Raw genomic sequence first — 113,524 nt, forward strand, 5'->3', positions numbered from 1 at the left:
TGCGAGTTTTCATGACGTCCTCCAGTGGGGTGCAGCCACCCTTGTATGTAGAACGCACTGACAGATTTCAATATTTGTTACTTGTCCGTCTCTGGGACTTCTAGTCTATCCAGTTTTTCACGGTGTGTAAGACGCATGAGCCGCGAAGCCTTCGATGCGAGTCCGGCGGGGGGCGCCACCCTGAGGAGGAAGGCGTCCCGGCTGCCCTGGGGCTCGCTGCCCGTGACGAGCGCGCCCTCGGTGTAGCCCGCCACCAGGGCATTGCCGCACGCGTCCACGGCCAGGCCCGCGACGTGGTCGTCCAGAGGCGTCCCCCGCTGCCACACCCCCAGCAGCAGGCCCTTCGCGTCGAAGCGCAGCAAGAACACATCCCTGCCGCCCTGGTGGGTGAAGCCGGGGAAGCTGCCCAGGGTGTCGCCAGCGACGTAGAGGTCACCGTTGGGCGCGCGCGCCAGCGCGGTGGCCAGCTCACTGCGCGGGGTGCCCACCTGCCGCAGCCAGCGCACGTCGCCGGAGTCCGGCTCCAGCAACGCGAGGAAGACGTCGACTTCCCCCACGACGGGCACATCGGGCTCCAGCGCCAGCTGGCTGGAGCCCGCCAGCAGCAGCTCGCCCTCCGGCGTCAGCAGCAGCTCGTCCGCCTCGGTGCCGGCGGGCGCGAGGAGCGTCGTCCAGCGGGGCGTCCCCTCCACCGCGTCCAGGCGGCGGACGAAGGCGCCGCCGGGCCCCTCGTCGTCGGAGAAGAACCTGAACCCGGAGGTGAACACGGCCTCGCCGTCGGCCGTGAGCGCGAGGCCGGTCAGTCGGTCCGGGTTGTCAATGAGCTGGGAGCGCACCCGCCAGTCCGGCGACAGGGGGCCCTCGGCCGGCTGGAGGAACCGGGCCACGAAGCCATTCTCCGCGTCCAGCATCACGCGGTTCTGGACGAACAAGTCATCGTAGCCGGCGACCACCACATGGCCCGCGGAGTCCACCGCCACCTTCAAGGGATGCTGGGGGCGCTCATCGCCGTGCTGCAGGACGCTCAGCGTGTGGCCCTCGCCCGCCAGCTCCATGAGGAAGACGTCGAACTGGCCGCCCTGGGTGTGGCCCTCCAGCGTGCCGGTGGTGCGCCCCACCACCCGCACCGTGCCGCGCTCCCGGCCACTCACCACGTGCTCCGCCGTGTCCGTCCCCGGCGTGTTGATGTCCCTCCGCCAGAGGAGTCCCCCATTGGCGGCATACCGGCGCACCACCGCACGCGAGTCACCCGACGGCTCGATATTGGTCTCGCCAATGCGGCCTCCCGAGTACCCGGTGGTGTAGATGTCGCCGTCCTCGGAGACCCAGACGGACAGCGTCTCGTCGGCGCCCGCCGTTCCATCCTGATGGTCTCCCCGCCACGGCGAGGCACAGGTCACCGGGCCTGCATCCGTCTGGCCAGCGTCGTCGCCGCCGTCCACGCCGGCATCCACCTCGCCACCAGCATCGGCGCCGGCATCCACGCCCGCATCCACCTCGCCACCAGCATCGGTGCCGGCATCCACGCCCGCATCCACCTCGCCGGCGTCGTCCGTGTCACTCCCACTGTCAACAGGGTCCACCAGTCCCGGAGGAGGCGAGCTGGCACAGCCCGCGCCGAGCACCAGCAAGACGATGACCGCCAGCACCTGCCCGCGCCACGCGACGGTGACGCCAGGGACAGGCCCGTTGTTCTCATCGCTCACCCGCACGCGGCACCCCCCTGCCATCATGGCCTCGCCCATTCCCATATCAGACAAACGCCCGGGGCCAGCTGCCGGCCCCGGGCGCGCGCTGTCTCCTGGGTGGAGCCAGGCCGCACTACCTGGGCATCAGCTCCTCGGGCACGGAGCGCTGCAGGATGATGCGGTTCATGAACTGCACGTCCTCGTTCTGGTAGCGGGCCGAGCCCACCAGGAAGCCCTGCGCCACCAGCACGTTGGACACCTGGTCCCGGCTGACGGGCCGCAGGTTGAAGACCTTGCCGAAGTGCGTGGTCCGCTCCACGCTGGTGATGCGCTCCGGCGTGCCGTCCTGCCGCAGCAGCTCGTCATCGACCTTCAGGTCCTGCGCGCGAACCATCCGCCCCTCGCTGTTCACCACGGGGTGCTCGTTGGTCAGCCGCAGCTTGCCGCCGCCCGCGGTGCGGATTTCGTAGAGGACGTGCTCGCTGTTCCGAATCTCCGACGTGTAGCTGTAGACGCGGTTCGGCTGGAGCTGGAGGTTGTCGAGCGTGGAGTCGGGCGACAGGGTGATGAGGTCCTCACGCTGCTTCTGGATGGCATCGGAGATGGGGACCGAGCCCTCGCTGAACAGCACCTCCTGGTCCGGCGCGTAGCAGCTCGATTCGCAGTTGGCGACCACGTAGAAGGAGGTGCCCGTGTACAGGGTGTCTCCGCGATAGTCGCCGTTGGTGTCGCGGTACATGCGGCAGTCGGTGGTGTCGGTGGGGTGGGGATAGAGCGGGGTGCCGGAGCCCGCGGGCAGCGACGTCTCGAACGTCGGATAGATTGGCCGCACCCGGAGCGTCGTCGTGGGCGCGGGATTCCACTTGAAGAAGTTGATGGTGGGGCCGGTGACCTCCAGGTCCACCTTGACCATGGGCGTCGCCTCATACATCGCGGCCGCGTAGTAGTAGTTCACCTTGTACGCGTGCGCGTTGCCCGAGTACGCCCGGGTGGTGTTGCTCTCGATGTATTCCTTGGCCATCGTGAAATCGACGTTGAAGGTCGTGGTGGACAGCACCCACGAGGCCGCGCCTCCGGTGTTGGTCAGCAGGCCGCACTTGCGTGCCCACTCGGCACGGACGACGGCCTGGCTCGGCGTCAGGCTGTCGTCGTTGCAGCGCCACTCCTGCTGGTTCTGCGCACCTGCCACCGCGGGAAGCAGCGCGATGGCGGCCGCGCCTCCCAGGACGATTCTGGATACAGACTTGGACATGGTTTTCCCCTTCGGACTCGTGGACAGACTGCCCCCCTCCTGCTTCCGCGGACTGCAGTGGCGTCCACCGGACCTGCTCCGGCGGGCGCCACCCGGGCCTCCCTCGGGGTCGGAGGAGGCCTACTCCGGCAGCACCTCCGCCGGGATGGCACGTTGCAGCAGGAGCCGGTTGATGTGCTCCACGTCCTCGTTCTGGAAGCGGGCCGAGCCCACCAGGTAGCCCTGTGCCACCAGCACGTTGGACACCGCGTCGCGCGACACGGGCCTGACGTTGAAGACCTTTCCGTAGTGCGTCGTCTTCCGCACCTCCACGATGCGCTCCGGCGTGCCGTCCACGCGCAGCAGCTCGTCGCCGGCCACCAGCGTCTCCGCCTTCACCAGCCGGCCCTCGCTGGTGACGACGGGGTGCTCATTGGTCACCCGCAGCAGCCCCCCCGTCTCGGTGGAGACCTCGTAGAGGACGTGCTCGCTGTCCCGCGCGTCGGTGGTGTAGCTGGACACGGTGTTCCGCTGGAGCTTCAGGTCGTCCAGGGTGGCGTCCGGGCCGAGCGTCATCAGGTCCTCGCGGCCCTCCCGCGCTGCTTCCTGGACGGTGGCCTCGCCGTCGCTGAACAGCAGCCGCTGGTCCGGCGCGTAGCAACCCGACTCGCAGTAGGCGACGACGTAGAAGGGCCGCTCGGTCGTCTCGGTGACGAAGTAGCAGTTGTCCTTGCCGATTTCGGGTTCGCGCAGCGAGGGATACTCCCCGTCACACACGTAGCGCTGCGTCACCGTCTGCCAGAGCCCGGTGCCGTTCGGGGTGCTGTAGAGGCGGCAGTCGTTGGTGTTGGTGGGATGCGGGAAGAGCTGGGTGCCGCTGCCGGCGACGCCGGTGCTCTCGAAGGTGGGGTAGAGCGCCCGCACGCGCGGGACGGTGTGGGACCACTTCCAGTAGCCCGCCGTGCTGCCGCTGGTCTCCTGGAACACGGAGAAGAGGGGCGTCGCTTCGTAGAGCGAGCGGGCGTGGTAGTAGTTCACGTTGTAGTGGTGGGCGTTGCCCGTGTACGCGCGGCTCGTGGTGAGCTCCCGGTACTCCTTCACCGGCCCGAAGCTGGTGTCGAAGGCGGCGCCCGAGCTGTACCAGGACGACGCGCCGGCGGTGTTCCGCAAGAGGCCGCACCGGCGGGCCCACTCGGAGCGGGCAATGGCCTGGTCCGGCGTCAGGTAGTCGCTGCCGCACCGGTTCTGCTGCGTGTCCTCCGCCAGGGCGGCGGACGGCAGCAGGGCCAGGGCGGCGAGCGTGAGGCGCGAGGCGAGGCGGGGAAGGCGCATGGGGTGGTGGCTCCGTGGCATGGAGGGGTCCGGACTACTTCGTCTTCGCCATCAGGGTTCCGGGGCCGCGGTTCTCGGTCCACACGACGTGGTCCCCGCCCACCGCCACGCTGGTGAGGTTGAACGTCGGCGTGAAGACCGGCACGGGTGCGCCGCCGCCCACGGGGACGCGCAGGACGTTGCCCGGCAGCCCGTCCTCCGCCAGGTACACGTGGGTGCCGTCACCGGCCAGCCCGGTGATGTTGGCGCGCGTCAGCAGGGTGGAGACGGAGCCTCCTCCGCCCTTGGCCATCTTCCGGACGGCGTTGCCCTCCTGCCAGTAGACGCTGCTGTCATCCACCGTGATGCGCCCCGTCACGTTGGTGCGCTGGGTGATGACGTTGGAGGCGGCGCCGCCCTGGATGGACATCTTCCGGAGCGAGCCTCCCTCGGTCCAGAACAGGTTCGTCCCGTCCGTGGCGATGCCGCCGAGGCCGGTGAGGCCCGTGGCCAGCGTGGACATGGCGCCGCCGGCGACGGGCATCTTGAGGATGGAGCCGCCTGCCTCCGTCCAGTAGACGTGGGCGCCGTCCGTGGCGATGGCGAGGGGCTCGGGACGGTTGAAGGCCAGCAGCTGCTCGCTGCCGCTGTCGAGCGAGGCCCTCATCACCACGCCGCCCGCGCGGCGCTCCACCCAGTAGGCGAAGCGGCCATCCGAGGCCGAGCCGGCCAGGTTGAAGCGCGAGGGGGTGGTGAGCGGATGCTCCGTGTTGAGGAAGCCCTCCATCACCTGCTTGCGGAAGGGGATGAACGTGCCGGTGAGCGCGGAGGAGATGAAGAAGCGGTTGCCGTCCGGGCCCTGCTCGGTGAACTCCACGTTGTGGATGAAGCCCGCGGCGCTGGGGAAGCGCATCGTGCTGCCGTCCGGCAGGGTGCCCACGTCCACGCTGTCGCTGCGCTGGTGGCAGCCGCTGCACGAGAGTGCCTGCGCGCGGGCGACAATCTGGGTGGGCGTCAGGTCGCTGCCAATCATGTCCAACCTGTCCTGGATGTCGCTCCGGAAGCCGCTGGGGCCCGCGCCGAAGCGCTGCACGTACTCGTCCACGGCGTTGAAGGTGCTCGAGTCGCCCTGGGCGGCGTTGAACTGGTTCGGCACCGAGTAGTTGAAGGTGTTGATGTTGTTGGTGGCCAGCGCGGGCACCTGGTTGAGGAAGTGCTCGCGGAAGGCGGCGGCCTGCGGGTGCGTGGAGGCGGGGTTGAAGAGCTCGCCGAACGGGTTGGTCTTCACCGTCGAGGGGGCGAACTTCAGCGTGCACACCCCACCCGGGCACTGCCGCTGGAGCTTGAACTCCTTGAGCACCCACAGGGGCTCGATGAACACGTTGAAGCGCACCTGGCCGGCGCTGTCCGGGTTGAAGCCGTAGTTGTTGATGTGGAAGACCGGAGAGAAGCCGGGCAGGCCCGTGAAGTAGAAGTCGCGCAGGGCGGTGCCCCGGTCCGCGACATTCTTCGCGCTCAAGTCCCGCCAGAAGGACTGGACGGGACGGCAGCCGTCGATGCCCAGGTCGGGACGGGGGTTGGGCAGCGACGCCTCGAAGATGAGGAAGGCGCGCCCCGGGCCCCCCGACGTCTTTCCGAAGATGACGCGGTACTCCCCGCAGTGGGCGCCGCTGGTGGGCGCCAGGTCGAAGCGGTTGTAGAGGCCGATGGCCGAGTACGAGTTGAGGGTGGTGGGGCTGGCGGGGTTCGCCTGGGCGCCCTCCTGGGTCCTGCAGCCATTGGGAAAGCCGTTGAGCGAGCCGCCGTTGTCAGTGCAGTGCGCGCTCGGCTGCAGGTCCGGCTGGCCGGGAGAGGGGTTCTGCGTGTCCCAGAGCTGGCGGAAGAGCTGGGTGGCGTTGAGGCCGGTGCCACCATTCTGCGCGACGAGCTGCCCGAGGACGCCGGAGAGTGTGAAGTGCGCGAGGATGGCCGCGTCCGTCACCACCACGGACTTGCGGCCGTCCACCGTCTGCGGCGCCAGGGTCGCCAGGCCCTGCTCGCGGGAGGCCGAGGCCACGCCGATGCCTCCACGCTCGGAGTAGGGCGCGGACGAGGACTCCGCTTCCGCCGCTTCGGGCGGCTGACAGCCCACCCACATGACGGTTCCCGCGGCCAGCAGGGCGCGCGACCAGTGCTTGAACATTCAGGCCTTCCTTCGTCGGGGAGTCGGAGTTGGAGTCGACAGTGCTGCTGGGCGTGGACGGAGCGCGGGGCATCGCGGCGGGAGCCGGCTTCGGCTCCCGCGGCATGGGGCAGGGCGCTAGAGCGGGGGCTGCTCGGCGACGGTCACCTTGAGCAGGAACATGTCCCGGCTGCCCAGGTTCTGGGTGTTCGGAACGAGCGAGCCCTCGGTGGAGCCCGCGAGGAAGACCCTGCCGCACGGGTCCACCCACAGGGCCGTTGCCAGGTCATTGCCGGGCGTGCCCCGCTGCCACACGCCCGTCGGCCGCCCGTCCGCGCTGAAGCGCAGCACGAACAGGTCCCTTCCTCCCTGGTTCGTGAAGCCGGGGAAGCTGCCCGTGGTGATGCCAGCGACGTAGACGTCACCGTTGGGCGCGCGGGCCATCGCGGTGGCCAGCTCGCTGCCCTGGGTGCCCACCATCCGGAGCCACCGCAGGGCGCCGGTGTCCGGCTCCAGCAGGGCGAGGAAGACATCCACCTCGCCGACGACGGGTACGTCGGGCTCCAGGGGCATCTGGCTGGAGCCCGCCAGGAGCAGCTCGTTGTTCGGCGTCACCAGCAGCTCGTCCGCCTCGGTGGCCACGGGGGCGATGGAGGTCGTCCAGCGGACGGCGCCGGTGGCCGGGTCCAGCGAGCGGACGAAGGCGCCGTTGGGGCCCTCCGGGTCGGGGAAGAACTTGAAGCCGGAGGCGAAGAGGTGCTCCGCGCCGGGGCTGGCCGTGAAGCCCGTCAGCCGGTCCGGGTTGTCCACCTGCGTGGACTGGAACTTCCAGGCCGCGGTCGATGCGAAGTTGTTGCCGTCCCGGTTGATGCGGGTGACGAAGCCGTTCTCCGAGTCCAGCACCACGCGGTTCTGGACGAACAGGTCCTCGTACCCGGCGACGAACACGCTGCCGTCGGGATGGACGGCCACCTTCAGCGGGTGCTGCGGGCGCTCGTTGCCCTGCTGCACGGCCCGCTTCTTGTTGCCCTTGGCATCCAGCTGCATCACGAACAGGTCGAACTGCCCCCGGTTGGTGAAGTTCTCCAGCGCCCCCGAGGTGCGTCCCGCCACCGTCAGCAGCTCCAGGCTCTCGTTGCCGACGATGTGCTCCGCGGTGTCCGTTCCGGCCGTGTCCACGACCTCGGTCCGGTCCAGGTTGCCGTTGGCGAGGAAGCGCAGCACCACCGCCCGCGAGTTGCCCGAGGGCTCGATGTTCGTCTGCCCCAGGGTGCCGCGGTCATACCCCGCGAGGTAGACGGCGCCCTTGCTGCTGGCCCAGACGGAGAGCGCCTCGTCCGCGCCGGAGCTGCCGCCCTGGTAGTCACGCGTCCAGGTCGTGGTGCACGAGCCCGCCGGCTCTTCCGGCTCATCGTCCCCGGTGCAGCCCGCTGCCCCCAGCACGCCCACGGCCAGCGCCAGGCTCAGTCCCCTGCGCGCGCCTCGGCTCTCTCTGCGTTGCGACACTCGCCACCACCTGTTGTTTGTGCGGTGCATGGGGTATCCATGCAATGAAAGACTCATCTGGGCGAAGCCAGTCAGCTCAGGGCGAGGCCGCGGCCCGGGCCCGCGCCTGCATGTCGATGCGAATCTGCTCTTCCTGGGCGCTGCGGCGCTGGTCCTCCTTCGCCATCCACGCCACCAGGGGTTCCATGTTGGTTCCCCGGGCGCGGTCGCCGAGGGCGAGCGCCTTGTCCGTGTCGTGCTCGGCCAGCAGGCGGTACATCTCCATCTTTCCGCCCGCGAGCATGTAGCGGCGCTCGGTGTCCTGGGCGCCGAAGATGTTCTGCTGGAGGATGACGTTCTCGGTGTGCGCGAGCAGCTCTCCACGCGCGGGGTTGTCCTTCCACGCGAGCGCGGCCTTGAAGTAGTCCACCTGCATCAGCCGCTCGTACTGCTCCTGGGGCTGCACCTCGCCGCGACCCGGGTCCATCAGGTCGTCGGCCATGGCCTTCATCATCTCCGCGTCGGAGAGCAGCCGCCGGTACTCGTCGCGACCCTGCTCATCCAGCAGCACGTGCTTGTGGTAGTGCATGAACAGGCCCAGCCGCTTGTTGTCCTCGAGCACCTGGGCAATCAGCTCGCGCGGCATGAGCGGCGGTCGCTCGGTGCCCGCCTCCATCGCCTGTATCGCCTCGCGCTCCTCGGGTGTCTTCGGTGCGGGCACCGCCGCGAGGGGCGCCGGCTTCGGTTCGGCCGGTGCGGCCACGGGGCGCTCGGCCACCGGTGGCGCGGCCTCCGGGCTCTCGCTCCCCGCCAGCATCCACGCAGTCACCAGCCCCACCAGCAGGGCGACTCCCAGGACGACCCACGAACGGCTGCGCTTCATGGTGTTCCTCTCCCGTGCTTCCGGTAAACGGGCCCGGGGCCCACGATGGGCCCTCGGGCGCACTGCGCTTGTCTTTGGGTGGCGTACCGCGCGGAGGGCTACTCCGGGAGCAGCTCGCCGGGGATGCCGCGGAACAGCAGGATGCGGTTCATGTAGCCGATGTCGTCGTTCTGGAAGCGAGCGGAGCCGACGAGGTAGCCCTGGGCGACGAGGATGTTGGAGACCTGGTCCCTCGACTCGGGCTTGAGGTTGTAGACCTTGCCGAAGTGGGTGCTCTTCTCCACGGAGACGATGGCGTCGGGGGTGCCGTCCTGGCGCAGCAGCTCGTCACCGGCCTGGAGCGTCTGGGCCTGCACGAGGCGGCCCTCGCGGGTGATGACGGGGTGCTCGTTGGTGACCTTCAGCTCGCCGCCGGACGCGGTGCGCACGCTGTAGAGGACGTGCTCGCTGTCACGCGTCTCGGAGGTGTAGCTGTACACCTTGCCCTCGGTGAGCTGGAGGTTGTCCAGCGTGGCGTCGGGGCCGAGGGTGATGACGTCCTCGCGGCCTTCCTTCATCGCGTCGAGGATGCTCTTGTCGCCGTCGCTGAACAGCACGCGCTGGTCCGGCGCGTAGCAGGACGACTCACAGTAGGCGACCACGAAGAAGCTGCCCGTGACGGGCGTTCCGGTGCCGTTCGGGTTGTTGAAGAGGCGGCACTCGGTGGTGCTGGTCGGATGCGGGAAGAGCTGGGCGCCGGTGCCCACCGCGGAGGTGTTCTCGAAGGTGGGGTACAGCGGCCGCACGCGCGAGGCGGTGTGGTTCCACTTGAAGTAGTTGGTCGTCGCTCCGGTGGTCTCCTTCGCCACGGTGAAGAGGGGGCTCGCGTCGAAGCTGCCCCACGCGTGGTAGAAGTTGACGTTCCACTGGAACGAGCTGCCCGAGTAGGACTTGTCACCCAGCGGGTTCACCGCGGTGTTGACCTCCTTGTAGTCCTTGGCGAACTGGAAGGTCTCGTCGAAGGCGCGCGAGGAGAGGAACCAGGCGTCGGGGTTGAGGACGTTGCGGGTGAGGCCGCAGCGCCGGGCCCACTCGATGCGGGCGGTGGCCTGGGCCGGGGTGAGGCTGTCGGTGCTGCAGCGCCACTCCTGCAGCGGCTCCGCGAGGGCCGACAGCGGCAGGAGGGAGAGCGCCGCTACCGCGGCAAGGGGACGCGAAATCGATGAGGTCATCCTGTTTGCTCCTTGGGGTTCAGGGACACAGTCAGACAGCGCTCCAGGGACAGCGACGGGAGCGGGCAGGTCGCCGCGCGAAGCGCGACGGGGGTGTGGTGGGCCACGGGGCCATGTCGCCCCGGGCCCTGGACCTGCCCGTCCCGGGGGGGCACTAACGCGGCAGCGCGTCCTCGGGGACGCCGCGGAACAGCAGCACGCGGTTCATGTAGTCGACGTCGTCGTTCTGGAAGCGGGCCGAGCCGACGAGGTAGCCCTGGGCGACGAGGATGTTGGAGACCTGGTCCCTCGCCATGGGCTTGAGGTTGTAGACCTTGCCGAAGTGGCTGCTCTTCTCCACGGAGACGACGGCGTCCGGGGTGCCGTCCTGGCGCAGCAGCTCGTCACCGGCCTGGAGCGTCTGGGCCTGCACGAGGACACCCTCGCTGGTGACGACGGGGTGCTCGTTGGTGACCTTCAGCTCGCCGCCGGACGCGGTGCGCACGCTGTAGATGACGTGCTCGCTGTCGCGCGTCTCCGTGGTGTAGCTGTAGACCTTGCCCTCGGTGAGCTGGAGGTTGTCCAGCGTGGCGTCGGGGCTGAGGGTGACGATGTCCTCGCGGCCCTGCTTCATCGCGTCGAGGATGTTCTGCTCGCCGCCGCTGAAGAGGATGCGCTGCTCCGGCGTGTAGCAGGACGATTCACAGTAGGCGATGACGTAGAAGTTGCTCGTCCAGACGTTGGTGCCCGTCGTGTCCGTGTACAGGTTGCAGTTCGCCAGGGTGGGGTGCGGGAAGAGCTGCGTGCCGCTGCCGGCCACCGGGCTGTTCTCGAAGGACGGGTAGAGCGTGCGGACGCGGCTGGTGGAGTGAGACCACTTGAAGTAGCCCGCGGTGACGCCGCCCGGCTCGGCGGCCACCGTGTACATGGGCGTGTTGTCGTACATCGAAAACGCGTGGTAGTAGTTGACGTTGTACTGGTGGAGGTTGCCGGTCCACGCGCGGTTGGTGTTGAACTCCTTGTACTCCTTGGCCCAGTCGAAGTTGGTGTCGAAGGCCTTCGAGGAGGAGAACCAGGAGCCCGGGCCCGCCGGGTTGAGGTTGGTGGTGAGGCCGCACTTGCGGGACCACTCGGCGCGCAGGGCGGCCTGGGCGGGGATGAGGCTGTCGACGCTGCAGCGCCACTCCTGCATCGGCTCGGCGACCGCGGCGGTGGCGGGCAGGAGGGTGAGGACGGCGGCCTTCAGGAAGGTGCTGGGGGTGGGCTTGCGCATGCTTCGTGTCTCCGTTTTTCCGGGTGGGACGACTCGCGGGCTACTTCACCTTCGCCATGACGACGCCGGGGTTGCGGTTCTCCGTCCAGACGACGTGGCCACCTCCCGCGGAGATGCTGTTGATGTTGAAGGCCGCCGCGAAGGTGGCCGTGGGAGCGCCGCCGGCGAGCGGGAAGGCCAGGACGTTGCCGGGGTTCAGGTCCTCGGCCACCCACAGGCGCGTGCCGTCGCTGGCCAGGCCGGTGATGGCGGCCTGCGAGATGAACAGGGTGACGGCGCCGCCGGCCTTGGGCATGCGCTGGATGGTGGTGCCCTCCTGCCAGAAGAGGTTGGCGCCATCCACGGTGAGGCGGCCCGTCATCCCGACGCGGCCGGTGATGAGCGGGGTGGCGGCGCCGCCGCCCACGGCCATCCGGACGATGCCGCCGTTCTGCGTGAAGAACAGGTTCGTGCCGTCGGTGGCGATGCCGCCGAGGCCGGTGAGGCCGGTGATGAGGGTGGAGATGGTGCCGCCGTTGACGGACACCTTGAGGATGGTGCCGGCGGCCTCCGTCCAGTAGACGCTGACACCGTCCGTGGCGACGGCCATGGGCTCGGGGCGGTTGAAGGCGAGCACGCTCTCACTGCCGCTGTCGAGCGAGGCCTTCATCACCACGCCCGCCGGGCGCCGCTCCACCCAGTAGCCGAAGCGGCCGTCCGTGGCCGAGCCCGACATGTCGAAGCGCGAGACGGGGGTGAGGGGGTGGTCCGCGTTGAGGAAGTCCTCCACCACCTGCTTGCGGAAGGGGATGAACGTGTTGGTGAGCGCGGAGGAGACGGCGAAGCGGTTGCCGTCCGGGCCGGCCTGGAGGTTCTCCGAGCTGTGCACGAAGCCCGCCGAGTTGGGGAAGGAGAAGCCGCCCACGGGCGCGCTGTTGCTGCGCTCGTGGCAGCCGCCGCACGAGAGCGCCTGGGCGCGGGCGACCACCTGGTTGGGCGTCAGGGGGCTGCCGATGCGGGTCAGCTCCGTCTGGATGGCGGTGCGGAAGGTGCTGGCGCCCGAGCCGAACTGCGCCTGGTAGTCGTCCTCGACGCCGAAGGACTGCGCGTCGCTCTGGGCGGAGTTGAACTGGTCCGGCACCGAGTAGTTGAAGGTGTTGACGTTGGGGACGGCCAGCTCCTCCACCTGGGTGATGAAGTGCGCGCGGAAGCCGGCGGCCTGCGGGTGCGTGGAGGTCGGGTTGAAGAGCCGCCCGGCCGGATTGCCCTTCACCGTCACCGGGGCGAACTTCAGCGTGCACGCCCCGCCCGGGCACTGCCGCTGGAGCTTGAACTCCTTCAGCATCCACGGGCCGTTGATGAACATGTTGACGCGCACCTGGCCGACGCCCGCCGGGTTGAACCCGTAGTTGTTGATGTGGAGGACGGGGGAGAAGCCGGGCAGGCCGGTGAAGTAGAAGTCGCGCAGGGCGGTGGCGCGGTCGGCGACAGTCTTGGTGCTCAAGTCCCGCCAGAAGGACTGGACGGGACGGCAGCCGTCGATGCCCAGGTCGGGGCGGGGGTTGGGGAGGGTGGCCTCGAAGATGATGAAGTTGCGCCCGCCGCCGCCGCCCGTCTTCCCGAAGACGACGCGGTACTCACCGCAGTCCGCGCCGTTGGCGGGCGCCAGGTCGAAGCGGTTGTAGAGGCCGATGGCCGAGTACGAGTTGATGTTGGTGATGCTGCCAGGGTTCGCCTGGGCGCCTTCCGAGGGCCGGCAGCCGTTGGGGAAGCCGTTGAGCAGGCCGGTGTTGTCGTTGCAGTGCGCGCTCGGCTGCAGGTCCGCCTGGCCGGTGGCGGGGTTCTGCGTGTCCCAGAGCTGGCGGAAGAGCTGGGTGGTGTTGAGGCCGGCGCCGCCATTCTGGGCGACGAGCTGCCCGAGCACGTTGGTGAGGGTGAAGTTGGCGAGGATGGCCGCCTCCGTCACCACCACGGAGCGACGGGCATCCACCGTCTGCGGCGACAGCGAGCCCAGTCCCTGCTCGCGTGAGCGGTTCGTGACGCCCATCTCGCCGCGGTCGGAGATGGGTGTCTTGTCACCAGCGGCTGGCTCATCCAGGTCCTGGCCCTGACAGCCCACCCATAGCAATGCACCAGCCGCGAGTGCGGCCCTCAGAGAGGTCTTCGACATGTGGGGATTCCCTTCGGCGTGAGCGGGCGTCATTCCAGGCAGGAATGGAAGGCGTTGACCCGTGGGCCGACTGTCTACTCACTCACAGTGAAGGTCAACCAGTTCACTTCTGTCTGGGCGCCAAGGGCTTATGAAAATGCGAAAAGCCGTTTGTACTGAAAGTCGATTTGGTCTGTTTTGTAGTGGTTTACCGCTATGAGGCTGGGTTTTGAATATTTATGTATTTCCAGCATACAAATCGAATGCCGATAGCAGCTGTTTTTGAGTTGCATCGGATGCTGTGTTTCATGGAAATGGTGGGACGTACTCCGGCGGTGCGATGACAGATTTCACCCGTTGTCATTGCTGTGTCGCTGGAGCGTGACGCGGAGCGCGAAGGGCGCCTGGGGGCTCGGGGGCCCACGCCGCGGCCACCCGCCGGGGGCCGCCCGTCCGCCCGGCCGGCGTCCCGGCATCCGGGCCCACGACCCGGCGGCGGCCCTCGCTCCGTATGGCTTCCGGTCGTCCCGCGAATCCCGGGGGCCGGCCGGCTGTATTCCGTGTCCCCACTCCGTGATACCGACCTGCCTGTGCCTCGCTCCCGGCTCGCCGTCACCTTCCAGCCGTACCCGCTCCGCCGCCAGCTCGAGGAGGCCGACTGCGGTCCCGCCTGCCTGGAGATGATTTCGGCGTATCACGGGGCGCGTCATGCGCTGTCCGCGCTGAAGGACCTGGCGCACGTGCAGACGACTGGCACCTCCATGGTGGACCTGATGACCACCGCGCAGCAGGTGGGGTTCCGGGCCCGGGGCTTCCACGTGGAGGACTTCTCCGACCTGGACGACGAGGAAGGCCAGGCGATGCTGCCCGGCATCATCCACTGGGAGGAGAACCACTACGTCGTCCTCTACAGGCTGACGCCGAAGGAGGCCATCATCGGCGACCCCGCGCTGGGGGTGCGCCGCATCCCCCGGGCGGAGCTGGGCAACCACTGGAACGGCATCCTCCTGTCGCTGGAGCCCACCGAGGCCCTCTTCCAGCCGGTGGAGGTGCCCGGCGCTCCCACCGAGCCCCGCCGGCTCGGCGGCCTGAGGCGCTTCGGGCGGGGCCTGCTGCGCTACCGCCTGCTGCTGTTCCAGGTGCTGCTCACCACGGTGCTCCTCCAGGGGCTCGCGCTCGCGCAGCCCTTCCTCATCCAGGGGCTGGTGGACAAGGCCGTGGGCGGGCGCAACGTCTCGCTGGTGGCCGCGGTGGGCGTGGGGCTGGGCGTGCTGCTCGTGGCGCAGGTCCTCGTCTCCGTGGCGCGTGGCACGGGCCTCTTCCTCCTGTCCAGCGGCTACTCGGTGTTGCTGCTGGCGCAGTTCTGGAAGCGCCTGCTGGCGCTGCCGGTGACCTTCTTTGCCCGGCGTCACCGGGGGGACTTGCTTCAGCGGATTGAAGACCACCAGCGCATCCGCCGCATTCTCCAGGGCGCGTCCGTGTCGGTGCTGTTGGACCTCATCATGCTGGTGGGCTACGGCGTGGTGCTCTTCCTGTACGACGCCACCGTCTTCGGCATCTTCCTCACGGGCGCGGCCGTCTACACGGTGTGGACGCTGCTGCTGATGCCCCGGCGGACGATGCTGGACCACCAGCGCTTCCGCGTGGCGGCGGACGCCAGCCGCATGGAGATGCAGATGCTCGGCGGCATCCAGACGCTCAAGGCGTGTGGCGCCGAGCGTCAGGCCCGTGCCCGCTGGGAGCGGCTCCAGGCGCGCGAGGTGGAGGCCGGGCGCCGCATCTGGCTGCACGACACCCTCCACAACTCCGGCGCGCAGTTCGTCAACCAGGGCGTGTACGTGGGCATCCTCGTGTACGAGGCGCACCTGGTGCTCGCGGGCCAGCTCACGCTGGGGCAGATGGTGGCCACGCTGGCCATCCTCGGGCTGGTGCTGGCGCCGATGCAGAACCTCGTCATGTTCATCCACCAGCTGCAGGACGTGTTCATCTCCCTGCGCCGCGTGGACATCGTCTACGACGCCGAGCCCGAGCTGCGCGACGACGCGGTGCCCACGCAGGGCGCCCTCGCGCACGCGCCGGAGCTGAGGCTGGAGGACCTGACCTTCCGCTATGGCTCGCCCAACGAGCCCGCCGTGCTGGACGGCGTGAGCTTCACCCTTCCCGCGGGGAAGATGACGGCGATTGTCGGCCGCTCCGGCGCGGGCAAGACGACGCTCACCCAGGTGCTGTACGGGCTCTACCGGGCGCAGCAGGGGCGCGTCCTCTATGACGGCCAGCCGATTGAGTCCTACGAGCCCACGGCCCTGCGCCGCTCGGTGGCCTTCGTGTTCCAGAAGACGGACATCTTCGACGGCACGCTGGCGGAGAACATCGCCCTGGGCGACGACCACCCCGACGCGGAGCGGCTGCTGCACGCCGCGCGCACCGCGTGCCTGGACGAGCTGCTCGCGCTGCCCAACGGGCTGAAGACGAAGATTGGCGAGGCCGGCGTGCGGCTGTCCGGCGGCGAGGAGCAGCGCCTCCAGCTGGCCCGCGCGATTTATCGCGACCCGCGCGTGCTCTTCCTCGACGAGGCCACCAGCCACCTGGACGCGGAGCTGGAGCGCGCGATTACGGAGGCCCTCCAGCGCGAGGCCGCCGGCCGTACCCTCGTCGTGGTGGCCCACCGCCTGTCCACGGTGCGCCGCGCGGACAAGATTGTCGTCCTCGACAAGGGCCGCGTGGTGGAGGAGGGCACTCACGAGCAGCTGGTGGCCATTCCGGGCGGGCGCTACCGCTCGCTCGTCGAGAACCAGATGGAGCAGCGCTGAGCCATGACGACTCCGACTCTTCCCGGGCCCGGGCCCCGACACGATGACGAGCTGGACGCCGACCCCGCCCTCACCGACGAGCTGCGCGCGGTGATGCACCCGCGCCCGCACCGCGCCCTGGCCTTCACCGTGGTGCTGGTGGTGGTGCTCGGCACGCTGGCGTGGGTGGCCTCGCGCACCGTGCTCGCGGCGCTGTGGCAGTAGGCGCCGCGAGCCCCACGAGCTCCCCGAGCTCCGAGGACCCTACGTGCGCCGGGCGTGCTTCGCGAGCGCGCGGGTGAAGTGGCCGGCCACGTCCGTGCCGCCGCCCGCGTCGAAGCCGAGGAACATGGCGGAGCCGTTCAGCTCCAGGAACTTGAGCTCGCCGTCCAGGCCGCGCTTGAGGTCCAGCCCCGTCCACCGCAGGCCCAGTACCTCGCAGGCCTTCACGCAGTTGCGGGCGACCTCGGGAGGCAGCTCGATGGGCTCCAGGCGCTCCTCGTTCTGCCGGAAGTCGAGCGCGGAGGTGACGATGCGCAGGCTGGCGATGATTTCGCCGTCCAGCACGTACACGCGGATGTCCTCGCCGGGCAGCAACTCCTGGAAGGTGACGGGGGCGGAGGCCAGCGCGGCGAGGCGCTCGTCGGTGAGGTCCTCGGCCAGCAATTCGCGCGTGGCGGCGCCGCCGTTGACGGGCTTGTAGGCCACGCGGCCGCCCGCGGCGAAGCGGCGCACCGCCTCCGGGTCATTGCTCCACAGCGTGCGCGGCACCGGCAGGCCCGCGGCCTTGAGCGCGGCCACCTGCACCGGCTTGTGCATGACCCAGTCGGTGGACACCGGGTTGTAGAGCGGCACGCCGAGCTGCTCCCAGCGGGACACGAGCCCGTTGAGCATGGTGGCCTTCTCGCGGAAGGCGGTGAGCGTGGTGCGCCAGTCCTCCTCCATCGCCTCCTGGGCGTCCACCAGGTACGACATGGGGCTGGCGTGCAGGCCGCGCAGGTAGACGGCGGCGGGCCGGCCCACGACGCGCCCGTCGACGACGATGCCCTCCAGGTCCTCCGTGAGGGACAGCTTCGTCTCGTCCGGGAAGGTCAGCGTGTCCACCACGATGGCCTGCACGCTCTCCACGCCCAGCCGGCGCGCCACTTCCTGGATGTGGGCTTCCTCGCGGGAGCCCACGAGCACCACGGCCCCTGTCTCTGTCTTCATGTGCCTGTGCACCCTCCGGCCGGGTGTTGTACGGCCTGTCGCGCTCCCAGGGTGCCATCATCCGCGACGCCAGGGGCACCTTCCATACGGAGCCGGGGGCCGCGCCGGGTCGGACTCCGCGCGTCCCGCCGCCGTCCGGCGGCCCGCGCTAGGACCCGCTGTCCGACTCCTCGCCCACCATCATCGTGGTGACCTGCGAGGCCCGGGGAGTCTCGGCCGGACTCGGCACGCTCCGCACCGGAGCCAGGTCCCGGACGAACAGTGTGGGGCGTCTTTTCTTCGCGTCAGGCTTGCTCATGGTGCCTCCCCCACAGGGTGGGGTCGGCGGCCGGAGGGCGCCAGGGGGGGACGCTCCATCCCGCACGGCGGCGAGGCAGCCCGGGGAGCAGCCCCCTGGATGCAGCACCGTCCGGGCGCGCAAAAAGAAACAGCGGGCCCCCACTGGTGTGGGAGGCCCGCTGCTCACTTCCAGGACGTGGTGTCCCGAGCCGGGATTACTTCCCCGCGCGGTACGAGGTCCACATGCTGTTCATGCGGGTCCGCTGGCCAGCGCTGAACGTGTTCATGCAGGAGTCGTAGCTGTAGTCCATGAAGTTGGTGATGGGGTCCACGCCGCCACCGGAGCAGGTGTCACGGCCGGTGGGGCAGCCGGAGGCCGGCGAGGCCTCGGGCGGCGTGTCGCTCACGCTGTCACCGGGGCTGGCGCAGCCGCCCTGGAACGTGTGGTACAGGCCCATCCAGTGACCCACTTCGTGGGTGCCGGTGTCGCCCTGGTTGTAGTTGGCCGTCGAGCCGCCCGGCAGCGAGGACTGCAGGACGACGACGCCGTCGTTCTTCCCGGTGGCGCCGCTCCAGGGGAAGGTCGCCCAGCCCAGCAGGCCGCCGCCCATGTTGTTGGTGTAGAAGTTGAGGGCGGTGGCGGTGCCCTTGCGCAGGGCGTTCTTCATCTGCGTCTCGCAGCTGCCGCCCGTACAGGTGTACCAGGTGCCGTTGTTCGTGGTGTCCGTGCCCGCCAGGTAGAAGCTGAAGCCGGCGGCGGAGTAGGCGTTGTTGAGGACGGTAATCTGGTTGTTGATCTGCGTCGCCGTCACGCCGCCGGCGCCGGTGGCGCTGCGGATGACGTGGAAGTACACGGGGATGGAGACCGCGAAGGCCTGCACCTGGCCGCCCATCGCCTGCTTGGCCTTGAGCGCCTCGAAGCGGGCCTCAATCTCCGCCACGGCCTCCGGCTCGAAGTCCGGGTTACCGCAGTTGCGGGGGTCCGCGACTGCCTCGTGGGTGTCCGCCTGGACGTCCATCTCCGACTCGTCCACGGGACCACAACCCGCCATCGTCGCGATGGCACCAACAGTCACAGCGGCCTTCCCAAAAACGTTGCGCATGTGCGTCCACCCTCCAAGGTGAAAGACGCGCAGGCTTGTATAGGAATCAGAGAAGATAAACAATGTATGCCAGTATTGCTGATTGTTTCCCTTTGTTTCGGATGTCCTGCCTGACTCGTTACGGGTGGTTTCACACCCGTATGTCGAAGTCGCCGCGGGACGGCTAGGCTCGCCCCCCTTTCTCCGAGGAGAAGACGTGAAGGCCCGATTCACGTGGATGCTGTGCGTCGTGTTGCTGATGTCAGTGGAAGTCAGTGCCGCGCCGCGGCGTCTGGTTTTGCTGCTCACGGGTGACAATCAGGGAGAAATCGCGCCGTGTGGCTGCAAAGCGGAGCCTCAAGGAGGGCTGGCCCGGAGGAAGACAGCCGTTGACGCGGAGCGGGCCCGGGGCCTGCCGGTGGTGTTGCTGGACGCGGGTAACGCGCTGTTCCGCAAGCCGGTGCGTCAAGACGAACCATTGGTGCAGCAACGAGCTGAGCTGGTGTTGGAGCAGATGGAGGTGCTGGGCACGGCGGCCATGGCGGTGGGGGAGCGGGACTTGTCCCACGGGCTGACCTGGCTCCAGAAGGCCACGCGGGGGCCGAAGAAGAAGCTGAAGCTGCTGTCCGCCAACCTCGTGGACAAGGCCGGCAAGGCGCCCTTCGCGGCGTCCACGGTGGTGGAGGCCGGGGGCCTGAAGGTGGGCGTGGTGGGCGTGTCGCCGGAAGGGGCGCTGGCCGGGGAGCCCGGGCTGAAGGGCCGTCCACCGAAGGAGGCGGCGCTGGCCGAGGCGCGCCGGCTTCGCCAGACGCGGAAGGTGGACGTGGTGGTGGTGCTGGCGGCGGTGCCCTACCAGGAGGCCGTGAAGCTGGCGCTGCTGGCCGGGGACGCGGTGGACTTCGTGGTGCAGTCCCATGAGAACAAGGGCATCGGCATCGGCGAGCTGGTGGGCAGCCACACCGCCGTCTTCCCCGCGGGCGAGCTCGGGCGGCAGCTGACGCGGCTGGAGCTGAGCGTGGACGGGCCGGGGCCGTCGGTGGACCTGGGCTCGGCGTCGCGGGCCCGCCAGCAGCTGCTCGTGGTGGAGGGCAACCTCCTGAAGGCGCACGAGCGCGTGGCCAGCACCCGCGACGAGGCGACGCGCGCCGACCTCGGGCGCACCATCGTCGAGCTGGAGGGCCGCATGCGGCAGCTGGAGACGGAGGTGGAGGTGAAGCCTCCCAGCGGCGGGCGCGTGCACCAGCTCTCCTATCTCACCCTGGGGCTGGCGGTGCCGGACGACCCGGCGCTGAAGCAGCGCGTGGAGCAGCTCGAGCCGCCCGCCACCGCCGCGCACTGACGCGGGCCGCCTGTCCGACTCCGTACGTGGCACCGACGCCGGGGCGCCCCATCGCGCTCCGGCGTCGTCGTTTCCGGTGACTTCGCCGGGGGCCTGCGCTCCAATCCGCCGCCATGCAAGCGCTCGCCCTTCGTGAGGACCGTTTCCTGGAAGTGCTCCGGCGGCTCATCGCCCTGACGCCGAGGTTGCAGAACAACCCGGGCGGAGGGCTCGTGCCCGAGGAGCGGCTCGCCGCGCAGGTGGTGCTGGACGCGCTGGCCCCGCACCTCCAGAGCGGCTTCATCCAGGTCGAGTCGCTGGCCGCCCCTGGCAACGAGGCCCGGCCCTGCCTGGTGCTCACCGTGAAGGGCTCGGACGCCGGTGCCGGCTCGCTGGGCTTCGTGGGCGCGCACTTCGACGTCGTCCCCGCGGACGAGAAGGGCGAGGGCTGGGAGCGCAGCCCCTTCGCGCTGTGGGAGGGGCCCGGCGGGGTCCTCTACGGGCGCGGCGTCACCGACTGCCTGGGGCACGTGGCGGTGATTACGGACCTGCTCGCGCAGCTCGCGGAGCGGGGCGTGAGGCCGCGCCGGACGTTGAAGGTGGTGTTCATCTCCAACGAGGAGTCCACGGACCTGCCGGGCCTGGGCCTGGGCTACGTGGCGCAGCAGGGGCGGCTGAAGGACCTGGTGGGCCAGCCGGTGTACTGGCTGGACAGCGCCAACTTCGGCCCCACGCTGGGCACCGGCGGCAACGCGATGTGGGAGCTGAAGGTGACGGGCGTGGGTGGGCACTCGGGGATGCCGCAGAACTGCGTCAACGCGCTGGAGCTGGCCATGGCCGCGTCGCTGGAGCTGGCCCGCTGGTTCCACGCGCGCTACCCGGCCACGGAGGACGAGAAGAAGTGGGGCTTCCTCTCTTCGTCCAGCCTGAAGGCCACCGTGGTGGAGGGCGTCAATACCAAGGAGACGAAGATTCCCGCCGACGTCACCCTGCGCGGCGACATCCGCCTGACGCCCTTCTACGACATGAAGGAGGTGCAGCAGGCGGTGACGGCCTTCGTGCGCGAGCTGGACGCGCGAATCGAGCGCGACGAGGCCATCCCCGGCTTCCCGCGCACCCGCACCGCGGCGGGCAAGCGTGGCTCGCTGGAGTTCCACCTCAAGGGTGGCGGCACGGAGGGCATCGCCTGCCGGCTGGACTCTCCGGGACTCCAGGCGCTGAAGGAGGCGATTCAGGCGGTGCGCGGCGTGGCGCCCACGCCGTTCTCGCTCACCGGCTCGCTGCCGCTCGTGCGCGACCTGCAGCGCCAGGGCTGCGACGTGCAGATAACGGGCTTCGGGGAGATGGCGTACTACCACGCGCCCAACGAGCAGGCCCGGCTGGAGGACTTCCGGCAGGGCTTCGCCATCCTCCGTGAGCTGCTCGTGAGGTTGTGAGCCGGCGGGCGCCCCTCCGGCGTGGCGGCCGGGCGGAATGACGGTTCCTTCCGCCGGTCCGCGCCGTATCATTAATAAATAGAAGCGCGGGCACCTCCGCCCGCGGGGACGCCGGGCGCGCGAGGAGCGGTGACACCGTGAGAGACCTGCTGATGATTCCGGGACCGGTGGAGTTCGAGCCGGAGGTATTGCAGGCGCTGGGCGCGCCCACGCTCGGCCACACGGACCCGGCCTTCATCGCCCTCTTCGGCCGGGCGCTGAAGCGGATGCGCGAGGTGTGCCTCGCCCCCGGCGCCCAGCCCTTCGTGGTGGCCGGCTCCGGCACGCTGGCCATGGAAATGGCGGTCGCCAACCTGGTCGAGCCGGGCGACCGCGCGCTGGTGGTGAACACCGGCTACTTCAGCGACCGGATGGCGAAAATCCTGGAGCGCCACGGCGCCCAGGTGACGCACGTGCGCGCGGCCCCGGGGGACGTGCCCTCCGCCGACGAGGTGGAGACGCACCTGGTCCGGGGTGGCTTCAAGGTGATGACCGTCACCCACGTGGACACGTCCACCGCGGTGCTGACGCCGGTGGAAGCGCTGGTGCGCGCCGCACGCAAGCACGGCGTGCTGTCGGTGGTGGACGGCGTGTGTGCCACCGCGGGCGAGTCCTTCCACCAGGACGCGTGGGGCGCGGACGTGTACCTCACCGCGAGCCAGAAGGCGGTGGGCGTGCCGCCGGGGCTGGCGCTGCTCACCGTGGGGCCTCGGGCGATGGAGGCGTGGCGCGCGCGCAAGACGCCGGTGGCCAGCGTCTATTCGGACTGGGCGGAGTGGCTCCCCATCATGGAGGCGTACGAGGCGGGCAAGCCGGCCTACTTCGCCACGCCGCCCGTCAACCTCGTCTGCGCGCTGGAGGTGAGCCTGGGGCAGATTCTCGCCGAGGGCATGGAGGCGCGCTTCGCCCGGCACCAGCGCATGGCGCGCGCCTTCCGCGCGGCGTGGAAGGCGCTGGGCCTGCGCATGCTGCCCACGTCCGACGCGGTGGCCGCCCACACGCTGAGCGCCGTCTACTACCCGGACGGCGTGGACGCGGCGCTGGTGGGGCGGGTGAAGGGGCAGGGCATCGTCGTGGCCGGCGGCCTCCACCCGGAGTTGAAGGCGCGCTACTTCCGCGTGGGCCACATGAACCGCGTGGGCCCCACGGACGTGCTGGCCGCGGTGGGCGCGGTGGAGCGGGCGCTGCTCGCCGCCGGCCACCGCTCCGAGCCCGGCGCCGCCGTGGCCGCCGCCCAGGCGTCCCTCGTCGCTGGCTGACCCGCCGAGGCCCGGCGCCGGCCAGGTCCCCTCCTCGAGCCCCGTCATCCCCGACTTGGAAGGTAAAGCCACCTTCCAGGTCTCCTGGTGCCCCAGGTTTCCAGGCCCACGGAATTATTGTTCGACAGTAACATAAAAATGTGAGAGGGTTGCCATCCCGGAAGTGGGGGGAACCGGGTCAGCCCAGAAGTACCTGCCAGATTCACTGGCCGTGTGCTTCCGCGTCAGACCTGGAGGGTCCCTTCGGGGGAGATGACCATGCACGTGGGAATTGAATCGAGCGCGGGTGGGGCGGCCTGGGAGCTGGAGCTGCGACGCCTCGCCGCGAGCGAGGAAGACACGGCGCGCGGGATGTTCTTCCAGGGCACGCTGGACGTCGTGGGCTTCCTGGGCGGAGACGGCGCCGTGGCCCGCTGCAAGGGCGTGGCGGGCCTCTGGGAAATCAACCCCGTGCACATGTACCCCGTCAGCCGCTTCCTGCGGCTGTCCTCCACGGCGGCGCGGCTGCTGGCGCCCCAGCTGGACGGCTTCGAGGGGGTGCTGCGGCGCATGGGCACCCAGGCCACGGTGGACTTCGTGTCCTCCATGTTCGGGCGGGACTTGATGCATACGGCGGCCGGCAGTCCGCGCAAGCTGCTGCAGTCGCTGGGGGACGCGTACCGCGCGGCGGTGAGCTACGGCGACCGCTACCCGCTGTGGACGGGCGAGAAGAGCGCCCGCTTCATCATGCGGCGCGACTTCATGCCGGCCGCGTACCACGAGGGCGTGCTCCAGGGGGTGCTGGAGGCCATCGGCGCTCGCGAGGTGCGGGTGGCCGGGCGGCAGGTGGCGCTGCTGGACAGCGAGTACGAGCTGTCCTGGAAGTGAAGTAGCCTTCCCGCCTCGAGGAAGGCGGGACCCGGCATGGCGGCATCCAGGTGTCCCGCGAGGGGACGGCGCGCGATGCGGTGGGCTCCGGGCTCCCCGTGGCTGCTGGCCCTGGCCGTGGTGCTGCTGGCGTGCGGGGCCTCGGCGCAGACGTCGGTGGACCGGGCCTTCGTGAGCGTCACCGCGGCGCCGGGCACGTCGCTGGGAGAGCGCGTGGGGTGGCTCACCCAGCGCCGGCAGCTGGACGTCTTCCTGAGCCTGCCGCCACTCTTCCTGGATGGGACGCGGCTCATCCTCGCTCCCACGGTGACGTATGGGCGCCGCGTGCTGTCGCTGGAGGACAGCGGGCTCCGGGACGAGGACGCGTCGGGCTACCGCATGCACCACGTGCAGCTGGGGCTGTCGCTCATCCGTCCGTTGCCGCCGCGGTGGCTGTTCATCCTGAGCCTGTCGGCGTCCGCGCGGAGCGACTTCCGTGAAGGGTTCCAGCCCGGGGAGGACCTGGCGTGGACGGGCGTCTTCCTGGCGAGCCGGAACCTGGACGCGGAGCGGACGGTGAAGCTGAGCTTCGGGCTCGTCGTCGTCTACCCGTTCGACCTGCTGCCGGTGATTCCCCTGGTGGGCCTCGTCTACCGGAGGGGGGACTACATCGCCGAGGTGGGCTTCCCTCGCGTCAACCTGCTGCGGAAGCTGGGAGAAGGGCTGGAGGTCGGCGTCACGGGGAGCTTCGAGCGGCAGACCTTCCACGCCTCGCTGCCCCAGGCGCGGGAGGCGCTTGGCGCGCACTACGTGCAGGAGACGTCGCTGCGTGTCGCCCATGCGCTGAACGTGCGGCTGTGGGGCGAGCTGTGGCTGAACACGGCCGCGGGTCTCATCGTGGCGAATGGCTTCACGTTGCTGGACCGCCGGCGTGAGCGGATTGGCGGGATGGACCTGGGCGCGAGCACCACGCCCTACGCGCGAGTGGACCTGAGCTGGCGTCCGGCGCCGCGTGTCCCGGCAACGGTCCGCCCGGCGCCCGCCGGTGCGCGCGAGGGTGTCTCGTCAAGGCTGGGAGCGCTGCCGGTCCGGTAGCGCGTGCGTGCTCCGGTGTTCCGCGTGGGCCCTGGCTTGGGGCATCCAGGCCACGGGGACCCGGTTTTTTCAGGAGAGGCGCGCAGGAGCCCGAGGCTTCGGCCTGGACGGTGATACGCCCTGACAGGACGCATCCCAGGTGGCTTAACCTCGTCGACTGACGCCGGGGGCCGCACATGTGTCTGCGTTGGCTGACTTCCCTGTTGCTGTTGTCGTGGGTCTCCGGGTGTTCCACCACGCGCGTGGTGCGGTTGGATACCGGGGATGACGCCGTCGTCGTCACTCCGCGAGAGGAGGGCGGGGCCGCGCTGGAGGAAGCTGAGCTCGACGAAGAAGAGTTCGAGGAGGCCGTGGAGGCGCTGGCCCGGGACGTGAGGCCCTTCCGCAATCCCATGCAAGAGGCGCGTGCGCTCTTCGGCGTTCCCTCGCGCAGTGGGGTGTACCGGTATGAGCACCGCACCGGACGGCTTCTCCCGCAGGGAGCCGAGGACGCGGACAGCCTGCACCTGCTGGAGTTCTACGCGGACGACGCACTGACGGGCGCCTATGGCCAGTGGTGCCAGCGCAGGAAGCAGCCCGGGGACTGCCTGCGCCTGCTGGACGAGGGCCCGCTGCTGGCCAGCGACGGCAAGTACACGCTGGCCATGGCCATTGCCATGGACTCGGTGTGGGAAGAGACGGCCGAGGCCCTGGAGGACATGGCGGACCCCGACGCGGTCCTGGCCACCGTCACGGCTTCGGTGACGATGTACCTGCTGCTCTGGTCGCTCCCCGAGCCGGTGAGCAAGGGCCTGGCCGCCACGCTGACGGCCGTGGCCATCGCCTACCTGGGCGTGGGCACGGTGTGGCATCTCATCGACGGGTGGCTGACGTTGGTACGCGAGGTGGACCGGGCCACCACCTTCGAGCAACTCAGCGAGGCAGGCGAGGTGTACGGCGAAGTGCTCGGAGAGAACGCGGCGCGCGTCTTGGTCATGCTCGCGATGGCCGCGCTGGGCAACACGGTGGGGCTGGCGGCGAAGGCGTCGCGGCTGCCGGGCTCGGCGCAAGCAGCGCTCGCGGTGGAGTCGCAGGCGGGCTTCCAGTACGTCGCGGTGGGCGGTGTGCAGTCGGTGGCCATGACCGCGGAGGGCTTCACCATTGTGCTTGCGCCCAATGCGCTGGCCATGGCTGAGCAGGGGATGAGCGGTGGGGGCGCGAAGAAGAAGCGACAGGCCCATCACCTCGCCACGGACAAGAACAGCGTCTCCACCGCGCGCGGCGGGCCCTGGACGCCCGAGTTCAGGAGAATCTTCAGGAGGGCCGGAATGGAGCTGAGGGACCCCGAGAACATCGTCGATGTCCCAGGCCATAAGGGTCCCCACCCGCAGGAGTACCACGAGGCGGTTTTCCAGCGGCTGAACGAAGCGACGGAGGGCTGCCGCAAGGTGGATGCCTGTCGAAAAGCCCTCACGAACGAACTCCGGAAGTTGGCGAAAGAGGCCACTACGCGTGGGACTGACATCAACAGGCTCTTGACCCAAGGCAAGTAGCGCCAAGGATGGACCATGCCAGAACGATTCTTCGACCTTGCTGAGAACATGCAATCCGGGAACTGGGACTTGGGAGACCCTCTGGACGAGCAAGGCCAGGAGGTGGAAGACCCCTGGATGTTCAGGGCGGGGCGGACTGTTCAGGTCACGGGTCGCCTGACGATACCCATCGACGAGCCTGGAAGGCGGCTGGACTTCTGCACCGCGGGCATTGGCGCGACCCCTATCGTCCACGTCCGTATCGCATCCATCTTCACGGAGCTGGCGCCCGGCGACGTGCAGCTCATCCCGGTGGATATCAAGGGCCACCTGGACCAGTACCTCATGCTGGTGGCCACGAAGCTCATCCGCTGCATTGATGACAAGGCGTCCCGAGAAGTCCTGTACTGGAAGCCCGAGGATGAGCGGCCCGACAAGCTTGGTCAGTACCGCGCCGTGGCGGGCATGCGGATTGACCGCTCGAAGGTGGGCGACGCCAAGGTGTTCCGCACGTGGGGGTGGAAGATTGCCCTCATTGTCTCCGAGGACATCAAGCAGGCCTTGGAGCGCGCGAAGGCCACGGGGGTGCGGTTCAGGGAGGTGTAGGCCGCACCCAGCCCGCCCGCCCGCCCGCCCCACGGCGCGGAGAGCAAGCGCCGGCTGGCCCCCGCACCGCCGCAGCCGTCTTCGAGGCATCCGCGCCGGCCACGTGAGCATGTTGGGGAGTACGCACCGTGCTCGCCCTGGATGTTCGGATTGGCCTACCTGGACCCCCACCGCTTCCGTCAGCTGCTGCTTCGCTCCGTGGCGCTGCCGGCCACCTTGATGGCGCTGCTGGCGGTGCTGCTCTTCTGGGAAGTGCGCCAGCTCCTCCTGGCGGATGAGTCGGCGGACCGCTCCGACGCGGTGCTGGCCCAGGCCACCGAGGTGCGCCAGCTCCTCGTCGACCGGGAGACGGGGGTGCGCGGCTTCCTCCTCACCGGGGACGAGTCCTTCCTGGCGCCCTATCACTCCGCGGGCAAGGTCCTGCCAGAAGCGTTGGCCCGGCTGGACTCGAGTGTGGCGGACGCGCCGGACCAGCAGGCCCGGCTCGCGGAGCTCCGTCGGCGCTCGGCGGGCTGGGAGGCCTTCGCCGCCGATGAGCTCCGGCGGTACCGCAACCAGGAAGACTGGGTGAAGCTGGTCGCCGAGGGAGAGGGCAAGCGTCGCATGGACGGCCTGCGCCAGCTCCTGGACGAGCTGGCCTTCGTGGAGCGCGAGCGGGCCACCCAGCGCAGCGCCCTGGCCGAGCGCCAGGCCCGGCTGGTGCTGTGGGGTGGCGCCGCCTGGCTGCTCTTCCTGGGCCTGCTGCTGGCCTGGTTGTCCCGGCGCCAGCTCGTGCTCCTGTCCGGCGACTATGAGTCCCTGCTGGAGCGAGCGCAGAGTCAGGCCAACGACTTGCGCGCCAGCGAGGCCCGGCTGGAGCAGCGCGTGGCCCAGCGCACCCAGGAGCTGACGGTGGCCAACCGCGAGCTGGAGTCCTTCAGCTACTCCGTCTCCCACGACTTGCGCGCCCCCCTGCGCGCGGTGGACGGCTTCAGTCAGGCGCTGCTGGAGGACGAGGGCGAGCGCATCTCCGAGGACGGCCACGAGCACCTGCGGCGGCTGCGCGCGGCGGCCACCCGGATGGGGCAGCTCATCGACGACCTGCTGCGGCTGTCCCGCCTCTCCCGCGCCGAGCTGACCCGCGAGCCGGTGGACCTGAGCGCCCTGGCCCGAGACGTGACGGACGGGCTCAAGCGCACCGAGCCCGGCCGCGACGCGACGTTCGACATCGCCCCCGGCCTCACGACGCGAGGGGACGCCCGCCTGCTGCGAGTTGTCCTGGAGAATCTGTTGGGCAACGCCTGGAAGTTCACCAGCCAGCGCTCCGGGGCCCGCATCGAATTTTTCGCCGAGTCCCAGGACGGGCGCCCCCATTACTGTGTCCGGGACAACGGCGTGGGATTCGACATGGCGTACTCGGGCAAGCTCTTCTCCCCCTTCCAGCGGCTGCACCGTCCCACCGAGTTTCCCGGCACTGGCATCGGCCTGGCGACCGTGCAGCGCATCATCCACCGTCACGGCGGAGACATCACCGCGGAGGCGGCGCCCGACGGCGGCGCCACCTTCCGCTTCACCCTGGAGGAGTCGCACGCATGAATGGCTCGGAGCGACCCATCCTCCTGGTGGAGGACAACCCGGATGACGCGGACCTGACCCTGCGGGCCTTCAAGCGCGCCGGCATCACCCGGCCGGTGGAGGTGGTGGGGGACGGCGTGGAGGCCCTCGACTATCTCTTCGCCCAGGGCCCCTACGCCAGCCGTGCCGGCCAGTCGCCGCCGGTGGTGGTGCTGCTGGACTTGAAGCTGCCGCGCATGGACGGGCACGAGGTGCTGCGCCGCATCCGCGCGGACCCGCGCACGCGGCTGTTGCCGGTGGTCATCCTCACCTCCTCGGTGGAGGAGACGGACCTGGTGAAGGGCTATGGCGGCGGGGCCAACAGCTACGTGCGCAAGCCGGTGAGCTACACGGAGTTCGTGGAGGCGGCGCGCCAGCTGGGCCTGTACTGGCTGGTGCTCAACCACGAGCCGCCCACCCGTCCACCCTCGGGGACGGCTGGATGAAGCCGCTGCGGCTGCTGCTGGTGGAGGACAACCCGGACGACGCGGCGCTGGTGCTCCTGGAGCTCCGCCGCAACGGCTTCCGTCCGGAGGCCCTCCGCGTCCAGACGGCGGACGCGATGCGCCAGGCACTCGAGAGCACGGACTTCGAAATCATCCTCTCCGACTTCTCCATGCCCCACTTCACCGCGCTGGAGGCGCTGAAGCTGCTGCGGGAGACGGGGCGGGACATCCCCTTCATCGTCGTGTCCGGCAGCATCGGCGAGGACGAGGCGGTGGCGGCGATGCGCTCGGGCGCGCGCGACTACTTCGCCAAGGACCGACTGGTGCGGCTGGGCGCGGCGGTGGAGCGCGAGCTGGTGGAGGCCCGGGCCCGGCGCGAGCGCGCGCGGGTGGAGCTGGACCGGAACCTGCTCGCGCTCGCCAGCGAGGTGCTCACCGAGCCGCTGGACCTGGACGAGCGGCTGCGCCGGCTGGTGCAGCTGCCCGTGCCCAAGGTGGCGGACTGGTGCTCCCTGCGCATCCACGAGAAGGGGCGCGGGGGCCTGCGGCTGGTGGCGCTGGCGCACCCGGACGCGGCGCGGGCGGCGCGCATGTGGGAGGTGGACCAGCGCTTCCCCCTCGCGGTGGGCGCGGACTTCGGGCTCGCGCGGGTGCTCGCCACCGGCGAGCCGGAGCTGGTGGAGGAGGTGGCGGCGCGGCCCCGGTCCGTCACCGACGTCACGGAGTACCAGCAGACGCTGCGGGAGCTGGGCTTCCGCTCGGCGCTGCACGTGCCGCTGCGGGGCCGCTCCAGCGTGCTGGGCGTGCTGTCGCTGGCCATGGACGGTGCCCGGCGCCTGGGGCCGGTGGACCTGGCGCTGGCGCAGGAGCTGGCCCGGCGCGCGGGCCTGGTGCTGGAGAACGCGCACCTGTTCCGCGAGGTGCAGGACGCGGTGCAGCTGCGCGACGAGTTCCTCACCGTGGCGGCGCACGAGCTGCGCACGCCGCTCACCACGCTGCGGCTCCAGCTGGGCTCGGTGCTGCACCACGCCGCCGTGACGCCGCTGGCCCCGGAGCTGGAGGCGCGGCTGGAGCGCAGCCTGCGCCAGGTGCTGCGGCTGGGGACGCTGGTGGAGGCGCTGCTGGACGTGTCCCGTCTCAGCAGCGGAGAGGTGAGCCTGTCCCCGGAGCGCCTGGAGCTCGCGGAGGTGGCGCGCGGGGTGGCGGAGCGCTATGGCGCGGAGGCGGAAGGGGTGGGCAGCGAGCTGCACGTGTCGCAGAAGCCCGGGCTGTGGGGCGCCTGGGACAGGGCGCGGGTGGAGCAGGCGGTGGCGGCGCTGGTGGCCAATGCGCTGAAGTTCGGCCCCGGCAGGCCGGTGGAGGTGGAGGTGTCACGGGCGGGGCCCATGGGCCGGGTGCGGGTGCTGGACCGGGGCATCGGGATTCCGGAGGACCAGCTGGAGCGCATCTTCGAGCGCTTCGGCCGGGCCGTCAGCTCGCGCTCGTACGGCGGGCTGGGCCTGGGGCTGTACCTCGCGAGGCGCGCCGCGGAGGCGCACGGAGGCCGCGCCTGGGCGGAGCCGCGCGAGGGTGGCGGAGCGATTTTCACCTTGGAGCTGCCGTTGGAGAAGGAGGAGCGTGAGTGAGCCGGCCGCTGCTGGTGGTGGATGACGACGCGGACCTGCGCGAGGCCCTGGAAGAGGTGCTGCGCGACGCGGGCTTCGAGGTGCTGGGCGCCAGCAATGGCAAGCACGCCCTGGAGGTGCTGGGCGCCATGCCCGAGCTGCCGGGCCTCATCCTGCTGGACATGATGATGCCGGTGCTGGACGGGGGCGGCTTCGCCCGCGCCATGCGCCAGGTGCCCGAGTGGAGAGACCTTCCCGTGCTCGTCTTCTCCGCGTCCGCCAACGCCCGCCAGGTGGCGGAGGAGATTGGTGCGTGCGGCCACCTGCGCAAGCCCGTGGACGTGGACACGCTCGTGGAGGCCGTGCGCAAGTGCAAGCGGCCCTGAGCGCTCGCCCGGAGGCCTCCTGGCCTCGGGCTTCATCCCGCCCGCACCGGCGGTCCGCGTGAATTGACGCCCCCGCGAGCCCACTGATAAGGGGTTACTTAACACCCTGTCTTCGGAGGGCTGATGCACACCAACGCGCTCACGCTGTTACTGGTGCAGCTCATCGTCATCATCGGCCTGTCGCGGCTTATCGGCCGTGGCGCGAGGTGGCTGGGGCAACCGCTGGTCATCGCCGAGGTGGTGGCGGGCATCCTCCTGGGCCCGTCGCTGCTGGGGTGGGTGGCGCCGGGGGCGATGGAGTGGCTGTTCCCTGCGTCGTCGATGCCGGTGCTGAAGATGCTCAGCCAGGTGGGGCTGGTGCTCTTCATGTTCCTCATCGGCCTGGAGCTGGACCCGAAGCTCCTGAAGGGGCGGGGGCATGCCTCGGTGGCCATCAGCCACACCAGCATCATCGTCCCCTTCGCGCTGGGCGCGGGGGCGGCGGCGCTGTGGCTGTACCGGAGCCTGTCGGACCCGGCGGTGCCGTTCAGCTCGTTCGTGCTCTTCATGGGCGTGGCGATGAGCATCACCGCCTTCCCGGTGCTGGCGCGCATCCTCACGGAGCGGGGGCTGTTGCAGTCGAAGGTGGGCACGGTGGCCATCGCCTGCGCGGCGGTGGACGACGTGACGGCGTGGTGCCTGCTGGCCTTCGTCGTCTCCATCGTCCGGGCCTCGAGCCTGGCGGACGCGGCGCTCACCACGGTGTTCGCCATGCTCTACATCGGCTTCGTGCTGGTGGTGGTGCGGCCCTTCCTGGCGCGGCTGGGGGCCCGGGTGGCCAGCCGTGAGGGGCTGACGCAGAACGTGGTGGCGGGCACGCTGGTGCTGCTGCTGGTGTCCGCGTGGGTGACGGAGCTCATCGGCATCCACGCCCTCTTCGGGGCCTTCCTCTTCGGTGCCGTCATCCCCAAGGAGGGCGGGCTGGCGGAGGCGCTGGCGGAGCGGCTGGAGGACGTGGCGGTGGTGCTGCTGTTGCCCGTCTTCTTCGCCTTCAGCGGCCTGCGCACGCAGATTGGCCTGCTGGACAGCGTGGAGGCGTGGATGACGTGTGGGGTCATCATCCTGCTGGCATGCGTGGGCAAGTTCGGTGGCAGCACGGTGGCGGCGCGGCTGACGGGCATGGGCTGGCGCGAGGCGGGCGCGGTGGGCGTGCTGATGAACACGCGCGGGCTGATGGAGCTCATCGTGCTCAACCTCGGCCTGGACCTGGGCGTCATCTCGCCCCAGCTCTTCACGATGATGGTGCTGATGGCGCTGGTGACGACGTTCATCACCACGCCGCTGCTGCGCTGGTTCTACCCGACGGAGGAGCTGACGCGGGACAGGCTCGCGCCGGTGACGACGCTGGAGGCGGGCCCGGCGCCCTACAGCGTCCTGATGTGCGTGTCGCACGGGCAGGCGGGGCCGGGCATGGCGTCGCTGGCGCGGGCGCTGGTGGGCGGCGAGCGCGCGCAGCTCCATGCGCTGCACCTGGTGCCTCCCGAGCGCGCGTCGCTGCGTCCGGACGCGGAGCGGAGCCCTCCGGCGGAGGGCGCGCTGGCGCCGCTGCTGGGACGGGCGGAGAAGCTGGGACTGGCGGTGCGCCCACTGTCCTTCGTGTCCGCCGAGCCCGCCGCGGACATCCTCCGCACGGCGCAGGCCCGGCGCGCGGACCTGGTGCTGCTGGGCTGGCACAAGCCCCTCTTCAGCCAGACGGTGCTGGGCGGCACGGTGCACGAGGTGATGGAGGCGGCGTCCGGCACGGTGGCGGTGCTGGTGGACCGGGGACTGTCGGACGTGAAGCGGGTGCTGGTGCCCTTCATCGGCAGCAGCCATGACCGGGCGGCGCTGGGGCTGGCGCGGCGGCTGATGCGGCAGTCGGGCGCGGAGGTGACGGTGCTGCACGTGACGTCGGACCTGGGCGGCGGCGGCGCGCGGGCCCAGGTGGAGGAGCTGTTCCCCTCCGAGGAGGGCGGCGTGCGACTGAAGGTGGTGCGGCACGCGGTGCCGGACGAGGCCGCGCTGGAGGAGGCGCGCCACGGGTATGACCTGGTGGTGGTGGGCCTGGGCGCGCAGTGGGGCCTGGAGGACCGGCTCTTCGGCCTGCACCGCGAGCGCATCGTCCGCGACGCGCCGGGCTCGCTGCTCGTGGTCTGTCACCCGGAAGCCGCGCCCGCGGTGGAAGTCGCCGCCGCCGAGCGCGAGGAGTCCTCCAGCGGCGCGATGCCCGCGAGGAGCTGAGAGGAACGTCATGCCCCTGGGTGACACCCCGAAGCTGTTGCACATGGACACGAGCAGGTCGGAGCGCGCGCTGCCCGCGCGGCGCTGAGAGGAAGCCATGCACCTGGGGGCCACCCTGAGGCTGTTGCGTGTCGATGCGGGCGTGTCCCTGCGGGACATGGCCCGGCGCATCGGCGTGTCGAGCGCGTACCTCAGCCGGGTGGAGAACGGCGTGGACGCGCCGCCCACGCCCGAGCGGCTGGCGGCGATTGCCCGCGAGCTGGACGTGCCGCCCGCGCTGCTGATGGACGTGGCCCAGCGGGTGAGCCCGTACGTGGCGGGCTACCTGGAAGAGGTGCCCGGGGCGGGAACGCTCTTCCTCGAAATCGCGCGGCGGCGGCTGTCGGGCGCGCAGCTCACGCGGGTGCGCGCCTTCCTGGACTCGGAGTTCCCGGTGCGCGGCGCGCGGGCCGACGAGCCCGTGCCCCCGCTGGCGCCGCTGCTGGCCCCGGAGCGGGTGGTGGTGCAGCTGTCCTGCGCGGGCTGGGACGACGTGCTGGACGTGGTGGCCGGGCGCCTGAGCGCGGCGCTGCCGGGCGCGGACGCGGGGCGGCTGGTGGACGAATTGCGGCGGCGCGACGAGGAGTCCTCGTGCGCGGTGGGCGGCGGGGTGGCGGTGCCGCATGCCTTCCTGGCGGGCGCCACGCCGGTGGCGGCGCTGGTGACACTGGCGAAGCCGCTGAAGGTGGACACGCCGGACGGCCAGCCGCTCCGGCTGGTGGTGGCGGCGGTGGATGGCGGCCGGGGCCGCGTCCGGCTGATGCGGCTGGCGCACGTGGCACGGCTGGCCGCCCACGGGCTCGCGGACCGGCTGCTGGACGCGCGGCAGCCGCACCAGGTGCTCACCGTGCTGGAGGAACTGGAGTCGCTGCGCTGACTCAGCGGGCGCGGTACACCCAGCTCACCCAGCTGCCAAGCTCCCGGTAGCCCAGCCGCCGGTACACGCCCAGGCCCTGCGGTGTGGACTGGAGCACGGACGCCGTCATACCCCGCTTCCGCGCTCCGGCGAGCAGCCCGCGCATGACCTCCGTCGCCAGCCCGCGGCCTCGCGCCTCGGGGGCGGTGGCCACCATGAAGATGCCGGCGGTGTCGCCCACGTCCTGCGCGAAGCCACAGGCCAGCGGCCGACCCGCCTCGCGTGCCACCAGCGTGTGCACGGGCAGCCGGGGCGGCCGGTTCCACACCTCCAGGGTGCCGCCCCAGCTTCCCCAGGCGGAGATGTTGAGCGCCACCAGGTCCTCCTGCGTTTCCGGCTCCTCCAGGGGGATGCCGGGGGGCACGTCCTGCACCTCGGCCAGCACCAGCCCCATGGCGTCCGTGACGCGCTCGTCGGGGCGGTAGCCGGCGCCGCCGAGCACCCGCCCCCCGTCGACGTCACCCGGCAGCACCACCACGCGCCACGCGGGCACGCCCTGGCCCCGGTAGAAGTCCTCCACGGCGGGCAGGCCCTGGGCGAGCGCTCCGGCGTCGGTGAAGTACGCCTGCTGGAAGTGCAGCTCCCCCAGGAAGGCGGGGAGGCAGAAGGCGTCCACCCCCGGCAGGCCCAGGTGGCGCAGCTGGCCCCGCTCCCGCTGGAGGTGCCGGAAGGCGATGACATTGGCGCGCAGACGCACGGTCAGTTCGGCATTCGTCATGGACGGGGCGGAGCGTACGCAAAAGCGCGCACCGGCGCCCCAGGGCGGGTAGGGTGCGCGGACGCACATGAGCAGCCCGCGTTTCTATGCCTTCGACCCTCGCGCCACGCGCATCGGCCTCTTCGTGGGAGCCTGTGTGCTGGCGGTGCTCGCCGCCTGGGCCATGGCCGACGCCCGGGAAGGTGGCGGCCTCCAGGCCATGGCTCGTGCCGGTGTCTCGGCGGGTCTGATGCTGGCCTTCCTCGTGTCCTTCCACCGGTTGCGGCCCCGCTCCGGCTGGGGCGTCACGGTGGACGCACGCGGCGTGCGCGTGGCCCGTCCCTTCAGCAAGAACGAGCTGGATTTGCACTGGGGCCAGATTGATTCCGTGCGCAGGCTCGGCCGGAGGGGGAACGTGCTCGGGCTGTTCCTCAAGGAAGAGGGAAGGGTGCTCGTCACCCGGCATCTCTTCGCCCGCCGGGCTGTTTTTGAAGAGTTGATCGCCGCGCTGGAGGAGCGACTTCCACCGCCGCGTTTCGACGCCTGAGACCCGGGTTTCCGGGGTCGGCCGTCCGAGGGGGCGGCCGAGCGATTTTCATGAGTGTTTACGAAGCCTTGCAGCGCCTCACCGACCTTGTTCGGGGGGGCCTTAAATGGTAGGCACAAGCCTGTTGCAAGGCTCCTTTTTCCAAGGACAGCTTCACATGGAAAAGACCCCCGCTACCGGCGCAGCGGTTGCCCCGCCGCCCGTGGAGTATGGGACGGACAGCATCACCAAGCTCGAGGGCCGCGAGGCGGTCCGGAAGCGCCCAGGCATGTACATCGGCGACACCATGACCTACGGGCTCCACAAGCTCGTGTACGAGGTCGTGGACAACGCCGTGGACGAGTCGCTCGCGGGCCACTGCACGGACATCGAGGTCGTCATCCACGTGGATGGCTCGCTCAGCGTCCAGGACAACGGCCGCGGCATTCCCGTGGGCCCGCACCCGAAGTTCCCCGGCAAGGACACGCTGGAGGTGGTGCTCACCGAGCTGCACGCCGGCAGCAAGTTCGGCAACGGGGCCTACAAGGTCTCCGGCGGCCTGCACGGCGTGGGCGTCACCTGCGTCAACTTCCTCTCCGAGTGGTTCAAGGTCCGCGTCCAGCGCAACGGCAAGGTGTACGAGCAGGCCTACGCGCAGGGCATCCCCGTGAGCCATCCGCAGGAAGTCGGCACCACGGACAAGCGTGGCACGCACATCGCCTTCAAGCCGGACGCCACGGTGATGGAGACGAACGACTTCAACTTCGAGACGCTCAGCCAGCGCCTGCGCGAGCTGGCGTTCCTCAACGCCGGCCTGCACATCACCATCCGCGATGAGCGCACGAACAAGGAGCACGACTTCAAGTTCGAAGGCGGCATCTCGTCCTTCGTGCAGTACCTCAACCAGTCGAAGGAGGTGCTGCACGAGAAGCCGATTTCCTTCTCCACGGAGCGCGAGGGCGTCACGCTCGACATCGCGATGCAGTGGAATGACGGCTACGACGAGCGCATCTACACCTTCGCCAACAACATCAACACCCACGAGGGTGGCAGCCACCTGTCCGGCTTCAAGGCGGCGCTCACGCGCACGCTGAACAGCTACGCGGAGAAGGGCGGCCAGTGGAAGGACCTGAAGGAGACGCCCACGGGTGAGGACGCCCGCGAGGGCCTGTCCGCGGTCATCTCCGTCAAGCTGCCCAACCCGCAGTTCGAGGGGCAGACGAAGACGAAGCTGGGCAACAGCGAGGTGAAGGGCCTGGTCGAGCAGATGGTGAACGACCAGCTCGCCACCTTCCTCGAAGAGACGCCCATGGTCGCCAAGAAGGTCGTGGCGAAGATTGGCGACGCCTGCCGTGCCCGCATCGCCGCCCGCAAGGCGCGGGAGACGGTGCGCCGCAAGGGCGTGCTGGACGGCGGCGGCCTGCCGGGCAAGCTCGCGGACTGCCAGAGCAAGGACCCGCGCGAGAGCGAGCTTTACATCGTCGAGGGTGACTCCGCAGGCGGCTCCGCGAAGCAGGGCCGGGACAGGCGCAACCAGGCCATCCTCCCGCTGCGCGGCAAGATTCTGAACGTCGAGAAGGCGCGCTTCGAGAAGATGCTGACCAGCGCCGAAATCGTGACGCTGATTACGGCCCTGGGCACGGGCATCGGCGCCGAGGACTACGACCCGGAGAAGGCGCGCTACCACCGCATCATCCTGATGACGGACGCAGACGTGGACGGCAGCCACATCCGCACGCTGCTGCTGACGTTCTTCTTCCGCCAGATGCCGGAGCTGCTCCAGAAGGGGTACCTCTACATCGCGCAGCCGCCCCTCTATAAGGTGACGCGCAACAAGAAGGACCTCTACGTCAAGGACGAGCGCGCGCTGAACGAGTACCTGCTCAAGGCCGCCTCGGAGCACTCGCGGGTGCTGACGCCCGCGGGCGAGCTGGGCGGCTCGGAGCTGAAGGCGCTGCTGGAGAAGGTGATTACGTACGAGGAGCGCCTGGAGAAGCAGGCGAAGCGCCGTGACGCGCGGGTGGTGGACGCGCTGGTGCAGGCGACGCGGACGACGGCCGACACGCTGGCGGACGAGCTGGCGATGGAGACGGTCGTGAAGGACGTCTACGGCTACTTCGAGCGCCGGATGCCGGACGTGCTGGGCCGGGTGAAGCACGAGCTGGTGCAGGACCCGGAGCACCACACGAAGAAGCTGGTGTTCCGCACGGACGTGAATGGCGCCATGCGGGAGACGGTGCTGGACCACGCCTTCCTGTCGTCTCCGGAGTACGTGGAGCTGGCGGCGCTGCGCGACGCCTTCGCTTCGCTGGGCAAGGCGCCGTACAAGGTGCGGGTGGATGCGGGCGAGGTGACGGCCTTCACCGTGCAGGAGGTCCTGGCCGTGGTCCGCAAGGACGCGCAGAAGGGGCTGGGCCTGCAGCGCTACAAGGGGCTGGGCGAGATGAACCCCGAGCAGCTCTGGGACACCACCATGAACCCGACCACGCGCACGCTGCTCCAGGTACGGGTGGAGGACGCGGTGGAGAGCGACACCATCTTCTCGCTGCTGATGGGCGAGGCGGTGGAGCCGCGCCGCGAGTTCATCGAGCGCAACGCGCTCGACGTGCAGAACCTGGACATCTGAGGTCGTCTGTTCCTGCCCCTCTTCCATCTCGGGAGAGGGGCAGGGTTCCTCCTTGAGGCGACGAGCACCTTGCCGGTGACCACCGGGCTCTCACGCTGTGACGCCCTCCGGTTGGTTCCGTTGAGCCCCTCCTGGTAGGTTCCCCTCACCATGAGGAAAATCCTATCCGGCGGGTATGCCCTGCTTCTTCTCCTGGGGGCGTCCGTTGCGGCGGCCAGGGAGCCAGAAGCTGTCGTCCGGAACATCTATCTCTCGGACCACCCGGACGACACTGCGTCCCAGGTGTACGTCGCCGGTCAGATTGCGACCGTCCTTCGCTTCGAGAAGACCTGTGATGCACAGGGGACGAAGCTGCTGGGATGGGAGGGGCGGTTCGAGCAGCCAGTCATCGGTGGCAAATCGGTGCTCCTGGTGCCGCTCCAGAACCTCGAGCCTGAAGACCGTCTGCCGCTCCTGGTGAAGTTCACGGATGGGGCAGAAGTGCCGTTCATCGTGACTGCACGGGAGGGTCGCGGGGACCAGCAGGTGAACGTGTTCCCTGACCGCAAGACCTCGAAGGCGGTGCATGCGGCCCTGTCTGATGCGCTCGTGCGAGAGCGGGGCCTCAGGGAGGAGAACGACCGATTCCGCAAGGAGGAGACCTCGCCTGACCATGCTTTGGCCGCATTGCTGGTCAGTGACTCCACCAAACAGACCCCGTTCATCGAGCATCAGAAGTGGGTGCTCAGGGATGGCGAGGTGGAGGTGGTCGTCCGCGTCTACTCGGGCAAGGCAAAAGCCGCCGTCGTGTTCCACATCAAGAACCAGGAGTCGGAACGACAGTGGAGCCTCATGGAGGCTCGCCTGTCGACGACCTCCTCTGGCGAGGCGAGGCCGTTTGCCCTGCGCATGGATCGGGCCTCGATTGCTCCCGGCTCATCCGGACGTTTTGCCGTTGTCGCGGACAAGAGTGCCTTCAAGTCGGATGGCGGCTTCACCAACCTCGTGTTGGAGCTCTTCCGCCATGACGGACTTCAGCAGGGGTACGTTCTGCTGGATCACCGCCTTGCGCGTGAGTAAGAGCGACGGCCATGCCTCCAATCCGAGCACGACGACTGCCGTGGGCGACCCTGCTCCTTGCCGTCACAGGCTGCTCTGCTTCTGGCGTTTCGCTTCGGCCTGATGGAACTCCTGGACCGCAGGAGTGCTCGGAAGAGGCGCTCAGGACGATGCGCATCCTCCGGATGCGGGTGAGTGACTCCGCGGACGTGGAGCTGGATGCCAGCCAGATCGATGCACGACCCATCACGCTCTATGACGGGCCGGTGGAGAGCTATCTGGACGGCCAGCTTGGGAATCTCGACCCGGGAACCCGCCTGTACGGACAGGTCTGGACGGGCGGACCGCAGGTGGTCGTCCGGTACTACGAGGCGCATCCTCCGGATGGAGACGTGGTTCCCATCTGCGCGATGGCTCGACTCGGAAAGGGGCAGCTTCGCAAACGTCCCGACTCGAAGCCGGGCACGGCCATCCTGGACTACTCCGGCGCATCGGTCTTCGTGGTCAACGCGTTCCGGTAGTTCGGATTTGCGCCGTCTGATTGTGGCGGGCGAGGGTTGAGATGGAGCGTGATTACTACGCTGTGGAGATCGGGGACGTGCCGCAGTGGAGTCTTGATACCCCCGCTCCAGTATCGGGTGGTGAAATAGAGGAGCCGTGGATGTTTGTGGAAGGGAGACGGGTGGCAGAGCCGGGGCCACTCAAGACGAAGCCCTTTCATGCTGGCGAGGAGCGCACCTTTTCGGTGGCAAATGCAGACCGCTTGCCTATCGCCAAAGAGCAGGTCGCACATATCTTCCGGGAGCTGGCTCCTGATGACGTGCAGCTGTTCCCGGTAGAAATCGAGGGGACGACTGAGCGGTACTACATTGTGAATGCGACCAGGCGCTTCGAGTGCATTGACGAAGTAAATTGTCGAGAGGTCCAGAAGTATCCTTCAGACGGTGCCATGCCCGAGCGGACGGGCGAGTATCGTGCAATCTCAGGCTTGCGGATCGACACAGCGAAGGTTGAAGGGGCTCGTGTTTTTCGGCCGATGGGGTGGGAAGTGGCCCTGATTGTCTCCAAGGAGGTGAAGGAGGCGATTGAGCGAATTGGAAACACAGGCGTTTTCTTCAATCCTGTGGCCGGGCCGCGCGTGCCAAACGGAGGATAGGTACAGCGGCTATGCCTGGGTGGACAGCCCGCGCAGTCAGGTGTGCTGGGCCCCCTGCTGCGCGACTTCACCGGCTGGGCGGAGCAGACAGACCCCGCAGCCGTGCTGGGACAGCGACTGGTGGACCAGACGGTGGCGCTGGTCTCCACACCCGGGAAGGAACGGACGGCCCCGTGGCCGGGCGCTGAACGGACGTCGCACGCACCACGACGGAGCCGCCGCTTTCGTGCTCAAATCGCCGCCGTGGACGCCACGCTTCCCGACCACATCCGCGCGCATGAGCGCTCCAACCAGCACCGCGACGAGCTGCTGGCCAGCGCGCTCTGCGGGTGCTTCAACTGCCTGGCCACCTTCCCGCCGGAGCGCGTCCGCGAGTGGGTGGACGAGGACGAGGCGGACGTCGGCCAGACGGCGCTCTGTCCCGAGTGCGGCCTGGACACCGTGCTGGGCGCGGGCTCCGGCTTCCCGATAACGGCCGACTTCCTCCGCCAGATGCAGGGCTACTGGTGCGCGGAGTCCGCCGCCGGGGACGACGCGGACGACGAGTAGCGCGTCCCCGCTGTGCCCCCGCCGCCGTGGGTTGACTGTGCCGTGGCTCCGGCGGCAACCATGGGCCATGTACGTCCCCCGCCACTTCGAGGAGCAGGACCCGGAGCGCCTCCTCGCGCTCATGGATGAGGGCGAGCCGGCACGCGAGCGGTAGAAAGACCCGTGGGCCCGGTGCCCGCCTCGGCCCCGCGCCCACGTGCCTTTCCCGTCCTTGTCGAACCGGGCCGCCGTGCTACCGCGGCCCTCGCTGGCCCTTACGGCAGGAAACGGGCAACCACTGCCCAGCTCGTGGAAGCCCTCGCGCGCGGATTCCGCGGCGCGGTGATGCCGATGACGCCCGCCATGGCCGTCAGCTTGAGGATGCCCATCACCTCAATCGCCTTCATCCACTCGGCGCAGCGGGTGGACGCCATGAGGGTAGCCATCTGCCCCACCGTGGGAGCGTGCGCGGCAGGACACCTGGGGCCCGGCCCTGGCGCATGCCCGCAGTCCGGGGCGGGCGGAGGGCGCTCGCCCGTCCGCCTGCTCCGTGAAACCGCGTCGGCGGCGTCTACCGCTCGGAGCGACGCGAGCCCTTGAGGGCCTCGGCGCGCTCCTTGCGGGACATGACCGTCACGTCGACGACGTCCACTTCGATGGCGCCCGAGTTGTCGTCCACATTGGCGTCGGGGAAGGTGCAGCGCAGGTCCTCGGTGCCGGTGACCTGGTAGCGCTTGCCCGTCTCCAGCAGGCGGTGGGTGGCGCGCACGGAGCCGGCCTCGGGTCCGCGCTCCACGCACAGCACCTGGCGCACGCGGCTGTTGGCGGTGGCGCGCAATTCCGCGAAGTCGTCACGCACGGTGAACAGGTAGGTGGAGCGCGGGTTGAGGCCGCGCAGCACCACCTGGTGCTCCGGCTTGAGCTGCACCGCGTGCTCCTTCGCTTCGAAGGTGAGGGAGCGCGGCGGTATGTAGGCGGACTGGCGGAGGTTGACGCGGATGGTGCCGTTGTTGTCCTCAGGCCCGTTGTCGTCCACCGCGAACACGTGCAGCCGGCGGACGCCCTTGATGGTGCGGGTGGACGCGCTCAGCAGGCCGAAGCTGGCGTCCGGGGGCAGGTCGCCCTCGGCGAAGTAGGCCAGCGTCCCGGACGCGGTGCGCCGGCCCTCGGCGAACGACGCGGTGCCCTCCGTCCACACCGAGTACGCGGCGGCGGGGTTCAGGTCGATGCTGGTCGTGGCGTACTGGGGGATGGGCACGGCGTTGTACCGGGGCCGCAGCACCAGCAGGCGGGTGGGGTAGTCCACCTCGTGCATGGTGCGGAGGGCCGCGTCCATCGGCTTCGTCTCACCCGTGTCCTCGGCGGGCTTCGTGTCCGGAACGAGCGCCACCAGGGCGCCGCCGTCCGCCGTCACCGCGGCCTGGGCCTCGCCAGCGTCCGTGGCGGCGGCGGCCACCGGGACGGGCGTCGTCGTCTCCGGCGCGGAGGCCGACTGCAGCTCCGCGTTCACCGGCTCCACCATCTTGGAAGTCGGAGTGAAGCGCTTCGTCCAGGCCAGGTGGCCGGGCAGCGTCAGCACCAGGGTGTTGGCCGCGCCGACGATGACTCCCTCCACCATGAGCGGCGTCTTGCCGGCGATTTCCCGGCCATTGAGCTTCACCTGGGCGCCAGAGGGCTTGGACGTCACCCACAGGGTGGTGATGTCGTCCTGCGCCTGGCCGGGGGAGACCTCCGCCTTGAAGATGAAGTTGTAGACCAGGCCGATGACGAGAAGGATGGCGGCCGTCCCGAAGACGTAGATGCTCAGCGTGCGGACCTGCTGCTGACTCTTCGCGACGCGCGCGGCCTCCTCGCGGGCCAGCTTCTGGCGGACCTCGTCCACGGAGCCGGGGTACGCGCTGCCCCCTCGCACGTCGGTGGGGCGCGAGGCGCCGGACTCCGTGTCCGGAGTGTCCAGGTCGCCGAGCGCGGGCGTCTCCACCGGGGTGTCGCGCGGCGCGGCCAGCGTGGGCACGATGCCTATTGGCCCTGTGCCGGCGTCGGTGCTCGGCTCGTCGGGCAGCTCCGGCACGGGCGGGGCGGAGCGCTCGGAGGTGCCAGGCCGGCGGGGGCCGCCCTCCGAGCGGGGCATGTTGGGGTTGGTCACCCGCCGCATGTTTCCGGCGCTGGTGACGCGGCGGATGCTCGGGTTGCTGGTGGTGGGCCGGCGCCCGCCCTCGCTGCCGGGGCGGCCGCCGTCGCTCCCGGGCTTGCGGATGCCGGGGCTGGAGGCGCGCTGCGAGTTGCTGGAGAGGGGACGGGCGCGGCCCTGCGAGGGCTCCGCGTTGGCCGTCTGCCACATGGCCAGCTGTTCCTTGAAGGCGGGCGAGATTTCAGGCGCCTTGCGGCCCTCGGCGGCCAGCTCCTCGGCGAAGAGGAAGGCCATGAGCTGCGACAGCAGCGTGGGCGTGAAGCGCGGGTTGTCGCGGTAGAGCAGCTCCACCAGCGACTCACTCAGCTCCTTGGCCGTCTGGTACCGCGTGTCGCGGTCGATGGCCATCGAGTGGGAGATGATGGACTCCAGCTCCTCGGTCACCGTGGGGTTGATGGCCGAGGGGGGCAGGCAGTCGCCGGTGATGATGCGGGGCAGCACGGAGACGAACTCGCCTTCGTAGGGCCGCTTGCCGCACACCATCTCGTAGAGGACGACGCCGGCGGCGTACACGTCCGTGCGCGCGTCCAGGTCCTGCCGGCCCTGGGCCTGCTCGGGGGAGAAGTACGGGTACTTCCCCTTGAGGGTGCCAGGGGACGTCTTCGCCTCGACGAGGCTGGTGGCCTTGGCGATGCCGAAGTCGATGACCTTGACCTCGCCCTCGTAGGAGATGAGGACGTTGTCGGGCGACACGTCGCGGTGGACGAGGCCCATCTCCACGCCGTCCTCGCCCACGTGGCGGTGCGCGTAGTCCAGGCCGTCACACAGCTTGCTGGCGATGTGGAGGGCGAGCGCCTCCGGGAACATGCCCATGCCCGCCTTCTGCGCGCGGCGGAGCACCTTGGACAGGGGCTGGCCCTGCACCAGCTCCATCGCGATGAAGTACTGGCCGTCCACTTCGCCGAAGTCGAAGACCTGGGCGATGTTGCTGTGGCTCATGCTCGCGACGACCCGCGCCTCGCTGATGAACATCTCGACGAAGTCGGTGTCATCGACGAAGTGCGGGAGGATCTGCTTGATGACGCACGGCTTGGTGACGCCTGCCGCTCCGGTCATCCGGGCGCGGTAGGTGACTGCCATGCCGCCCGCGGCAATCTTCGAAAGCAGGACGTATTTGCCGAATTGCTGGGGGCTGGGTTCCGCCACGGGTGCTGGGCCAGGGAAGATGATGAGGGAGGTGGAGCATACTCCCGTTCTGGAGAAAGTCCCGGATACCGCTCGGACCGCACGCGAAGTTTTCGCTGGGAGTGCTGGATCACTCCGGAGCGCCAATTTCTCAGGTGGTGGGTAGGGCCACGGGTCGCTGGAGCCCCTCCTCCGGAGGTCGCGAGGCTGCCGACCCGGGCTGTGGGCGTGAGGTACCAGCTCTCGGAGTGAGGCTGGTGGGGCTCAGAATGATTGGTCGAGGTGGGTGAAGTAGCGCAGGGCCCGTGCAAGGGCCTGGAATCACGGGCGCATTCGGGCGCAGAGGGTAGGGCCAGAGCGGGGGAGCGAGAGCAGGGCTGTCAGCCCGCTTCACACTTCTTAAAGGCGCTCCCTACAGCAAGACGCTGGTTGCCGGTTATCTAGGCCGGCACGCCCGGCGGAGCCGGCGGGCGGGGGCGGCCGGTCCCCCGCGGATGAAAGAAGGCGAAGCCGATGGTGTCCGAGCTCCCCCTGCGCTCGCGGTGGGCCGCCCTGGTCTGGATGTGGGTGCTGGTCGTGCTGCCGCCCGCCGCCAGGGCGCAGTCCGCATTCGACCTGCTGTCGCAAGGGCCCGAGCTGGGCGGCCTGGACGTGCCGAGGGACTTCCCGGTGCGCGCGTCGGCGTCCCTTCGCATGGAAGTGGTGCCGGTGCTCTCCGCCAGGCATCAGGCCGCGGGGACGTTGGCCTCGGTAGAAGCGGTGCGCACGGAGGTGTCGAGCGCGCTGGCTTCCAGTGCGCCTGCGTCCGAGGCAGGCGCGCACGCGGCGCGCGCGGGCGATGGTGCCACGGCCGGAGCTTCGACGGTGATTGCGAGGGGAACCGGGGCGGAGCCCTCGGTGCTGCCCGCCGTCGCCGCCGTGTCGTCCGGGTCCTCGGCCTCTGGCGAAGCGGGCGCAGCCGACGCGGCGCCCTCCGGGGCCGGCGTGGGTGCGCCCCTCGCGCCGCGCTCGCCCCAGCCGCCCCCGGGCGCTGGCGACAGCATCCTGTCGCCGGGCCTCCCGCCGCTCTCTCCGCTGCATCCGCGTCCCTCCTTCCAGGTGCTGCCCATGGCGGCGTCGGTGTTGCCGGGGCTGGTGTTCCACGGGCTGGGGCCCTGGCTCGCGGGCGACGGGCACACGGCGAAGCGGCTCTTCGCGCTGGAGGGCACGGGCCTGGGGCTGATTGCCCTGGGCGGCGTGCCCATCGCCTTCACGGGCGCTTCGCGGCGCACCATCGGCCCGCTGTATGCGGTGACGCTGGCGGGCTTCAGCATGTTCGGCGTCTCCGCGCTGGCCAACCTCTACGCGGTGACGTCTCCGGCGTTCGAGCCGGGCGTGGCGCCGTACTCGCTGCCGCCGCTGGAGCTGGAGGTGGGCTACCAGTACGTGAGCGACACGTCCTTCGACTACGGACACTTCGTCTCGCTGGGCGCGCTGGCGCGCTTCGACACGGTGAAGCTGGAGGCGTCCGCGCACCTGTCCCCGGACGAGGGCAACACGCAGGTGCGGCTGGGCGGCGCGTACCGGCTGCTGGGCGAGCCCGAGCGTGAGCGCCGGAACTCCGACGGCACCGCGCTGGACGCGGAGCTGTTCGGCCTCTTCCACCGCTTTCCGACGGAGGGCTTCACGGTGGCCGGTGGGGAAGTCGGCCTGCGAGGCCGCTATGCGATGGCGCGCGTGAGTCCGGCGCTGGCGGGCTCCTTCGCCGAGGCCAGCATCGGCACGTCCTTCCAGGGGTACAGCTACCCGGGCGCGGTGAGTGACGGGAACCTGAGCGAGCAGCTCCTCTTCACCTTCGGCTACGGCGTGTGGCTGGGGCGGGGAGGGCCGGTGCGCGGCGAAGCGCTCCTCTATTACGACCACCGCAAGGACGACTTCGCGGGCGGCATGCGCACGCTCGGAGGCGGAGTGGTGGGCAGCTTCGGCCTGCGTGGCCGGGCGCTGCTGACGGAGGACTGGGGCGTCGCCGCCGAGGTGCAGGCCGGCGGTGCCCTCATCGGCCGCCTGTCGCTGATCTACGCCGTGGGAGGTGAGCCGTGAAGCGTGTGGGGTTGATGGGCGCGGTGCTGGCGCTGCTCGTGGCCGGCTGCCTGCGGCCGGCGGAGAACCGCGCGGTGCGCGACTCGAAGGTGGGCCGCGCGCAGGGCGGCGGCTTGTCGCTGGAGGTGGAGGACGGGCTCGCCGCGGTGCGCAGCCTGGCGGCGGGGGAGCTGATGTTGTGGGGCAACGCGCCGGCCTTCATCGCGCGCGCCACGCTCGCGGCGGACGCGCCCGCGGACTGGGTGCTCACGGTGCGCAACGCCATGCCGGACGCGGAGCTGACCGCCGAGGTGGAGGGCGGCGAGCTCCTGGCCGTGGAGGCCCTGCCCCAGGCGCTGCCCACGGTGAAGATGTGGCGGGTGTCCCTGCGCGCGGGCGCGACGGCGCGGCTCACCGTGGCGCCGCCGGACTGGCAGACGCGCGAGCCCTTCCGCTTCGCCGCGCTGGCGGACGTGCAGGAGGCGCTGCCGCGCGTGGGCGACATCTACGAGCGGATGCGCCGGGACGACTCGCTGCGCTTCATCCTCTTCGCCGGAGACCTGACGGAGGGCGGCAGCCGCGAGGAGCTGCTGGAGTTCCAGGAGCGGCTGGAGGCAGGCTCGAGGATTCCGCTCTACGCCACGCTGGGCAACCACGAGACGTTCGCCAAGGACGCCGAGGAGTACAGCACGCTGGTGGGCCGGGGCAGCCAGAGCTTCACCTTCCGGGGCGTGCGCTTCTCGGTGGTGGACTCCAGCAACGGCACGCTGGACCCGGGAGTGGAGGAGCAACTGGAGACGTGGCTGGCGGCCTCGCGGGACGGAGTGCACGTGGTGGCGATGCACGTGCCGCCGCAGGACCCGGTGGGGCTGCGAGGCGGCGGCTTCGCGAGCCGGGGCGAGGCGGCGGGGCTCGTGGGGAAGATGGCGCGCGAGGGCGTGGACCTCACGCTGTACGGCCACATCCACTCCTACTACTCGTTCACCAACGCGGGCATCCCCGCGTTCATCTCCGGAGGCGGCGGGGCGATTCCGGAGACGTTCGACGGCGTGGGGCGCCACTACCTCGCGGTGGACATGGACGCGAGCGAGGGGCTGCGCGAGGCGTCGTTGATCCGCGTGGACTGAGCCCGTGCGCTGCCACTGAACAAAAGGGTGGTGGGAGGGTTTCGGTTGCAAACGTGTAAGGGGCCGAGTTTCCGGCCCGGCAGCGTACCCTCTTGATCTGACACTGAACCTATGTGCAGATGGGTGGACCTTCCCCGCACGGAGCCAGGAGGCCCGCCCATGTTCGATTCGAACGAGAACGACCCTATTTCCCCGGCGCTGCGCGCGCTGCTCGAGCTGTTCGCCACGGAGCTGTCGGAGGTGCGCTTCCCGGACGTGGACGCCGAGGTGCTGGACGACGCGTCAGCGGTGGTGCGCGAGAAGGCGATGGCGGTGGCGCGGGCGCAGGCGGCGCTGGATGCGGCGCGCCTGGCGCTGCATGAGAGTCAGGACGTGCTCCTGCAGAAGGGCCAGCGGGCGCTGGCGTACGCGCGGGTGTTCTCCGAGGAGAACGCGGAGCTGAGCGCGAAGCTGGAGGGCATCAACCTGCCGCGCTCGACGCGCAAGGGCGTGCGCACGGAAGGCGCGGCGGCCGAGCCGGTGTCGGCGGCTCCGGGCAATGACGAGAATGCGCCGCGCCGCCGGGGCCGTCCGCCGAAGGTGCGTCCCGCCACGGGCGCGTCGCTCTTCGCGGACGGGGCCTCGCCCGAGGCGCTCGCCGCCCACGCGCACGAGACGGGCAACGGCGTGCTGCCCACGGCCTGAGCCGGCGACCTACGGTGAAGCGCCCTACGGCCCGGTACCTCGTGGAGGTGCCGGGCCGTCGTGTTCTGGCGGTGTCCGGGAGCGCGCCGTCAGTTGGGCAGGAACACCGCCCGCACGCACCCATCCTGCTTCTTCTTGAACAGCTCGTACCCGCGCGGCGCGTCCTCCAGCGGGAGCCGGTGCGTCGCGAGGAACGACGGGTCCAGCTCACCCTTCGTCACGTGCTCCAGCAGGCGCGGCAGGTACTTCTGCCCGTGCTGCTGCGCGGTACGGACCGTGAGCCCCTTGTTCAGGATGACGCCGATGGGGAACTTATCCATCACCCCGTAGACGCCCAGAATCGACAGCGTCCCACCCTTGCGGCACGCGAGGATGGCCTGCCTCAGCGCGTCGCCTCGGTCCGAGTGCAGGTGCAGCGCCTGCTTCGCCCGGTCATACGCGTACTCCACGCCCGTGCCGTGCGCCTCCATCCCCACCGCGTCGATGCACGCATCAGGGCCGCGCCCACCCGTCAGCTCCTTCAGCACCTCCAGGACGCTGTCCACCTCCTCGTAGTTGAGGGTCTCCGCGCCCACCTGCTCGCGCGCCATCTTCAGCCGCTCGGGGAAGCGGTCGATGCCAATCACCCGCTGGGCACCCAGCAGGAAGGCGCTCTTCTGCGCCATCAGCCCCACGCCGCCGCAGCCCCACACCGCCACGGTGTCGCCCGGGTGGATGTTGCAGAAGTCCGCGCCCATGTATCCGGTGGGTACCGCGTCGGAGAGGAAGATGACCTGCTCGTCCCGCAGCCCCTCCGGCACCTGGAAGCAGTCCGTGTCCGCGTGCGGCACCCGGACGTACTGCGCATGCGCCCCCGCGTAGCCCCCGAAGGCATGCGTGTACCCGTAGATGCCGGCCGTCGGGTAGCCGAACACCGGCTCCTGCAGCTCCGCCTTCGGGTTGGTGTTGTCGCAGAGCGAGTAGAGGTCGTGCTGGCAGTACCAGCAGCTGCCGCAACAGATGAAGGAGGGCACGACGACGCGGTCCCCCTTCTTCACCTTCTTCACGTCGCGGCCCACGTCGACGACTTCGCCCATGAACTCGTGGCCGATGACGTCGCCCGCGCGCATCGTCGGGATGTACCCGTCGATGAAGTGCAGGTCCGAGCCACACGTCGTGGACATCGTCACCTTCAGGACGACGTCATGCGGGTTGACGATGCCCGGGTCTCCCACTGTCTCCACGCGCAGGTCGTTGATTCCGTTCCAGCAGAGTGCTCGCATCGGAGTTCCTCAATAGGAGTAGCCGCCCTCGCGAGCGGCGGGGTTGGGCCGGGTGGTGGCGATTTCGCCCGTCTCCACGAGGCTCTTGAACCGCCTGAGCGCCGTGTGCGCGAGCGCGGTGGGCACCTGCCCCAGGAGCTTCATCGCCGCGTCACCGAGCGCGCCGCCCGGCGGGCTGAAGCGGAGGCGCAGCGTCACCACCGTGCCCCAGTCCGCGGGAGCGGGGCGGAAGCGCACCTGGCCCTCGTTGGGCAGCTCCGCGCCCGGCATCGACTCCCAGCGCAGGAACTCGCCGGGGTGCTCCTCGACGATGTGCGAGTCCCACTCGAAGCTCCGGCCGAGCGGGCCCCGCACCTTCCAGTGCTGGAGGTCCGGCCCCACGGTGGTGACCTCGGCGAAGTGGCCCATGACCTTCGACAGGTTCTCGGCCACGCGCCAGGCGCGGTACAGCTCGTGACCGGGCTTCTGGATGGTGATGGAGCGCTCCAGCACCGCGCGGCCCGTCCCCGCGCCTGCCTCCACGCTCCTGCGCCTCCCGAGGGTCCGGAGGCTTCGGAATCCCTCGATACCGGGCACCCGGCGAGCCAGCGTGCGCCCGAGCGCGCCCTGATAGATGAGCCCGCCTCCCGCGAGCGCCACCGCCAGGCCTCCGAGCGAGCGACTCTTGAGGCCCAGGCTCAGCAGCGCCCCGCCCAGCATGGCGGAGGCCAGCTGCTTCATGCGGCGTCCGTCGTCCAGGTCATACGTCCGGCGGACCTCCGCCGAAGCGTGCCGTTCCGTTGTCTCGATGTCGTGCCACTCCCATTCAGCGGAGCCGCCGCTGGGGGGCTGGGCTCCTCGCGCGCTCCGCGAGCTGGGAGTCGATGACTCCAGGGGTTTGTCGGCCATGGGGGCTGCCTCCTGATTCCAATGAGCAGGGACGCGGTCGGCGGGTGAGACCGAGCGTCAGCTGCAACCTTGGGGGAGGAGGGCGGGTGCACAACCCCGGCGGCCACCGCTGGAGGGGAGCCACCCCGACGCTGGAGCGGCCGGTGCCAGGGGGAGAGACCTCGCGGCGGCGGGGAGCGTGAAAAGCCGCGGCCCGGCCACGTGCCACCCCCGGAGCCTTCTCCGAGAGTGACACGCAACCAGGCCGTGGGGCCGGGCCGCCGCCTGCGCATGGCGGTGGCCCGGCCAGAGGCTGAAGGAAGACCGTCGGCCAGTCGGGAACTCCGTCCAGCCTGACGCTCTCCCGGAGGCTCAGTCGATGAAGTTGCAGAACACCCGCACGCCCGTGCCCGTGTACGTGAAGGTCGCGGTGGCGTTCGTGTCGCTCCAGGCGCTGAAGCTCAGGGTGGCGCCACTGGCGAAGAAGCCGTCAAGCCACCGCCCGGACTGCCCGTTGGTGGTGCAGTTCACCGTCACCACGTCTCCGACGTTGAGACGCAGGCCACAGCCATTCACCATGTCGTGCCAGTTGCCCCCGCGCGTGCATGACTGGGTGGAGGTGCTCATCGTGATGCGCCCCAGCGAGGTGGTGTTGCCGCCCGTCTCGAAGTGGACGAGCGCGGGGATGACGGTCGAGTTGTCATAGATGTCCACCATCGACGTGCCCGAGTTGGTCCCTCCGGCGCTGGTGCAGCCGCCGTTGGTGTGGACCGCCACCATGTCTCCGTAGGTCGACAGCACGGGGGAGCCGGAGGAGCCACCATCCGTGTCGACGTCAACGTAGTGGAGCGAGCCATTGAGCGCCCGCGACGAGTAGCTGCCCTGGTGATGCTTCTTCATGAGCCCGCGCGGGTGCTGGATGATGCGAAGCAGCTCGCTTCCCGTCGGGAGCCGGTCCCCGAGTCGCAGGCTGCCGAAGGTGTTGCCCGCGTTGCTGGCCAGGCGGACCACCGCGAAGTCGAAGCCGCCGGTGGAGTCCTCGAGTCCCTCGGCAATCTGGACGACCGTGGTCGTGCGCGGAGTGCTGGCCGTGTCGACCTGATAGTCGAACACCACCTCGTAGTTCAGCGCGTCGGCCGTGGACGAGAAGCAGTGGCCAGCCGTCAGGAGGATGTTCTCCGCAATCAGGGAGCCGGTGCACTGGGCCACGCCAGTGACACGGTGGCGGATGAGCGCCACCGCCCGCTGCGAGCGCAGCACGAAGTTGCCCGAGTTGCCGCCCCACGCACTCGCCCAGGGCTCCACGTCGGACCAGTCCTCCGTGGGGCCGCAGATGGAGCCCTGCCTGGCGGTCGCCAGGGGTGCGTCTTGCACCTCCGGCGTCAGGTCTTCTCCACAACCAGCCAGAGCGACGGTAGCACTGCTCAGCAGAACCAAGGCCTTGAGGGACAGATGCCTTTGCATACGCACGGATGGAGCTCCCTGGATGAAGGACGTGGGGTTGGACACGTCGACTCGCCGCCGGCGAGGCGGCGCCAGGAGGTGTAGCGATTCCCATCCATTGCTTTAGTGACGAAGTTGCAAGTTGGTTTGACTGCAAAAAGACCATGGCCCGGCACGTGCCAATCCCGGAGCCCCCTCCGCGAGTGTCACGCAACCGGGCCATGGTGCCGCGTCTTCGTGCAGGACGGAGGCGCGGCTAAATCAGTCAGCGGGTGCTTCAGTCCGCCGGGAAGGCCGTCCAGCCCTCCGTCCAGTCCTCCGCGCCGATGGCGCCGATGAACCGGGCGTTGGCGTCGAAGAAGCCGGAGCTGGGAGGCGCGCCCGCGCGGTCCGCGTTGAGCGCCGGGGAGCCCGCCCTGGGCGAGAAGTCCGGCCGCTCCAGGTCCAGCGCCGCGTTCAGCTGCGGGTCCACGAGCTGGTTCTGGCTGCTCGCGCTCATGAAGAAGGCGCCCTCGTCGAAGTCAGCGTCGTTGTTCACCAGCGCGCCGCTGCTGCTGCGCTGGAACTCGCTGCCCAGCGTGGAGCCCGAGGTGATGTTCGCATTGTCGAAGAAGATGCTGTTCCTGATGAACAGGGGGTTGGTGGTGCTCGTCGTGCGGCCCACCGTGGCGGCGCCGTCCACGTCCGCCGCGCCGTCGGTGAAGTACGCGACGATGAGGTTGTTCATCTTGCCGGCCGTGCCGTTCTTCAGGTGCATGGCGGCCTGCGTCTTGCCCGCCTTGCCCGGCTCCGCGTTGGAGCCGATGAGCGTCACGTTCCACACCTCGGGCGTGGAGACGGGCACGGAGTTGAGCGCGTCGTTCGGGTTGTTGTCGGACTCGAAGGCGAAGTTCCCCACGTCCGGGTTCTGCTGGACGATGAGGAACTGCACCTTGCCGCTGTAGCCGAAGTCCCAGTCCAGGCCGTCGTCGTCCGGCTGGGTGACGACGACGTGCTTCAGGTTGGCGGTGCCGCCGAACATCTCCACGCCGTCATCCGCGCCCTTGTGGACCTGGACGTAGTCAATCTCCGTGGCCGAGCCGCAGCCGCCCGCCGTCAGGCCGTTCAGCTCGTTGCGCTCGGTGAGCTTGAAGCCGGCGAACTCGATGCGGACGTACTTCACCTTGCCGCAGTCATGCGCCGCGTCCTGGCCGCCGTAGGCGATGCCAGCCTGGCTGGCCGGGTAGCCCTCGATGTTGGCCGTCGTCGGGTTGCCGCCGGAGTCCTTGACGTTGATGGGCGCCTTGCCGAGCAGCACCAGCCCGCCCCAGTTGCCGGCGGAGCGGGAGCCCGCGGCCTTGGAGCTGGTGAAGACGATGGGCTTCTCGCGGGTGCCGCTGGCGTTGATTTTCGCGTTGGTGGTGACGGCCAGTGAGCTGCCCTCGTCACCCTTGATGACGGTGCCCGGCTGGATGGTCAGCGTGCCGGACTCCACGAAGATGTGGGTCTTCAGCACGTAGGTGTTCTTCGCCTCCCACGTGGTGTCCCCGGTAATCTTCTGGGAAACCTCGATGGTCTCCCCCGGCTCCGGCTCGGGCTGGACGTTCGGCTTGGGCTCGTCGTCGCCGCAAGCGGTGATGTTCAGGGCTACGAGGCTCCCGAGGAGCAGGCTCTTCCAGGTCGGCTTCATGAAGCTTCTTCCTTTCAGGAGGGACTACAGATTCCAGCCGAGCGAGGCGGAGAAGGCCGCGCCGGGCCGATACTTGAGGACGTCCAGGTCGCCCTGCTTCAGGACGACGAAGCGGTTGAGGAGGTTGGTGCCGGTCAGCTTCAGCTGCATGCCGCGGCCCAGGTTCTGGCTGAAGGCCAGGTCCACGCGGTGGAAGGGCTGCTCGTACACGTCCGGCACTCCCTGGATGCCCACGTCGGAGATGCGCCGGCCGAACACGTTGTAGAGCAGCGACAGCTCGGAGCCGCTCTCCGGACGCGACCAGCCCAGGTTGACGTTGACCACGTAGGGTGACTGGCCCTGCAGGGAGCGCGTCTGGCTCGTCTGCAGGCCGCCTTCCTGCAGCTCGATTTCGGACTGGGTGAGCGTCAGGTTGAAGCCGGTGCGCACGTTGGCGAGCGCGGAGGTGAGGCGGCCCAGCGTGGTGCGGGCCTCCAGCTCCACGCCGTAGCTGGTGGCGCCCCGGGCGTTCTCGAAGCTCACGTCACGCTGGGCGGGTGAGACGATGATGCGTTCAATGGGGTTCTGGAAGCGCTTGTAGAAGACGCTGGCGGCGAGCACCTCGTTCTCGGTGGGGAACCACTCGGCGCGCGCGTCCAGGTTGTGGATGCGCGTCTCCACCAGGTCGGGCTCGCCGGACACGCTGCGGCGCCGGACGAAGTCGTAATAGAGGATGGGGGCCAGCTCGCGGAAGGTGGGCCGGGCCAGCGTGTAGCTGTAGCCGGTGCGCAGGTTCACCGCCGGGGTGAGCGCATAGATGAGGTTGAGCGCCGGCAGCACGTCGCCGTACGTGCGGTCCGTGGTGGAGGACTGCGAGGGGTTGTTGGCGTACGCGCTGCCCGTCTCCAGCTTCTGGACGCTGGCCTCGTAGCGCACGCCGGCGACGATGCGCAGCGGCTCCAGCGTGCTGATGTCCGCGTTGACGTAGCCGGCGTAGATGCCCTGCGTCGCCTCGTAGGAGTCCTCGGCGTTGGTGTTCTCGTCCAGGCCGATGCCGTTGCCGATGTTGTCCGCGGCGAAGATGTCCTCCGGGCCCTGGAAGACGACGCCCAGGTTGCCGCTGGTGTAGCGGAAGCGGAAGCGGCGCATGTCCAGCGAGCGGTCGGACTGCTGGACCATGGCGCCCACGCGCAGCCGCACGGTGGACAGCGGGAAGGTGGCGTTGGCGCTGCCGCCGTAGGATGTCTCGCCCAGGGTGCTGTACCAGCGCAGGCCGCCCGGGTCCTGGCGGAAGCGGTACTCGGACTGCGACGTCAGCTCGTACGTGAGGCTGCGGGTGTCCGGGTCATCGCGCTGGACGTAGGAGAGGTTGGCCTGCCAGTCGAGTTCCATGTCGTTCAGGACGCCGGACAGGCGGTGGAAGCCGCGCACCTGGTTGAAGGTGAGCATGCGCGCCAGGTACTCGGAGGAGGTGTTGCGGAAAGTCTCGTTGGACGCGTCCTGGCCCGTGGTGACGCGGGCGCGGCTCTCGCCGGTGCGGGTGAAGAGCGAGAAGACGGACAGCTCCAGGTCGCGGTGCGGCTGGTAGCCGGCGCTCAGCAGGCCGCCGAGGCTGGCTATCTCCGCGCCCATGACGTTCTCGGAGCTCTCGTCCACCTGCACGCCCTCGCCGTCCGTCTCATCCAGCGTGGTGCCGATGAACTGCGACTGCTGCAGCACCTCGCGGTGGCTGTAGTTGACGGAGGCCAGGTAGCCCAGGCGCTGGTTGTCGAAGCGCAGCGTGTCGCCAACGGAGAGGCCCAGGCCCAGGTTGGGCAGCGCGCGCCGGGTGCCGAGCGTCCAGGTGTTGGGGAAGTCGCGGGCGATGGTGTTCACCTCGTCTCGCGTGAGGCGGTTGAGCGGGCGGTCGGTGGGCACCGAGTCCGGCAGCGCGCGAGCGCCATCGTCGAAGCCGAGCCAGTCCATGCCGCCGCCGGCGTAGGTGTTGCGCGTCTGGAAGGTGGACAGGCTGTCGGCGCTCAGGGTGATGCGCGGCTTGAGCTCGAAGCTGGCGGGGTAGTTGTTCGTCTCGATGAGCAGCGCGCCACCCGCGAAGGTGCCGGGCATGTCGGCGGTGTAGCTCTTGTTGACGTTGAGGTTGGCCAGCAGCGCGGTGGGGAAGATGTCGAGCGGCACCGCCTGCTCGTCCGGCTCCGGGCTGGGGAGGATGGCGCCATTGAGCAGCGTGCTGCTGTAGCGCCCACCCAGTCCGCGGAGGAGGACGTAGCGACCGTCCACCACGGTGGCGCTGACCACGCGCTTCACGGCGTCGGAGGCGCTGGAGTCCGGCGTGCGGGCAATCTCCTGCGCGCTGATGGAGTCCGACACGGCGGCGGCCTTCTTGCGCTCCTGGAGGAGGGCGCCCTCGGCGCGGCGGTCGGCGCGGGCCTCGACGACGACTTCCTGCACGGCGCCCACGTCGGCGCTGAGCGCGACATCCAGCTTCGTGGACTTGCCCTGCGTCACCACCACGCCGGTGATGCGGCGGCCCTGGTACACGTCATAGAAGACGCGCAGGTCGTACTTCCCGGGCGGCAGCGCCAGGCGGTAGTTGCCGTCCAGGTCGGTGAGGGACTGCTTCTGCGCGCCGGTCACCACCTTCACGGTGGCCTCGATGAGGCCCTCGCCGTTGGTCTCGTCGATGACCCGGCCGTGGATGCCGGTGAAGCCGGCGGGCGGCTCGGCGGACTCCGCGAGCAGCTCGTCACCCTCGGCGGCCGGGAGCTCGGACGGAGCGGCCTCGATGGCACCGTCGGTGGTGGCCGTGGGCTGCTGGGCGGTGGCGCCATCGGTGGCAGGCGCGGGCTGCTGGGCGGTCGCGGCGGGAGCGCCGGAAGGAACCGTCGTTCCGGCCTGGGACGGCGCGGTGGAGGCGGAAGGAACGTTCATTCCGCTCTCGGGCCTGACGGCCGGGGCGCTGGAAGGACCGTTCGTTCCACCCTCGGGCCTGACGGCGGGGGCGCTGGAAGGAACGTTCGTTCCGCCCTCGATGCCACCCGAGGCGGGCGTACCGGAAGCCCGGGTATCCGGGACATCAGTGGGCTGAGCCGTGGAAGGGGACGTCACGGACGGAGCCGCGGGGCCGGGAGCCGCGGGGGCGGAGCCATCCGTCTGTGCGAGCGCGGATGCGGCGAGAAGTGCGAGCGCTGCCACGAGGGCGCGCGAAGGGACGGTGCGAGACAACACGAATCTCCTTGCCGGCGGTCGGCGCGCATAAACAACGCGACACGCATGGCAGCTGAATGGATGGCTTGTGACGATTCAGACGGCGGACCGAAAACTCGGAGTCACGGTCCGCCGCGTGGCTGCTTCAGTCCGCGAGCTTTTCCGGCAGCACGCCCACGGTGATGTCCCCGCCCCGGGCGAGGTCCAGCACGTCCATGGCGGCGCCGTACGGCACGTCATCGCTGGCGTCGAAGAACACAATCTTGTCCGGGCGCGCGTTGAGCATGCGCTGGAGGCGGGCCACCACCTGCTCGCGTGGCACTTCCTCCCGGTTGATGCGCAGCACGCCGGCCCTGTCCACCGTGAGCACCACCGGCGGCAGTGCGTCGGGCGGAGGCGGCGGTGGGTCCTGCTTGTCGCTCTTCGCGGGCACGTTCATCCACATCTGCTTGGTGAGCAGCGGGGTGACGACCATGAAGATGATGAGCAGGACGAGCACCACGTCCACCAGCGGCGTCACGTTCATGGTCGGGCGAAGTCCGCCCTTTCCGCCTCCGACATCGAATGCCATGGCGTGCGCTCCTAGTTCTTCTGCCTGTCGACGACCTGCAGGTTGATGCCGGGGAAGCCGATGTCCTGCATGGCCTTGAAGACGCCGCGCACCTCGGAGTAGCGCACGCCGCGGTCGGCCTTCAGCACGACGGGAGCCTCCGGGTCCTTTTGATGCACGGCCTTCAGCTCGGTGAGGAGCGCGTCGCGCTTCAGCTCCTTGCGGTCGAGGAAGAAGGCGCCGTTGGAGGCCAGGCTCACCGTGAAGGGCTTGAGCTCCTTGTTCTCCTTGTCCGGGTTGGTGGCCGTGGGCAGCTCCACGGAGGCGCCGGCTTCAATCTGGGGCGTGACGACCATGAAGATGATGAGGAGGACGAGCACCACGTCCACCAGCGGCGTCACGTTCATCTCCGGAACGATGGCCCTACGCGGGGTGGACATCGCGAGACTCCTTGCGGGCCGCCAGCTCCGGACCGGTGGCCACCGCGGCGCCATTCGTCGCGGCGGGCTTCTGCGGGCCCAGGTCCTCCAGGTAGTCCATGAACTCGCTCCGGGCGGAGTCGAGGGAGAGCTGGAGCGCGTCCGCGCGGGTGGACAGGAAGTTGAACATCAGCACCGCGGGGATGGCGACGAGCAGGCCGAGCGCGGTGACGACGAGCGCCTCGGCGATGCCGGCGGACACCGCGCCCAGGCCGCCGGAGCCCTCCTTGGCGATGCCGGCGAAGGCCTCGATGATGCCGACCACGGTGCCGAGCAGACCGACGAACGGGGCCACCGAGCCCACGGTGGCGAGCACCGACATGCCCCGGCGCACGTCGGCGCTGACGCGGTCATTGATGCGGACCAGCTCGCGGCGGGTGAGCTCGACGGGGCCGAGCTTGCCGGCGGGGAGGCGGCACTTCGCGAGGAAGGTCTTCATTCCGCCGCCGAGCAGGACGGCCAGGTGGCTGCCCTTGGTGGCCTCGGCCTCCTTCACGAGGGCCTCATGCTGGTGCTGCGCGAGGAACGGGCCGGCCCGGCCGGCGAAGCGCTTGGAGACGGCGCGGGAGCGGGAGAAGACGAAGAGGCGCTCGAAGAACACCGCGAGGGACGCGACTGCGAAGAGGATGAGCGTCCAGGCGATACCCAGGGCGAACACGCCCATGTGGTTGTAGATGTCCCTGAGATTGAAGTTCATGACGGAGTGCTCCTGGGGGCAGGGCGGTGAGGCCTACGACTTGAGGCGGAAGGGGACCTTGAAGATGCGGTAGACGGCGGTGGGCTGGCCAGACACGACGGCGGGCCGGAAGCGCCACGCCTTCACCGCGGCGAGGGCGGCGCTGGCGAACGGCTCGTCACCGCGCATGACCTTGAGCTGGGTGACGCGGCCGTCGACTTCGACCACGCCCTTGAGGATGACGAGGCCTTCCTGGCCCTTGGAGCGGGCCTCGGAGGGGTACTCGGGGATGAGGTTGGACTCGAGCGGCTCCGGAGGCGTGGCGGACTCCGGGAGGTTGATGGGGGCCACGCGGCCACCCCCGCCCGCGAGTCCCTGGCCGATGCCAGTGCCACCCACGATGCCTCCGGGAACGAGTGCGCCGGTGCCGCCCACGGCGATGGGCGCGGCGGCGACAGTCTCCCGCTCGGCCTCGGGAGGCTTCGTCAGCGGCACGGCGTCTGGGGCGACGAGCGGCGCGGGCGCCACGGTGGGCGCGGCGGGCGGCGGTGCCTTGGCGATGGGAGCCGGCTTGGGGGCCAGCTTCGGCTTGGGAGCGGGTGGAGGCGGAGGCGGAGGCGGGGGTGGCTTCACCTCGACGACGGGAGGCGGGGGCGGACGGAAGACCACGTCCACGCCCTTCTTCTCCTCGATGACCTCGCGCACCTTGCTGGCCGCGGACACGACGGCGACGCCGATCAGCACGAAGACGCCGATGGACGCCGTGGTGGAGAGCGCGAACCGCCGGGCCGAGGCAACGTCAGTGGCGCTTTCGAACGTTTCGAACATGGCTGGACCGCATATAGCGACGCCATGTTTCAGGCAGGTCCGGGAGCCGTGACACTTCGCTACCAACACCATGGCGGAAGTGTCACGACGCTCGGCTGGCTGCTTGCGCGTGAGCTGCGTGTGACCGCGCCATCACGCGAAAGCCAGGAATGTCACGGAACCCGTACGCGTGTCGGCCGTGCCGGGTGTGACAGGGCCTTCAGGTGGATGACGAAAGCGTCACGGCACGCGCATGCCGAGCAACGTGCGGGGCAGCCGTGACAGCTCGCCCGCTGTCGTCACGGCGCGGGGCGCACCTGCCCGGCGCACCTGCCACAGCAGCGCGATGAGCAGCACGGAGTAGATGACGGCGAACGGGCGCCACAGGAGGACGTCGTGTGACAGCGCGGGCCCGAAGACCGAGTCGGAGACGAGGACGCCGGTGAGGGCGACGAGCGCCACGAGCGCGAGGTTGGGCTTGTAGCGGCTCTCGGCGGCGGCGCGCATCAAGGGCCAGGCGAGGACGTAGTTGGCGCGCCATGCGAGCGGGGACAGGAGCGTCACGCCCAGGCAGCACATGGCCAGCAGGTCCGCGGGACCGGGCCGCGCCCACACGACGGCCGCGAGGAAGAGCGCGATGGCGAGCCCCTGCGCGAGCGTCATGCTCCCCGGAGGAGGGATGGACTCCGCGGGCAGCACGAGCGACAGCAGCAGCGTGGGCAGCCCCTGCGGGTTGGCGCCGAGCGCCCAGGGCGGCGTGGTGCGCGCGAGCGTCTCGCTCCACAGCTGGAGCTGCGTGAGGCTGCCCTCCCAGCCATAGCGGGCGAGGGTGGGGAGCGCGAGCAGGACGCCGATGGCGGCGGTGGCGCCGATGACGCGCCAGTGGCGGCGCCAGAGGAAGAAGAGGCCGACGAGCGCGGCGGGCGGCTTGAGGAGGAAGGCGACGGCGAAGGCGGTGGCGGGACGCCAGACCTGGCCACGCTCGGCGCCGAGGGTGGAGAGGACGATGAGCAGGAGGAGGACGGCGTCGACCTGCCCGTAGAACAGCTCGAAGGTGAAGGCGGGGAGGAGGGCGAGGGTGGCGAGGCCGGGGCCCCAGGCCCAGGGCGTGGACTCGGAGGGGCCCGGCGCGGCGCGACGGGTGAGGCGGGCCACGGCGGCGAGCGCGAGGATGGAGCCCAGGTTCCACAGGGCGACGGCGACGCGCGCGGGGAAGAAGGTGAAGGGGATGAAGAGGGGCGCGGTGACGGGCGCGTACTTGAACGGCATGGTGCCGTCGGACACGCGGTACAGGTCGGTGCCCTCGAGGAAGCGCTCGGCGGCGGTGAGGTAGACGCGGAAGTCCACGCCGCGCCGGGGATGCTGACCCACGGCCACCGCGGCGACGAGGAGCACGGCGAGCACGAGCCACCAGAACCAGCGGGCCCACGTGTCGGAGCGGCTCTCACGGGCCTCCGGCGCGGTGTTCACGGCGGTGGGAGACTGGGGCGCGGAGCTCATGGCAGCGGGCTCCCGCGCGTGAGCTGGGCGTCACTCTGGAAGAGGGCGGAGGCGCCGACGTGGCGCGAGTGACCCGGAGCAGCGGTGTTCATCAAGGAGGCAGGGGAGGCGAGGGGGCCGGCACCATTTCATGCTGGCCGCCGCACGGCAACGGAGGCGCGCACCCGCGGCTTCCCGGCGGCGTCGCTACAGCCCGTACGCCTCCAGCAGCCGCAGCCACACCTCGCTCATGGTGGGGAACGACGGCACCGCATGCCAGAGCGTGTCGAGTGACACCTCTCCGGCCACGGCAATCGTCGCCGCGTGCAGCATCTCCCCCACCCCTGGCCCGGTGAAGGTGGCGCCGACGATGACCCGGCGCTTCTCGTCCACCACCAGCTGCGCCGTGCCTTTCAGCCCCTGGCCCAGCAGGCTGGTGCCGGACACGTTCTGCATCTCATACCGCACCGTGCGCACCGGCAGCTTCGCCTCGCGCGCCTGGGACTCGGTGAGGCCCACGCTCGCCACCTGGGGGTGCGTGAAGATGACCTGCGGCGTCGCCTTCGCGTCCGCCCACGCGTGCGCCTGCTTCCCCGCGATGACGTCTCCCACCAGCCGCCCCTGGTACTTGCCCATGTGCGTGAGGAGGTTCCGGCCATTCACGTCGCCGCACGCGTAGAGCCAACCGCCCTCCACGCCCTTCGCCCGGAGCTGGTCGTCCACCTCGACGGACTTCCCGGCCGACAGGCCCACCGACTCCAGCCCCAGCCCCTCCGTGCGCGCCACGCGGCCCATGCCTACCAGCAGCGCGTCCGCGCGGACCTCCTCGCCATTCGTGAGCGTCACCGTCACCTCGCCCTGTCCCCCGGCGCGCTTCACCCGCGCGGCCGTCGTGCCGAGCAACACCCGCACGCCCTCCTCGCGCAGCGCCTCCGCCACCTGCTCACCGACGAAGGGCTCGAAGCGCGACAGCAGGCTCTTGCCTCGCTGGGCCAGCGTCACCTCCGAGCCCAGGGCGCGCCACGCCTGGGCCAGCTCCACCGCCACCACGCCGCCGCCGAGCACCACCAGCCGCTTCGGCACCTCCTTTGCTCCGGTGCCCCCGCGGTTGTCCCAGGGGTTCGCCTCCTTCAGCCCCGGGATGTCCGGCAGGCGCGGCTTGCTGCCGGTGGCCAGCACCACGGCGCGCCGGGCCTCCAGCTCGCGCACGGTGCCGTCCTTGCCCTCCACGCGCACCTTGCGCGGGCCGGTGAGCTTCCCGCTGCCGCGCACCACCGTCAGCTTCGCGCTCTCCGCCCACTTCACCTGCGAGTCGTCGCGGTAGTTGCTGACCATGTAGTCGCGGTGCGCCAGCACCGCGCTCGCCACCAGCGGGCCCTTGATGGCCTCGCGTGCGCCGGGCGCGTGCTTCGCCAGCCACAGCGCCTCGGCGGGACGCAGCAGCGCCTTGCTGGGGATGCAGGCCCAGTAGGAGCACTCGCCGCCGATGAGCTCCTGCTCCACCAGCGCCACAGACAATCCGGCCGCCGCGGCGCGCGCCCCGGCGTTCTCCCCCGCGGGCCCCGCGCCAATCACCACCACATCGAAGGCTTCCGCCATATGCATGCACCCCGTGGGGTGTGGCGTAGGCCGCGACGCGGGAAGGTCCAATCCAACAAGGGGCTCACGTCGGCTGGTGGAAAGTACGGGTGGTAGCCAGATGACACCTGCGCCCGCGTGGCGTCCCGCACCAGGCGGCGTCCGGCCCCGATTCCGGTGCCCGCGTGTCAGGAACTCCCGGGCCCGTGCGTCCGTGACGGCGTTGACGTGGGTGTGGCGCGAAGGCGCCTTGCCGGTGAATGAACGCGAGTCCGTGCCGGAGCCCGTGCGCGGCGGGAGGTGTGCCATGGGGACTGCAATGAACGGTGTCTCGGGTTGCTCCTCGCCGTGTGCGCCTGTCCGGGTCTGACCTCCTCCCTCGCGAAGCCTGAGCGCTGAGTGGGATGGAGCGGGTCTCCGCTTCCTGGAGCCGCATGCGCGCGCGGAGCCGTAGCCGCCGTGCATCCGGCCGGCGTGTGCCTTGCGTGTCTCGTGGCGTGACGCCCGGGACGCACGGAGCCCACGCGCGGCCTGCTGAAAACCGTTCGTCCACTCATGTCTTCTTCCAGGAATCGCCGTCCCCGAGCGCCTCGTGGGCGCGAGGGCTCCTCGCTGTCGTCGTTCCCGTCGTCTCCGTCCGAAAACCCGTCCGCGCGCCACCTGCGCGTGCAGTCCTCCCTGTTCCAGGAGGTGTCCCTGCTCTTCCGTGGCGAGCTGTCCGACCCACGGCTCGAAGGCGTCTCGCTGTCGTCGTTCGAGCTGTCCCCGGATGGCCGCCTCGTCCGTATCGGCTACACGCTGACTCCGGAGTCCGCCGTCTCCGGCTCCCGCGCCGTGCAGGAGGCGCTCGAACACGCGAGCGGCTACCTGCGCTCGCAGCTCGCGCTCCATCTCAACCTGAAGCGGGTGCCCCAGCTGCGCTTCATCTACATCGGCGTGGCGGAGCCCCAGCCGGACACGCCCGAGCCGGGCACTCCCGCTGACTCCGACGAGGAAGGGGGCGAGCGATGATGCCCCGCATCCTCCAGCCGGAGCCCGGCGCCGTGCCCATCCTCGTCTGGGCCCGCGCGCTGCCCCCGGGCGCGGAGAAGCAGCTCCGCCTCCTTGCCGCCCAGCCCTACGTCGTCGAGCACGTGGCCGCCATGCCGGACGTCCACATGTCCTCGGGCGTCGCGGTGGGCACCGTCTTCGCCACCGCGCACCACGTCGTGCCCGGCGCGCTGGGCGGTGACCTGGGCTGCGGCGTGAGCTCGTACCGCTTCCCCCAGCCCGCCGCGCTCCCGGGGCGCGACGTGCTGGAGCCGCTCCTCGCGCGGCTGGCCCGCGAGGTGCCGGTGGGCGACTCCGTCCATCGGGGCGGGGGCGTGCCCCTCCCGCCCGGGCTGGAGTCCCCGCCGCTGTCCACCCAGAAGCTGCGCCACGCCTGGGAGCGGCTCGCGCCGCGACACCTGGGCACCCTTGGCGGGGGCAACCACTTCCTGGAGCTGGACCGCGACGCGGAGGGAGACGTCTGGCTGCTCCTGCACACCGGCTCGCGCGGGGTGGGGGCCGCCATCGCCGACCACCACCTGCGCGTGGCCCGGGCGCTCGGTGAGGGCAGCCTGCCCGCGCTGAGCACGCACACCCCCGAGGGCCTCGCCTGCCTCGCGGACCTCGACCTGGCCTGCCGCTTCGCCCGTGCCAACCGGGACGCCATCGCCGCGCGCGCGTTGCCCCGGGTGGCCGAGGTGCTCGGCGTGTCCCCGGACCCGGCGTCCACCCTGGACGTGCACCACAACCACGTCGCCACGGAGGTGCACGGAGGCCGCACGCTCCACGTCCACCGCAAGGGCGCGGTGGGGCTGGAGGCCGGGCAGCGGGGGCTCATCCCCGGCTCCATGGGCACGGCCTCCTACGTGGTGGAGGGCCGGGGCGAGCCCCGGGCCTTCCGCTCCTGCTCCCACGGAGCGGGCCGCGTCCTCACCCGGACCGAGGCCCGCGTCCGCATCCGCCCGGCCGCCCTGGAGCACGCGCTGCGCCGCGTGGTGTACGACCGGGGCCGCGCCGCGTCCCTCGTCGAGGAGGCCCCGGCTGCCTACCGTGACATCACCGAGGTGCTGGAGGACGAGGCCGACCTCGTCACCCCGCTCCTGCGCCTCACGCCCCTGGCCGTCCTCAAGGGCTGAGTGAGGGGGGGGCCGGCCCCCCCGCGCCCCTCCACCGGCGAGGCGGCGCGGGGCCCTTTCCCCCGCTGGGGAGGGGCCCGGCTTCACTCCAGGTCCAGGCCGACAGTGACGCGGGGCCTGGGTTCGGGGGGAGGGGGGAGAGCCACTCCGGAAAAGGCGCCTCCGGGCGGGTCGGATGGCGGACAAGGCCCGGGAGCCATGTCAGGGTGGGTTCCCGCGCCCGTCGGGATGCCGTAGAATCGGGCACCAGAAGTACACGTGCGAACCTGCTGGGGCGTCGTCTAATGGCAGGACATCAGACTTTGACTCTGATTATCAAGGTTCGAATCCTTGCGCCCCAGCCACTCCGCTCCGGGGGGACGCGGTAGCAAGCGCGTCCGTCCGCGTGCATGAAGGACGGTGGCCCGATGCCGCAGAAGACGCTCCTGCTGGTCTCCGTGGGTAGCCCATCGGCCTCCCTCTTGAGGGACTTGCAGGACCCGCTGGCGGCGCACATGAGCGTCCAGACGGTGGTGGCCCGAACGGCCCTGCCTTCTCCGGTCTACGCCTTCAACAAGGACCGGGGGCAGTACCACTGCAACGCCATCATGCGGCGGCTCACGCCGATGCTCGAGCCCGGCCAGCATGTCGTCATGGGCATCACCGACGTGGACCTCTTCGTTCCCGACTCGCCCTTCGTCTTCGGCGAGGCGGACCGCGAGTCCAAGACGGCGGTGATGAGCATCTTCCGGCTGCGCCAGGGTGCGGACGGAGACCACCTGCGGCGCCGCATCCAGTCGGAGGTGGTGCACCAGGCGGGGCACCTGCTCGGGCTGTCCTACTGCGAGGACCCGCGGTGCGTCATGTTCTTCGCCCAGACACCCCAGGACTGCGACCGCAAGCAACTGTCGCTCTGCAACATGTGCCGCAACGAGCTGCAGAAGCTCAACCGTTGACACCTCGCGGGGCTTTGAATCTCCCGTGACGCGTTGACGTCCGACCCGGCGCGCCCTGTAGTACAGGGCACTCGAAGCGGCCGGAAAGCGGAGTGAGAGCGATGACGGGCATGCGGCGGTTCATGGGTGGAGTGCTGGCGGTGGGCCTGCTGGGCGCATGTGAGCCCACGGACGACGGCGGTGGCGGCACCACCGGTGACGTCCTCTTCACCGAGGGCTTCGCCTTCGTGCGCGAGGACGACCGCAACGTCTTCGTGGTGGACGACGACGGCGACCCCAACAGTCCGCAGCGGCTGACCACCCGGGGCGGCGCGTACTGGCCCGCCGTGTCGCGCGATGGGCGCAGCATCGTGTTCGTCCAGCGCACCGGCTCCGCCACCTCGCTGCAGACGGTGCCCACCTCGGGCGGTACCACGGCCACGCTGTTCAGCTCCGGCGACGCGGCGTGCACGCGCGGCTGCACCAACTTCCGCACGCCCACCTTCAGCCCCGACGGCCGCAGCGTCGTCTTCGTCTTCTCGCCGACGGGCAGCTCCGTCACCTCGCTGGGCCGGGTGAACACGGACGGCAGCGGCTTCCAGGAGCTCACGCCCAATAACACCATCTCCTACGGCGCGCCGACCTTCGTGCCCAACGGGAGCGCGGTGATTGCGCCCGCGGGCAGCAGCCTGCGCCAGCTCAATCAAATCGCGCGCGTGCCGCTCGACGGGTCGACCCCCTTCTCCAGCTCGCTGGGCAACGAGGCGCTGGCGGTGGAGAACCGGGTGGCGGTGTCACCGAATGGCTCGCAGGTGGCGTTCGATGCGCGCCTGTCCTCCGGCAGCATCCGCATCTTCGTGGCCTCGCTGAGCGCCACGGGGGTGGGCAACGGACAGCGGGTGACCGACCTCACCGCCGCCAGCGTGCAGGAGACCTGGCCCAGCTGGACGCGCTCCAACCAGGTCGGCTTCCTCTTCTCCGACGCGAGCGGTAGCGACCCCGGCATCTACCGCGCGGGCGTCGGCTCCGGCACGACGAGCTCGGTGTCGCTCTCGGTGCCCAGCGCGGCGGAGCCCTCCTACGGTCCGCTGTAGTGCCGCGAATCGGGCTCCTCCGACGGGCCCTGCTTTCGGGGCTCCTGCTCCTGGGCGCCGCGTGCGCGTCCGGGCCCGGGGTTCCGGTGGCGGGCACCTCTGAAGCCACGGGGCTCGCGGAGCCGCCAGCCGGACTCCGCCTGCACACCGGCGCACCGGAGGGCGGGCTGCCGTACCGGTTGCTCGTGTCCGAGGAGGCCACCACCGCGCGGCCCCATCGGCTGGTGGTGTGGCTGCATCCCTCGGGCGGAGACGGGCTCGCGCTGGTGGAGCCGCTCGCGGGGGAGCTTGCCCGGAGGGGCTTCGCGCTGCTGACGCTGTCGCGGAAGGACTTCTCCGGCTGGCGGGGCGCGGACGCCAACCGGGTGATGCAGAAGGCGGTACCGGACGCGGCGGCGCGAGTCCCCGGCGTGGACGCCCGACGGCCGGTGCTGCTGGGCTTCAGCGCGGGCGCGCAGATGGCGCTGGAGCTGTGGTCCGCCCGTCCCCAGGCCTTCGGTGGGCTGGTGCTGCTGGCCGGCGCGCCACGCTTCTCGCGCGGGGGCGAGTCCACGCCTCCGGCCGGCTCCGCGTACACGCGCGTGCCGTTGCTGGCCCTGGTGGGAGAGGGGGACGGGGACGGCCCCGCCCTGTGGCGCCGTGCGTCGGAGACCTGGCGCGCGGCAGGCGTGCCGCTCCAGGCGCGCGTTGTGTCCGGCCTGGGACACGAGTGGCTCCTGAAGGACCCGGTCGAGCGGGACGTCGTGCTTGGCTGGTTGGCCGCGCTGCCTCCGGTGGAGTGAGTCGCTCCCGGGCGTGGCTCCTGGCGGAGCGGGAGGGGGGTGCTCGCCCGCCGGGCCGCGCTGCCTCCGGTGGAGTGAGTCACGCCCGGAGCGGCTGGCGTCCGGAGCCGCGAGGCGCGATGCTGCCCCTTGCCTGGAGGTGGGTGGATGTCCCTGTTCGATGCAGTGCTCGCGGGTGACCGCGAGGCCGTGAAGTCCCAGCTGGCCGCCAGGGCGGACCCCAACCCGTTCGACGCCGAGGGGCGCACGCCGCTGATGGCCGCCGCTCGCGCGGGCCGGGCGGACATCGTGCGCCTGCTGCTGGAGGCCGGGGCCGACCCCGAGCTGACCGACAGCCTGGGCGAGACGGCGCTCATCATGGGCGCCGCCCATGGGCACGCCGAGGTCTGCAAGCTGCTGCTGCCCCACGCGAAGGACGACGAGAAGGACCTCGCGCGCACGCTGCTGTCCGGCATCGGCATCACCGACCTGCGCACCGAGCCCTCCGTCCCGCCGCCTGACAGCCTCCACCGCAAGCTCGCCTCCGCGGGCGCGTACGTGGCCGGCAAGCTGGGCGATGACGGGCCGACGAAGCGGCTGGAGCGCGCCCTCCGCTCGGAGAAGCCCCGCAAGCCCTGAGCCCGGCGTCCACTGCCGGACATTCCTGCACCGCGGGGCCTCCCCTGTGACGGCAGTAACAGGGTTTCTTCACATTTCCACGAACAGCCGGGGGCTCGCACAGGGCCGCCGGGGGTGTGCGTGGCGAGGTGTGCCAGGGAGAGGCGCCGGGGCCGGCCGGCCTCATGCTCGTCGCGGAGCCGTGACATGGGGACGCCAGACACCCGCCTCATCTACAGCGGCACCGTGCAGGGACTCTTCCACCTGTCCCTGAACGGGAAGCTGTCCCCGGCCGCGCGCAACGAGCTGCGCGACGCGGGGCTGGACCTGGACCAGGACCTGCTGCCGGCCTACGCCATCACCACGTGGCTGAAGTGCCTGGACATCGTCCTGCGGGACGTGTGGCCGGACAAGGAGCGCGACGAGGCGTGGCGGCTCCTGGGGCATGCCCTCATCGAGGGGCTGACCTCGACGATGCTGGGCCGGGTCATGGTGGCGGCGGCGCGCGCAATGGGGCCCCGTCAGTCACTGTCGCAGTTCAACCGCGCGTTCCGGGGCTCGGACAACTACGTGGAGCTGCGGCTGACGGAGCGGTCCCCCGGGGTGTGCGAGCTGTGGATCAACGACATCCTCGACCGGACGCACTACTACGTGGGCATCCTGGAGGCGTCCATGAAGATGATGGGAGCGCCCGGGGCCCGGGTGATGGTGCTCCGGAGGGAGCCTCCCTCCTGCGTCTTCCTCATCGAGTGGAAGGTGTGAGGCGGTGACGGACCTCGCGGGCCCGTCACCGGCTCACGGCTGTTGCTTCACTCCGGCTTGGCGCTCACCGTCACGCCGGGCGTCACGCTGCCCGCGCCCTTGCGCGTCTCGACCAGCGAGTCGGCCACGAGCTCGGTGATGTCCTTGATCTTGATGTTCTCGCCGCGCTCGGTGTCGTTGACCGCGTCGTTGAGCATCGTCGAGCAGAAGGGGCACGCCACGGCCACCACGCCGGTGCCGCCCTTCTCCTTGTAGTCGCCCACCATGCCCGGCTTCTTCTTGTCCGCGGCATCGGGGTACGGCGTGGACGGGTCCTCGGCGTGCTTCAGCGTCAGCGCCGCCTCGTTCAGGCGGTTGTGGTTGATGCGCGTGCCGATGTGCTCCTCCATCCACATGCGCCCGCCGCCGGCGCCGCAGCAGAAGCCCTCGCGCTTGCTGCGCTGCATCTCCACCACCTCGAGCCCGGGGATGGCGTTGAGCACCTCGCGGGGCGCGTCGTACACGCCGTTGTGGCGGCCCAGGTAGCAGGGGTCGTGGTAGGTGAGCTTCGTGTTCATCACCGCGGAGAGGCGGATGCGCTTCTCGTTCAGCAGCTCGTTGATGAGCTGCGTGTGGTTGATGACGCGGTACTCACCGCCGAACTCCGGGTACTCGTTCTTGATGGTGTTGAAGCAGTGCGGGCACTGGGTGATGACCGCCTTCACGCCCATCGAGTTCCACGCCTCGATGTTCGTCTTCGCCATCGTCTGGAACAGGTACTCGTTGCCCATGCGGCGGGCCGAGTCGCCGTTGCACATCTCCTGCTTGGACAGCGTGGCGAACGACACGCCCGCCTCGCGCAGAATCTTCACCAGCGAGCGGCTGACCTTCTTCTGCTTGTCGTCGTAGCTGCCCGCGCAGCCCACGAAGAAGAGGTACTCGTACGGGCCGCCACCGTCACCCCAGGTGGGCAGCGCCAGGTCCTCGGCCCACTCGTCGCGCCGGTCCTGTCCGATGCCCCAGGGGTTGCCCTGGCGCTCGATTCCCTCGAACACGCGCTGGATTTCGGGCGGGAACTCCGCCTTCACCTGCACCTGGTAGCGGCGCATGTCGATGAGGCGCGGGACGTTCTCGATGAACACCGGGCAGGCCTGCTCGCACCAGCCGCAGCTCGTGCACGCCCACACCGTCTCCGCCTTCAGCGCCGAGCCGATGATTTCCGGCAGCGGCTCCTTCGTCTTGTTGGGGCCGTAGCCCTCCTCCGCCCACTGCTCGTTCTCCCAGAGCCAGTGCTTCAGGTCCTGGTTGACGCCCTTGTGCGTGAGCGGCTTGCCGGTGATGTACGTGGGGCAGTGCGTCTGGCAGCGGCCGCACTCGGTGCAGGAGTAGAGGTCCAGGCCCTGCTTCCAGGTGAGGTCCTTCACCGTGGCGGTGCCGAACTCCTCCTTCTCCAGATTGGGCGTGGGCAGCTTGCCGGTGGAGTGGGTGCGCTGGAAGAAGACGTTCGGCAGGCCGGTGATGATGTGGAAGTGCTTCCCGAGCGGCAGGAAGTTCAGGAACGTCAGGATGATGCCGAGGTGAATCCAGAACCCGGCCGCGCCGACCACATGCGCGGCCTGGTCGCCCAGGGGCATCATCGCCAGGCCCACCGCGCTGGTGACGGGCTCCCACCACACGAGCGAGGCCGCCGTCTGGGGCACCTGGGTGGCGCCCATCTGCGCCTGCGCGGCGTTCGCGGCCACCATGTGGCTGCCGCCGAAGAGGAACTCCGTAATCATCAGGCCGGAGATGAAGCCCAGGATGAGGTACGCCTCCCAGGAGACCGTCATGCGGTCCGGCTTCACCTTCCAGCGCGTCCAGACGAAGTAGGCGCAGCCCACCAGGGCGAGCGCGGCGACCACGTCCTTGATCAGCAGGTAGACCTTGTAGGCGCCGAGCAGCGGGCCCGCGTCCGCCCAGACGGGGTGGCCCAGGTCCGTCAGCACCTCCAGCGCCGTGGACGAGAAGCCCATGGCGAAGAGCATGACGGTGCGCAGCGCCAGCACCATGAAGGCCGCGTAGATGAAGACGTGCATCAGGCCCGGGGTGAACTCCTCCGGGTCCACCATGCGCTTCTGTCCGAGCCCGAAGAGCGCGAGCCGCTTGAGGCGCAGGGGGAGGTTGTCGAACCGGTTCTCCTTCTTCATCGCGAGCAGCACGCCCACGCGACCAGACATGGTCATCACGAAGATGGGAACGGCGACGGCGAGCAGCAGGCCGGTGATGATGGGACTCATGGGCTCTTTGAGACCTCTGGGGGCGCGCTCGGCGGAGAAGACCCGGTTAACGCAGCGCGACAAAGCTCGAGTTCAGGACAACCCTAACAGGGGTGATTCGCGAATCAAGCGCCGTGCGGCGCCCGGTGTCCGGCAGTGGAGCACAGGGCCGAGGCCCCCTGGTGGGGAACCCGCCAGCGCACGAATTTACTGACTGGGGCCTTGCCAGAAGCCCGCTTGAAAATCGGGCGGCCGTCAATCCTGTAGAGGCTCCAAGCGTGAAGCCGTGGACATACGGTGTGTGTCTTCCGCGCGGGGAGACCAACCTTGGACCTTGGTGCAAGTGCCTGGAATCACGTGCTTGGCTGGCGCTGAGCAGGCAGGCGGGCGTGCTGCGGTCGCCGGGCCTCAAACTTTCGCGGGCCGAGGGCTTTACAACGCGGGACGACATGGTCAATCTGGTTGGTAAATCGGTCAACGCTTGCATGGTCGGGCACCACATAGGGTGGGCTCGAGTCGACCGAACGGAAGGCGCCCGAGGGGCGACGAGCCGCGAGGCCGTCCACTTCACCCAGGCGGAGCGCTGAAGGAGCCGGGCATGGTTCAGCACGACGACACCACGTACATGGACGACGAGGGGCTGCCCTATGTGGACCGGGGCGACGACAACGAGTCGGATGGCGTGACCCAGGCTGATGGCTCGACGGGCGGCCGGTGGGGCTACAACGAGGAAGCGTGGGGCGGTTGGCAGGCGGCGGAGTGAGACGGGGCCCCCGCGGCCCGCGGACGCGCGGGGGCATTCCAGTTGCGATTGTCACGGGACGTAGGCAGCCCGAGCGGCGGCTCCCTCCACGGTGAGCCCCCGGGCCTGAAGCTCCCAGACGGCAGCCCCCGGCGGGTGGCCGTCATCTTTCCCTCCAGGCAGCCGTCACTGTCCCGCCCGGAAGTCTTGCGCCAGGCTTGCGCGAGGGCCGGTGAGCGGAGGGCGTATGAAGGTGCTGTGGTGCTGGCGGTGCAAAGCGGACGTCCCGATGCTCGACGAAGAGGAGTTCTCCCGGGTGTGGCCGCTGTACGTGGAGGGCATGCAGAGCATCAAGGCGATTCGCCTAGCGGAGGACGAGGCGCTGTCCCGCGACATGGTCAAGGCCGGGCTGGCGAAGGCGAGCGCCGAGTTTGAGCGGCTTACCGGTGTTCCCGAGACGAGCATCGATGCGGTCAGCCATCACCGGGTGAGCCGTTTTGGCCCGCCCTGTGCGACGTGTGGCAAGCCCCTGCGCACCCCCCAGGCGCGCCACTGCGCGGCGTGTGGGACGCCCCGCTGAGGTCGGCCGGGCTAGAGATACATGAAGGAGTTGCTGGGCTCTAACTGTGTATCTTTTCTGTTGGGACGCTGTGCCATAATTTACCTTTTCACTGGGACCAAGGAATACGGCGATGACGCGCGAGCTAGACGGTAGTGGGCAAAGACCTGAAGAGCGCGTCATTCTTCATGCGCTCACATTCCTGCGGCAGCATCAACGCTTTCTGTCGTACGATGAATTTCTAGCCCATCATTCGGCTGACGAGCCCATCGCCAAGAGCCTGATGAAGGCGGGGTATTTAGTCGACTTTCCTCATGTCGTTTCACCTACCTTGGCGGGCTTGGTGAAGTATGGGGGAAGTGAAGTGGATGCTGAGCTCGCTACATTCAGGCGGCTGCTGCCTTTTTGGCGCGATGCATACCAAAAGGAAGCTACGCGTGTATGGAGTCAATCGGAACTTGCGGCTATGGCAGGAATGCCTTTGGCTGAGGCATTTGTAAGCATCTCCTTGCTGGCCTCTACGTTGGGCGTGATTGAGAGCGCTGGAATCGGTAGGTTTGGTGCTGGTAGCTACCCATACCGCATTCGCCGAGCCGTGCTCTCCGAGGAAGCGATTGAGGCTAGTCTCGCTGAGCGCACTGAAGGCGATGAGTTCGGTCCCGAGGTGCGGTTGATTGATCTGCATGTGGATGGTTACCGGGCCCTGGATAAATTCCAGGCTAGCTTTGGGGCGTTGACCGTAATCATTGGCGCGAATGCATCAGGCAAGTCATCTCTCTTTGACTTGCTGGCGTTCATCGCTTTCGCGGCGGAGAATCCGCTACCTTCGGAGATTGACCCCCGCAGTGTTGGAAAATCTCTGTTCCATCTAGGCTCTCCTGAGCGTTTAGAGCTTGCTATGGTGGTCGACCGAGGGAGTCCGAGGCTGCTTCGATACTCACTTCAATTAAGCGGTCCTGTAGGTAGTCCTAAGATTGCAACTGAATCGCTATCTTCGCTATCTTCGCTGTCAAATGCCGAGGACAAAGGCCACTGGCTTGAGGTGGGGCATTTTCTGGACTTCAAAGGTGGACAAGGTCGTGTTCTGAGCGCTCGGGCCATAAGAGGGGGGGCTCCGAACGACATGGCTCACTCATGGAAACTTCCCTCGAATGAGTTGGCCTTGCGAAGGGCGCTTGATCCTAACCTGATACCCATAAACAACTTCCGAGACTATGTGACGGGATGGCGTTTTTACTCAGGGTTCGACGTAGGTGCGGCCTCGGCCATTCGACGTCCCGTGCTTAGTGAGCCCAACCCCACACTCAAAGAGGATGGAAGCAATCTCTCGGCGGTTCTTTTTTATTTGAAGACAGAACACCCAGAGATATGGGAGGAACTGGAGACGCACCTGCGCTCGGCCATCCCATCGTTCCAGTCACTTACAGTAAAAGCTCGCGGCGGACCGGGAACGGTTATTGGCATCTGGCGAGAAACTGGTGTGAAGGGCGAACTAACGCTCGCGGACTTGTCGGACGGTACGCTCAAGTTCTTGTGCTGGGCGACGCTTTGCCTGTCGCGCAAGGCTTCGCTCATTTGCATCGACGAGCCAGAGTTGGGGCTCCACCCACGCGTGCTGCCCGTGCTTGCCGGGCTACTACGTAAAGCCTCTTCGGAGTCACAACTCCTTGTCTCTACACACTCGCCCTATTTCCTCAGCCAGTTCTCGCTGGAGGAACTCGCGGTGATGAAGAAGGTTGACGGGCGCGCGGTGTTCGCCAGGCCCGCTTCCAACGAGAGCCTGCGGCGCGAAATCGAAGAACTCGGGAGTGGGGAACTGGCCCGGCTCCACATCAGCGACGAGCTCGAGGTCCGTTCGTGAGGATTCTGGTCTACGTGGAGGGCCCTGGGGACCGTGCCTCCCTGGAAAAGCTCTTCCGACCCCTGGTGGAGGAGGGACGCAGGTCGAAGGTCAGCCTCACCCTTCATCCCGCGGGCGGGAAGGACTGGATCCTCCACCAGCTCGGGAGGACGGCCGCCAACCACCTCAAGAGCAACCCGGACGACTACATCTTCGCGCTACCGGACCTCTACCCGATGGCGAAGTACGCCCGTACGCCCGCGGCACACGGCTCATTCGCCGAAATGAAGACGCTCCTGCTGGGGCGCTTCCGTGAAGCCGCGGACAGGTATGACCTGCCCGACGCGGTGCGTTCACACTACCGCGTCCACTGCCTCAAGCACGACCTGGAGGTCCTGTTGCTCGGAGCCCCGGACGTGCTCCGGAGGCGGCTGGGGACGGATGACGGCATCGAGAAGAACTGGCGCAAGCCGCCCGAGGACCAGAATGACCACCAGCCTCCAAAGCGTGTGGTGGAGCAACTGTTCCACAAGTACCGGAAGAAGACCCCCTACACCGAGACCATCGACGCTCCCTGGATTCTCGAACGCGCTTCGGCCGAGGAGCTCTGCCGGGCCTGTCCCCAGAACTTCCGGCCGCTACACAACGAACTGAGCCGGCTGGTGCGTGGGGAACCACCAGAATAGGGCGCTCGGTGTGGGTCTCTCTCGCCTCATAACGCGCCCCCCTTGCCCGGAAGCCCGACTCCCGACATCCTCGGTGCCTGAAGCCTTCCCGTGGGAGCCCCCGCTCCCGGGGCGTTGTGGCCCATGAGACTTCCGGCGGCGAGGGGCGTCATTCCTCGCAGAGAGATTCGCGGCACGATGCCTCGTGAGACCCCGGGGGAGTTCGGATGAAGCAGACGGCCTGGGCAGTGGAGCGCGATGCCGAGCACGGCCGCGAGGTGCTCCTCCTCGTCACGCTGGAGGCGGACGCCGACGCGCCCCGCGCGCCGGTGGCCATCAACCTCGCGCTGGACCGCAGCGCGTCCATGCGCGGCATCCCCCTGCTGTCCGCCGTGCAGGCCGCGCAGACGCTGGTGGAGCGCGCCAGCCCGCGTGACTACCTGGGCCTGCTCACCTTCGACGCCGAGCCCGAGCAGGTGCTCCCCATGCGCGCCATGGAGGCCAACGCGAAGGCCCAGTTCCTCAAGGTGCTGTCGCGGCTGGAGTCCGGCGAGGGCACCGCCCTGCACGAGGCCGTGGAGCGCGCCGCCGAGGCGGGTCGCCGCGTGCTCGTGCCCGGCGCCCGGCCGCAGGTGCTGATGCTCACCGACGGCGAGCCATCCGTGGGCCCGTCGCAGCTGGCCGAGTTCAAGACGCTGGGCGCGCGCGTGGCCGAGTCCGGCGTCATGCTGCACGCGCTCGGCCTGGGCCGGCACTACCTGCCCGACATCCTGGAGGCCCTCACCAGCCCGTCCGGCACCGGCTTCGTCCATGTGGACGACGCCGAAGGTCTACCCATGGCGGTGGGCCAATTGGGCGCGGAGCTGTTCGGCGAGGTGGTGTCCGACGCGCGCGTGTACGTGCTGCCCACGGGCTTCGCCGACCTGCGCTGCCGCCACCGCTACCCCGCGCGCGTCGAGGGCGACGCCATGAGCGCCACCCTGGGCGCGGTGTCCCAGGCCTTCCCCCGCCGCGTCCTCTTCTCCGGCCTGCTGGGTTCGGCGGAGTGGAACATGGGCGTGTCCACGTCCTTCACCGAGAACGGCGACACGCGCCGCATCACCATTCCGGTGACGCGCATCCTCCCGGACAGCGACCAGGGCCGCTACGTGCGCGCCGTATCCGCCGAGCTGGAGCTGGTGGCCGCCGAGTCCGCCGCGTGGAAGGCCCTGGGCCGCCGGCACCAGGACTCCGCCGAGCGCGCGCTGCAGACCGCCGACATCGCCCTCTACAAGCTGGCCCGGCTGGGCGCGCCCGAGGTGCCCGCGCAGCGCCACGTGGAGCGGCTAGCCGACCTGCGCCGCTTCCTGGAGCGCCGCGCCAACCAGCAGCCCGCCGCGCTGGTGATGCGCCGCGCGCACTCCGAGGTCTCCCGCATCACCATGAGCCGCGTGGGCCCCGCCCTGCCCGCGCCGGCGCTGGTGCCCTGGAAGTCCGAGGAGTAGCCGCCGCCCGCCCGCCTGCCCTTCTCCAGGGCGGGGCGGGCCTTCTCCCACCTCCACGTAACCGCCCGTACTCCGGCTCCGTACGGAAGAGCGGGCGGCGGAGCGCCGGGGAATGCCCGCCTGCCCGGATGGTTCATTCACGTTGGAGACCCGTGCCCTTCGCTGGCGGCCCGGCCTCCGGTGGGTTAACGGGAGGCGCATGAGGCGTCAGCAGTCGAAGAGGCTCGGCCAGGTCGGTGTCGTGGGTTTGCTCCTGGTGGCGGCGGTCGCGTGGGCCGAAGTGCCCCCGTCCGCCGTGGGCACCGGAGCGCCCGACGAGGGTGACCCACGCGTGGAGGCGACCCTGCTGGTGGATGCCACCCAGGTGAAGCCGGGCGACGCGTTCCGTGTCGGTGTGCGCTTCCGGATGGACCCGGGTTGGCACATCTACTGGAAGAACCCCGGCGACTCCGGGCTGGAGACGGACGTCACCTGGGACACGCCGGGCTCCACCGTGGGGCCGCTCCAGTGGCCCTACCCGCACACCTTCCGCACGCCGGACGGCTTCATCACCACCCACGGCTATGACGGCGAGGTGCTCCTCTTCGCCCAGGCGCGCGCCGCCGAGGACGCCAAGGGCCAGCTGCAATTGTCCGCCGCCGCCGAGGCGCTGGTGTGCGAGGTGCACTGCATCCCCGCCGAGCTGATGCTGACGCGCAGCGTGCCGGTGGGGCCGGAGACGGTGCGGGCCGCCGAGGCCGTGCGCGCCTTCGACGCGGCCCAGGCGAAGGTGCCCCGCCCGACGGCGGACACCGGCCACACGGTGCAGCTCGCGCTGGACTCGAAGCAGCTCACCGCCGGCCAGGACTTCACCGGCACCGTCACCGTGACGGGCCCCGGTGGCGCGCCGCTGCCCGCGCTGCAGGGGGACTTCTTCACCCCCGACCGCATCTCCGGCGTGGCGAGCGTGGGCCTCACGGCCTCGGGCCCCGGCCGCTTCAAGCTGAAGGGGAAGCTGGAGCCGGACGCGCCGGAGAAGGAGCCGCGCCTCTCCGGCGTGCTGCTCCTGGGCTCGGCGGCGGCGGGCTACCTGCCGCTCGCGGTGGATGTGCCGATGGCGCCCGTGGTGGCTGGCGCGGTGGCCGCGGGGCCCGCGACGGTGAAGCCTCCCTCGGTGAAGGACAGCATCGCCGCCGTGAAGCCGGTGGCGGCCGTGGCTCCGGCGGTGCCCGTCGCGGCGGACTCGTCCGTGGGGCTGGGCCTGGCGCTGCTGTTCGCGTTCCTCGGGGGCGCGCTGCTCAACCTGATGCCGTGCGTGTTCCCCGTGCTGGCGCTGAAGGCGTACGGCTTCACGCGCATGGTGCAGCAGGAGCAGGGCCGCGTGGGCGCGCACACGGCGGCGTACACGGGCGGAATCGTGGGCAGCATGCTGCTGCTGGCGGGCACGGTGCTGGTGCTGCGCGCGGGCGGCTCCAGCGTGGGCTGGGGCTTCCAGTTCCAGGAGCCGCTCTTCGTCGCGGCGGTGAGCGCGATTCTGGTGGCCTTCGCTCTCAACCTCTTCGGCGTCTTCAACGTGGGCCTGGACGGCACGGCGCTGGTGGGCACGGTGGACCGGAGCCACGGGCTGATGCACAGCGCGGGCGAGGGTGTGCTGGCGGTGGTGCTGGCCACGCCCTGCTCGGCGCCGCTGCTGGGCACGGCGGTGGGCTTCGCCTTCGCGGCGGGCCCGCTCACGGTGCTGGCCGTCTTCACCGCGCTGGGCCTGGGGCTCGCGCTGCCCTTCTGCGTGCTGGTGCTGGTGCCGGGGCTGGCGAAGAAGCTGCCCAAGCCGGGCGCGTGGATGGAGCGCTTCAAGCAGGTGCTGGGCTTCGCGCTGCTGGCCACCACGGTGTGGCTGGTGTGGGTGATGGGCGGGCTGGCCGGCGTGGACGGCATGGCGCGGCTGCTCGCCTTCCTCGTCGCGGTGGGGCTGGGCACGTGGCTGTATGGCCAGTCGCAGGCACAGGAGGGCGCGCGCAAGCTGGCCATGGTGGCGGTGGCGGGGCTGGTGCTCGTGACGTCGGGCCTGATGTCGCTGCGCTTCGAGGAGTCGGCCCCGGCGGCGCCGCGCGCCTCCTCGGCGGCTCAGCCATGGGACGCGGCGGCGGTGACGGCGGCGCTGGAGGCCGGGCAGCCGGTGTTCATCGACTTCACGGCGGACTGGTGCCTCACCTGCAAGTTCAACGAGCGCACCGTGCTGGCGCGCGAGGAGGTGCGCGCCGCCTTCTCCGAGCACCATGTCGCCTTCTTCGTGGCCGACTGGACGCGCCGCGACGCGCGCATCACCGCCAAGCTGGCCGAGCATGGCCGCGCGGGCGTGCCCATGTACCTGGTGATGAGCCCCGGCGCTCCGGACAAGGCGGAGGTGCTGCCCGAGCTGCTCACCGCGGAGCTGGTGGTGGACTCGGTGAAGCGCGCGTCGGAGTGCTCCCCGGCGCGAAAGAAGAGTGGCTCGAGCATCGTCTGTGCCGTCGGTTTCCCACGACCCTGAAGAAGCAGTCCAAATCCAGAGGAGGAACGCCATGAAGCAGGTCTTCACCGCACTCGCGCTCGGTACGCTGTTCGTGGGCGCCCCCGCCTTCGCGGACGCCGAGGTGGGCAAGCCCGCGCCGGCCTTCACGCTGAAGGACGAGACGGGCAAGGAGCACTCGCTGGCGCAGTACAAGGGCAAGGTCGTCGTCCTGGAGTGGACCAACCCCGAGTGCCCCTTCGTGCAGCGGCACTACACGGCCGACACCATGGCCACCACGCTGAAGGGCTTCGACGCGAAGAAGGTGGTGTGGCTGGCGGTGGACTCCACGGCGCACAACACGCCGGAGAAGTCCGCGGCCTGGAAGAAGACGGAGGGCTTCACCTATGCCGTGCTCCAGGACGCTCCCGGCACGGTGGGCAAGTCCTACGGCGCGAAGACGACGCCGCACATGTACGTCATCGATGAGCAGGGCGTCGTGCGCTACGCGGGCGCCATCGACGACGACCCGCGCGGCAAGAGCGACAAGAAGGTCAACCACGTGAAGACGGCGGTGGACGCGCTGCTCACCGGCAAGCCGGTACCGGCCGCCACCACCACGCCGTACGGTTGCTCGGTGAAGTACAAGAGCAGCTAGGTTTCACCCCGTATGGGATGATGACCGGAGGCCCTCGTCCCGACGTGGACGGGGGCCTTCTTCTTTCCGAGCGAGGAGCGCCGCATGAGCACGTGGAACATCCGCAAGGCAGGGGTGGAGGACCTCGAAGAGGTCGTCCGGCTTCGGCGTGAGTTGATGCGCATCTTCGGAGGACTGACCGACGCGAACGCGGCGGCCTGGGAAGTGGCCACCCGGCGCTACCTGAGCACGGCCCTGCCCGGGGGACGGTTCCACGTGTGGCTTGCCTTCATGGAGGGCAAGGCCGTGGCGTGCAGCGGGCTGGTCCCCTTCGAGCGGCCGCCCGCGGCGAACCACCTGAGCGGCCTGGAGGGCTATATCCTCAACATGTACACCGCGCCCGCGTGGCGGGGCCGGGGCATCTCTCGCGCGCTGATGAAGGAGTTGATGGCCTTCGCGCGCGAGGCGGGCCTGGCGCGGCTGTGGCTGCATGCCTCGGAGGAGGGCAGGCAGCTCTACGAGAAGCTGGGCTTCGCGCCCAACCCCATCGCGCTGGAGTGGACGCCGGAGGGGGCGTAGCCCCGGGGCTCCCGCTGGACCGTGCCGTGCCATGCGCTCCAGCTCCCGGCTCGACGGTGTGCTCACGGCCCGGCGGGTGCCGTCCTATGCGTGTTGCTCCCGAGGCAGTGCTTTCGGCTGTGGCTTCCCTGCTGACGTGCGCGGCTTCGTAGGGCCTTTCTCGGCGCGTCCGGCCTCGCGGGGAATGGTGAGCAGCGCGCACAGGGCGCCGAGGAAGCACAGCCCCGCGGACACCCAGAGCGCGCGCCGCGTGCCCGCGAGAAAGTCCGCGCCGGAGTCCCCGGCCAGTCCTCCCAGCAGCGGCAGCAACGCCACCGCGAGCAGGCCGGCGATGCGGGCCACCGCGTTGTTCACCCCGGAGGCGATGCCCGCGTGCCGGTCCTCGACCGCGCCGAGCACCACCGCGGTGAGCGGGCCCACGGTGAGCGCCAGTCCCAGGCCCAGCACGATGACTCCGGGCAGCACCGTGCTCACGTAGCCCCCGCCCTCTCGCAGGCGCGTGAGGAGCGCGAGCCCCACGCCCGCCAGCACCGGCCCCACCGTCATCAGCGGACGCGCGCCGAGGCGTCCGGCGAGTCGGCCCACCATGGGTGACAGCGCGAGCAGCAGCAGGGTGATGGGCAGGAGCGCCGCCCCGGCGGCGAGCGCGGAGTACCCGAGCTCCTGCTGCAGCGCGAGCACGACGAGGAAGATGGCTCCGCCCAGCGCGAAGTACACCGCGAGCGTGGTGAGGTTCGCGCCGGAGAAGGTGCGCGAGCGGAACAGCGCGAGCGGCAGCATGGGGTGACGTCCCCGGGCCTCCAGGAAGAGGAAGGCCACGAGCAGCGCGGTGCCGCCCACGGCCGCGAGGATGGCGGAGGGGTTCCACCCATGGGCGGGGCCCTCGATGAGCGCATAGATGACGCCGCCGAGCCCGAGCGCCGCCGTCACCGAGCCGGCGAGGTCCAGCTTCCGAGCATCCCCCGTCGGTGCGTCGTCCGGCACATGGCGAAGCGTCACCCACGCGGCGAGCGCGGCCACGGGCACGTTGAGGAAGAAGACGAGGCGCCAGGAGCCGGCATCCACCAGCCAGCCGCCGAGCAGTGGACCCACGGCGGTGGTGACGCCAGACAGCCCCGCCCAGGCGGACACGGCGCGCTGGCGGTCCTCCTCGGGAAAGGACGTGCGCAGCAGGGCGAGGCTGGCGGGCACCAGCAGCGCGGCGCCCATGCCCTGCGCGGCGCGGAACAAGGCGAGCGTCCAGATGCCCGGCGCCAGGCCACACAGCACGGAGGTGGCCGCGAAGCCCACCAGCCCGAGCAGGAAGACGCGGCGCTGTCCCCACACGTCTCCCAGCGCGCCCCCCGTCAGCACCCAGGCGCCGAGCGTGAGGAGGTACGCGTCCACCGCCCACTGGAGGCCGGACAGGCCCGTCCCCAGCTCACGGCCGATGGCCGGCAGGGCTACGTTGACGGCGGTGCCGTCGAGGAAGGCCATGCCGCTGCCGAGGATGCTGGCGAGCAGCACGCCCCGGCCACGCGGGCTGGCATAGGCCACTGAGGACGGAGGCGCGGGGGTAGCGGGGGGCATGTGACGGAAGCGTGGGGATGAACGCTCCGGCTCGCCATGGCCACCGTCGCGAGGCCGTGGCTCCGGGAGCACTCGCGGGAGCACGGGCCCGGCTGCTCGGCCCCCGTGTCCGGATGAAGCCCGCGGCTGGCGTGCGTAGCGTGTGGAGAAGGCTCTTGTCTTCGTGGAGGTGGACCATGGCCGAGACCTGCGACCACGTGGAGATGGCGGGGAACCCGGAGGCCCGGACGAACGGCTGCGAGGAGTGTCTCAAGATGGGGGATGAGTGGGTGCACCTGCGGCGCTGCCTGTCGTGCGGCCACGTGGGGTGCTGTGACTCGTCCAAGAACAAGCACGCGACGAAGCACTTCCACCAGACGCAGCATCCCGTCATCCAGTCCTTCCAGCCGGGTGAAGCCTGGGTGTGGTGCTTCGTGGACGAGCTCTTCCTGGAGAACAGGCCCGCCCACCACGGGACACATCCGTAGTCGCCCGCGGTGGATGGAAAGGGCCCTCGCGAGGTGAGGCCCGGCACGCGGTGATGGAAGGACGACACCACCCAGGCACCGGGGGGCATTGCCGCGTCTGAGGCGACGCCGTTAGCTGGCGCGCTCAACCCTCACGAGGAGGCAGGCATGGCAGGCACGATTCTGGTGACCGGCGCGACAGGCACCATCGGTGGCGAGGTCACCCGGCAGCTCATCGCGGCGGGGGTCCGGCCGCGCCTCCTGGTGAGAGACCCGGCGAAGGCTCGCGAGTTCGAGGGCAAGGCGGACATCGTGAAGGGCGACCTGGGCGACCCCGCGTCACTGGAACGCGCGATGAAGGGTGTGGAGAAGTTGTTCCTCGTCGGGTCCGGCGTGGATGGGCAGGTGCTGGAAGCGAAGGCCGTCGACGCCGCGAAGAAGGCGGGCGTGCGGCACGTGGTGAAGCTGTCCGTGCTCGGCGCGGAGGAGGAGGCCATCACCTTCGCCCGCTGGCACCGGCCCGTGGAGAAGCAGGTGGAGGCGTCCGGCCTGGCGTGGACGCACCTGCGGCCCATCAACTTCATGAGCAACATGCTCGGCAACATCGGCAGCATCAAGGGCCAGGGGGCCTTCTACGAGCCCACGGGCGAGGGGAAGACGTCCGTCATCGACCCGGCGGACGTCGGCGCGGTCGCGGTGAAGGTCCTCACCGAGCCGGGCCACGAGGGCAAGGCGTACACCCTGACCGGACCCGAGGCGCTGTCCGGCGCGGAGCAGGCCGCCGCGCTCACGAAGGTGCTGGGGCGCGAGGTGAAGTGCGTGGACGTGCCGCCCGACGCCGCGAAGCAGGCCATGGCCGGCAGCGGGATGCCGCCGGTCTACGTGGACGCGCTGCTGGACCTGCTCGCGGCCATGAAGGCGGGCAGGACGGCCCGGGTGACGGACACCGTTCCGAAGCTGCTGGGCCGCAAGGCGGGCACCTTCGAGGACTGGGCACGGAGGCACGCCGCCGCGTTCAAGTGACGCGGAGCGGAGGCCCGCTCACGGGGGCTGGAGCTTGAACCGGCGCACGAGGTCCGCGTCACTCCCGTCTCCGCCGGGTTTGCCATCGGCGCCGAGGCTCGACACCTCGGCATGTCCGTCCTCCGCGACTGAGAAGATGTAGGGGGCTTCCCACGGGTCCACCGGCAGGACTTCCAGGACGCCCGCGTCCACGAGCGCCCCGAGCCCTTCTTCGCTGCCCGGAAGCCGGCCCTTCTGGCGGCCGTAGAGCTTGCAGGCCAGTTCGATGTTGCGGAGGTCCAGGTCGGCACGGTCCCGCCTCGACCCGCTCTCCCAATAGATGTGGAGCATCGGGACTCCCACCAACACCAGGCTGACGAGGCCAGCGGCGATGAGGAGGAGTACCTTGGCGGCTTCCCGGAGGGCGCGGCTCAGGGAACGTCTGGGCGGGGCGTCATGCATGGCGGACCTTCGCCGCGTCATTCAAGCTGCGTGCCCATGATGCGGCGGCTCGGAGCGCTCCGGGACTCCTGACGGGAGTCCGACAGGGTGACAATGCCAGGGGCCGGGGCCAGGTCATCCTGACGCGGATGACTCGTGCTCCCCGGTGACGGTGGCTCCCGCCCGGCTCGAGGCTCGGGGGCTGGAGCCACCGTTCCTTTGCTCACGCGGCCATGGACTCGGCACGAGGGCGGGTGCGCGCGGAGAGCTTCTTGCGGCCCCCGCCCTTGCGAAGGATGTCCAGCGACACCTCTTCGTCCGTCGCCAGGGCCATCAGACGCTGGAGGTCGTCCACACTGCTCACCGTCTTGCGGTTGATGGCCAGCAGCAGGTCGTCCACCTGGAGCCCGGCATCGTGGGCCGGAGTGCCGTCCTGCACCTTGAGCACCTTCACCGCGCGAGGCTGGCCCGTGTCCTGTGCCAGCCGCGTGTCCAGGTTCACCGCCGTGGCGGCGATGCCCAGGAAGCGCCGCTCCACCTTGCCGCGCTGGATGAGCAGGCTGGCCACCCACGCCGCCGTGGCCGCGCCCACCGCGAAGCCGATGCCCTGCGCGTACGGCAGCACCAGCGTGTTGAGCCCCACCACCTGCCCGCGCGTGTTGATGAGCGGCCCTCCCGAGTTGCCCGGGTTGATGGCGGCGTCCGTCTGGAGCATGCCCTCCAGCACGACACCGTTGGGCAGCGTGAGGCTGCGGTTGATGGCGCTCACCACACCCATCGACACGGACTGTTCCAGCCGGAACGGGTTGCCAATGGCCATGACGAGCTGGCCAACGCGCACGGACTGGGGCTCGGCCAGGGGCAGGGTGGGGAAGTCCGTGCCCTCGGCGCGGACCACCGCGAGGTCCGTGGGGGCGTCTCCGCCCACGAGTGTGGCGCGGAGCTCCTCGCCGTTGGAGAGCTGCACGGTGAGCCCGCGCGGGTTGCGCATCACCACGTGGCGGTTGGTGAGGACGTAGCCGTCCGGCGTGAGGAAGAGCCCGGTGCCGTGGCCTCGCGAGTGCTCCACGCCCACCACCGCGGGCGAGGCGCGCGCCACGAGGGACTCCAGGTCATCGGAGAACTGTTGCAGGAGTTTCATCGTGTCGTCCTCTCACTCAGGAGCGCTTGCCGACGGTGAGGGGCACCTCGCGCAGCTCACCCGCGCGCAGGACGCGGGCCTGCACGGTGGTGCCCACCTTCTCGTCACCCAGGTAGCCGAGCAGGTCCTCCACGCGGTGCAGCGACTGGCCGCCCAGGCTCACCAGCACGTCCCCGAGCAGCAGCCCGGCCTTGTGCGCGGGGCCGTCCGGGTCCACGGAGAGGAAGACGAGGCCCGCCTCGCTGCCCGCGCGCTCCACCAGGTGCTGGGGGATACGCACGGGGTACGCCCCCACGCCGAGGTAGCCGCGGCGGACGCCGCCGTGCTCCTTCAGCGCGCCCGTCACCCGGGTGAGCGTGTCACCGGGAATGACGACGGCGGCGGTGCGGGAGAAGGCGGCGGTGAGCAGGCCGACGAGGCGGCCCTGCGTGTCCACGAGCGCGCCACCGGAGAAGCCGGGCGGGAGGTCGGCGTCAGTCTCGAGGTAGCGGTCCACGCGGCCCCCGGCGTGGGTGCGCCAGCCCTCGCCATGGGTGCTGACCATGCCGAGCGTGGCGCGGGCGGTGCGCCCTGGACGGGCCACGGTGACGACGAGGTGGCCGACCTTCACCTCGTCGAGCGGAGCCGGAGGAAGCGGGGTGAGGTTGGAGGCGTCGGCCTTGAGGAGGGCGAGGTCGGTGCTGGCGTCACGGCCGATGAGCTCGGCGGAGACGGTGCGACCGTCGGCGAGGCCCACCTGGATGTGGCCCTCGTGCTCGACGGCGTGGCTGGTGGTGACGATGTGGCCCTCGGCGCTCCAGACGATGCCGGTGGCGCCGCGGCGACGACGGGCCTCGACGCGGACGATGCTGGGGGCGACGCGCTCGACGACGGAGGCGAGGGACTGGGAGAGGGAGTGGAGGTCGGAGGACATGGCGATTCCTTTCGAGGCAGAAGGTAAAGGCCTCGAAGTGGCGCCACATCGGCGGACCGGGCAGGGCCCGGGGCTACCCGTTCGGGTAGGTCGGCTGTCCGTTTGGGGGAGGGGGCTGGTGGTTCGGGTGGGGCGCGGCCGAAGCTGCGTCAGCCCGCCTTGCGGAAGCGCTCGTAGCGCTCTTCCAGGTAGTCACCGCGAGGCCGCAACGCCTTGGCCCCCGGCAGCATTCCGAGCGGCTTGCCCGCGAAGCCCTTGAGGCCGTGCTCCAGCGTGGGGCCGTCGTGCTCGTCGAGCAGGCTCTGGGCAATCTCGATGATGCCGTCCGGCCGGATGCCCAGCAGGTCTGCGTCGAACGCACCGTGGTGGAGCTTGCACAGTGACAGTCCGTTGGGCACCTCCGGTCGGCCTCGCACGTCGCGGTCCGGGAGGATGTGCGCCGCGTCCAGCAGTTCCGTGCGCGGGAAGCGGCACACGGCGCAGCGCTGCTCATACGCGCGCAGCACGTGCTGCCGGAAGGCCACCTGATGCAGCCGCTTCTTCACCTGCACCGTCGCGTAGCGGCGCTCCAGGTTCAGCATCTTCGGGTCCGCCGCGAACCGGCCCGGCTCCCGCACTCGCGCTTCCGGTGCGGCCGATACCACTGTGAAGGACAGCGCGGCCGGGTCTACCTCGGAGATGTAGACGGGCCAGATGGGACGGTAGGCGCCGGGCTCGATGCCGTAGAAGTAGATGAGCGGCGCATCCAGCTCCATGGCTCGGACGAGCCGTCGGTTGTCCCGGCCCGCCACGTCCGTTCCCTGGAACTTGTAGAGGAAGCCCTCGTCCGAGTGCAGGTCGTCATACCGCGCTTCGCGCCCCTGGCGCGGCACCGTGGTCTTGATGGACAGCGCCGTCTCGCGCATCAGCCGTGGCCAGAAGATGCCGCGGGCCCGGTTGGCGAAATGGAGTGTCTCGCCCTGGTACGAGAAGCCCTCGTCGATGAGCTCCCAGGGGAGGACTTCACCGTACTGATGGACCCGTCGCTGCAAGGCGTCGAACGCAGCGACACGGATGGGCCAATCGGGGTCCTGGTGCATGGGCAACCCGCGCCGCGTCAGGGCGGCGCTGGGAGGTGACCAGGCTACCAGGTCAGGCGGAATTCACTGCAATCGCTTGCCGTACCGCGAAGTGAGCCTGGTTCAGTGCCTGTCCGCCACGAGTCCTCTCCGGAGCTGTTCGAGCTGGAAGTCCGCCAGGTCGTACGTCGGGTGGTGGAAGGCGTGGGTGGCGATGGCGGCCTCGAAGTGGCGCTTGGCGTCTCTCGCGCTCGGTGAGCCCTCGTGTCCTGGCTGGCGCCCCGCTCGCGCGGCCTCGCCCAGGTAGTAGTGCACCTGGATGCGGCGGATGCGCTCCGTGTGCGAGTCCTCGTCCTTCGTCGCAGCCCACAGTGACTGCTCGTCCAGCTCGCCCGTGAGATAGCGCGCCACCGGCAGCGGCCAGTCCGCCGAGGCGTGCGACGCCGTGAAGGCCTTCAGCTCCGCCACCCGTGCGGCTCCCGGCACGGTGAGGTAACGCAGCAGCCAGGCCATGGTGTCGTCGGGGTTCTTCTCCACCAGCCGGTCCATCACCCTGCTCGCCAGCTCCGCGCCGCTGTACGTCGCCGCCACCGCCGCCACATACATCCTCGCGGCCGCCGGGTTCCTTCCCTCATCCACCAGCGACTGCAACAGCACCATCGGCTGCACCGTGTCTCCCATCGCCAGGTACGCACGGGCGAGCACCAGCCGGGACTCGACGTCTTCGGGCATGCGCTTGACGATGGGAGTCAGCAATTCCACCGCGGCTTGCGGCTTCCCGTGCAGGAGGAAGCCTCGCGCGAGGCCCACGCTGTAGAAGGCCTCCTTGGCGTTGGTGCTTGGCGTCGCGTCGTGGTTCGCTCGCCAGGCGGCCACGTCCGCCAGCGCGCCCCGGTAGCCCTTCTCCGTCAGGGCTCCGTCGCGCGTGAGGCGCCCCAGCATGCCCCAGCGCCGCTCGATGATGTCCTTGTTCCACTCCACCCAGTCCTTTGGGCGCTTCGACACCAGCGCCTCCAGCGTCGCGCGCACGTTCACCGGCTGGTTGCGCATCATCATCGGCAGCAGGGACTCCTGGAGCAGCGCCTGCGCGAGGCGCAGTGCGTCCAGCTCGAGCAGCTCGCCAGTCTTTGCGTCTCCCAGCGTGTACTCCATGGGCCAGAAGCTCGACGGCGCTCCCACCGTCGACTCGAAGCTGCTCAGCTTCACGGTGAGCTTGCCGTTCTCCTGTGACACCTCTCCCCAGACCAGGGCGTTCACCTTCGCCTCGGCCGTGCGCACCCGAGCCTCATCGACGCTGGCGGGCGCCGCCACGGTGGGGTGCACCACGTCCATGGGCACGTTGCGAAGGAGCTCCTGGAGCGAAGCGAGGAGTCGCGCTTCCTGGGCCTTCGCCTCAGTGGCGGCTTCCGGGGTCACCGGACGCAGCGGGAGCAGGCCCACGACATAGCGGGGCTCGGTGGCGGGAGCGGTATCGGGCTCGGGGGCTGGCGTCTGGGGCGCGGTGCAGGCGCAGGCGAGGCTCGCGATGAGGACGAGGCAGGGGAGGGGGCGCATGCGCGAAGCATGAGCAAGAGGCAGGCCGACTGGCCAGCCGGCCTGGCGAGCGGTGCTCCCGTCTCTCGCCCCATGGCTCTCATCGCGTCGGGGGATTCCTACTTTCTCCTCCACCATCCCAAATCCGAAAAAGTCCTTCCCGAATCCGAACGCGAGGTGAGCCCATGGAACAGACACGCGAGAACACGACGAAGCCGGCGCAGGGCGCCGCTCCAGGTGACCGCCAGGAGTTCGAGACGCTGCTGAAGGACTACGACGTGGCGCTCCTCACCACGCGCGGCGCCGACGGGCACTTCCACACGCGGCCCATGGCCCTGTCCAAGAAGAGCAAGTCGGGCTCCGAAATCTGGTTCGCCACCTGGGTGGACACCCAGAAGGTGCAGGACCTGGAGACGGACCCGCACTGCTCGCTCGCCTTCCATTCGACCGAGAACAGCTCCACGTACCTCTCCGTGTCGGGCACCGTGGAAATCATCCGTGACCGGAACGTCATCCACGCCTTGTGGGAGGCGGACTGGAAGCCGTGGTTCCCCAAGGGACCGGATGAGGGCGACATCGCCCTGTTGCGCTTCGTCCCCGAGCATGCCGAGTACGTCCACCCCGTCGGTGGCAAGCTCAAGGTCCTCTTCAGCACCGCCAAGGCCCTGGTGACGAAGCAGCGCCCCGAGCCCGCGCAGAAGAAGGAGCTGGACCTGCATCACTGACGCGCGGAGGCCTGGTCAGTCGCGCACGAGCAGCGCGCCCCCCGGGCCGAACCCGAGCGTGAGGCACAGCACGCGCCTCCGGTCCGCGAGCCGCGCATCCCTTCGCGCGGCCTCCGCGGCCAGCTCCGCGTCGTTGAGCACCAGCACCGTGCCGCCGCTGCCCGGGCCCGTGAGCCCGGCGGCGTGGAGCAGGTCCGTCACCAGGGGGGCGTGCCCCTCCCAGCCGTAGGTGCAGCCTCCGGGAATGAGCGTTCCGTCCAGGGGGCAGGGCAGCGCGAGGCACAGCGCGTCTGAACGGCTGCTCCCTTCCTGCTCCATGAAGGTCCGCAGGGCCCCGGCGATGAAGCGCACCGCCGCGGGCACGTGGTGTCCGTCCTCCGGGCGCGGCATGCCGATGAGGCGGAGCGGCAGCGCGGTGGTGTCCCGCTCGAAGAGCTTCACGGCCCCGGGACTCGCGCACTTGATGCTGGTCTGCCCCACGTCGAATGCCACGGGACTCGTAGGCTGGAGTGGCTCCAACAGCCGCAGGCCCGCGCGCACCGGGGCGAAGCGCGGGTCCTCCCCGACGTACACGGGGCACGAGAGCACGGAGGCGGCCTGCTCCATCAGGGACTCGAAGCCTTCGAGACAGGCCAGTCCACCGCTGAGCCACACCGCGTCCACGTCGTGCCGGGGCAGCAGCTCCGCCAGGGCTCCCGCGAGCACGGGGAGCAGGTGGAAGGCGAGCATGGACTCGGGGATTCCCGCGCGTCGGTCCGCCTCCACCCGCTCGGCGCCGAGCAGCTCCCACAGCTCGTGTCCGAGCACCGGGAGGTTCCATACCTCCAACGGAGTCACACCCTCGGGCACGTAGCGCCGGGCATCCCAGCCTTGCGGGCTCCGGCTCATGCCGCGAGCCCGGCGATGTGCTCGGCGGCTTCTTTCGCTCCGTCGTGCGCCTGGTAGGAATCGGTGATGGCTGCCACCTTCTGGCGCAGCGGCGTGCCCGGCTCCAGGAGCTTGCGGAGCGCGGTGCGGCAGTCCTCCACCGTGAGCGTGCGCGGCTCCAGCACGAGCCCCGCGCCCGCCTTCGTGAGGAAGTGCGCCTGGATGGGCTGGTCGTTGCACACGGGCAACAGCAGCATCGGCACGCCCGCCGTCATCGCCTCCATCACCGAGTTCGCTCCTCCGTGTGAGACGAACGCCGCAGCCCGCGTCAGGAGCTGCCGCTGCGGCACGTACGGCACCGCGACCACGTCCCCGGGCAGCGCGCGAGAGTAGTCCGTGTCGGCCAGTTCTCCCGCGCTGAGCACCACCGTGACACCCAGCGGGGCGGCGGCCTCGGTGATGGTGCGGAACAGCTCGGGCTGCCAGGAAATCTGGCTGCCGAAGGACACGTAGACCACGGGCTTCGTGCCCAGGCGCTCCCAGGGGAAGTCCACCTCGTCTCCTCGCTCGGTGAGCGGCGCCGACGGCCCGACGAGGTGCGTGGCCGGCGGCAGCCCAGCGTCGGGACCCAGGAACGCCTCGGTGGCGAAGATGATGTTGAGGCGCGGCGAGAGGCACTCGCAGTTGCGGAAGCTCGCGTCGAGGCCGTGACGGGCGAACAGGGCCTGTCGCTCCAGAGCCAGCGCGCGCACGTTGCGGCGCAGGCCGTAGTCGCTCATCGGCTCCAGCAGCGAGAGGGCCGAGGACACGCCCGCCCAGGGGATGCGCGCCTCGTGCGCGGCGAGCACGGCGGCGTACTGCATGCCGTCCAGCGCCATGAGGTCCGGGCGGAAGTCGCGCACCACCTGCCGCACCGGTTCGAGCAGCGCCGGCACCGCGTCGATGAGCAGGCCGCGAATCCACTTCCCCAGCGCCGCCTCGTCGAGGACGAGGCGCGCCAGGGCCTCGCCGCTCGTCTCGATAGTGGGGGCAGGGGCCTCGGGCCGGGGCAGGTGGAGGACCTCCACGCCGAGCCGGGCGAGCTGGGGCGCGGGCTCGGGGATGCACAGCCAGCCCACGGTGTGCCCCAGCCGGCGCAGCCACTGGGCCACGCCAATCATCGGGTTGAGGTGGCCCTTCTCGGGCGAGGTGGCAATCAGGATTCGGGACATGGCGGGCGGGAGCGGCAGCGCGCGTGCAGCATGGCGAGGGAGACGAGCCGCATCAACAGCCGGTCCATCCCACTGGCCTCGGGAGCGTCGGGGGGTAGACGGGTGTAGCGGTCCAGCAGTGCGAGCACGGCGGTGGGGTTGATGACCTCCAGGGGCTCCAGTCGCGAGGGCGAGAGCCAGGCGCGGTAGAGCTCCAGCCAGCGGTCGCGCACGGGGCTGGATAGCGCGGTGTGCGCGTAGCGCGGCGTCTTGCGCGCGAGACGGACCTCGTCGGGGACGAGCGCGCGCACGGCGTGACGGAAGAGCCACTTGCCGGCACCGTCGCGCACGAGCACGGACCTGGGAAGCGCCAGCGCCAGGTTCGCGAAGCCCGGGTCGAGATAGGGCGTGTACACGGTGAGGCCGTGGGCCCGTGCGCCTCGGAGCTCGGGCGGAAGGACAAGCTCCCGTAGGACCCAGGCCGCGTAGCGAAGCTCCTCGGAGCGGCCCTCATCGGGACTGAGCGCCCAGGGCGCGTCCTCCGTCGCACGCGTCCCCAAGTTGCCCACAGTGGACGACGGTGATGCCTTGCTTGCCGCGCGCCGGTGCTCCACGGCGGGCTCCCGTGTGCCGTTGCCCGCGTCCTGGTTGGCGACCTGGGACGTACGCAGCACTTCGTGGGCGAGGCGCCTGTCTTCCTCCACTCGGGCCCGTGCTCCGGCGAGCGCTTCCGGGTTGCCCAGGAGCACTTCATCCGCGCCAGCGCCACTCAGCATCACCGAGGCCCCGTGTCGGCGGGCCTCCGCATAGAAGGCGAAGCTCGCCACGGCCCGGGCATTGATGAGCGGAGTCTCGTTGCTGAGGACCGCTGCCTCGAACAAGTCTGGGAGCACGGCGTCGGGAACAGGCACGTCGACCAGCTCCACACCGGCCACGCGCGCCATCGTCCTCGCGTTGTGCCGTTCCACGGCGTCGGCGAAGTGGACATCCATGGTCCACGCGCGCACCTGCCCGGTTGCCTCGTGCGCAGCGAGGGCGCACAGCGCGGCACTGTCCACGCCGCCACTGAGGCTCACATCACGTGCCCCGGATGCGACGTAGGCGCCCACGGTGCCAGCAAGCGCGGAGAGGAGCCGCTCCGCGAGCCGGTCCTCCTCCGCCCCACGCATCACCTGAGGCAGCGTCACCAACACCCGGTCCACGTCCCTGAACAGGCTCTCCCTCGGGAGCAGCGCATGCCGCAGGAGCGCGGCCACGGCCCACGGCGCCAGCCCCCCCGGGTCGAGCCACCACACCGAGGCCTCGGTGCGCTCCGGTGAAGCCGCGTCCCGAGGCTGGTAGTGGGGCAGGGTGGCGAGCGGGCCGCCAGGAGCAGGGGACACGCGGTGACTGTGACAAGCGCGGGGGGCTCGGGCAACCCCGCTATAGTCCGCCCGTGCGCTACGAGCTCCACGACGGCCGCATCCTCACCTGGTCCCTGGAGTCGCACGTCACCACGCACTGCAACCTGCGCTGCGTGCAGTGCTGCCCGCTCTCGCCCCACCTGCCCACGTGGGCGGTGGCTCCCACCGCCCTCGAAGCGGACCTGCGCAGCCTGGCTCGCGTCCTCCACCCCAACATCTTCAAGCTCACCGGCGGCGAGCCCTTCCTCCATCCCGACCTGCCCGCCGTCCTCGACGCCGTGCGCGCCTCCGGCATCTCCGAGCAGGTCTCCATCACCACCAACGGCTTCCTCGCCCAGAGCGCCCCCGATGCCGTCTACGAGCGGTTGGACCGGATGACCCTGTCCGTCTACTCCTCCGCGCCGCTCCCGGAGCGCTCCATCACCCGCATCACCGAGCGCTGCGAGCAGCACGGCGTCCACCTCTCGGTGAAGTCCATCGACGCCTTCCAGCAGCTCACCCCCGACACGCCCCACATCTCCGACGCCACCGTGCGCGCCGTGTACGAGCGCTGCTGGCTCAAGGTCCGCTGCCACCTGGTCCACGCCGGCCGCTTCTACGCGTGCACCCGCCCACCCCACGTGGCCACCGTGCTCGGCTCCCGGTACCCGGAGATGCCCGCGCTGGGGGACGTGGACGGCGTGCCCCTCGACACGCCGGACCTGCTGGAGCGGATGCTCGGCTACCTCGAGAACGACACGCCGCTGGCCACCTGCCGCTACTGCCTGGGCGCCAGCGGCGAGTGGCAGCCCCACGCACAGCTCCCGCGCGCTCGCGTCTGAGGGGCAGCGCCGGGAGTCTCGTGCCCGCTCGGCGCGTGGGACCCGGGTCCAGCTTCGTCAGCGTGGCCTTGCTGGGACTCCGCGCGTCCGTGACGGTGCCGTGAGACACGCCGCCGCGGAAGGGCTCTTTCGCCTGGCGGAACGCGCACACCCGGTGGGGGCGACCCGTGCTCCCGGAGTGTGTAGTCGGGCGAAGCCTTGTAGAATGGCCCCATGCTCCGAGCCCGCTTCGTGTTGCCGCTGCTGTCCGTCCTGGCGTTGGGGGGCTGTGGTGATGACGAGCCGTCGTGCATCGACCAGGCTTCCGAGTTCGCGTTCGTCCCCAACCCCGACCCCGGAGGCTTCTCCGGCTGCATCGCGACGCAGACCTGCAACGGAGGCGACGTCTCCGTGTACAGCTGCTTCCCGCCCGCCGGCGAACACGTGGGCTATGCCCTCTACGTCCGTGTGGAGGACATGAAGCCCATTGGCTTCGTCACCCTCGAGGACTCGTGCCTTCCCGACCTGTTGGCCGGCTGCGAGTGAAGACCGGACGCTAGCGCGGGCCCGTGCCAGCCACGGCCGGGCCGGGGTCCGCTGGCAGCTCCACCGTGAAGGTGGAGCCCCGGCCCGGCTCGCTCTCCACGCGCACCGTTCCGCCCAGGGCCTCCACCAGCGTGCGGGTGATGTAGAGGCCCAGCCCCAGGCCCCCGTAGTGGCGCTCCGACACGGCGCGCTCGAAGCGGCCGAAGATGCGCGGCAGGTACTCCGGCTCGATGCCGATGCCCTCGTCCCGCACCGTCAGCCGGGCACCGCTCCCGGTCGATTCCAGGCGCACCTGGATGGGCCTGCCCCCGCCGTACTTCACGGCGTTGTCGACGAGGTTGGTGACGACCTGCTCCAGCCGCAGACGGTCCCACCGGCCGGTGAGGCCCGCCTCGACGCCTGTGAAGTGGAGCGTGGCGCCGGTCCGGGCCGCGTGTGGCTCGTACCGCGCCAGCACCTCGCGCACGAGCGGGCCCAGGTCCACGTCCTCCAGCTCCAGCGAGAGCCGGCCCGAGGTGATGCGCGACACGTCCAGCAGGTCGCCCACCAGCTCCGCCAGCTTCTGCACCTGGCGCGTGCCCACCTCCACGTAGCTTTCCACCGCACGCCGGGGAATGGCCTCGGGGTGGCGGGTCAGCTCCCTCGCGAGTGCCTGCAGCTTCAGGCTCAGCGGAGTGAGCGGCGTCTTCAGCTCGTGGCTGGCGATGGATAGGAACTCGTCGCGCAGGCGGATGGCCTCCTGGGCCTCGCGATAGAGGCGCGCATTCTCCATGGAGAGCGCCGCCCGGTGCGCCAGCTCGCGGCCGAAGGACAGGTCCGCCTGCGTGTAGCGCCGGCCGGAGTAGGAGGTGAAGAAGGTGAGCACTCCCAGCATCCGTTCCCGCGCCACCAGCGGCACCGCGATGAGCGAGACAATGCCGGCGGCCAGCATCACCCGGGCATGCTCCTCGTTGTGCGCGCTCTCGCGGATGCGCTCGGGAGGGAAGTCCTCGACGAGGAGGGGCTCCCCGCGCAGGAGGGCCTCCGTGGGGGGATGGTGGCGGTTGCCCTCGGGCAGGAGCTGGAAGCGCTGAACTTCTTTCGCCAGGGCGGCGTCCTCCGGGCGCGCGTGGGCCACCTCCATCCGCCGGAACCTCCCGTCCGGCCCCGCCAGGTCGACGAGGCACCAGTCCGCGAGCGTGGGCACCACCAGCCTCGCCGCGTTGCTCAGGGTGGCCTCGTAGTCCAGGGACGCGGCCAGCACGGCGCTGGACTCGGCGAGCACGCGCGCCCGGGCCTCGGTCTGCCGCAGCTCGGTGGCCAGGGCCTCGGCCCGCTGGCGGGCCCGCACCAGGTCCGTCACGTCGAAGCCGAAGCCCGCGAGGCCCTCGATGCGGCCCTCTTCGTCCCGCGTGGGCTGGTAGATGAGGTTGAGGAAGGTCTCCCGCGTCTCGCCGTCGGCCTGGGTGAACTTCACCGGCAGCGCATGGCCGATGAAGGGCTCTCCGGTGGCGTAGACGGAGTCCATCATGGCGATGAGGCCCTGCTCGTCCGCCTCCGCCACCGACTCGCGGATGGCCCTGCCAACGATGGCCCGGTGGCCCACCAGCGCATCGTTCATGGTGTTGGAGAAGGTGTAGACGTGGTCCGGGCCGCGCGTGAAGACGATGTGCGCCGGTGCGTCCATGAAGATGGCGTGGAGCCGGGCCCGCTCCGTCTCCGCCGCGCTCCGGGCCCTGCGCTCCCGCTCCAGCAGTGCCGCGCGCTCCAGGTTGGCCCGCCGGAGCCTCACGTTCAGCTTCGTCATCAGCACCGACACGAGGGTGTAGAGGCCGAGCGCGAGCGTGTTTCCCATCGAGAGCCGGAAGGAGTGGTGCGGCGGCAGGAACAGCCAGGTCGTCGCGACGAGGGACAGCCCCACGGTGGTGAGGCCCGGCCCCCAGCCGCCCCACCAGCCAGAGAGCATGACGGCGGCGAAGAAGAGGACGAACGGGCTGGCTGCGATGTACGGCCACAAGAACCGCTGGAGGGCCAGCGCCACCAGGAAGGACAGGACCGCCACGGCATAGCGGCCCGGGGCCGAGGCCAGCAGGCGCCGCGCCGGGCTCTCGGACTGGACGGCGGTCTCGGAGAGGTCAGCCGCCTGGGAGGGGGCGCTGACGGACGCAGGCCCTGGCCGGGGATGCGAGTCGGGGGACACGGGGGCGGGCTTCCTCACGGACCGGAGTCGGACAAGATGTGAGTGGACCCCGAGGCAGGGAGGCGTGTTCCCAGGGGACTTTCCCTGCCCTAGCACGCTCGCTGCCAGGGCGAACGGCTTCGCGCCAGACGTGTTGAGTGGCGTGCGGAGAGCCTTCAGCCCGGAAGCGGAGCCGCTCGGAAGGGCTGGGGCTTGGTGCCGGTGACGAGTGACGCGGGCTCCAGATGACGTACCTCCAACCGGGGCTCCGTCCATCCCAGGTTGCGGAGCGCCGCGGTGAGGCGCTCGCACAGCGGGCCGACGTCCGCCGCGTCCGCGCCGGCCAGCTCCAACGTGAAGCGCGAGCGCTCCACCTGGGTCAGCCGGAAGGCGCGCAGCGCGTGGTGCTTGAACACCCACGCCAGCGACCAGGCATCCACCGAGCGGCCCGCGGGCGTGAGGAAGTGACACGCGCCGCGCCCGCCGAAGTCCTCCAGCGTCCAGCCGTGGAAGCCGCACGCGCAAGCGTCCCGCCGCACCGTGCCCGCGTCTCCCGGGAGGTAGCGCAGCAGCGGCAGCACACCAGGCCGCAGCCGCGTCACCACCACCTCGTCCCGCCCGGGCTCCAGCCACACGTCCGGGGCGAAGACGTGGAAGCGGCCGGGCGCATCGTCCCGCAGACACTCCCAGGCGAGCGGGCCCGTCTCCGTCGTGGCGTAGTAGTTGAGGACGGGCGCGGGCACCGTGCGCGCCAGCGTCGCGCGCAGGCCCGCCGGCAGGTGCTGCGCGGAGGTGAGCACCAGCCGGGGCGTGGGCACGTCACGCTGCTCCGCCAGCCAGCGCAGCCCCTCCGGGTCGGAGAAGAGGACCGCGGGGCGCACGCGGCACAGGCGCTCGCGCGCGTCGCCGCGCAGGACGGAGAGGCGGTGCAGCGCGCCGTCATGGAAGATGGGCAGCCGCACCGAGTACTCCAGCCCGCCCGGCAGCGCGTCCAGCAGCACCACCCGGGGGCGCGGCGGCAGCACCGCGCCCGCGCGCGCCACCAGGAAGCGGAGCACCGCCCACATGTGCAGGCAGTCCCGCCTGTCCCGCACCACGCGCACCGGGTCGCCCGTGGAGCCGGAGCTCTTCACCACCACGCACTCGGCGCTCTCGGCGGGCAGCGTGGGCACCGCGTCCCAGTGCCGCGCCAGCGTCGTGCGCTCCAGGGCGGGGAAGTGGCCCAGGTCCTCCAGCCGCTGGAGGTCCCCCGGGTGGAGCCCCGCCTCCTGGAGTCGCCGGACATAATAAGGAGAGGCCAGCAGCGCGCCGCGCAGCCCTTCCAGGCGGGCGTCGAGCACAGCGCGGGCCTCGGCCTCGTCCGCGAGAGAGGCGAGGGCCGCCAGGCCGTCCGCGATGGAGTCGGCCCAGGGGATGTGGGGGCGCTGGGTCTCCGTGTCCCGGCGGATGTGGGCCCGGGGAGCGACTCGCAGGTCGGCGGAAAGGGCTGCTGTCACTCGCGCCATCCGCGGGCTTCCGCCTCCCGCTGCTGCGCCTCGCGGAGCAGCTGCTCGCGGCGCTCCGCCTCCTGCTTGCGCGCTGTCTCCGCCCGCTTCAGCTGCTCCTGTGCCTTGCGGTAGTCGAGCTGGTCCAGGCGCTTCGCGGACTCCTTCGCGGACTCGTTCAGCACCTGTCCGTCCAGCACGTCCACCCACCGGCGCAGGAACTCCTCCTGCCGGAAGCCGTTGGAGCGCACCATCTCCGCCGTCAGCGGGGCGATGTACTCGAAGAAGCGCTGGAGGATGCGGAGGGGCTCCGCGTCCTTCCGCAGCGCCTTCGCCGAGTCGTCCCGCAGCGCGGACCCGGCCAGCAGGTGGGCGAGCATGACCACCTGCTCCCGCCAGAGTGGGGAGTTGGCGCGGTCCTCCAGGGTCGTCCAGTCCTGCCGCGAGGGCGGGCGCACGTTCGCCAGCCGGAAGGTGTCGCAGATGATGGCCACGGCCAGCTCATGTGAGAACGGCGAGACGATGGGCGCCGCCGCGAGCTGCTTCCGAAGGGTCTGGATGTCGAAGAGCATCAGTTCTCCAGCAGGGCCCGGGACAGGGCGACGGCCGCGGGGCCGAAGTCCGAGAGCCACGTCACCACCACGAGACGGAAGCGCCGCTCCGCCAGCGCGGGGGCCAGCACCTGGCGCGCCTGGTGCTCATCCGGCAGCAACAGGAACGCCACCAGCGCGCGAGAGCGCCGCGTCGCCTCCACCAGCCGCCTCATGTTGCCGCCCCCGGACACGTTCGACAGGAAGTCACTGTCGGAGATGATGACCCGCATCGCGTCCGGCCGCTCGCGTGACAGGGACTCGAGCAGGTCGAACGGGTAGCGCGTTCCCCCGCCGATGTGGCCGAGCAGGAAGTCACTCGCCGTGTCCTCGTCGTACATCCACGGTGACACGCTGGGGTTGCCGTCCGAGTAGATGACACCCTTGACCGTCGCCTTCTTCCGGATGGCCGAGGCGGACAGCACCTGCGCCGCCAGCGTCATGTTGTTGAACTGGACCTGCGGGTTGGGCATGGAGCCGCTGGTGTCCAGGTAGATTTCGACGGAGGGCACCCCCAGCTCCGAGGGCGGGGGCAGGTCCGCCTCCAGCTCGCGGCGCAGCGGCGACACGGCCGCGAGGTGGCCCTGGGACAGCACCGTCAACGTCCAGTCGATGGAGGACGGGTCGTCGCCGTACTCCCACGCCTCGGGAGTGGTGCGCAGGTACGGCTCCGGCTTCGACGGCGCGGAGGGGAGCTTCAGCACGTGCTGGTTCACCAGCCGCCGGTAGTGCTTGCCCACCAGCGCCCGCCGGAGCTTCCCGCCCCCACTGCCGGGCAGGTGGTGGGTGACGCGGTGGATGGTGGACAGCACGTCCGGCGTCTCTCCCGCGGAACTGCCTTCTCCTCCGAGCCAGCCGCGCTCCTTCGCCTCCTCCAGCGCGTCGTCCCAGCGCCCGGAGCCGTGGATGGCCGCGTCCAGGTCGTCCTCGTCCGGCAGGGACACGTCCCCGCCCAGGGGCAGGCTGAACGTCGTCTCCTCGGGGCTGTCGATGTAGCGGATGAAGGTGGCGCAGAAGTAGAGGAACTGGAGGCGCGGGGAGGGCAGCGCGTAGAAGGTCTGCGCGAACATGCGCGCCTCGGCGCGGAGGCCGGGGAAGCGCGCCTCCATGGGCGCTTCCTGGGCCGCGGGCGCCAGCTGCCCCGGGGGCAGGCCCCACAGCTCCTCGTAGATGGCGAGGTAGAAGAAGAAGAGGGGCGACGTGCCCTCGCCCCGGACGCGCTGGAAGCCCCGGTACACCTCGGCCAGCGCCGCCGCGTGCGTGCGGCCCACCACCTCGTTCACCTGCAAGTCGTAGAAGAGGTTGGTGAGAGACTGCTTCAGCCCGGGGATGAGCCGCTGCTCCTGGACTCGCAGCTCCGCGTCCCAGCCCAGCGTGTGGGGGAAGCGCGCGTGGTGGCCAATCTCATGCGCCAGCACCGCGGTGAGGCTGCCGGCCGCGCCCATGTCATGCAACAGCTCGAAGTGGACGAAGACCTGGCGCTTCGCGAGGTCGATGTACGCCAGCGGCTCGTTCGCGTGGTCCGCGTCCGGACGGAAGGGCACGTGCGGCTCGGGCGGGCTGAGCTGCACGCGCACGTCCCACAGGTCCAGCGCGTCGCGCCAGCACAAGGCCACGGTGTCCGGGGTGAAGCGCGGCGGGCTCATGACGGGACGAGCACCACCACGAACTGCGACGTGGGCAGCGTGCCGGCGGCGCGCCAGTCGTTGACGGCCGTGGCGAACCACTCGTCCACGCGAGCGTCATGCCACGTCAGCCACGTGAGGCCTGGCGTCTGCTCGCGGGTGACTTCCGGCGTCTCGCGGCAGCCCATGGCGCCCAGGCGCATGGGCGCGCCGTCCGTCAGCCAGAGGCCCTGCGTGGCAGCCTCCCGCCCGCCGGAGGCCTTCCGGTGCCTGTCGTGCACGCACAGCACCGTGGGCGCCAGGAAGTGCACGGCCCCGGGCAGGAAGCGGCTGTCCTCCGCGGCCAGGTGGACGAAGAAGGGCTGCGTCTTGTTGCCCAGCTTCGTCTTCGGCGGCTCCATGGCCATGGACGCCGTGTCGCGCAGCCGCGCCTCGATGTCGGTGAGCGACGTGAGCTCCGCGCCCACGCGGCAGAAGATGCGCTGCACCCACGGCGGCGCTGACTCCAGATTCTCCCCCAGGTTCCACAGCTGCGCGAGCACTCCGGCGCGCTCGGCCTCCCGCACGTCCGCCAGCATCCGGGGCAGCAGGTCCGACCAGGCGAGGGTGAAGAAGTTCTGCCGGCCGGCGCTCGCCGGGTAGAGGTAGCCCAGGCCGATGGCCTCCGCGCCCAGCTTCAGGTAGCCGCGCAGCAGCTCCTCGGACTTCGCCGGGGCTCCGCGCGACGCGGCCAGCGCCTGTCCCAGCTTCGCCACCGGGCCCTCGAGCAGCTCGCGCCACAGCGCCGAGTCCCAGCGGACGAAGCGCCCGCGGGCGTTCGCCTCCAGCTCGTCGATGAAGCCGCTCATGGCGTACCGCCCGGGTTCTCCTTCAGCCAGGTCGCGTAGTTGCGGTAGCGGCTGTACATGGACTTGAGGTGGATGAGGTCCTCGTAGACGGGGCCGGACAGCTCCTGCTTCGTGAGCAGGTCGTTCATCAGCACCGTGACGGCGGCGATGCGCTTCTCGGTGGTGCGCAGGTCCACGCCGGCCAGGCCCTTGTCCAGCTCGTTGCGCAGCGCGCCCACCTTGCGGCGGATGGGCTCGTGCGTGTTGTAGCGGGCCATGGCCATGTCGAACATGTTGCGAATCCAGGCCACGCGGTCCTGGAGGAGCACGCGGTGGCCCTTCGCCTCGAAGAAGGCGCTGCGTGTGTTGGGCACCAGCTTCTCGTGCAGCACCCAGGGGGCAATCTGCCGGAAGTCCTCCAGCTCCACCGTGGCGTGGCCCCGGAAGAAGGCCATGGCCTTCGCGAAGTGGAGGATGGTCTGGTACGCGCGCACGCTGACGCCGTTCTCCGTCTGCGTGCAGAGGTGCACCTTCTTGTCGAGCGGGCACTGCTCGTTGCACACCGCCGCCACCGTCTGGCCGGCGAGCTTGAGCGTGTCCTTGTGCTTGAACTCGAAGCGCGGCGAGGCCATGCGGCAGAAGTCGAGCTGCCCGAGGAAGAAGGCGATGCGCTCCAGGACTTCGCGCGGGACTTCGACTTCGAGGATGGACGCGTAGGCGCGCTCCAGCTCCACGGGGGTGAAGACGATTTCCTTCGGGAGCAGCTCCTCGGGGGACTTGTCCGCCTCCAGGCGCTGGAGAATCTGGTCCATGAAGCCGGAGTTGAAGGGCACCGCGCGCACGACGACGTCGATGCGGTCCTTGAGGGCCTCGATGACCTGGAAGGTGCCGCCGCCCTGGTCGTCGTTGGCGGTGAGGAACCAGGACGAGCGGCCCGCGTAGACGTACTGGTCCATCATCTCCGCGTAGCCCTCGGCCATGAGGGACAGGAGCGCGGACTGCGTCTTGGTGGGGATGCGGTTGTACTCGTCGATGATTTTGACGCGCTGGCTTATCCACTTGCGCCAGCTGACCTTCACGGCGGAGAGGTCCTCCGCCTTGAGCATGTCCGAGGGCAGGGGCGCGCCGAGCAGGTCGGCGATGGAGAGCTGGGGGTGGCCGCGCTGGATTCCGCGGTGCACCTCGTCGCGGCTCATGCCGGAGAGCAGGGCCATGAGGACGGCGGAGGTGGTCTTCCCGCGCCCGGGGCCGCCGACGAGCAGGGCGCGGCGGCAGGTGAAGAGGGTGAGCAGGGGGATGAGGACGAAGGAGCTGTAGCTGGTGTCCTCGGGGAGGTGGACCTCGTCACCCGCGGAGTTCTTGAGCGAGACGGACTGCCCGAACTCGAGGTCGTAGTAGGGGCAGATGACGGCGTTGTTGGTGATCCACCAGTACGCCTGCCGCATCTTGTCGTGGAGGCTGCCGCCGTCGCGCTCCGAGAGGTGGACGTTCAGCCCCTTGTCCGCGGAGGCACGCCCGGAGAGCAGGCGCGTTACCCAGTCCTGATTGGCCATTCACGGCAGAGCGTATCACCGGGGCGTGGAGGTGGGGCAGGCCGCCTCAGAGCGTGACGAGCCCCATGCGCGCCGCGCGGACCACGGCCTCGGTGCGGCGCTGGACGCCGAGCTTGGCGAGCACCGCGTTGACGTGGAACTTGGCCGTGTGCTCACTGATGGAGAGCCGGTCCGCGATGGCCTTGTTGGACAGGCCCTCCGCCAGCAGGGCGAGCACCTCCCGCTCTCGCGGCGTGAGCGAGTCAGGGCCCGGAGTGCCGCTGGTGGCGGTGGAGGTGCCTCGGGCCGCGGCGCGCACCTCCGCGAGCGCCGGGTCGAACACCGTGAGGCCCCGGGCCACGGCGTGCAAGGCCGCGACCAGGGGCGCCGGGCCTACGTCCCGGAAAAGCAGGCCTCGCGCTCCCGCTGTCAGCGCCACCTCACCGGCGGCCTCGTCCGCTACCAGTGCTAGCACCGGGGCGCCCAGGTCCGGGGCTTCCACTCGCACGTCAGACTCGGGCAGGCGCAGGCCCGTGTCCCACAGCACCACGTCCGGCGCCTCGCCGCTCGTGGACTCCAGCTCCGCCTGCGTGCCGGAGGTCACCATGAGCAGCTCGCCTCCCTGCTCCCCCAGCGCCCGTGAGAGCGCGCCCCGGGCGAGCGGGTCCTCGGCGACCAGGGCGAGGCGAACAGGGGCGGTGGGTGCGTCCAGCACGGTTCTCTTCCTTAACGGGCGCCTGGCGCCGTCGCTCGTGACGGACAGCCCGCGCTGGTAGCCTCCACAGGTCACGGGCTGGGACCTTCGCGTCCATGAAGAAGTTTGAAGGAGGAGACACGGGATGAGCGCTCGGCGCACTGTGTTCGGAATCCGTCGCCAGCGAGGGCCCGTGGTGGGCCTCATGGCCTGCCTCCTCCTCGCCTCCGCCGTCCAGGCCGCCTCCGGGCCCTACACGAAGCCCGGCAACGAGGTCGTGGACCACGTCCGCACCCGCTTCCTCGACCCGAAGAAGGGCGAGGCCTGGGCCGTGAAGCACCGAGGCTACGGCGCCGCCGCCACCAACGCGGAGGACTTCGCCCGGCGCACCAACGAGGCCCTCGCCGAGCTGGGCACTTCGCACACCGTCCTCTACCCACGCGGCTCCGTGGGCCACACCGCCCTCACCGCCATCTTCCAGCAGTTCCTCCGACTCCCCCGCGTCGAGCACTCCAGCCTCGGCGCCGACCTCGTCGAGAGACCCGACGGTATCTTCGTCCGCCACGTCTTCCCCGGAGGCCCCGCCGCCCGCGCCGGACTGCTTCGCGGCGACCGGCTCGTATCCGTCGAAGGGAAGCCGTTCCACCCCGTCACCTCGCTCGACGGCCGTGCCGGCAGGGCCACGCGCCTCTCCATCGAACGCACCCGGGGCGGCGCGCCGCTCACCCTCACCGTCACCCCGCGCAGGGTGAATCCCAAGGTCGAGTGGCTGGAGGTCCAACGCGGCAGCTCGCGCATCGTCGACCACAACGGCCGGCGCGTGGCGTACCAGCACCTCTACTCGTGCGCCGGTTCCGAGCACCAGGACGCACTCGAGGACGCCCTGACGGGGACCTTCGCCAGCGCCGAGGCCCTGGTCATCGACTTCCGCGATGGCTGGGGCGGCTGCAACCCCGAGTTCCTCAACCTCTTCAACCCGCTCGTCCCCCTCTTCACCGACATCAACCGAGAGGGCCGGCGCAACACCCGCTCCACCACGTGGCGCAAGCCGGTGGTGCTGCTCGTCAATGGCAACTCCCGCAGCGGCAAGGAGATGGTTGCCTTCGCAATGAAGCGCCACAAGCGCGCCACCCTGGTGGGCCAGCGCACCGCTGGCTCCGTGCTCGCTGGTGCGCCGCTGCCCCTGTCCAACGGAGACCTGCTCTACCTCGCCGTCATGGACGTGGAGGTGGAGGGTGTGCGCCTCGAAGGCACCGGCGTGCCCGTGGACGTGGAGGTGCCGGATGCACTGCCCTACGCCGCGGGGAAGGACCCGCAGCTCGACAAGGCGCTCGACGTGGCGGCCTCCTCGGTGGGCCGCCGCTGACTCAGCCGCCCCGGACCCGCCATACCCACAGCAGCCCCACGACGAGCAGGACGAGTCCCCCCATCAGCCCCCAGCCGATGACGGAGCAGCCCGCAGGCGTCTTCGACACGATGGGCAGCTTCTGGGTCTTCAGCTCCTCTGTGAGCTCGGCGAGTCGGGCGGCGTCGTAGGCCACCGGCTCACCGGCGCGAAGCTTCCGGCCGATGGCCTCCAGCTCGCCTCCCGGGAGGAACCGGTCCGTGAGGAACAGGCTCTTCGCCTGAAGCTCACGGTCCGTGCCGTGGGCGGCGGGGTCCAACTTGCAGCGGGCGCAGGGTGTGAATGCGCCCACCTTCGACTCGCCACACCGCACGCAGACAGCCAGGGTCATGCCCCCAGCGTACCGCGAACCGGGACGCGGGCGGCATGCCCGCTTCGTGTCACGGTGCCAGGGCGCTCAGGTGCTGCCGGATGTTCGCGATGGAGGTGTTCATGGCCGACCAGCTCGACGCGAACTTGTAGGCCGGGTCCCACGTCTGGGTGCTGCCGTAGCACCAGGACAGCCCCTGGACGATGCACTCGTCGTAGACCACTGCATTCTCGAAGGTGAAACCCACGCCGTGGTTGCGCAGCAGCCACGACTTGCGCAGCGCGGTGTTCGTCGTGTTGACGATGGTGCTGTGCTCGGTGCTGCCCGCCGGGAAGCCCGCCGTGCGCGCGGTGTGGTCCAGAATCTGCGCAATCGTCCAACCCTCGGCCGCGTAGAGCTGCCGCGCGGTGGCCTCCACGTCCGCCAGGGAGACGTAGTTCACCTGCGCTCCCGCGAGGCCCACCTGCCAGGGGCCTCCGTTGTTGTAGCAGGCGTCCAGCGGCCAGATGGCCCGGTCCCCCGTGGACGTGCTGCACAGGGAGAACGACTGCGGATTGGAACTCGGGTTCGGACGATTGGGCCCCAAGTCCCAGATGCCCTCCTTCATCGCCCACCACGAGACGCGGGCCGCCTTGTCCAGCCGCTGTTCCCTCGTCCCCGTCAGCCGGGGCACCGTCTTCGCCGCCACCCAGCGCAGCCACTTCTCCTGGTCCTTGCTGAGCAGGTAGCCATTCACCCGCAACGTCGGAACCTGGTCCCAGTAGTCGCCGTGGGACCAGCCCACCGTGCCGCCCACGTTGAGCCTATAGAAGCCGCCGCTCGCCGACTCGCTGACCACCGTGGCCTGCTCGCCAATGGAGACCAGCCGGATGGCCGTGTTCGACGTGGACGGCCCCGTGCGCAGGTAGACGTTCTCCACCGCCCGCACACGCGAGCCCGCGAGGATTCCGAAGAGCAGCGGCGACTCCGTGCTGCCGAGCTCGTCGGCCACCCCCGGCTCCACCGTGGCCTCCTCCGGGGGCAGGCCCTCACCACAGGCGAGGGTGAACAGCAGGAACGACGACGACAGCAGCGACTTGCGGAACAGGGACATGGGGACCTCCTGAGGGGAGCCAGCGCCGCGCCCCGCTGCACGGCCCATGCCCCTCCCGCTCCAGGGACACCCGGCGCGGGATGACCACTTTCCGGTCATTCCATGCGTCAGGTGACCGGTTCCGGCCGCGAGGCGGCTCCGGGTCCAACGCCCTCGCTCTGAAGGAGGCGTGACGGAGAGCGAGGCGCGCGGGCTCGAAACGGAGTCGCGGCACACGCGCTGCAAAGGCCCGCCGCGTCTCAATCCCGCAGCGCAACCCCCTCAGGAGTCCTCACATGACTGGAACCTCCCTCGCACCCCGTCCGCGCGCCTCGCGCTGGCTGCTGGCCGGCTGGATGGCCACCGCCGCGTTCGTCGGCTTCCGCTTCGTGCCCGCGGCCAACGCGTCGCACACGCACACCGGCTGGGACCAGAAGCACATCGCCACCATCCATGGGAACGACGGGCCCGCGGGAGGCGGCAGCGGCCCGGGCTCGCTGGACGAGGAGTACTGCATCATGTCCGAGACCTCGGCGATGCCGGCCTCCACGATTGCCCCCTTCATCCAGGAGACGCTGGCGGCCCTGTCGTTCGACACCATCTGGGATGGCTCCGCCGACTGGCGCGTGGACCTGTGGCGCACGCAGAAGTACTGCAACGAGTACTCGACGGCCGACCGCAACCGCATCGAAATCGAGTACCGCGTCCGCGAGACGTGGGCCTCCGTGTGCGGCGGCGACATCTACGCCTGTGTCACGTCGGTGAGCCCCGTGACGGACTCCTCCGGCGCGCACCAGCACTACAAGTACATGAACGTGCACCTGAAGCGGGAGCAGATGGCCGCGCTCGGCTCCACCACGCGCGCCCGCAAGTTCATCAACCACGAGACGGGCCACGTGCTGGGCCTCAGGGACCCCGAGTACTACGGGCACTGCATGCACAGCGTCATGCACAACAACCTGTACTCCAGCCTGGGCTGCACCGACCCCGTGTGGCACCCGACTCCGTCCGACTTCGCGTCCGTCCGCTCCATCGCCAACCGCACCAACTGAGCCCCTCTCACCCCTTCGACAATGAGGAACAACCCCATGAAGCGTTTCCCCATGCGTGAGCTGCTCCACGTGGTCGCGATGTCCGGCGTCGTCTTCGCCGCGGTCCGCTGCGGCGGCGAGGCCCCTCCCAACATCCTGGACGGCGACGTCCACTTCAACGACCAGAGCGCGCTCCTCACGAGCAACCGTGATGCCCTGCGCCTGTGCGTCCGTGAGGCCGCGTCCCTGCGCGGTGACTCCCGTGCCGCCGAGCGGCTCGGCGCCAGCCTGAAGGCCGTGGGCGCCCACCCCGACTGGGCTGCGGCGCGCTTCGGCTCCAAGACTCCGACTGTCGACGTGGGCTGCCCGGGGCCGGAGCTCGCCCTGGAGCGCATCGAGCCCAAGGAGTCCATCCTCGGCGTGGGTCGCACGGCGAAGCCCGGTCGCTACCGCACCGTCATCCACGTGCTCGACGAGAAGACGGCGGACGTGGTGCTGGGTGAGCGCAACGCCGAGCGCGCCCCCGCGGAGTTCCTGCGCGTCGATGACCACGTCCTGGCCGAGGTCACCACCGCGCTCGTCGTGCGCGAGTCCTACCTCGACAACCCGGAGTTCACCTCGCGCTGGCTGTCCCAGTCCGTGGGCCTGAAGCCCATGGACGCGGGGTTCCAGCGCTCGGAGGACGGCGAGCTGCCCGGCGTCCTCGGTGACGTGGTGGAGAAGGCCGGCTCCGACGTGTCCGCGCAGGGGCTGAGGAAGCCCGACATCGACGTGTCGAAGTAGGCCCGCGTCACGCGCGGCGGGCCCGGGATGGCCGGGAGGGTGGGGCAGGGGGCGTGTCCAGCTCCCTGCCCGACATGCGACGCAGCTCCGCGTTGCCCAGCACCACCTGGGTGAGGCGCGAGCGGGAGATGCGCAGCGAGGCGGCGGTGGCGACGACGTTGCCACCGTTCTCCACCAGGCTCTGCGCGATGCACTGCCGCTGCACCTCCGCCAGGAAGTCCCGCAGCGTGCCTCCATGCTGGCGGAACAGCGCGGGCAGGTCCGTCAGCGCCGCCGGAGCGGGGCGCGGCTCGGCGCACTCCAGCGCGCGCTGGAGCAGAGGGGCGAGCACTCCCGCTCCAATCGCCGGCGTGTCCGAGAGCACGTCCGCCGCGTGCACCACGTTGTGCAGCTCGCGCACGTTGCCGGGCCACGGGTGGGCACGCAGCAGCCGCTCGGCCTCGGGAGTGAAGGACTTCGGCCGGCCTCCGCGCTCCTGGGCGGCCTGCTGGAGGAACCAGGTGGCCAGCAGCAGCACGTCCTCGTCGCGCTCCCGCAGCGGGGGCAGCTCCACGTGGATGCCGTTGAGGCGGAAGAAGAGGTCCTGGCGGAACTCGCCCGCGCGCACCGCCTTGGCGAGGTTGCGGTTGGACGCGGCGACGACGCGCACGTCCACGCGCACCTCCTCGGTGCCGCCCACCCGTTGGAAGGCCCGTTCCTGCAGCGCGCGCAGCAGGGCCGCCTGTCCGCGCGGGCTGATGTCCGCCACCTCGTCCAGGAAGAGGGTGCCGCCGTGGGCCTGCTCGAAGCGCCCGCGCTGGCGGGCCACGGCGCCGGTGAAGGAGCCGCGCTCGTGGCCGAAGAGGTCCGACAGCAGCAGCTCGTCATTGATGGCCGCGCAGTTGACCGCCACGAAGGGCCCGGTGGAGCGGCGGGACAAGTCGTGGATGGCGCGCGCCGCCAGCTCCTTGCCCACGCCCGTCTCGCCGAACAGCAGCACGCTGGCGTCCGACGAGGCCACCCGGCGCAGCTGCGCCAGGGCGGCGCGGAAGGCCGCCGAGCCACCCCGCATATAATGAGGGGCCGAGGCGTCCTCCACGGGCGCCTCGCCCAGCAGCGCCAGGAGCTGGGGCCTGTCGTACGCGCGCCGGAAGCGTGGCAGGGCCTCCTGCGAGAGCGGCTCGGTGAGGTGGCGCCACTCGGCGAGCGCGGCCTGGCGGGCGCTCAGCCGCTGCGCGTCCGTCCCTCCTTCCTCCGCGAGCTGGAGCGTGAGCACCTGGGCTCTCAGGGCGAGGTCCTGCGCGCGGAGCCCATCGGCGCGGGCACTGGCGCGGCGCAGGGCCCGGCGCGCCCGGGCCGTGTCCCCGTTGGCGAAGGCCACGCGCGCGTCCAGCAGGTGCAGCCGCGCGGGCTGCGTGGCGCTGTCACGCAGGTAGAGCCCCTGGGCCAGCGTGTCCAGCACCCGCGCCGCCTCCGCCGGGCGTCCCAGGGCGAGCAGCGCCTCCACGCGCAGCCAGCCGGCGGGCGTGGCGTAGAGGTGGTTCTGCGCGGTCTCCTCCGGGCTGCTCGGGTTGTGCAGCGTGGACAGCGCGGCCTCCCACTCGCCGCGCGCGCAGTGGAGGTGGGCGCGGCCCAGGCCGATGGCGAGCCGGGCCTGCGGCGTGTCGGCCGCGAGCGCGACGAGGGCCGCCAGCTTGCGCTCCGCCTCGGCCAGGTCGCCTAGGAAGCAGTCGGTGGCGATGGCCTGCGGGTAGGCGCTGAGCTGCTGGAAGGGAATGTCCAGTCCTGGCAGCGCGCGGGTGAGTGCTGCCTGGGCCTCCAGGTGACGCCCCTCGCGCGAGTACGCGAGCCCGAGCCCCAGCAGCGCCACGGACTCGAAGGGCACCTCGCCGCACAGCAGCTCCAGCGCGCCGAGCCCGAGCTGGATGGCCGCGGTGTTCTGCTCCGCGCGGCGCGCGAGCGTGGCGAAGGCCACCTTGGCGAGCCCCAGCATGTCGCCCAGCCCGGCCGCGCGGGCCTGCACCTCCACGGTGGTGAAGAGCCGGCGCGCGAGCTTCTCGTCGCCCGCGTCCATGGCCACGCGGCCCTCCAGCACCGTCAGCATCAGCCGCGCGTAGGTGCTCTCGGGCGCGTCCAGGGCAAGGCACGCCTCGCGCGAGAAGGCCACGCCCGCCTCGCGGTGGCCCGCGTCCAGGAGGAACTGGAGGTGCGTGGGCGCGAGGAAGGAGTGCGCGCCCGTCACGCGTCCGGTGAGTCCCTCGGGGCCGAGCGCCCAGGCCACCAGCGCCTGGCCCGACTCCGCGTGGCCCATCCGCACCAGCACGTGCGCGGCGGTGGCCAGCAGCGCGCTCGCCCAGCGCGCCTGCTCACCCCACGGCTGGAAGTCCCAGGGGGCGGGCAGGGGCCTCGCCGTGGGCGAGTCCAGCGCGTGGCGCACGCCCTCCCTCATGGACGCCGCGCGCCCGTTGGCACCTTCCAGGCGCCGCCTTCCTTCACCGAGTGGATCCGCCGCGAGCAGCAGCAGCAGCGCTTCATCCGGAGCAGCGGCCAGCGGCGCGAGGCGGGCACAGGTGGCGCGCACCTCGGCCACCTCCAGCAGGTTCATCGCCAGGTCGAGCGTCGCGGGGCCCGCGGGCGCGAGCCGGTCTCCGGGCAGCAGCCGGCACAGCCCCGCCTCGCACGCGAGGGTGGCGCCCGTGAGGAGCGCGTCGCCGAGCGCCTCGGCCAGTGCGCTCAGGGGTTGGGGCTGGGGCGTCGCGCAGGCGGCCAGCACGGCCAGTCGGCGCTGGCGCGCGGGCTCGCGTCGCTCGGGATGCAGCAGGGAGGCGGGCGTGTCATCGGGCGAAACGGGCACAAGCGGAAAGCCTGAGGCCATCCCCTCGGGAGCGGCAAGGCCCCCAGCCTGGAGACAGAGTGTCGGGGACAGTGCCAGTGGAATGATGCAACCAAATTACCACGGACACACGCAACATTTATTCGCGAGTGGCTATAATTTAACAAGCAGGCGGGAAATGACCCAGGGCCTTGGGGGCTCTGGCGCGTTGCCCTGCGCACAGGGGGAAGCATGTCGACACCCGTTGGAATCGACGTTCGCGGAGCCAGGCTGATCCGCCAGTTCGACCAGAACGCGGATGGCGTCGAGGACAAGACCTACGCGTACGTGGACGCCCAGGGGAGGACCCAGGTGGCCACCGACTTCAGCCGCCGCGACGCCAGCGGGCAGGTGCAGCCGCCCGACGGGTTCCTGACCCAGGAGGACGCCTTCGAGCAGCAGCGCACCACCCAGGTGCTGCTGCCTCCCTCGCTGACGCCCGGCGCCCTGGCCTATCGCGGCGCCTATACCCCGCTCCCCGGAGGCCTGCCGGCGGTGGCCAACCTCTACCCCGACGCGCTGGAGCAGCTCGCGGGCGTCGCCTTCACGTCCTCGTCCTCGGGGATGCAGTCGGTCTTCGCGCCGCTGCCACCCTCGGTGCAGTCGGGGGTGAATGGCACGCCCTACGCCGTGCTGCCCAACCGGGATGCCGTCATCGCCAGCCCGCTGCTGCCGCAGGGCAACCCGGAGCAGGACCTGCTCTTCTACCAGTCGCCGGGCGGGCAGATGTACCTGCTCGGGACGCGCAAGGAGGTGCGGGACTACGTCCTGTCGGTGATGGAGAAGGGGGCGGATCCGCTCGCGGGTGCGCGCCAGTGGGGCGCTCGGACGGAGGCGCTTTTCGGCGCTCGCGACACACTGCCCCTGCCCACCTTCCTCGGGCTCGCGACGTACCAGACCGCGGACCTGCTCACCCTGGGCGGCGTGGACTCCGCCCGGACGTCAGGCATGGAGTGGGCGCAGTGCAACGCGGAGGCGAACGCGGGCCAGCGCCCGGAGGGGTGTGGCCTGGAGACGGTGTTCGCGGGGGTGAATGGCACGGCCCTGGCGACCTCGGTGATTCCCAACCCGCTGAGCCGCGCGACGGCGCTGGCGGACAAGGCCGTGCTGCGAGCGACCTCGGCCGCGGAGTTCGCCGGCACGCGCGAGGGAATGGCGGTGCTGCGACGGCTGGGGATTGGCGCGCTCGATGATGAGACCTTCCAGGCCCTGCGGCTGATTGCGGACAAGGCCACGCCGTGGAACGCGCTCCAGGCCAACCCCACCGCCGTGCGCCTGCTGGGGGACAACATGGTTACCGAGCAGACCGTGGACATCTTCCGCGACACGGTGCTGCGCGGCCTGTCGCCGGAGGACGCGTTCGTCCAGGGAGTCATCACCCCCGAGCAGTACACGCAGTGGGTGGGCCGGCAGGGTTCCATCACGACGTCGGGCACCGTCGTCTATTCCGTGGGGGCCCTGACCGAGGGGGAAGAGCGGTTGGTGCGGGGCTTCTGGGAGCGGTTCGCCCGAAAGAGTGAGATGCCGACCCGGCTGCGCGAAACCATTGTCACCCCGAGGCCCGTTCCCGACGAGCTGGTCCCCATCCTGGGCAGCTCTGACTACGCCCTCGCCCTCGACTTCATGCCTGGGGGCCGCGTGGACGCGCCCGGGACCGAGGCACTGGCGCGGCAGGGAGTCTTCGATGCGATGAACGCCTTTGTCGGCTTCTCGCAGATGCTGAAGCTGAAGCCGGCCGGGCTCGCGGATGACGTGTTGGTCTACTCGAACGAAACCAACAAGACGATGGCGCTGTTCGCCCAGAAGCTGGGCTTCGAGATGGCCCAGCTGCCTGGAACCGACAAGTACGTGGTCTTCACGTCGATGAGCAAGCTGGGTGAAATCCTTGACGGGGACCTGCTGGAGCTTGCGATAAAGGTCATCGAGAGAGGGCAGCGCTGAGACACGTGCCACCTCCAGGAGCGGAGCTGAGATGACCGGACGTGGCGCGGACGTCGTGCTGAGGGATGTGACTGAAGCCGACCTGTCCGTCTTCTTCGAGCAGCAGCTCGACGCGGACGCGAATCGGATGGCGGCATTCACGTCGAGGGACCCGGCGGACCGGGGCGCCTTCATGGCCCACTGGGCCCGCATCCTGGGGGACGCGGGCATCATCAAGAAGACCATCCTCGTCGAGGGGCAGGTGGCGGGCCACGTCTCGAGCTTCGAGATGCTCGGCCACAGGGAGGTCACCTACTGGCTGGGGCGGAGCTTCTGGGGCCAGGGGCTCGCCACCCGGGCGCTCTCCGCGCTGCTGGAGCACGAGAAGGTGCGCCCGCTGCATGCGCGCGCCGCGAAGGATAACCTCGGCTCTCTCCGCGTCCTGGAGAAGTGCGGCTTCGTCATCACCGGCGAGGACAAGGGCTTCGCCAACGCACGCGGCGCGGAGACCGAGGAGTTCATCCTCGTCCTCCGCGAGTAGTCGCGGGTCCGTCGCTGGGCGCGCTGTGCTCGTAAGGGCGAATGGGTGAGCCTCCGGACCTGCTTGGGGGAACCGGCCTCCCATCTTCCAGATGCTTCTCAGGGGCCCGGGCTTCCGCTCATCAAGAGTGAAATCCTCAGGGGGCGGAAGAGGTTCCGCTTCTTGAACTGGTGTTGCTCCATCTTCCGCAGAATCGCATCCAGCGTCCGGCAGGCGTCCACCACGTGCGCTCCCTTGCCAGGACATCCGCGAACTCCAGCACCCCCGGGAGCACCTCCAGGTCCTTGCGCGAGAGGACGCACGCGCGCAGGGCGCTCTCCGGGAAGTTGACGCCCTTCTCCGCCCGGAGCTTGACGCGCTCCTTGAACGTCCTCACCACCCGTGCGGTCGCATGGCTCGCATCGACCACCTCGACCACCGCTTCCAGCTTGCCGTCGTCCAGGAGCACGCGCTGTCCCGGCTTGAGCTGCAGCGTGACGCCCGGCATGTCCAGGCCAAGCCTGGGCGGGACGTGCCACGCAGTCCCGTCGAGCGGCTTGCGCACCCCGGGTTGCCCTTCCACGGCCTCCATCCACAGCTGGGTCACCATGATGTACACGTGGCGCTCCCGCGGCCGGGGGCCCAGGAGCGACTCCGTGTGCTGGTGCAGGAGCCGCTCGGCCTCGCCGCGGCGCAGCCCCCCGGTGAGGGGACGGGCAGAGAACCGGCGGGCGCTGGAGCGCCTCGCGCGAGGGAGTCCTCGATGCGCTGGACGAGCTCGTGGAGGCTGGAGCGGACGAAGCCCTCGCTGCGCCCCAGGGAGGTGAGCCCAACTCGCTCAGCTGGGGCTGGAGCCGGCGCAGCTCGAGCTGCCTCGGTGCCACGTAGGCGAGCAGGTTCTCCGCGCTCGCGTGGTAGCCGGGCTGCACTGCCGCAAGTGCGCCGAGGTTCGCCTCGACGAAGCCAGCGACATGCCGCTGGACCTTGAGCACTTCCGCATGGATGTCTTCGAGCTGGCCTGACATGGGGCCCTCGCGTCGAGGTTCTCAGCGCCAGGTGCGCCACCGTGCGTGACCAGGAGGCGGCGCAGGAGCTGCGGTGGGCCTTCGAGGAACTCCGCGTGGCCATCTTCGCGCCGGAGATGACGACGCCCGTGTCGGTGACGGTGGCGAAGGTCGGCGCGGCCCTCGCGGCGCTGCGCTAGAAGCGGGTGGCTGTGCGTCCGCGACGAGAGCATCGGCGTCCTCAAGGTGCTCCGCCGCCAAACGTCGCCGTCCTACACACGCTCAGGTTCCTTCTGAGCGATAAGTCCGAGCCAGCTTGGCGGCCTTTTTGGAAAACTGCGACATCCACTTCGACGATGCCCACTCTTGGCTGAGAGTGTCTGCCCAGTCCGCAATCGCCTTGCGCTGCGCGACGCTGAGAGCCGTCAACACAGGGGCGGGACAGTCACCATCAATGCGACAAAGAAAGCCGTGGAGATGAATCCACAGCTCGAAGTCGGTCGAATTCGCCAGCATGACGCGGAGAACCGCCGGCAAGTAGTACAGGACGGCGGCGTCCGTCATGTACGAGAAGTCTTCCATGTACAGCGAGCCAAGGAAGGGCTGGGATTCCACGTCGCTCCGCATCTTGCCGAAGAAGTGGTCGACAACGTACTTGGCCTCAATGCCCGGCGGTGCAAGCTCTTCCTCGGTTCGTGGAATGGCCGCATCTTTGAAGGCGAGGTCAATTCCGTGGATGACGTCGTCACGTT

99 protein-coding genes and 1 tRNA gene (2 of these 100 running past the window's edge) are annotated in these 113,524 nt (G+C 70.1%); 51 read left to right on the forward strand and 49 right to left on the reverse strand.

Annotation, left to right across the window (positions count from 1 at the left end; genetic code table 11):
* The 10 genes from G4D85_RS11880 to G4D85_RS11925 all read right to left on the reverse strand — a co-directional run.
* Positions 1-13, reverse strand: the start of a protein-coding gene (locus G4D85_RS11880) for an aldo/keto reductase (RefSeq protein WP_164011234.1). 1,001 nt of this gene lie to the left of the window's left edge; the window shows 13 of its 1,014 coding nt (coding positions 1-13); the start codon lies at positions 11-13; its stop codon lies off the left edge, out of view.
* A 64-nt stretch (positions 14-77) separates the two neighbouring features.
* Positions 78-1,733, reverse strand: coding sequence for a PQQ-binding-like beta-propeller repeat protein (locus G4D85_RS11885; protein ID WP_164011236.1), 1,656 nt, complete (start codon positions 1,731-1,733; stop codon positions 78-80).
* 88 nt (positions 1,734-1,821) lie between these two features.
* Positions 1,822-2,940 carry a Hint domain-containing protein gene (locus G4D85_RS11890; RefSeq protein WP_164011238.1) on the reverse strand — a complete coding sequence of 373 codons (1,119 nt, stop codon included), beginning with the start codon at positions 2,938-2,940 and terminating at the stop codon, positions 1,822-1,824.
* Between the two features lie 120 nt (positions 2,941-3,060).
* Entirely contained in the window at positions 3,061-4,251 is a 1,191-nt protein-coding gene (locus tag G4D85_RS11895; protein ID WP_164011240.1) for a cell surface protein, read from the reverse strand.
* 34 nt (positions 4,252-4,285) lie between these two features.
* Positions 4,286-6,412, reverse strand: a complete 2,127-nt coding sequence (locus tag G4D85_RS11900; RefSeq protein ID WP_164011241.1) for a hypothetical protein — start codon at positions 6,410-6,412, stop codon at positions 4,286-4,288.
* Positions 6,413-6,529: 117 nt separating this feature from the next.
* A complete protein-coding gene (locus G4D85_RS11905) occupies positions 6,530-7,897 on the reverse strand; it encodes an NHL repeat-containing protein (protein WP_164011243.1) in 1,368 nt (455 codons plus the stop codon).
* A gap of 76 nt (positions 7,898-7,973) precedes the next feature.
* The gene (locus tag G4D85_RS11910; RefSeq protein WP_164011245.1) at positions 7,974-8,759 is read right to left on the reverse strand and encodes a hypothetical protein; all 786 of its coding nucleotides are present in this window, start codon (positions 8,757-8,759) and stop codon (positions 7,974-7,976) included.
* A gap of 98 nt (positions 8,760-8,857) precedes the next feature.
* A complete protein-coding gene (locus G4D85_RS11915; protein ID WP_164011247.1) occupies positions 8,858-9,970 on the reverse strand; it encodes a Hint domain-containing protein in 1,113 nt (370 codons plus the stop codon).
* A 154-nt stretch (positions 9,971-10,124) separates the two neighbouring features.
* Positions 10,125-11,222, reverse strand: a complete 1,098-nt coding sequence (locus G4D85_RS11920; RefSeq protein ID WP_164011249.1) for a Hint domain-containing protein — start codon at positions 11,220-11,222, stop codon at positions 10,125-10,127.
* Positions 11,223-11,262: 40 nt separating this feature from the next.
* Complete coding sequence (locus G4D85_RS11925) at positions 11,263-13,371, reverse strand: SMP-30/gluconolactonase/LRE family protein (protein WP_164011251.1); 2,109 nt, start codon at positions 13,369-13,371, stop codon at positions 11,263-11,265.
* 569 nt (positions 13,372-13,940) lie between these two features.
* On the opposite strand from G4D85_RS11925, the gene G4D85_RS11930 reads away from it, so the two are divergent.
* Positions 13,941-16,160 carry a peptidase domain-containing ABC transporter gene (locus G4D85_RS11930; RefSeq protein ID WP_164011253.1) on the forward strand — a complete coding sequence of 740 codons (2,220 nt, stop codon included), beginning with the start codon at positions 13,941-13,943 and terminating at the stop codon, positions 16,158-16,160.
* Between the two features lie 3 nt (positions 16,161-16,163).
* A complete protein-coding gene (locus G4D85_RS11935) occupies positions 16,164-16,364 on the forward strand; it encodes a hypothetical protein (protein ID WP_164011255.1) in 201 nt (66 codons plus the stop codon).
* Positions 16,365-16,403: 39 nt separating this feature from the next.
* Here the strand turns inward: G4D85_RS11935 and G4D85_RS11940 are convergent, their stop codons facing one another.
* The 3 genes from G4D85_RS11940 to G4D85_RS11950 form a co-directional block, all read right to left on the reverse strand.
* Positions 16,404-17,348, reverse strand: coding sequence for an ATP-grasp domain-containing protein (locus tag G4D85_RS11940; RefSeq protein ID WP_164011257.1), 945 nt, complete (start codon positions 17,346-17,348; stop codon positions 16,404-16,406).
* 148 nt (positions 17,349-17,496) lie between these two features.
* Entirely contained in the window at positions 17,497-17,646 is a 150-nt protein-coding gene (locus G4D85_RS11945) for a hypothetical protein (protein WP_164011259.1), read from the reverse strand.
* A gap of 196 nt (positions 17,647-17,842) precedes the next feature.
* A complete protein-coding gene (locus G4D85_RS11950; protein WP_164011261.1) occupies positions 17,843-18,730 on the reverse strand; it encodes a zinc metalloprotease in 888 nt (295 codons plus the stop codon).
* Positions 18,731-18,926: 196 nt separating this feature from the next.
* Between G4D85_RS11950 and G4D85_RS11955 the strand changes: the two genes are divergently transcribed.
* The 13 genes from G4D85_RS11955 (at position 18,927) to G4D85_RS12015 (ending at position 34,023) form a co-directional block, all read left to right on the forward strand.
* On the forward strand, positions 18,927-20,048 hold the full coding sequence (locus G4D85_RS11955) for a bifunctional UDP-sugar hydrolase/5'-nucleotidase (RefSeq protein WP_338052888.1): 1,122 nt from the start codon (positions 18,927-18,929) through the stop codon (positions 20,046-20,048).
* Positions 20,049-20,161: 113 nt separating this feature from the next.
* Positions 20,162-21,463, forward strand: a complete 1,302-nt coding sequence (locus G4D85_RS11960) for a M20/M25/M40 family metallo-hydrolase (protein ID WP_164011263.1) — start codon at positions 20,162-20,164, stop codon at positions 21,461-21,463.
* A gap of 137 nt (positions 21,464-21,600) precedes the next feature.
* Entirely contained in the window at positions 21,601-22,761 is a 1,161-nt protein-coding gene (locus G4D85_RS11965) for a pyridoxal-phosphate-dependent aminotransferase family protein (protein WP_164011265.1), read from the forward strand.
* 258 nt (positions 22,762-23,019) lie between these two features.
* The gene (locus G4D85_RS11970; RefSeq protein WP_164011268.1) at positions 23,020-23,628 is read left to right on the forward strand and encodes a TIGR02265 family protein; all 609 of its coding nucleotides are present in this window, start codon (positions 23,020-23,022) and stop codon (positions 23,626-23,628) included.
* Between the two features lie 75 nt (positions 23,629-23,703).
* Positions 23,704-24,702, forward strand: coding sequence for a DUF6268 family outer membrane beta-barrel protein (locus G4D85_RS11975; protein WP_164011269.1), 999 nt, complete (start codon positions 23,704-23,706; stop codon positions 24,700-24,702).
* A gap of 176 nt (positions 24,703-24,878) precedes the next feature.
* Positions 24,879-26,234 carry an AHH domain-containing protein gene (locus G4D85_RS11980; protein ID WP_164011272.1) on the forward strand — a complete coding sequence of 452 codons (1,356 nt, stop codon included), beginning with the start codon at positions 24,879-24,881 and terminating at the stop codon, positions 26,232-26,234.
* A gap of 15 nt (positions 26,235-26,249) precedes the next feature.
* The gene (locus G4D85_RS11985) at positions 26,250-26,819 is read left to right on the forward strand and encodes an imm11 family protein (RefSeq protein ID WP_164011274.1); all 570 of its coding nucleotides are present in this window, start codon (positions 26,250-26,252) and stop codon (positions 26,817-26,819) included.
* A gap of 150 nt (positions 26,820-26,969) precedes the next feature.
* On the forward strand, positions 26,970-28,394 hold the full coding sequence (locus G4D85_RS11990; protein WP_205525518.1) for a sensor histidine kinase: 1,425 nt from the start codon (positions 26,970-26,972) through the stop codon (positions 28,392-28,394).
* Positions 28,391-28,858 carry a response regulator gene (locus G4D85_RS11995; protein WP_164011276.1) on the forward strand — a complete coding sequence of 156 codons (468 nt, stop codon included), beginning with the start codon at positions 28,391-28,393 and terminating at the stop codon, positions 28,856-28,858. The genes G4D85_RS11990 and G4D85_RS11995 overlap by 4 nt, the downstream gene beginning before the upstream one ends.
* On the forward strand, positions 28,855-30,483 hold the full coding sequence (locus G4D85_RS12000) for a sensor histidine kinase (RefSeq protein WP_164011278.1): 1,629 nt from the start codon (positions 28,855-28,857) through the stop codon (positions 30,481-30,483). The genes G4D85_RS11995 and G4D85_RS12000 overlap by 4 nt, the downstream gene beginning before the upstream one ends.
* Complete coding sequence (locus G4D85_RS12005) at positions 30,480-30,848, forward strand: response regulator (RefSeq protein WP_164011280.1); 369 nt, start codon at positions 30,480-30,482, stop codon at positions 30,846-30,848. The genes G4D85_RS12000 and G4D85_RS12005 overlap by 4 nt, the downstream gene beginning before the upstream one ends.
* 123 nt (positions 30,849-30,971) lie before the next feature.
* Positions 30,972-33,107, forward strand: coding sequence for a cation:proton antiporter domain-containing protein (locus tag G4D85_RS12010; RefSeq protein WP_164011282.1), 2,136 nt, complete (start codon positions 30,972-30,974; stop codon positions 33,105-33,107).
* Positions 33,108-33,204: 97 nt separating this feature from the next.
* Positions 33,205-34,023 carry a helix-turn-helix domain-containing protein gene (locus G4D85_RS12015; RefSeq protein ID WP_164011284.1) on the forward strand — a complete coding sequence of 273 codons (819 nt, stop codon included), beginning with the start codon at positions 33,205-33,207 and terminating at the stop codon, positions 34,021-34,023.
* 1 nt (position 34,024) lies between these two features.
* Here G4D85_RS12015 and G4D85_RS12020 read toward each other — a convergent pair whose 3' ends face one another.
* Positions 34,025-34,780 (reverse strand): GNAT family N-acetyltransferase, encoded by a 756-nt coding sequence (locus G4D85_RS12020; RefSeq protein WP_164011286.1) that lies wholly within the window; start codon positions 34,778-34,780, stop codon positions 34,025-34,027.
* A 67-nt stretch (positions 34,781-34,847) separates the two neighbouring features.
* Between G4D85_RS12020 and G4D85_RS12025 the strand changes: the two genes are divergently transcribed.
* The 6 genes from G4D85_RS12025 (at position 34,848) to G4D85_RS49330 (ending at position 40,654) form a co-directional block, all read left to right on the forward strand.
* Complete coding sequence (locus tag G4D85_RS12025) at positions 34,848-35,306, forward strand: hypothetical protein (protein ID WP_164011288.1); 459 nt, start codon at positions 34,848-34,850, stop codon at positions 35,304-35,306.
* 157 nt (positions 35,307-35,463) lie between these two features.
* Complete coding sequence (gene gyrB / locus G4D85_RS12030) at positions 35,464-37,911, forward strand: DNA topoisomerase (ATP-hydrolyzing) subunit B (protein WP_164011290.1); 2,448 nt, start codon at positions 35,464-35,466, stop codon at positions 37,909-37,911.
* Positions 37,912-38,061: 150 nt separating this feature from the next.
* Positions 38,062-38,970: a DUF2381 family protein gene (locus G4D85_RS12035; RefSeq protein WP_164011291.1), complete on the forward strand. Its 909-nt coding sequence runs from the start codon at positions 38,062-38,064 to the stop codon at positions 38,968-38,970.
* Positions 38,971-39,119: 149 nt separating this feature from the next.
* Complete coding sequence (locus tag G4D85_RS12040; RefSeq protein WP_338052889.1) at positions 39,120-39,470, forward strand: hypothetical protein; 351 nt, start codon at positions 39,120-39,122, stop codon at positions 39,468-39,470.
* 41 nt (positions 39,471-39,511) lie between these two features.
* Positions 39,512-40,105, forward strand: coding sequence for an imm11 family protein (locus G4D85_RS12045; protein ID WP_164011295.1), 594 nt, complete (start codon positions 39,512-39,514; stop codon positions 40,103-40,105).
* Between the two features lie 42 nt (positions 40,106-40,147).
* Positions 40,148-40,654, forward strand: a complete 507-nt coding sequence (locus G4D85_RS49330) for a hypothetical protein (RefSeq protein ID WP_240359219.1) — start codon at positions 40,148-40,150, stop codon at positions 40,652-40,654.
* Positions 40,655-40,908: 254 nt separating this feature from the next.
* On the opposite strand, the gene G4D85_RS12055 is transcribed toward G4D85_RS49330, so the two are convergent.
* Complete coding sequence (locus G4D85_RS12055; RefSeq protein ID WP_164011297.1) at positions 40,909-41,079, reverse strand: hypothetical protein; 171 nt, start codon at positions 41,077-41,079, stop codon at positions 40,909-40,911.
* A gap of 125 nt (positions 41,080-41,204) precedes the next feature.
* On the reverse strand, positions 41,205-43,970 hold the full coding sequence (locus tag G4D85_RS12060) for a serine/threonine-protein kinase (RefSeq protein ID WP_164011299.1): 2,766 nt from the start codon (positions 43,968-43,970) through the stop codon (positions 41,205-41,207).
* A gap of 492 nt (positions 43,971-44,462) precedes the next feature.
* Here G4D85_RS12060 and G4D85_RS12065 point away from each other — a divergent pair, with 492 nt between their 5' ends.
* The 3 genes from G4D85_RS12065 to G4D85_RS12075 all read left to right on the forward strand — a co-directional run bounded on the left by G4D85_RS12065 (position 44,463) and on the right by G4D85_RS12075 (position 47,818).
* Positions 44,463-46,028: a hypothetical protein gene (locus G4D85_RS12065; RefSeq protein WP_164011301.1), complete on the forward strand. Its 1,566-nt coding sequence runs from the start codon at positions 44,463-44,465 to the stop codon at positions 46,026-46,028.
* Complete coding sequence (locus G4D85_RS12070; RefSeq protein ID WP_164011303.1) at positions 46,025-47,134, forward strand: metallophosphoesterase family protein; 1,110 nt, start codon at positions 46,025-46,027, stop codon at positions 47,132-47,134. Before G4D85_RS12065 ends, G4D85_RS12070 begins: the two co-directional genes overlap by 4 nt.
* A gap of 159 nt (positions 47,135-47,293) precedes the next feature.
* Positions 47,294-47,818, forward strand: coding sequence for a hypothetical protein (locus tag G4D85_RS12075; protein ID WP_164011305.1), 525 nt, complete (start codon positions 47,294-47,296; stop codon positions 47,816-47,818).
* An 89-nt stretch (positions 47,819-47,907) separates the two neighbouring features.
* On the opposite strand, the gene G4D85_RS12080 is transcribed toward G4D85_RS12075, so the two are convergent.
* The 11 genes from G4D85_RS12080 to G4D85_RS50250 all read right to left on the reverse strand — a co-directional run bounded on the left by G4D85_RS12080 (position 47,908) and on the right by G4D85_RS50250 (position 61,832).
* On the reverse strand, positions 47,908-49,080 hold the full coding sequence (locus tag G4D85_RS12080) for a zinc-dependent alcohol dehydrogenase (protein WP_164011307.1): 1,173 nt from the start codon (positions 49,078-49,080) through the stop codon (positions 47,908-47,910).
* 9 nt (positions 49,081-49,089) lie between these two features.
* On the reverse strand, positions 49,090-49,968 hold the full coding sequence (locus G4D85_RS12085) for an SRPBCC family protein (RefSeq protein ID WP_164011309.1): 879 nt from the start codon (positions 49,966-49,968) through the stop codon (positions 49,090-49,092).
* 351 nt (positions 49,969-50,319) lie between these two features.
* Positions 50,320-51,321 carry a trypsin-like serine peptidase gene (locus G4D85_RS12090; protein ID WP_164011311.1) on the reverse strand — a complete coding sequence of 334 codons (1,002 nt, stop codon included), beginning with the start codon at positions 51,319-51,321 and terminating at the stop codon, positions 50,320-50,322.
* Between the two features lie 346 nt (positions 51,322-51,667).
* Complete coding sequence (locus tag G4D85_RS12095; protein ID WP_164011313.1) at positions 51,668-53,059, reverse strand: hypothetical protein; 1,392 nt, start codon at positions 53,057-53,059, stop codon at positions 51,668-51,670.
* A gap of 24 nt (positions 53,060-53,083) precedes the next feature.
* Positions 53,084-55,966 carry a TonB-dependent receptor gene (locus G4D85_RS12100; RefSeq protein ID WP_240359220.1) on the reverse strand — a complete coding sequence of 961 codons (2,883 nt, stop codon included), beginning with the start codon at positions 55,964-55,966 and terminating at the stop codon, positions 53,084-53,086.
* 421 nt (positions 55,967-56,387) lie between these two features.
* A complete protein-coding gene (locus G4D85_RS12105; protein ID WP_164011318.1) occupies positions 56,388-56,813 on the reverse strand; it encodes an ExbD/TolR family protein in 426 nt (141 codons plus the stop codon).
* Positions 56,814-56,824: 11 nt separating this feature from the next.
* Complete coding sequence (locus G4D85_RS12110) at positions 56,825-57,232, reverse strand: ExbD/TolR family protein (protein ID WP_164011320.1); 408 nt, start codon at positions 57,230-57,232, stop codon at positions 56,825-56,827.
* Positions 57,216-57,968, reverse strand: a complete 753-nt coding sequence (locus G4D85_RS12115) for a MotA/TolQ/ExbB proton channel family protein (RefSeq protein ID WP_164011322.1) — start codon at positions 57,966-57,968, stop codon at positions 57,216-57,218. Before G4D85_RS12115 ends, G4D85_RS12110 begins: the two co-directional genes overlap by 17 nt.
* A 33-nt stretch (positions 57,969-58,001) precedes the next feature.
* Entirely contained in the window at positions 58,002-58,775 is a 774-nt protein-coding gene (locus G4D85_RS12120) for a TonB family protein (RefSeq protein ID WP_164011324.1), read from the reverse strand.
* A gap of 219 nt (positions 58,776-58,994) precedes the next feature.
* Positions 58,995-60,254: a glycosyltransferase family 87 protein gene (locus tag G4D85_RS12125; protein ID WP_164011326.1), complete on the reverse strand. Its 1,260-nt coding sequence runs from the start codon at positions 60,252-60,254 to the stop codon at positions 58,995-58,997.
* 186 nt (positions 60,255-60,440) lie between these two features.
* Entirely contained in the window at positions 60,441-61,832 is a 1,392-nt protein-coding gene (locus G4D85_RS50250) for a dihydrolipoyl dehydrogenase family protein (RefSeq protein ID WP_164011328.1), read from the reverse strand.
* A gap of 534 nt (positions 61,833-62,366) precedes the next feature.
* Between G4D85_RS50250 and G4D85_RS12135 the strand changes: the two genes are divergently transcribed.
* From G4D85_RS12135 to G4D85_RS12170, 8 genes are all read left to right on the forward strand, one after another.
* On the forward strand, positions 62,367-62,822 hold the full coding sequence (locus G4D85_RS12135) for a ribosome-binding factor A (protein ID WP_164011330.1): 456 nt from the start codon (positions 62,367-62,369) through the stop codon (positions 62,820-62,822).
* A complete protein-coding gene (locus G4D85_RS12140) occupies positions 62,819-63,976 on the forward strand; it encodes an RtcB family protein (RefSeq protein ID WP_164011332.1) in 1,158 nt (385 codons plus the stop codon). The genes G4D85_RS12135 and G4D85_RS12140 overlap by 4 nt, the downstream gene beginning before the upstream one ends.
* A gap of 270 nt (positions 63,977-64,246) precedes the next feature.
* A tRNA-Gln gene (locus G4D85_RS12145) sits at positions 64,247-64,320 on the forward strand.
* 63 nt (positions 64,321-64,383) lie between these two features.
* The gene (locus G4D85_RS12150) at positions 64,384-64,911 is read left to right on the forward strand and encodes a non-proteolytic archaemetzincin-like protein (protein WP_164011334.1); all 528 of its coding nucleotides are present in this window, start codon (positions 64,384-64,386) and stop codon (positions 64,909-64,911) included.
* 101 nt (positions 64,912-65,012) lie between these two features.
* A complete protein-coding gene (locus G4D85_RS12155; RefSeq protein ID WP_338052890.1) occupies positions 65,013-65,984 on the forward strand; it encodes a TolB family protein in 972 nt (323 codons plus the stop codon).
* A gap of 86 nt (positions 65,985-66,070) precedes the next feature.
* On the forward strand, positions 66,071-66,766 hold the full coding sequence (locus tag G4D85_RS12160; RefSeq protein ID WP_205525519.1) for an alpha/beta hydrolase: 696 nt from the start codon (positions 66,071-66,073) through the stop codon (positions 66,764-66,766).
* 147 nt (positions 66,767-66,913) lie between these two features.
* Positions 66,914-67,384 carry an ankyrin repeat domain-containing protein gene (locus G4D85_RS12165; RefSeq protein ID WP_164011340.1) on the forward strand — a complete coding sequence of 157 codons (471 nt, stop codon included), beginning with the start codon at positions 66,914-66,916 and terminating at the stop codon, positions 67,382-67,384.
* A 186-nt stretch (positions 67,385-67,570) separates the two neighbouring features.
* Entirely contained in the window at positions 67,571-68,125 is a 555-nt protein-coding gene (locus G4D85_RS12170; protein ID WP_164011342.1) for a DUF2378 family protein, read from the forward strand.
* A gap of 47 nt (positions 68,126-68,172) precedes the next feature.
* On the opposite strand, the gene G4D85_RS12175 is transcribed toward G4D85_RS12170, so the two are convergent.
* A complete protein-coding gene (locus G4D85_RS12175) occupies positions 68,173-70,380 on the reverse strand; it encodes a (Fe-S)-binding protein (protein WP_164011343.1) in 2,208 nt (735 codons plus the stop codon).
* Between the two features lie 577 nt (positions 70,381-70,957).
* On the opposite strand from G4D85_RS12175, the gene G4D85_RS48840 reads away from it, so the two are divergent.
* The 8 genes from G4D85_RS48840 to G4D85_RS12210 all read left to right on the forward strand — a co-directional run bounded on the left by G4D85_RS48840 (position 70,958) and on the right by G4D85_RS12210 (position 79,332).
* Complete coding sequence (locus G4D85_RS48840) at positions 70,958-71,122, forward strand: hypothetical protein (RefSeq protein ID WP_205525520.1); 165 nt, start codon at positions 70,958-70,960, stop codon at positions 71,120-71,122.
* A gap of 226 nt (positions 71,123-71,348) precedes the next feature.
* On the forward strand, positions 71,349-71,681 hold the full coding sequence (locus tag G4D85_RS12180; RefSeq protein WP_164011345.1) for a hypothetical protein: 333 nt from the start codon (positions 71,349-71,351) through the stop codon (positions 71,679-71,681).
* Between the two features lie 112 nt (positions 71,682-71,793).
* A complete protein-coding gene (locus G4D85_RS12185; protein WP_164011347.1) occupies positions 71,794-73,521 on the forward strand; it encodes an AAA family ATPase in 1,728 nt (575 codons plus the stop codon).
* On the forward strand, positions 73,518-74,186 hold the full coding sequence (locus G4D85_RS12190) for a DUF4276 family protein (protein WP_164011349.1): 669 nt from the start codon (positions 73,518-73,520) through the stop codon (positions 74,184-74,186). The genes G4D85_RS12185 and G4D85_RS12190 overlap by 4 nt, the downstream gene beginning before the upstream one ends.
* A 206-nt stretch (positions 74,187-74,392) precedes the next feature.
* Positions 74,393-75,649 (forward strand): vWA domain-containing protein, encoded by a 1,257-nt coding sequence (locus G4D85_RS12195; RefSeq protein ID WP_164011351.1) that lies wholly within the window; start codon positions 74,393-74,395, stop codon positions 75,647-75,649.
* 199 nt (positions 75,650-75,848) lie between these two features.
* The gene (locus G4D85_RS12200) at positions 75,849-78,158 is read left to right on the forward strand and encodes a protein-disulfide reductase DsbD family protein (protein ID WP_164011353.1); all 2,310 of its coding nucleotides are present in this window, start codon (positions 75,849-75,851) and stop codon (positions 78,156-78,158) included.
* 31 nt (positions 78,159-78,189) lie between these two features.
* Complete coding sequence (locus G4D85_RS12205; RefSeq protein WP_164011355.1) at positions 78,190-78,774, forward strand: thioredoxin family protein; 585 nt, start codon at positions 78,190-78,192, stop codon at positions 78,772-78,774.
* A gap of 84 nt (positions 78,775-78,858) precedes the next feature.
* Positions 78,859-79,332, forward strand: coding sequence for a GNAT family N-acetyltransferase (locus G4D85_RS12210; protein WP_164011357.1), 474 nt, complete (start codon positions 78,859-78,861; stop codon positions 79,330-79,332).
* Positions 79,333-79,416: 84 nt separating this feature from the next.
* Here G4D85_RS12210 and G4D85_RS12215 read toward each other — a convergent pair whose 3' ends face one another.
* Entirely contained in the window at positions 79,417-80,901 is a 1,485-nt protein-coding gene (locus G4D85_RS12215; RefSeq protein ID WP_164011358.1) for an MFS transporter, read from the reverse strand.
* 176 nt (positions 80,902-81,077) lie between these two features.
* Here G4D85_RS12215 and G4D85_RS12220 point away from each other — a divergent pair, with 176 nt between their 5' ends.
* Both G4D85_RS12220 and G4D85_RS12225 read left to right on the forward strand, forming a co-directional pair.
* Positions 81,078-81,368 (forward strand): UBP-type zinc finger domain-containing protein, encoded by a 291-nt coding sequence (locus tag G4D85_RS12220; protein ID WP_164011360.1) that lies wholly within the window; start codon positions 81,078-81,080, stop codon positions 81,366-81,368.
* 147 nt (positions 81,369-81,515) lie between these two features.
* On the forward strand, positions 81,516-82,370 hold the full coding sequence (locus G4D85_RS12225) for an SDR family oxidoreductase (RefSeq protein ID WP_164011362.1): 855 nt from the start codon (positions 81,516-81,518) through the stop codon (positions 82,368-82,370).
* Positions 82,371-82,388: 18 nt separating this feature from the next.
* Here the strand turns inward: G4D85_RS12225 and G4D85_RS12230 are convergent, their stop codons facing one another.
* The 5 genes from G4D85_RS12230 to G4D85_RS12250 all read right to left on the reverse strand — a co-directional run bounded on the left by G4D85_RS12230 (position 82,389) and on the right by G4D85_RS12250 (position 87,456).
* Positions 82,389-82,811: a type II secretion system protein GspG gene (locus G4D85_RS12230; protein ID WP_164011364.1), complete on the reverse strand. Its 423-nt coding sequence runs from the start codon at positions 82,809-82,811 to the stop codon at positions 82,389-82,391.
* A 202-nt stretch (positions 82,812-83,013) separates the two neighbouring features.
* Positions 83,014-83,931, reverse strand: a complete 918-nt coding sequence (locus G4D85_RS12235) for a S1C family serine protease (RefSeq protein WP_164011366.1) — start codon at positions 83,929-83,931, stop codon at positions 83,014-83,016.
* A gap of 16 nt (positions 83,932-83,947) precedes the next feature.
* Entirely contained in the window at positions 83,948-84,844 is an 897-nt protein-coding gene (locus G4D85_RS12240) for a S1C family serine protease (protein ID WP_164011368.1), read from the reverse strand.
* A gap of 149 nt (positions 84,845-84,993) precedes the next feature.
* Positions 84,994-85,923: an HNH endonuclease gene (locus G4D85_RS12245; RefSeq protein WP_164011371.1), complete on the reverse strand. Its 930-nt coding sequence runs from the start codon at positions 85,921-85,923 to the stop codon at positions 84,994-84,996.
* Positions 85,924-86,025: 102 nt separating this feature from the next.
* Positions 86,026-87,456 (reverse strand): tetratricopeptide repeat protein, encoded by a 1,431-nt coding sequence (locus G4D85_RS12250; RefSeq protein WP_164011373.1) that lies wholly within the window; start codon positions 87,454-87,456, stop codon positions 86,026-86,028.
* 164 nt (positions 87,457-87,620) lie between these two features.
* Between G4D85_RS12250 and G4D85_RS12255 the strand changes: the two genes are divergently transcribed.
* The gene (locus tag G4D85_RS12255) at positions 87,621-88,160 is read left to right on the forward strand and encodes a pyridoxamine 5'-phosphate oxidase family protein (protein ID WP_164011375.1); all 540 of its coding nucleotides are present in this window, start codon (positions 87,621-87,623) and stop codon (positions 88,158-88,160) included.
* 15 nt (positions 88,161-88,175) lie between these two features.
* On the opposite strand, the gene G4D85_RS12260 is transcribed toward G4D85_RS12255, so the two are convergent.
* From G4D85_RS12260 to G4D85_RS12270, 3 genes are read right to left on the reverse strand one after another with little or no spacing between them, the layout of a single operon-like run.
* Positions 88,176-89,048 carry an ROK family protein gene (locus G4D85_RS12260; protein ID WP_164011377.1) on the reverse strand — a complete coding sequence of 291 codons (873 nt, stop codon included), beginning with the start codon at positions 89,046-89,048 and terminating at the stop codon, positions 88,176-88,178.
* Complete coding sequence (locus G4D85_RS12265; RefSeq protein ID WP_164011379.1) at positions 89,045-90,238, reverse strand: glycosyltransferase; 1,194 nt, start codon at positions 90,236-90,238, stop codon at positions 89,045-89,047. Before G4D85_RS12265 ends, G4D85_RS12260 begins: the two co-directional genes overlap by 4 nt.
* Positions 90,223-91,599, reverse strand: coding sequence for an asparagine synthase-related protein (locus tag G4D85_RS12270; protein ID WP_164011381.1), 1,377 nt, complete (start codon positions 91,597-91,599; stop codon positions 90,223-90,225). Before G4D85_RS12270 ends, G4D85_RS12265 begins: the two co-directional genes overlap by 16 nt.
* Positions 91,600-91,652: 53 nt before the next feature.
* On the opposite strand from G4D85_RS12270, the gene G4D85_RS12275 reads away from it, so the two are divergent.
* Both G4D85_RS12275 and G4D85_RS12280 read left to right on the forward strand, forming a co-directional pair.
* A complete protein-coding gene (locus G4D85_RS12275) occupies positions 91,653-92,441 on the forward strand; it encodes a radical SAM protein (RefSeq protein WP_164011383.1) in 789 nt (262 codons plus the stop codon).
* A 213-nt stretch (positions 92,442-92,654) separates the two neighbouring features.
* Positions 92,655-92,966 (forward strand): hypothetical protein, encoded by a 312-nt coding sequence (locus tag G4D85_RS12280; protein ID WP_164011385.1) that lies wholly within the window; start codon positions 92,655-92,657, stop codon positions 92,964-92,966.
* A gap of 10 nt (positions 92,967-92,976) precedes the next feature.
* Here G4D85_RS12280 and G4D85_RS12285 read toward each other — a convergent pair whose 3' ends face one another.
* The 7 genes from G4D85_RS12285 to G4D85_RS12315 all read right to left on the reverse strand — a co-directional run bounded on the left by G4D85_RS12285 (position 92,977) and on the right by G4D85_RS12315 (position 101,897).
* Positions 92,977-95,145 (reverse strand): sensor histidine kinase, encoded by a 2,169-nt coding sequence (locus G4D85_RS12285; RefSeq protein WP_420821703.1) that lies wholly within the window; start codon positions 95,143-95,145, stop codon positions 92,977-92,979.
* A 155-nt stretch (positions 95,146-95,300) separates the two neighbouring features.
* Positions 95,301-96,629: a phenylacetate--CoA ligase family protein gene (locus tag G4D85_RS12290; protein ID WP_164011388.1), complete on the reverse strand. Its 1,329-nt coding sequence runs from the start codon at positions 96,627-96,629 to the stop codon at positions 95,301-95,303.
* Complete coding sequence (locus G4D85_RS12295; protein WP_164011390.1) at positions 96,617-97,180, reverse strand: hypothetical protein; 564 nt, start codon at positions 97,178-97,180, stop codon at positions 96,617-96,619. The genes G4D85_RS12290 and G4D85_RS12295 overlap by 13 nt, the downstream gene beginning before the upstream one ends.
* The gene (locus G4D85_RS12300) at positions 97,180-98,844 is read right to left on the reverse strand and encodes a hypothetical protein (protein WP_164011392.1); all 1,665 of its coding nucleotides are present in this window, start codon (positions 98,842-98,844) and stop codon (positions 97,180-97,182) included. Before G4D85_RS12300 ends, G4D85_RS12295 begins: the two co-directional genes overlap by 1 nt.
* The gene (locus G4D85_RS12305; protein WP_205525521.1) at positions 98,841-99,671 is read right to left on the reverse strand and encodes a hypothetical protein; all 831 of its coding nucleotides are present in this window, start codon (positions 99,669-99,671) and stop codon (positions 98,841-98,843) included. Before G4D85_RS12305 ends, G4D85_RS12300 begins: the two co-directional genes overlap by 4 nt.
* On the reverse strand, positions 99,668-101,203 hold the full coding sequence (locus tag G4D85_RS12310; RefSeq protein WP_164011394.1) for an AAA family ATPase: 1,536 nt from the start codon (positions 101,201-101,203) through the stop codon (positions 99,668-99,670). The genes G4D85_RS12305 and G4D85_RS12310 overlap by 4 nt, the downstream gene beginning before the upstream one ends.
* Positions 101,204-101,249: 46 nt before the next feature.
* A complete protein-coding gene (locus G4D85_RS12315) occupies positions 101,250-101,897 on the reverse strand; it encodes a LuxR C-terminal-related transcriptional regulator (RefSeq protein WP_164011396.1) in 648 nt (215 codons plus the stop codon).
* A 184-nt stretch (positions 101,898-102,081) separates the two neighbouring features.
* Here G4D85_RS12315 and G4D85_RS12320 point away from each other — a divergent pair, with 184 nt between their 5' ends.
* Positions 102,082-103,242, forward strand: coding sequence for a S41 family peptidase (locus tag G4D85_RS12320; RefSeq protein WP_164011398.1), 1,161 nt, complete (start codon positions 102,082-102,084; stop codon positions 103,240-103,242).
* Between the two features lies 1 nt (position 103,243).
* On the opposite strand, the gene G4D85_RS12325 is transcribed toward G4D85_RS12320, so the two are convergent.
* Together G4D85_RS12325 and G4D85_RS12330 are read right to left on the reverse strand one after the other, a co-directional pair.
* A complete protein-coding gene (locus G4D85_RS12325) occupies positions 103,244-103,612 on the reverse strand; it encodes a hypothetical protein (protein WP_164011400.1) in 369 nt (122 codons plus the stop codon).
* A gap of 49 nt (positions 103,613-103,661) precedes the next feature.
* Positions 103,662-104,684, reverse strand: a complete 1,023-nt coding sequence (locus tag G4D85_RS12330) for an SH3 domain-containing protein (protein WP_164011403.1) — start codon at positions 104,682-104,684, stop codon at positions 103,662-103,664.
* A gap of 275 nt (positions 104,685-104,959) precedes the next feature.
* Between G4D85_RS12330 and G4D85_RS12335 the strand changes: the two genes are divergently transcribed.
* Together G4D85_RS12335 and G4D85_RS12340 are read left to right on the forward strand one after the other, a co-directional pair.
* A complete protein-coding gene (locus G4D85_RS12335) occupies positions 104,960-105,715 on the forward strand; it encodes a hypothetical protein (protein ID WP_240359221.1) in 756 nt (251 codons plus the stop codon).
* Positions 105,716-105,751: 36 nt separating this feature from the next.
* On the forward strand, positions 105,752-106,477 hold the full coding sequence (locus G4D85_RS12340; RefSeq protein ID WP_164011405.1) for a hypothetical protein: 726 nt from the start codon (positions 105,752-105,754) through the stop codon (positions 106,475-106,477).
* Positions 106,478-106,484: 7 nt separating this feature from the next.
* Here G4D85_RS12340 and G4D85_RS49350 read toward each other — a convergent pair whose 3' ends face one another.
* Positions 106,485-109,310 carry a sigma-54-dependent transcriptional regulator gene (locus G4D85_RS49350; protein ID WP_240359222.1) on the reverse strand — a complete coding sequence of 942 codons (2,826 nt, stop codon included), beginning with the start codon at positions 109,308-109,310 and terminating at the stop codon, positions 106,485-106,487.
* A gap of 210 nt (positions 109,311-109,520) precedes the next feature.
* Here G4D85_RS49350 and G4D85_RS12350 point away from each other — a divergent pair, with 210 nt between their 5' ends.
* On the forward strand, positions 109,521-111,269 hold the full coding sequence (locus G4D85_RS12350) for a hypothetical protein (RefSeq protein WP_164011407.1): 1,749 nt from the start codon (positions 109,521-109,523) through the stop codon (positions 111,267-111,269).
* A 31-nt stretch (positions 111,270-111,300) separates the two neighbouring features.
* Positions 111,301-111,789, forward strand: coding sequence for a GNAT family N-acetyltransferase (locus G4D85_RS12355; protein WP_164011409.1), 489 nt, complete (start codon positions 111,301-111,303; stop codon positions 111,787-111,789).
* A gap of 136 nt (positions 111,790-111,925) precedes the next feature.
* Here G4D85_RS12355 and G4D85_RS12360 read toward each other — a convergent pair whose 3' ends face one another.
* A complete protein-coding gene (locus G4D85_RS12360; protein WP_164011411.1) occupies positions 111,926-112,378 on the reverse strand; it encodes a pyruvate kinase in 453 nt (150 codons plus the stop codon).
* A 456-nt stretch (positions 112,379-112,834) separates the two neighbouring features.
* Here G4D85_RS12360 and G4D85_RS12365 point away from each other — a divergent pair, with 456 nt between their 5' ends.
* On the forward strand, positions 112,835-112,972 hold the full coding sequence (locus G4D85_RS12365; protein ID WP_164011413.1) for a DUF3418 domain-containing protein: 138 nt from the start codon (positions 112,835-112,837) through the stop codon (positions 112,970-112,972).
* Between the two features lie 82 nt (positions 112,973-113,054).
* Here G4D85_RS12365 and G4D85_RS12370 read toward each other — a convergent pair whose 3' ends face one another.
* A protein-coding gene (locus G4D85_RS12370; RefSeq protein WP_164011414.1) for a hypothetical protein crosses the window boundary here: on the reverse strand, positions 113,055-113,524 show its 3' portion. Its footprint extends 7 nt past the window's final position; 470 of the gene's 477 nt are visible here — the last part of the coding sequence; its start codon lies beyond the right edge, outside the window; its stop codon occupies positions 113,055-113,057.

This window comes from Pyxidicoccus trucidator, assembly GCF_010894435.1.
Classification (GTDB): Bacteria; Myxococcota; Myxococcia; order Myxococcales; family Myxococcaceae; genus Myxococcus; species Myxococcus trucidator.

Coding starts and splice junctions, on each gene's coding strand:
- G4D85_RS11885 (WP_164011236.1), bottom strand. CDS start 1,733: ATGATGGCAGGGGGGTGCCGCGTGCGGGTGAGCGATGAGAACAACGGG.
- G4D85_RS11890 (WP_164011238.1), bottom strand. CDS start 2,940: ATGTCCAAGTCTGTATCCAGAATCGTCCTGGGAGGCGCGGCCGCCATC.
- G4D85_RS11895 (WP_164011240.1), bottom strand. CDS start 4,251: ATGCGCCTTCCCCGCCTCGCCTCGCGCCTCACGCTCGCCGCCCTGGCC.
- G4D85_RS11900 (WP_164011241.1), bottom strand. CDS start 6,412: ATGTTCAAGCACTGGTCGCGCGCCCTGCTGGCCGCGGGAACCGTCATG.
- G4D85_RS11910 (WP_164011245.1), bottom strand. CDS start 8,759: ATGAAGCGCAGCCGTTCGTGGGTCGTCCTGGGAGTCGCCCTGCTGGTG.
- G4D85_RS11915 (WP_164011247.1), bottom strand. CDS start 9,970: ATGACCTCATCGATTTCGCGTCCCCTTGCCGCGGTAGCGGCGCTCTCC.
- G4D85_RS11920 (WP_164011249.1), bottom strand. CDS start 11,222: ATGCGCAAGCCCACCCCCAGCACCTTCCTGAAGGCCGCCGTCCTCACC.
- G4D85_RS11925 (WP_164011251.1), bottom strand. CDS start 13,371: ATGTCGAAGACCTCTCTGAGGGCCGCACTCGCGGCTGGTGCATTGCTA.
- G4D85_RS11935 (WP_164011255.1), top strand. CDS start 16,164: ATGACGACTCCGACTCTTCCCGGGCCCGGGCCCCGACACGATGACGAG.
- G4D85_RS11940 (WP_164011257.1), bottom strand. CDS start 17,348: ATGAAGACAGAGACAGGGGCCGTGGTGCTCGTGGGCTCCCGCGAGGAA.
- G4D85_RS11945 (WP_164011259.1), bottom strand. CDS start 17,646: ATGAGCAAGCCTGACGCGAAGAAAAGACGCCCCACACTGTTCGTCCGG.
- G4D85_RS11950 (WP_164011261.1), bottom strand. CDS start 18,730: ATGCGCAACGTTTTTGGGAAGGCCGCTGTGACTGTTGGTGCCATCGCG.
- G4D85_RS11960 (WP_164011263.1), top strand. CDS start 20,162: ATGCAAGCGCTCGCCCTTCGTGAGGACCGTTTCCTGGAAGTGCTCCGG.
- G4D85_RS11970 (WP_164011268.1), top strand. CDS start 23,020: ATGCACGTGGGAATTGAATCGAGCGCGGGTGGGGCGGCCTGGGAGCTG.
- G4D85_RS11975 (WP_164011269.1), top strand. CDS start 23,704: ATGCGGTGGGCTCCGGGCTCCCCGTGGCTGCTGGCCCTGGCCGTGGTG.
- G4D85_RS11980 (WP_164011272.1), top strand. CDS start 24,879: ATGTGTCTGCGTTGGCTGACTTCCCTGTTGCTGTTGTCGTGGGTCTCC.
- G4D85_RS11985 (WP_164011274.1), top strand. CDS start 26,250: ATGCCAGAACGATTCTTCGACCTTGCTGAGAACATGCAATCCGGGAAC.
- G4D85_RS11995 (WP_164011276.1), top strand. CDS start 28,391: ATGAATGGCTCGGAGCGACCCATCCTCCTGGTGGAGGACAACCCGGAT.
- G4D85_RS12000 (WP_164011278.1), top strand. CDS start 28,855: ATGAAGCCGCTGCGGCTGCTGCTGGTGGAGGACAACCCGGACGACGCG.
- G4D85_RS12010 (WP_164011282.1), top strand. CDS start 30,972: ATGCACACCAACGCGCTCACGCTGTTACTGGTGCAGCTCATCGTCATC.
- G4D85_RS12015 (WP_164011284.1), top strand. CDS start 33,205: ATGCACCTGGGGGCCACCCTGAGGCTGTTGCGTGTCGATGCGGGCGTG.
- G4D85_RS12020 (WP_164011286.1), bottom strand. CDS start 34,780: ATGACGAATGCCGAACTGACCGTGCGTCTGCGCGCCAATGTCATCGCC.
- G4D85_RS12025 (WP_164011288.1), top strand. CDS start 34,848: ATGAGCAGCCCGCGTTTCTATGCCTTCGACCCTCGCGCCACGCGCATC.
- gyrB (WP_164011290.1), top strand. CDS start 35,464: ATGGAAAAGACCCCCGCTACCGGCGCAGCGGTTGCCCCGCCGCCCGTG.
- G4D85_RS12035 (WP_164011291.1), top strand. CDS start 38,062: ATGAGGAAAATCCTATCCGGCGGGTATGCCCTGCTTCTTCTCCTGGGG.
- G4D85_RS12040 (WP_338052889.1), top strand. CDS start 39,120: ATGCGCATCCTCCGGATGCGGGTGAGTGACTCCGCGGACGTGGAGCTG.
- G4D85_RS12045 (WP_164011295.1), top strand. CDS start 39,512: ATGGAGCGTGATTACTACGCTGTGGAGATCGGGGACGTGCCGCAGTGG.
- G4D85_RS12055 (WP_164011297.1), bottom strand. CDS start 41,079: ATGGCTACCCTCATGGCGTCCACCCGCTGCGCCGAGTGGATGAAGGCG.
- G4D85_RS12065 (WP_164011301.1), top strand. CDS start 44,463: ATGGTGTCCGAGCTCCCCCTGCGCTCGCGGTGGGCCGCCCTGGTCTGG.
- G4D85_RS12075 (WP_164011305.1), top strand. CDS start 47,294: ATGTTCGATTCGAACGAGAACGACCCTATTTCCCCGGCGCTGCGCGCG.
- G4D85_RS12080 (WP_164011307.1), bottom strand. CDS start 49,080: ATGCGAGCACTCTGCTGGAACGGAATCAACGACCTGCGCGTGGAGACA.
- G4D85_RS12085 (WP_164011309.1), bottom strand. CDS start 49,968: ATGGCCGACAAACCCCTGGAGTCATCGACTCCCAGCTCGCGGAGCGCG.
- G4D85_RS12095 (WP_164011313.1), bottom strand. CDS start 53,059: ATGAAGCCGACCTGGAAGAGCCTGCTCCTCGGGAGCCTCGTAGCCCTG.
- G4D85_RS12100 (WP_240359220.1), bottom strand. CDS start 55,966: ATGAACGTTCCTTCCGCCTCCACCGCGCCGTCCCAGGCCGGAACGACG.
- G4D85_RS12105 (WP_164011318.1), bottom strand. CDS start 56,813: ATGGCATTCGATGTCGGAGGCGGAAAGGGCGGACTTCGCCCGACCATG.
- G4D85_RS12110 (WP_164011320.1), bottom strand. CDS start 57,232: ATGTCCACCCCGCGTAGGGCCATCGTTCCGGAGATGAACGTGACGCCG.
- G4D85_RS12115 (WP_164011322.1), bottom strand. CDS start 57,968: ATGAACTTCAATCTCAGGGACATCTACAACCACATGGGCGTGTTCGCC.
- G4D85_RS12120 (WP_164011324.1), bottom strand. CDS start 58,775: ATGTTCGAAACGTTCGAAAGCGCCACTGACGTTGCCTCGGCCCGGCGG.
- G4D85_RS12125 (WP_164011326.1), bottom strand. CDS start 60,254: ATGAGCTCCGCGCCCCAGTCTCCCACCGCCGTGAACACCGCGCCGGAG.
- G4D85_RS50250 (WP_164011328.1), bottom strand. CDS start 61,832: ATGGCGGAAGCCTTCGATGTGGTGGTGATTGGCGCGGGGCCCGCGGGG.
- G4D85_RS12135 (WP_164011330.1), top strand. CDS start 62,367: ATGTCTTCTTCCAGGAATCGCCGTCCCCGAGCGCCTCGTGGGCGCGAG.
- G4D85_RS12140 (WP_164011332.1), top strand. CDS start 62,819: ATGATGCCCCGCATCCTCCAGCCGGAGCCCGGCGCCGTGCCCATCCTC.
- G4D85_RS12150 (WP_164011334.1), top strand. CDS start 64,384: ATGCCGCAGAAGACGCTCCTGCTGGTCTCCGTGGGTAGCCCATCGGCC.
- G4D85_RS12155 (WP_338052890.1), top strand. CDS start 65,013: ATGACGGGCATGCGGCGGTTCATGGGTGGAGTGCTGGCGGTGGGCCTG.
- G4D85_RS12165 (WP_164011340.1), top strand. CDS start 66,914: ATGTCCCTGTTCGATGCAGTGCTCGCGGGTGACCGCGAGGCCGTGAAG.
- G4D85_RS12170 (WP_164011342.1), top strand. CDS start 67,571: ATGGGGACGCCAGACACCCGCCTCATCTACAGCGGCACCGTGCAGGGA.
- G4D85_RS12175 (WP_164011343.1), bottom strand. CDS start 70,380: ATGAGTCCCATCATCACCGGCCTGCTGCTCGCCGTCGCCGTTCCCATC.
- G4D85_RS48840 (WP_205525520.1), top strand. CDS start 70,958: ATGGTTCAGCACGACGACACCACGTACATGGACGACGAGGGGCTGCCC.
- G4D85_RS12180 (WP_164011345.1), top strand. CDS start 71,349: ATGAAGGTGCTGTGGTGCTGGCGGTGCAAAGCGGACGTCCCGATGCTC.
- G4D85_RS12185 (WP_164011347.1), top strand. CDS start 71,794: ATGACGCGCGAGCTAGACGGTAGTGGGCAAAGACCTGAAGAGCGCGTC.
- G4D85_RS12195 (WP_164011351.1), top strand. CDS start 74,393: ATGAAGCAGACGGCCTGGGCAGTGGAGCGCGATGCCGAGCACGGCCGC.
- G4D85_RS12200 (WP_164011353.1), top strand. CDS start 75,849: ATGAGGCGTCAGCAGTCGAAGAGGCTCGGCCAGGTCGGTGTCGTGGGT.
- G4D85_RS12205 (WP_164011355.1), top strand. CDS start 78,190: ATGAAGCAGGTCTTCACCGCACTCGCGCTCGGTACGCTGTTCGTGGGC.
- G4D85_RS12210 (WP_164011357.1), top strand. CDS start 78,859: ATGAGCACGTGGAACATCCGCAAGGCAGGGGTGGAGGACCTCGAAGAG.
- G4D85_RS12215 (WP_164011358.1), bottom strand. CDS start 80,901: ATGCCCCCCGCTACCCCCGCGCCTCCGTCCTCAGTGGCCTATGCCAGC.
- G4D85_RS12220 (WP_164011360.1), top strand. CDS start 81,078: ATGGCCGAGACCTGCGACCACGTGGAGATGGCGGGGAACCCGGAGGCC.
- G4D85_RS12225 (WP_164011362.1), top strand. CDS start 81,516: ATGGCAGGCACGATTCTGGTGACCGGCGCGACAGGCACCATCGGTGGC.
- G4D85_RS12230 (WP_164011364.1), bottom strand. CDS start 82,811: ATGCATGACGCCCCGCCCAGACGTTCCCTGAGCCGCGCCCTCCGGGAA.
- G4D85_RS12235 (WP_164011366.1), bottom strand. CDS start 83,931: ATGAAACTCCTGCAACAGTTCTCCGATGACCTGGAGTCCCTCGTGGCG.
- G4D85_RS12240 (WP_164011368.1), bottom strand. CDS start 84,844: ATGTCCTCCGACCTCCACTCCCTCTCCCAGTCCCTCGCCTCCGTCGTC.
- G4D85_RS12245 (WP_164011371.1), bottom strand. CDS start 85,923: ATGCACCAGGACCCCGATTGGCCCATCCGTGTCGCTGCGTTCGACGCC.
- G4D85_RS12250 (WP_164011373.1), bottom strand. CDS start 87,456: ATGCGCCCCCTCCCCTGCCTCGTCCTCATCGCGAGCCTCGCCTGCGCC.
- G4D85_RS12255 (WP_164011375.1), top strand. CDS start 87,621: ATGGAACAGACACGCGAGAACACGACGAAGCCGGCGCAGGGCGCCGCT.
- G4D85_RS12260 (WP_164011377.1), bottom strand. CDS start 89,048: ATGAGCCGGAGCCCGCAAGGCTGGGATGCCCGGCGCTACGTGCCCGAG.
- G4D85_RS12265 (WP_164011379.1), bottom strand. CDS start 90,238: ATGTCCCGAATCCTGATTGCCACCTCGCCCGAGAAGGGCCACCTCAAC.
- G4D85_RS12280 (WP_164011385.1), top strand. CDS start 92,655: ATGCTCCGAGCCCGCTTCGTGTTGCCGCTGCTGTCCGTCCTGGCGTTG.
- G4D85_RS12290 (WP_164011388.1), bottom strand. CDS start 96,629: ATGGCGCGAGTGACAGCAGCCCTTTCCGCCGACCTGCGAGTCGCTCCC.
- G4D85_RS12295 (WP_164011390.1), bottom strand. CDS start 97,180: ATGCTCTTCGACATCCAGACCCTTCGGAAGCAGCTCGCGGCGGCGCCC.
- G4D85_RS12300 (WP_164011392.1), bottom strand. CDS start 98,844: ATGAGCCCGCCGCGCTTCACCCCGGACACCGTGGCCTTGTGCTGGCGC.
- G4D85_RS12305 (WP_205525521.1), bottom strand. CDS start 99,671: ATGAGCGGCTTCATCGACGAGCTGGAGGCGAACGCCCGCGGGCGCTTC.
- G4D85_RS12310 (WP_164011394.1), bottom strand. CDS start 101,203: ATGGCCAATCAGGACTGGGTAACGCGCCTGCTCTCCGGGCGTGCCTCC.
- G4D85_RS12320 (WP_164011398.1), top strand. CDS start 102,082: ATGGCCTGCCTCCTCCTCGCCTCCGCCGTCCAGGCCGCCTCCGGGCCC.
- G4D85_RS12325 (WP_164011400.1), bottom strand. CDS start 103,612: ATGACCCTGGCTGTCTGCGTGCGGTGTGGCGAGTCGAAGGTGGGCGCA.
- G4D85_RS12330 (WP_164011403.1), bottom strand. CDS start 104,684: ATGTCCCTGTTCCGCAAGTCGCTGCTGTCGTCGTCGTTCCTGCTGTTC.
- G4D85_RS12335 (WP_240359221.1), top strand. CDS start 104,960: ATGACTGGAACCTCCCTCGCACCCCGTCCGCGCGCCTCGCGCTGGCTG.
- G4D85_RS12340 (WP_164011405.1), top strand. CDS start 105,752: ATGAAGCGTTTCCCCATGCGTGAGCTGCTCCACGTGGTCGCGATGTCC.
- G4D85_RS12350 (WP_164011407.1), top strand. CDS start 109,521: ATGTCGACACCCGTTGGAATCGACGTTCGCGGAGCCAGGCTGATCCGC.
- G4D85_RS12355 (WP_164011409.1), top strand. CDS start 111,301: ATGACCGGACGTGGCGCGGACGTCGTGCTGAGGGATGTGACTGAAGCC.
- G4D85_RS12360 (WP_164011411.1), bottom strand. CDS start 112,378: ATGGTGACCCAGCTGTGGATGGAGGCCGTGGAAGGGCAACCCGGGGTG.